Source organism: Glycomyces sp. TRM65418 (assembly GCF_019710475.1).
Taxonomy (GTDB): domain Bacteria; phylum Actinomycetota; class Actinomycetes; order Mycobacteriales; family Micromonosporaceae; genus Glycomyces.
Genome location: NZ_JAJFAX010000004.1, coordinates 287228 through 400787 on the forward strand (window position 1 = coordinate 287228; position 113560 = coordinate 400787).

Genomic DNA, 113560 nt, shown 5'->3' on the forward strand with positions numbered 1-113560 from the left:
CGCATCGCTCCAAGGAGAAGCCCTGATGACCGCCAGCATCGAAGTAGTTCCCGACGAACTCAAAGACCTGCGCAGTGAAATCGACGAACTCGACGCCGAGATCATCCGCCTGTGGCAGCGCCGCGCCCAGGTGTCCAAGCGCGTCGGCGAGATCCGCATGGCCAACGGCGGCACTCGCCTCGTGCTCGACCGCGAGCGCGCCATCCTGGAGAAGTACCGCGCCGCCCTCGGCGACGACGGCGTCCAGATAGCGATGCTCGTCCTCAGGTCCGGTCGAGGTCCGCTGTAGCCCGGGCGGGCCGTCCGCGAGCGGAACCGGGCTGCGGCTCGCCCGTCGCGAGCATCGCTCCGCTCGGAGTCCTCGCTCCTCACGACCGCTGCCGGTGCTCCACTCGGACGGCCCCTTGAGGCCGGACCGCGCCCGCGTCCGTTGCGGTTCCGGCCGCGTCGGGGGATCGGGGCATAATTGTTCCCGATGAACGACCTTCTGACCGGCCTCAACGAACCGCAACGCCAAGCCGTCGAGCACGCCGGGTCCCCGCTGCTCATCGTCGCGGGCGCGGGCTCGGGCAAGACCCGCGTCCTCACCCACCGCATCGCCTACCTCCTGGCCGAGCGCGGCGTCCACCCCGGCGAGATCCTCGCCATCACCTTCACCAACAAGGCCGCCGCCGAGATGCGCGAGCGCGTCGACGGCCTCGTCGGGCCGCGGTCGCGCGCCATGTGGGTCCTCACCTTCCACTCCGCGTGTCTGCGGATCCTGCGCCGCGAGGCGCACCGGCTCGGTTGGAAGCCCAGCTTCACCATCTACGACACCGACGACGCCCGACGGCTCCTGGCCCAGATCGTCAAGGACCTCGGCCTCGACTCCAAGAAGCACTCCCCGCGCTGGCTGGCCGCCGAGATCTCCCGGCTCAAGAACGAGCTCATCGGCCCGGACCAGGCCGCCGCCGCGGCCGACGACGCCCGCGCGCAACTCGTGGCCGACGTCTACGCGCAGTACGATGAGCGCCTCCGCCTGGCCCAGGCGGTCGACTTCGACGACATCATCGGCGCCACCGTGCACCTGTTCCGCAGCTTCCCGGAGGTCGCCAAGTCCTACCGGATGCGGTTCCGGCACGTCATGGTCGACGAGTACCAGGACACCAACCACGCCCAGTACACGCTCGTGCGCGAACTCGTGGGCACCGGCGACGACAAGGCCGAGCTGTGCGTGGTCGGGGACGCCGACCAGTCGATCTACGCCTTCCGCGGCGCGACCATCCGCAACATCATCGAGTTCGAGCGGGACTTCCCGGACGCGAAGACGATCCTCCTGGAGCAGAACTACCGCTCCACGCAGACGATCCTCGACGCCGCCAACGGGGTCATCCGCAACAACACCGAACGCGGCCGCGAGAAGCGGCTGTGGAGCGACGAGGGCCCCGGCGGGCGCATCCTCGGGCACACCGGCGACAACGAGCACGACGAGGCCGCGTGGGTCGCCGCCCGCATCGACGAACTCGTGGACGCGAAGGAGACGAGCTTCGGCGACACCGCGATCTTCTACCGCACCAACGCCCAGTCCCGTGCGTTCGAGGAGGTGTTCGTGCGCCGCGGCATCCCGTACAAAGTGGTCGGCGGCGTGCGCTTCTACGAGCGCAAAGAGGTCCGCGACATGCTCGCCTACCTCAAGCTCACCGCGAACCCGGACGACACGGTCTCGGCGATGCGCGTGGTCAACGTGCCCAAGCGGGGCGTCGGCGACCGGGCCGTCGCGGAGGTCGAGGCGCTCGCGGCGCGGCTGCGGATCTCGTTCCCGGCGGCGCTGCACCGCGTGGACGAGGCCCCGGGCGTCTCGGGCCGCGCCCGCACCGGCATCAAGCGGTTCTGCGAGATCGTCGACGCCGCGACGGCACTGGCGCGCACCGCGCCGCCCGAGGAGGTCCTCGACAAGCTCATCGCCGACACCGGGTACCTCGAGGGGCTCGAGCAGTCCAGCGACCCGCGGGACGAAGGGCGCGTGGAGAACCTGCAGGAGCTGGTCGCGGTCGCGCACGAGTTCACCGAGCAGGTCGTGCGCGGCACCGTCGACGACGACGAAGCGGACCTGACCGCGGACGTGCCGTCGTTCCTGGAGCACGTCGCGCTCGTGTCCGACGCCGACTCGATCCCCGACCCCGAGGCCGAGGAAGGCGGGGTCGTCACGCTCATGACCCTGCACACCGCGAAGGGCCTGGAGTTCGACACGGTGTTCCTCACCGGGCTCGACGACGGGCTGTTCCCGCACGAGCGGTCCATGAACAAGCCCGGCGACCTCGAAGAGGAGCGGCGGCTCGCGTACGTCGGCCTCACGCGCGCGCGCAAGCACCTGCACCTGACGCGGGCGGGGACCCGGAACATCTTCGGGCAGCCCGAGTACTACGCCGCGAGCCGGTTCCTCGCCGAGATCCCCGGGGACCTCATCGAGTGGAGCGAGTCCGCCCCGCCGCAGCGGGTCGTGAAGTCGAAGGCCCCGGCGTTCGGGCAGCCGATCGTCATGCGGAGCGCCGCGGACATCCCGTCGCTGGACGTGGGGGACCGGGTCACGCACGACAAGTGGGGCCTCGGGCGCGTGGTCGAGCTGAAGGGGTCCGGTCCGAGGGCCCAGGCCCGCATCGACTTCGGCGACGGCGAACCCAAATGGGTGATCCTCAGGCTGGCGCCGGTGACGAAGCTCTAGCGCAGGTCGAGTCCCGCTTCGGCGAGATAGCCGAGGGGCTCGACCGGGCGGCCGTCCACGTGGATTTCGAAGTGGACGTGGGAGCCGAAGGAGCGCCCGGTGTTCCCGGCGTTCGCGATCCGGCCGCCCGCGTCCACCCAGTCCCCTTCGCCGACGAGGATCTCGGAGTTGTGGGCGTAGTACGTCTCGACGCCGTCGCCGTGGTCGATGACGACGAGGTTCCCGAAGCCCGTCTCCCACCCGGCGTGCACGATCGTGCCCGGATAGGCGGCGTACACCGGGTCGCCGGTCGCGGCGTCGAAGTCGACCCCGTTGTGGTTGCGGCCCCAGCGCTGCCCGAACAGGGACGTGATGGTGATCTGGTCGAGCATCGGCGTCCACGTGATCTGCGCGTCCTGCACGGTGACCGGCGAGGTCCGCTCGACCCGAGTCGTCTCCTCGCCCGCGGGAGCGGGGGCGGCGGCGTCGGCGGTGGCGCTCGCGGTCGCGTTCGCTGCCGGGGCGGGCGGGGTCTCCTGCTCCTCGGCGGCGCCGGATTCGGCGGCGAGCGCGGCGATGTCGGCCACCGCACGGGACACCTCGGCGTCCCGCTCCTCCGACGGGAGGCCGGTGCCCGCCGCCATGGCGACGACGGACGCGCCGGCGACGGCCGATCCCACCACGGCGGTGTACCGGCGTTGCGTCCCCGCCAGCAGCGGGGCGAGTTCGGCGGCCCACGAGGCGCGGTGCTGGCCCCTCGTGCGGTGCGGCCGGGCGGCGTGCCGCTTGATCGTGCGGGCGGCTACCGGTCCGGTGTCTGACAAAGCATGCTCCCCCTTGACGACGCCCGCGAGTCGACGACTCGCCGGGCCCGTGGCGGCGCTCATCGGCGGCGCCCGGGGACCGGGCCGCGGCGCGGCGGGTTTCGGGGGCCGTTCGTGAGCGTGGCAACCGGGACACGGTAGCGCCGCGGAGGCCGGGCGCGCGAGATTCGTCACCGCCCGGCGTGTCGCGCCAATCAGGACAAATCGGGAAGGTAGTGGTCAGCCGCGCTCGAGGAGCCCCTTCGACTCGGTGAAGAGCCGCACGATCTCCGGGCGGACTTCGGCGCGCTCGGACAGCGGTGCGGCCCAGGCGATGCGGACCGGGACCTCGGCGCCGTCCACGGCGGCGGCGAAGTCGGCGCCCTCGCCGTCGAAGCCGGTCATGCGGGCGGCGTCGGCTTCGGGCCGGCCGCCCGCGCCTCGGCAGATCACGAGCGTGTCGGCCGCGTGGTCGGTGTTCATGTGGTGGCAGACCGCGGCGATCACGGCGGGGGAGAAGGGGTTCGTCCCCAGGACCGCGGACAGCGCCGCGAGCACCGCGCCGTTGTGGTCGTAGGCCACCAGGACCTCCTCGACGATCCGGTCCCGGTCGGCCTCGGAGAGGTCCGCCGCGTCGAGCCGGGCGCGGTACTCCTCCTTGAACGCCTTGGGGCTCTTGATGTCCTGGAAGTCGTAGAAGGACGCCCCCGCGCCGTCGAAGCCGTAGTGCCGCCGCGCCGCCTCGCCGAATGCCTGCCCGCCGGAGAGGTCGCCGAGGTAGCGCGTGTAAGCGTGGGCGATGTAGCCGCCCGGCCACTCGGCGCAGGCGTCGTCGATCCGGTCCACGTAGGCCCGGGTCGCCGGGAGTGGTTCGATGCCCGAGCGCCACTTCGGTCCCATGAGGAATCGCAGGTCCGCTTCGAGGGTGTGCATACGGGACAATTCAGTGAATACGAACGGTCCGGCCACCGGATCGTCGGCGAACCGCTCGCCCGCGGCTTCGAGGGCCTCGTAGACGAAATACTGCTGGCCGTGCCAGCGCGTGTAGTCGTCGAGACGCAGCGACCCGTCGAAGAGCCGGTCGAACACGCCCGGCGTCCGGTCGGCCGACTCCCCGGCCGACGGGTCCAGTCCCTGGTGACGGGCCCAGGAGGCCTCCCGGATCCGCTTCGAGAAGGGTGTCGCGGTGCCGGACGGGCCGTTCGCGGCGGCGGTGTGAGCGGTCATATGCGCCTTCCTCATCGAACAGCGATCGTCGTCGATACTAAGGCGAGCCTAACTTACGAGTCCGCTCCTGTGCGGGCCGTGAACCTCCGACCCGTCATCGACCGTCCGCGGTGCATCGGCGAGAATGGTGGGTGAGTCGTACTCACCCGTACGGCTGAACCGGAAAGGGCCCGAGAATCACGGTCGCAAGCCTTCCCCATGGCGAGCGGACTGTGGCACCATTGGCTCATCTGGTCCCCTTGACAGCACTTACCCACACCTCACGGGAGGCCTCGTGAAACCCGCCAGACTGTTCAAGAAGCTCGGCGCCGCCATCGCCGTGGGCCTCATCGCGCTGGGCCTGATCGCTGGAGCCGCCACCGCGGCCACCGCCAGCTCCGGTGAAGTCGCCAGGGCACTCGGCGGCAGCTCCGGTGAAGTCGCCGCCGCTCCGGCGAGTTCCGGTGAAGTCGCCATGGCGCCCGCCAGTTCGGGTGAAGTCGCCAACGCCCTGGGTGGCAGCTCCGGTGAAGTCGCCAACGCTCCGGTGAGCTCCGGCGAAGTCGCCAAGGCGCCCACCAGCTCGGGCGAAGTCGCCTGACCACCGCCGCCTCGGCGGCACTTCGATAGGGGCGCACCGGTGATGAGGACGCGGTATCCCACTGTGTTCCGCGTACTGCCGTGGATCATCACCGGTCTGGTCCTCTCCTTCGGCGCCGGCGCGCTCGTCTGGTTCGGCCCGCCGAGCGGGTTCCCGGTCATCGAATTCGCGCTGCTCATCGCGGCGTTCGGCGTCTCGCAGACCCTCCTCATCCAGCACCACGCCCGCAATCTGCGGATCTCCTTCAACCTCACCGACATCCCGCTGGTCGTCGCACTGGTGTACCTCGACCCGTTCTGGGTCATCGCCGCCCGATGCCTCGTCTCCATGTTCTTCTACATGGGCCGCTATCTGCGCGAGGACATCGGCGTGCTCAAGCCGCTGTTCAACGTCGGGCTCACCACCAGCGGCACCGCCGTCGCCGTCATCTTCGTGCAGGTCATCGGCCTCGGCGGGCTCGACGAACCCGCGACCTGGCTCGTGCTCGTCGGCGCGATCGTCACCACGGGCGTGGTCACCACCGTCCTCATCTCGGCGCTGCTGTACTCGCTCTCCGGTTGGGACAGCGTCGCCAAAGCGTGGATCGCCTTCTTCGTCACCATGGTCGGCCCCGTCCTGGCCGCCTGCGTCGGCGTGATCTTCGTCCTCCTCCTCGACGCCACACTGTGGTCGGTCCTCCTCATCGGCTTCGTCGTCGTCGCCCTCGTGTACCTGGCGCGCAGCTACATGGCGCTGCGGCGCCAGCGCCACGTCCTGCGCGAGCTCAACGACTTCACGCAGCTCGTCGTGGACTCGGTGCGGTCCAAGCGGCTCATCGACGCGATGCTCGGACGCCTGCGGGACATCCTCTCGGCCGAGTCGGCCACGGTCTGGGTGCCCAAGGCCGGGCGCTACCCCGAGATCCGCCTGACCTCCACACTCGACGACACCGGGCTCACCGACCTCGACCCGGTCCCGGACGTCCTCCAGCGCGGGGTCATGGAATCGGGAGTCGGAGTCCTCTTGAGCCCCAAGAACGGCACGCGCGCGCAGAAGGAGGCCCTCGAGGCCGCCGGGCTGCGCGGCGCGATGCTCGTGCCGCTGCGCTCGGGCGACGAGGTGTACGGGTGCCTGTCGGTCGCCGACCGCATCGGCGGCGAACTCTCGCACTTCGTGCCCGTGGACCTCCAGCTGCTGGAGACCATCGCCGCGAACGTCGGCATCGCCGTCCAGAACGAGCGGCTGCTCGACCAGCTCCGCTACGACGCCTACCACGACCCGCTCACCGGACTCCCGAGCCGCCGCCGCTCCCTCGCGGCGCTCCAGGAGGCCCTGTCGATCACCGTCTCCGGCGAGGTCGTCGCCGTCCTCATGTTCGATGTGGACTCGCTTCACGAGATCAACGACGCCCTCGGCCACGAGGCCGGGGACACCGCGCTGCAGGAGTTCGCGAAGCGGCTCAAGGCGCACGCGCCCCCCGCGTCCTTCATCGGCCGCATCGACTCCGACGAGTTCATCCTCCAGACCCGCCTCGCGTCCACGGACGCGGCCGTCGAGACCGCCCGCCGCCTGCGCGCCTCCCTGCAGGGGCCGTTCGAGGTCGGCGGCATCGCCGTGAGCCTCTCGGCGGCCGTCGGCGTGGTCACGCACCCCGACTTCGCCGCCGACGCCGACGAGCTGCTCAAGCGCGCCGACTCGGCGACCCGGCAGGCGAAGAACGCCGCCGACGGCGTGCAGCTGTACCACTCGGGGCTGGAGTCGGAGAGCCTGCGGCGCATTGGCCTCGCGGCGGACCTGCGCCGGGCCCTCGAGCGCCGGCAGCTCGAAGTGCACTTCCAGCCGAAGGTCCGCCTCGACCGGGCCCTGGGCGAGCCCGGCGCCCTCATCGGCGCGGAGGCCCTCGTGCGCTGGCCCCACCCGACGTTCGGTCTCATCGCGCCCGAGGAGTTCATCCCGATCGCCGGGTCCACCGGCCAGCTCGGCCAGCTCACCGAGCTGGTCTTGGACGAGGCGCTGCGGCGCTCGGCCGAATGGGCCGGGGAGGACGGGCCGCTGCCGATGGCGGTGAACCTGTCGCCGCGCACGCTCGCGGACGCGGACTTCCCGGACAAGGTGGCCGCGCTCCTGGAGCGGCACGGGGTCCCGGCGGAGCGGCTGACGTTCGAGATCACCGAGGACGACGTCGTCTCGGGTGAGCCGCGTCTCACTCCGGCGCTCGACCGGCTCCACGAGATGGGCGTGCGCCTGTCGGTGGACGACTTCGGCACCGGGTACTCCTCGCTGGCGTACCTGCGGCGGCTCCCGGTCCAGGAGATCAAGATCGACCTGCGGTTCGTGCAGGGCATGGCCACCGACGACGACGACCGCGCGATCGTGGAGGCGGTGCTGGGGCTGGCCCGGCACTTCGCGATCGACGTGGTCGCCGAGGGCATCGAGGCGCACCAGACCGTCGAGCAGCTGCGCGAGCTGCACTGCGAGGCCGGTCAGGGCTACTACTTCTCGCGTCCGCTGCCGGCCGACCGCTTCGCGGCCTGGCTCGACAACCGGGGCGGCGGCCGCGGTCAGGCCCGCCTGCGGGCGGTCTGAGCCGACCGCTGTGGCCCGCACCGCAAGACCGGCCCCGCTTAGCCGGCGAGCGGCTCATCATGTACTCTTGTCAAGGCCGCGCGGGACACCGTGCGATCGCCCCAATAGCTCAGTCGGCAGAGCGTCTCCATGGTAAGGAGAAGGTCTACGGTTCGATTCCGTATTGGGGCTCGGTAGCACTCCGCGGAGCATCTCGGAGTGCGGTACTGCTCACAGAGGTTTGCTGCTCACGCAGTGCCATATGGTGGCAGTGAGCGCACGGCGGTGTAGCTCAGTGGTAGAGCAAACGACTCATAATCGTTGTGTCGGCAGTTCGATCCTGCCCATCGCTACTTTTCTACAGCGTCGACCACCGAGATATGCTGGTCGACGCTTTGTTCTGTTCAAGGAACGGTCCGCTTCACGGCGGACCGCGTTAGAGGAAGGCACTCATCGTGGCCAAGGCTACTGACGTCCGCCCCAAGATCACCATGGCGTGCGTGGAGTGCAAGGAGCGCAACTACATCACGAAGAAGAACCGGCGGAACCACCCCGACCGGCTCGAGCTCAAGAAGTACTGCCCGAAGTGCAAGGCCTCGCAGGTCCACAAAGAGACCCGCTAGACCTTCCTTCCCGGCACATGCTCAACGCTTCGTATGTGGGCCGGTCCTTGCCGACCACCGAACCGGTGACGATCACCGCCGCGTCGGTGACCCGTTTCGCCCAGGCCCTCGGCCTGCCCGACGACGGGACCGTTCCGCCTACCTATTTGATCTCGCTCACGCTGCCCGCGGCGGAGCGGCTCATCGACGACCCCGACTTCGGGCTCGACTGGAGCCGCGTCCTGCACCGTGACCAGCGCTTCGCGTACCACCGTGAGCTGCGGGCGGGCGCCGCCGTGTCGTGCGCCGTGACCATCGAGTCGATCAAGACCGTCGCCGGGAACGACCTCCTCGGCCTGCACACGGACGTCCGTGACGGCGACGGCGTCGCCGCCGAGGTGTGGACCACCCTGTTCGTGGCGGCGCCCGGAGCGGCCGCATGAGCCTCCGCGACCTCGCCGTCGGCGAGACCGTCTTCACCGCGTCCTACCCCGTCACACGCGCGGACCTCGTCGCCTACGCCGACGCCTCCGGGGACCACAACCCGATCCACCAGGACGAGGCCGCCGCGAAGGCCGCCGGGCTCCCGGACGTGATCGCCCACGGCATGTACACGATGGGTCTCGTCTCCCGCGCCGTCCTCGAATGGGCCGCCGACTCCGGGATCGACGCGCGGCTCACCGACTTCTCCGCCCGCTTCGCCAAGCCCGTGATCGTGCCGGCGGCGGGGGGCACCACCGTCGAGGTCGAAGCCAAGGTGCGCAACCTCGACGAGCACTCGGTCGAACTGGCGATGACCGTGACCAGCGCGGGCGAGAAGGTCCTCGCCCCGGCGCGGGCGACGCTCGCCGCGAAGTAGGACGCCGCGAACGGCGCGGGCCTCGGCCCGCGCCGTCGTCGTTCGTCCACACCCTGTGGACGACTCGCCGCGGTCGTTCAGGAGTAGTCGAAGAACCCCTTGCCGCTCTTGCGGCCGATCTCGCCCGCCGCGACGAGGCGGCGCAGCAGCGCGGGCGGGAAGAACTTCGGGTCGGCCGTGTCCTCGTAGATGTTCTCGGTCGCGTGCGTGATGACGTCGATGCCGGTGAGGTCGGCCGTGGCGAGCGGGCCCATCGGGTGGCCGAAGCCGAGCCGGCACGCCGTGTCGAGGTCCTCGGCCGAGATCACGCCGTCCTCCACGAGACGGGCCGCCTCGTTGACGAACGCGCAGATCAGGCGTGTGGTCGCGAACCCGGCCACGTCGCGGTTGACGACCACGCAGGTCTTGCCCGCGGCCTCGGCGAACCGGCGGGCCGTGTCGAGGGCCTCGTCGCTGGTGTGGAGGCCGCGGACGAGTTCGCACAGGCGCATCATCGGCACCGGCGAGAAGAAGTGCGTGCCGACCACCCGCTCGGGATGGGTCGCGGCGGCGGCGATCTCCGTGATCGGGATGGCCGAGGTGTTCGTCGCGAGGACGGTCTCGGGGGCGCAGATCTCGCTGAGCCTCCGGAAGACCTCCTGCTTCACCGGGAGGCGCTCGAAGACCGCCTCCACGGCGATCGAGGCCCCGGCCGCCGACGCCAGGTCGGTGGAGACGGTGATGCGCTCCTGCGCGGCCTCGGCCTCCTCGCCGGTGACCTGCTCCTTGGCGACGAAGCGGTCGAGCGAATTCCTGATGGCCGCCTGCGCGCGCTCCAGCGCGCCCGCGTCCGTGTCGATCAACGTGACCTCCGAACCGCCCAGGCTTGTGACCTGCGCGATTCCGGATCCCATGAGTCCCGAACCGATTACCGCGACTGTAGTCATGGAGGGAGGCTATATCTTCGGGGTCGCGGCGGTCAATCGGACACGAATCCGGCCGGCAGTTTCGGGGCCGCGGCGCTCGATCGGGCGCCGGAATGGCTATATGGTCAGAGGCATGACGGTCAATCTCACCAGGATCTACACGAAGACGGGCGACGACGGCACGACCGGGCTCGCCGACTTCTCGCGCGTCCCCAAGACGCATGTCAGGCTCGCGGCCTACGGCGACGTCGACGAGACCAACGCGGTCATCGGCTCGGCGCTCGCGCTGCACGCGGGGGAGATCGGGGACCGGGAGCGGGAGATCCTCCTGTCCGTCCAGAACGATCTGTTCGATGTGGGCGCGGACCTCTCCACGCCCGTCGCGGAGGACCCGAAGTACCCGCCGCTGCGCATCGACGAATCCTATGTGACCCGGCTCGAGGGCTGGATCGACGAGTGCAACGCGGACCTGGAATCGCTGCGGTCGTTCATCCTGCGCGGCGGGACGCCGGGGGCGGCGCTGCTGCACCAGGCGTGCACGGTGGCGCGCCGGGCCGAGCGGTCGGTGTGGGCGCTGCTGGACGCCGAGCCCGACACGACGCACGCGGTCCCGGTGACCTACTTGAACCGGCTCTCGGATCTGCTGTTCGTGCTCGCGCGGCGGGCGAACCCGGGCGGCGACGTCCTGTGGCAGCCGCGCGGCTCCCAGGGGTGAACCGCTTGCCAAGCTGGGCCGTAACCGGCGCGTTGTGAAATCGTTACGGCCTTACGGGGGGGTTTCAGCTTGACGAGACCGGTAACACAGGCGAGGATATGACCGGTAACATGCGTTCACGCAAATATCGAAAACCCTCGCAATCCGTTCTCTGAAAGGCGCCCCTACCGTGTTCAAGCAAGTACTCGCCGGCGTCGGTGCCGGCGCACTCCTCCTCGGTCTCACCGCGTGCGGCGGCGGTGACGACAGCGGCGACGGCGGGTCCGGCGACGGCCTGGTCGTCGGCTTCGCCCAGGTCGGCGCCGAATCCGCTTGGCGCACCGCCAACTCCGAATCCGTGAAGTCGGCCGCCGAGGCCGACGACCGCATCGCCGAGCTCAAGTTCGTCGACGGCCAGCAGGAGCAGGAGAAGCAGATCGAGGCGATCCGCAACTTCATCACCCAGCAGGTCGACGTCATCGTCCTGGCACCGGTGGTCGAGACCGGCTGGACCGACGTGCTGCAGGAGGCCGAAGACGCCGGCATTCCGGTGGTGCTGGCCGACCGCGGCGTCGAGGCCGCCGACGAGGACCTCTACGTCACCCGCCTGGGTTCGGACTTCGCCGAGGAGGGCCGCAAGGCCGGCGCGTGGGCGGTCGAGACGTTCGCCGACGACCCCGACGGCACCCGGATCCTCGAGCTCCAGGGCACCACCGGCTCCGCTCCCGCCAATGACCGCAAGTCCGGGTTCTTCGAGGTGCTCGACGCCGAGGGCCTGAACTACGAGCTGGTCGACTCCCAGTCCGGCAACTTCACCGCCGAAGAGGGCAAGGCGGTCATGGAGACCTTCATCACGACCCACGGTCTCGAGGGCATCGACCTGCTGTACGCCCACAACGACGAGATGGGCCTCGGCGCGATCCAGGCGATCGAAGAGGCCGGCTTCAAGCCCGGTGAGGACATCCAGATCATCATCGTCGACGGCTCCAAGGCCGGCTTCCAGGCCGGTGTCGACGGCAAGCTCAACTACATCGTCGAGTGCAACCCCGTCTTCGGCGAGCAGCTGATGGACGTCGTCGTCGACGTCGCCAACGGCGAGTCGATGGAGAAGTTCACCCCGGTCGAGGAGGGCGTCTTCGACTCGACGCAGTTCGAGGCCGAGCTCCCGAACCGCCAGTTCTAGTCCGCGAACGCATCGCGTCCGGGCGGGCCCCGCGGCCCGCCCGGACCGTGCCGACCCCCGAGCCGCCGCACCGCTTCAGGTGCACCACAACGAAGGTCGAATCCCATGTCTGACGACCCGATCGTCCAGATGACCGGGATCAGGAAGGACTTCACCGGTGTCCGCGCCCTCGACGGCGTGGACTTCACCCTCAGGCCTGGAGAGATCCACGCCGTGATGGGGGAGAACGGCGCCGGGAAGTCCACGCTGATCAAGGTCCTGACGGGCGTCCACACCCCGGACGCCGGCGAGATCCGCCTCGACGGGAGACCGGTCCGGTTCCACAGCCCGGGCGCAGCCCAGGCCGCCGGCATCTCCACCGTCTACCAGGAGGTCAACCTGACCGACAACCTGTCGGTCGCCGAGAACCTCTTCGCCGGGCGCGAACCGCGCCTCGGGCCGTTCATCAACTTCCGGGCCATGCGCCGCAAGGCGAAGGCGCTCCTGGACGACATCGGCATCGAGCTCAACGTCGCGGCGCCGCTCTCGTCCTACTCGATCGCCATGCAGCAGCTCGTCGCGATCAGCCGCGCCGTCGACATCGAGGCGAAGGTGCTCATCCTCGACGAGCCGACCTCCTCGCTCGACCGCGACGAGGTGAACGTCCTCCTCGGCGTCATGCGCCGCCTGGCCGCCAAGGGCACCGCGATGGTGTTCATCTCCCACTTCCTCGACCAGGTCTACGACATCGCCGACCGGATGACCGTGCTGCGCAACGGGCAGCTCGTCGGCGAGTGGACCACCGCGGAACTGCCCGAGAGCGAGCTCATCGGGCACATGCTCGGCCGCGAGGCCGCCACGCTGGAGCAGATCGAGCGGACCGCCGCCGCGCACCACGCCGCGGAGGAGGAACCGCTCATGGAGGTCACGGGCCTGGGCCGCCGAGGCTCCATCGCCCCGTACGACCTGCGCGTGCGCCGCGGCGAGGTCGTCGGCCTGGCCGGGCTCCTCGGCTCGGGCCGCACCGAGACCGTCCGGCTCATCGCCGGCGCCGACCGCGCCGACTCCGGGAAGCTCCGCTTCGACGGCAAGGCCGTGAACGGGCACAACCCGCGCACCGCCTCGGCGCGCGGCATCGCGTTCTGCCCCGAGAACCGCAAGACCGAAGGGCTCGTGGGCGACCTCAGCGTCGCCGAGAACATGATCCTCGCGATGCAGGCCTCGCGCGGCTGGGCCCGGTCCATCCCGGTCGCCCGCCGCGACAAGCTCGTCGCCGAGTTCATCGAGAAGCTCGACATCCGCCCCGGCGACCCCGACATGCCCGTCAAGAACCTCTCCGGCGGCAACCAGCAGAAGGTGCTCCTGGCCCGCTGGATGCTCATCGAACCCAAGCTCCTCATCCTCGACGAGCCCACGCGCGGCATCGACGTCGGTGCGAAGGCCGACATCCAGCGCCTCGTCGCCGAACTCTCCTCCGACGGGATGGCCGTCCTGTTCGTCTCCGCCGAACTCGACGAGGTCACCCGCCTGTCCGACCGGATCGCGGTCCTGCGCGACCGGGAACTCGTCGCCGTGCTCGAATCCGAGGCCGACATGACCACCGAACGCATCGTGGACACCATCGTCTCGGGAGGGCGTGAAGCATGAATCGACACGCAAAGCGCCTGATGCGCGTGGACGCCATCGTGTCGGGAGGGCGGGCCTCGTGAACACCTATGCGAAGCGCCTGATGTGGCCGGTGATCATCCTCGTGGCGCTCATCGTCGTCAACATCGCCGCCACCGGCATCGACTTCATCATCCCCACGGTCAACGACGGCCGCCTCGGCGGCGCGTTCGTCAACATCCTGCGCCGCTCGGCGCCGCTGCTGCTCATCGCGCTCGGCATGACCCTCGTCATCGCCACCAAGGGCATCGACCTGTCCGTCGGCGCGGTCTACGCCATCGGCGCGGCCATCGCCTGCCAGATGATCATCGAGGCGCCCGACCAGACCGCCCTCGGGCTCGTCTTCGGCGCCGTCGCCCTGGCGCTCGTGGTCACCGCCGTCATCGGCGCCTGGAACGGCGTCATGGTCGCCTACTTCGGCGTCCAGCCGATCGTCGCCACGCTCATCCTCATGATCGCCGGGCGCGGCATCGCCCAGCTCATCACCGGGGGCCAGATCCCGAAGGTCCAGGACGCGAGCCCGTTCACCGAGCTCGGGCGCGGGTCCTTCCTCGCCGTCCCGCTGCCGATCTGGATCGCGGCGCTCATGCTCATCGCGATCGCGCTGCTCACCCGCAAGACCGCCCTGGGGATGCTGCTCGAATCGGTCGGCGGGAACCCCGAGGCCAGCCGCCTTGCGGGCATCCGCTCCAAGGGCATCACCGTCCTGGTGTACCTGGTGTGCTCGCTGTGCGCGGGCCTGGCCGGGCTCATCGGCGCGGCCAACCTCGGCAGCGCCGACGCCAACAACGGCGGCCTGTGGATCGAGCTCGACGCGATCCTCGCCGTCGTCATCGGCGGCACGGCACTGCTCGGCGGCCGGTTCTTCCTGCTGGGCACCGCGATCGGCGTCATGATCATCGGGACGCTCGACGACACCATCATCAACGTCGGCCTCTCCAGCCAGTGGCAGTTCACCGCCAAGGCCATCGTGGTCTTCGTCGTCGCGCTGCTCCAGAGCCCCGAGTTCCGCGGCTGGATCCTCAAGCCCTTCAAGCGGCAACCGGACGCCCCGGCGCCCGAGCCCGCGCCCGCCGAGGAGGTCCTGGCGAAATGAGCACCCATCAGCTGACCGAGCGCCCGTCGCGCTCGACGCTGTTCGACGGCCTCACCCGGTACATCCCGATCAGCGCGACCGTCGCGCTCCTCATCGCGCTCTACCTCGGCGGGGTCGCGAACTACCCGAACTTCGACAACCCGCAGGTCGTCGCCAAGCTGTTCATCGACAACGCCCCGCTGCTGGTCATCGCCGTCGGCATGACGTTCGTGATCCTCTCGGGCGGCATCGACCTGTCCGTCGGCTCGGTGATGGCGTTCTCGACGATGGCCTGCGCCTGGCTCACCGTCGAGGCCGGCATCGCCGCGCCCGTGGCGCTGGTCCTCGTGCTCGCCTTCGGGACGGCCTGGGGCCTGCTCATCGGCGCGGTCATCCACTACTTCGACGTGCAGCCGTTCATCGCGACCCTGGTGGGCCTGTTCCTGTTCCGGGGCCTCACCCTCCAGATCTCCGACACCGACGTGTCCATGCGGGAGATCGAGTTCTTCCAGTGGGGCATGACGCACGTCGACTTCGGGAACGTCCGCGACGGCGGCTTCTGGCTGCCGTACCTGTCGTTCGTGGCCTTCGCGGTGGTGATCATCGCGTTCGTGGTCCTGCACTACACCCGGTTCGGGCGCGGCGTCTACGCCGTCGGCGGCTCGGAGCAGTCCGCGCTGCTCATGGGACTCCCGGTGGCGCGCACCAAGATCGGCGTCTACGCCGTCAGCGGGTTCTGCGCCGCCCTCGCGGGGATCCTGGCCGCGTTCGCGACCAAGAGCGCCAACCCGCTCGCGAACGTCGGGGCCGAACTCGACGCGATCGCCGCCGTGGTCATCGGCGGGACGCTGCTGACCGGCGGGGCCGGGTTCGTCCTGGGCACCGTCGCGGGCGTCATGGTCTGGGGGATGCTCAACACGCTCATCGCCTTCCAGGGGAACCTGTCCTCGTGGTGGGCGCGGATCGTCATGGGCATCCTGCTGCTCGCGTTCATCCTCCTCCAGCGCGTGCTCGCCCGCTCGGGCGAGAAACGGCGGACATAAGACTCCACTCTTCGCACTGAGGGGGCCGTCGATCCCATGATCGGCGGCCCCCTTCCTTATACGGGTTGGCAGAGGTCTCCGACGATATGTAGTATGAGTGCTATCAACCAACGGACTTCTATGATGGAGCTGATCATGGGACACCCCCCGACCGCCGCCGGGCCCGCGATCGCCGTATCCGACCTGCGGATGCGCTACGGCGACAAGGACGTCCTCAACGGCGTCGAACTCACCGTCGAGGCCGGCACGGTCACCGCCCTCCTCGGACCCAACGGCGCCGGCAAGACCACCACGGTCGAGATCCTCGAAGGCTTCCGCGCCCGCAGCAGCGGCGACGTCACCGTCCTCGGCGCCGACCCCGCGCACGGCGACGAACGCTGGCGCGCCCGGATGGGCATCGTCCTCCAGGAATGGCGCGACAACCACAAGTGGCGCGTGCACGAGCTGCTCGCCCACTTCGCCGAGTACTACCGCCCGTACGCCGAACCGTGGAACGCGGACGACCTGCTCGAACTCGTCGGCCTCCGCGAACAGGCGGGGCAGCGCATCGGGACCCTCTCCGGAGGCCAGCGGCGCCGCCTCGACGTCGCCGCCGGCATCGTCGGCAAACCCGACCTGCTGTTCCTCGACGAGCCGACCACCGGCTTCGACCCGCACGCCCGCCGCGAGTTCCACGAGCTCATCCACCGGCTCGCCGACATCGAGGGCACCACGATCCTGCTCACGACCCACGACCTCGACGAGGCCGAGAAGCTCGCCGAGCGGATCCTCATCCTCGCCGGGGGCCGCATCATCGCCGACGGGTCACCGGACGCGCTGGCGCGCGCCGCCGCCACCACCGCCGAGGTCAAGTGGATCCAGGACGGCCGGCTCCAGGTCCACGCGACCGACGACGCGACCGCGTTCGCCCGCAAGCTCCTCGCCACCGACGAGGGGGCGGTCAGCGACCTGGAGATCCACCGCGCGAGCCTCGAAGAGGCGTACCTGACCCTCGTCGAGCAGTTCGAGGCCGGCGAGGCCGACGCCGCCGTCGACCAGTTCCAGGAGGTGACCCGGTGAATCCCACGATCCATGCGTACCGTACCGGACTGAAGCGGGCGCTCATCGAACTGAAGGTCTCGCTGACCACGCCGTCCGACATCATGGGCACCCTGTTCCCGCTCGCCATCGCCGTCACCGTCATGCTGTTCCTGCGCGGCGTCGAGGTCGACGGCGCACCGGTCTCGCTCGGCTCGATGAACATGCCGAGCCTGATCGGCATGATGATCGTCTGGAGCGGCGTCCTCGGGCTCCTCGGCATCCTCATCCTGGACCGCACCAACGGCACGCTCCTGCGCGCCAAGTCGATGCCCGGCGGCATGACCGGCTACCTCGTCGGCCACATCGGGTCGCTCGCGCTCTTCACCGCGTTCAGCGTCGCGGTGCTCATGGTCGTCGGCCTGCTCTTCTTCGACGGCCTCGAGTTCGACTCGCCCGACCGGTGGCTCATGTTCGTCACCGTGCTCGTGCTGGGGCTGGCCGCGACCATGCCCATGGGCGCCGTCCTCGGCGCGCTCATCGACAACCCGCGGAACATGGGCCTGGTCATGATGCCGTTCATGGCGCTGATCGCGATCTCGGGGATCTTCTACCCGATCACCGCCCTGCCCGGCTGGCTCCAGGCGATCGGGCAGGCCTTCCCGACCTACTGGCTCGGCCTGGGGATGCGGCACGCGCTCCTGCCGGACGCCGCGGTGGCGGTGGAGATCGGCGAGGACTGGCGGACCCTTACGATGTTCCTCGTACTCGCGGCCTGGGCGGTCGCGTCGATGACGATCGCGCCGAAGTTGTTGAGCCGCATGGCCAGGCGCGAGTCCGGGTCCACCATGGCGGCCCGCCGCAAGCTCGTCGAGCAGAACTGGGGGTAGGGCCCGATGGCCGACGACGTCGTCTACAACCGGATCGCGGTGCTGCGCGCCGAGCGCGGCATCTCGCGGCGGCAGCTGGCCGACGCCCTCGGAGTCCACTACCAGACCGTCGGCTACCTCGAACGCGGCGAGTACTCGCCCAGCCTGCACCTGGCGCTGAAGATCGCCGAGTACTTCGAGGTCCCCGTCGAAGTCGTCTTCTCCACCAAGCCCTTCCCGCGCATCGGCGCCTGACCGCGAAAGGACGCCCGACCATGAAATTCACGCTCGAGGTGGACCTCGACCAGATCGATCCGGAGCGGCGCGAGACCGAACTCGGCCGGATCCTGCGCTACTGGGCGGGGAATCTGCAGCACTACGCCCTGGAACGGGGTGACAGAGCGGAACTCGCCGACTCCGAGTACCGCACGGTCGGCGAATGGAGGATCACCGCCTGACCGGAGCCAGACCTGCAACCCAGGGGGAGCGCCCCGCTCTCCGGCAACACCACGGCGAAAGCCGACCGGAGAGCGGGGCGCGCTGTTCACCCTCGGGTCATCCCCGTGTCGACCGGGACTGGGAAGGTGAGTGCTGTTCATCGATCCTCATGGTTTTGGAGAGAACAGTGCAGATTGGTCGAAGAAGGCTGCTGGCCGCCGGAGCGGGCGGCGCGGTCCTGCTCGGCACCCCCGGGATCTCGTACGCCGCTTCCCGTCCCCAGTTGACCCACGGCGTCCAGTCCGGTGACGTCACCGACCGCGGCGCGATCCTGTGGACGCGCGCCGACCGCGGCGCCGACATGGTCGTGGAGCTCGCGACGCGTCCGGACTTCAAGCACGCCCGCCGCATCAAGGGCCCGGCGCTCACCGAGGCCACCGACTTCACCGGCAAGGTGCGGCTCAAGGGCCTGCGCCCGGGCTCGCAGTACCACTACCGGATCCGCGCCGAGGGCGAGCGCCGCTCCGAGGCGCTCGAAGGCTCGTTCACCACCGCCGCGACCGAGCCGAAGGACCTCCGCTTCCAGTGGTCGGGCGACCTCGCCGGGCAGGGCTGGGGCATCAACCCCGACGTCGGCGGCTACCGGATCTTCCAGGCCATGGCCGACGCCGAGCCGGACTTCTTCCTCTGCTCGGGCGACTTCGTGTACGCCGACGGGCCGCTCGTCGAGACCGTGGCCCTGCCGGACGGCACCACGTGGAGGAACACCCTCGTGGACGAGAAGCTGAAGGTCGCCGAGACCCTCGACGAGTACCGCGGCCAGTTCAAGTACAACCTGCTCGACGAGAACCTGCGGGCGTACCTGGCGCGGGTGCCGATGGTGAACCAGTGGGACGACCACGAGGTCGTCAACAACTGGTACCCCGGCGAGATCCTCGACCTGCCGCAGTACACCGAGAAGCGCGTCGACGTGCTCGCCGCGCGCGCCCGGCAGGCCTTCGCCGAGTACACGCCCGGTGGCTTCGGGCCCGAACCCGACGGCCGGATCTACCGCAAGATCGCCTACGGGCCGCTGATGGACCTGTTCGTGCTCGACATGCGGACCTTCAAGAGCCCCAACCCGGACGCGGACGGCGCCAGGGGCCACGTCCTCGGCGAGCGCCAGCTCGCCTGGCTCAAGCGCGAACTGCGCCGCTCCAAGGCCACGTGGAAGGTGATCGCCGCGGACCTGCCCATCGGCCTGCTCGTCGGCGACGGGGCCGGGGCCTGGGAGGGCATCGCCGAAGGCACCGGCGCCGCGCCGATGGGCCGCGAGACCGAGATCGCGGACCTCCTCGCGCACTGCAAGCGCGAGCAGGTGCGGAACATGGTGTGGCTCACCGCGGACGTGCACTACACCGCCGCCCACCACTACAGCCCCGACCGGGCCGTGTTCCAGGACTTCGACCCGTTCTGGGAGTTCGTGTCCGGGCCGCTCAACGCCGGCGGCTTCGGGCCCAACCGGCTCGACGCGACCTTCGGGCCCGAGGCGGTCTTCGTGCAGGCGCCCCCGGCGGCCAACACGTCGCCGGCCGAGGGCTACCAGTTCTTCGGCGAGGTCGACATCGACGCCGAGACCGAGGTCATGACGGTGTCCCTGAAGGACCTCGACGGCGGCGTGCTGTTCACCCAGGCGGTCGAACCGGTCGCCTAGGGCGGCCCCTGGACACGACGACGCCCGCCTCGGGAGGCCGAGGCGGGCGTCGCATCACGTCCGGCGGCTTCGCGGCCTATTCGGCTTCGCGGTGGCTGTAGAACTCGGCCCCCGGCGGGGCCGCCTCCAGCCAGGAGAGGAATCCGGTGACGGCCGAGGTCGTCATGGCGAGCTCGACTTCACCGGCCGCGTTCTTGCATCGCAGGATCGCGACCTCGGGGGGGAAGATCTGGGCCTCGGGGCCGATCGGCTTGCGGCGCTCCGAGACCTGGAGGTCGTGGCGCGAGAGCGCGTAGCGCGGCCCGAACGCCAGCGAGAACATCCGGTACCAGCGGAGCGTGCCGCTCTCGTACACGGCGAAACCGGGGGCCCAGCCGCGCCCTGCCATGTGCCGCGAGAGCCGGGCGGCCATCGCCACCGAGCCCGAGCGGGACAGGATCGAACGCCGGACGTACGTCAGCACCAGGAACACCGCGACGGCCGCCGCCACAGCGGCGACGACGAGCAGTGCCTTCAGCATGACTATGCCGAGGTGGGGGCGACCGCCTCGGCGGTCTCTGCGAGGATGGTGACGCCGTCGGTGGTCACCGACAGGAAGCCTCCCTCGATCTGCCAGGCCAGCTCGCCGCCGTCGACCGGCTGCACCCGTACGGTGCTGTCGACGCGCAGCTCTCCCAGCAGCGGCTGGTGGCCGGGCAGGACGCCCAGTTCCCCTTCGGTGGTGCGGGCGTAGACGGCCTTGGCCTCGCCGGACCACACCTTCGAGTCGACTGCCACGACTTCAACGTTCAGTTGCCCTGCCACAACGCTCCTTCAGCGGACTCGGGGGATGGTTACCGGAAGTCTAGACGGACGCGGGCCCGAACGTCGAGTCGCCCAAGCCGCGGGACAGGGAGATCACCCGCTGGAGCGCGGGCGTCGGAGCCGATGCGCGGATCGGAGGCTCCGCGAAGCCGCGCCGAGGGACGGCCCACCGCCCCGCGGAACCGCGCCGACCCCACCGCCCCGCCGAGGCCCACCGGCCTCACGGAAGCCCAGGCCCACCGGCCTCACGGAAGCCCAGACCCACCGGCCCCGCGGAAACCGAAAGCCCCCGGCGACGCCGGGGGCTTCGAGGTTCGACCGGGGAGCGTTACACGCGGGCACGGCGCGCGAGGCGCTCGGGGTCCATGATGATGACGCTCTTGCCGTCCAGGCGCAGCCAACCGCGCCCGGCGAAGTCGGCCAGGGCCTTGTTCACGGTCTCGCGCGAGGCGCCGACCAGCTGGGCCAGCTCCTCCTGCGTGAGGTCGTGGGTCACGCGCAGGACGCCGCCGTCACGGGTGCCGAAGCGGCTCGCCATGTGCAGCAGGGCCTTCGCGACGCGGCCGGGCACGTCGGTGAAGATGAGGTCCGCCATCGAGTCGTTGGTGCGACGCAGCCGGCGCGCTATGACGCGCAGGAGCTGCTCGGCGATCTCGGGGCGGTTCGCCAGCCAGGGGCGCAGCGCCGTCTTCGAGAGGCGGGCCATGCGGGTGTCGGTCAGAGCGGTGGCGGTGGCGGTGCGGGGACCGGGATCGAACAGCGCGAGCTCGCCGACCATGTCGGACGGGCCCATCACCGCGATCAGGTTCTGGCGGCCGTCGGCGGAGCGACGTCCGAGCTTCACCTTCCCGGACATGACGATGTACAGACTGTCACCCGGCTCGTTCTCGGTGAAGACGGTCTGGCCCTTGTTGACGTCGACGTACTCCATCTCTTTGATGAGCGACTCGACAGCTTCCGGGTCGACCCCCTTGAACAGGGCGGCCCTGGCCAATACATCTTCCATGTCCGTTCGCACCTTTCTTCAACGCACCGCTAGTGCAAGTACTGAGTCTATGCCTCTTGTCCGCATTGCGGGAGCGAGACCCCCGTAAATCCACATGCGCACCATCGACGCCGAAATCGACATTCGTATCCGAATGAATGCGTTCCGTCCGTTCCGAGCGTCACCTCGAGAGACTCACCACGCCGCCTCAGCAGGAGTTATGTTCCGGTGAACGGAATGCGTCGACGACGACCGGTACAGCCTACCCGCATTGTGACGCCACGCCCAGCATCAGGCAACGGCATAAGTCCACACGAACCCACAGCATCACGTGCACGAACCCGTGTCCACCGGGCCCGAGGCGTCCCGTCCCGCCTCCAGGACGGGCGCGGACTCGTGCATCGTCAGCGCGTAACCGGTGTCCGGATCGTCGACCGCCGCCGCGAAGATGACACCGATCACCTCGCCGTCCGAACTCAGCAGCGGCCCGCCCGAGTTGCCGCCGATGATCCGCGCGTACAGCTGGTAGACCTCGCGCGTGACGGTGTCCTCGTCGTAGATGTCCGGGCCGGTGACGATCCGCGCCTCGCGGACGCGCGCGGGGGTCGCCGTGTACGGGCCGCCGCCCGGGTAGCCGAGGACGATCGCGTCCTCCCCGGATCCGGCGGTCTCGTCCAGCAGCGGCAGCGGCTCGGCGTCCAGGCCCGGCACCGACAGGATCGCGAGGTCCCTCTCCGGCTCGAACACGACCACCTCCGCGTCGAGCAGCTCGCCGTCCGACTCGACCTCGACCTCGTCGGTCCCGGCGACCACGTGCGCGTTGGTGACGACCAGTCCGTCGTCGTAGACGAAGCTCGAACCCTCGATCTGCCGGTCGCAGGAAGGGGCCATGCCGTGGACCTTGAGCACCGAGTCCTCGGCGTTGCGCACCACCTGGGACGCCGCGAGCTCGGCGTCGGGCGGGTCGACCGAGCGGGCCTCGGTCGGGTCGAGCCCGAAGAACACGTCCGGCATCCCCGAGGTGTTCAGCGACTCCCGCATCGACTCGTAGACGCCCTTGACGGCCTGCGGCATGTGCTCGTCGATGCCGCTCACCAGACTCGAGTGGCGCACCGCGCTCGCGACCGCCGGCATCGACGAGTTCGCGAGCGGCGCGGCGGCCACCCAGGTCACCAGGAGCACCGCGGCGATCGAGACGATGGGCCCGGCGAAGTGGTCGATCCGCCGGGAGCCGCTGGTCCGCAGCCGCTTCCGCAGCCGGTAGCCGAGGGAGGTCGCGAGGGCCATGCCGCCCAAGGCGAGCGCGAAGACGACCACGAGCGAGGCGATGAGCCGCGCCAGCGGGTCGGCGTAGAAGTCGGCCGCGAACGGGGCGATCTGGATGCCGAGGAGGGCCCCGCCGAAGAAGCCGATGAACGTGGTGGCGGAGGCGATGAAGCCCTCGCGGTAACCGTTGATGGCGAACAGGAGCGCCAGCAGCACGATCACGACGTCGACCATGAGTCCCGCGCTGCTCGGCTCCATGCGCCCTCCGCTCATGTACGGCTCCGCGAGCGGTGGCCGTGGTGCTCGTCCACGATCCCGTGAGCGGTCGCCGTGGTGCTGTCGCCGGCGTCAGCGCCGGTCGAGTTCCATCGTCCGTCCGGTGTCCCAGGGGCGTGCCCAGCCGCCCAGGTCCAGCAGCCATGACAGTACCCCGGCGGTGAAGCCCCAAATCAGGGGTACGCCCGCGATCTGGAAGCACGGGCCGCTGCGGCCCGAGGGGTAGCGGACCGTGCCGCGGTTGGCCGGGTCGGCCAGGAGCGGCAACGGGACCTGGTGGGCGGCGGCGACTTCGGAGGCCGCCTGCGGCGCGACGGTGTGGGGGCGCAGCCACAGGGCGAGCACCGGCGTGACCGCGAACCCGGACACGGGGATCCACAGTCGCGGCAGGGTCTGCCCGATCGCGACCGAGTCCGGTTCGACGGCGAGCTCCTCGGCGGCTTCGCGCAGGGCCGTCGCCGCGGCGTCGGCGTCGCCGGGTTCGGCCGCGCCGCCGGGGAAGGCGACCTCGCCGGGATGGTGCCGCAGGCTCGCGGCCCGCTGCTGCAGGAGGACCGAGGGGCCGTGGTCGTCGGGGTCGTCCTTGAGGAGCACCAGGACCGAGGCCGACCGGGCCTGTTCCTCCTCATACGGGAGCAGGTGGTCGGCGATGACGCGGCCGATGCGGGGCGGCTCGGCGTCGGCGGCGGCCTTCAGCAGCGGCGGCCACCACTGGGGACGGCGCTCCACGGTCACCGCTCCAGGCCGAACGCGGACTCGGCGGTCGCCGCGAGGCCGTCGGCGGTCACGCCGGGTTCGGCGATGACCTCGACGACCGTGCCGTCGGGGCGCACGAACGCGATCCCCGGCAGGCCCGGGACGCCCAGTCCGATGCGGACGGCCTCGTCCGGGTCCGAGACGGAGGGAAAGGTCATCTCGAAGTCCTCCGCGAACGAGCGGCCCGCCTCGCGCGTGTCGGCGGTGTCGACGCCGAGGACGTCGACCTGGTCGCCGTACGCCTGATAGAAGGCCTCCACCTGCGGGGCCTCGTCCCGGCACGGTTCGCACCAGCTCGCCCACAGGACCACGACGAGCGGCTTGCCCGCCGGGCCGACGTTCGTGGCGGCGCCGTCGCCGAGGCAGTCGAGTTCGAGGTCGCCGACGCCTTCGATCGGGGTCGTGCCGGAGACGCACGCGACCGTCCACCCCGGCGCCATGGCGTCGGTGGGCACCGGAGCGCCCGCCGGCGCCTCCGTGCAGGCGGCGAGCGCCAGCAGTGCCAGCGCCGCGACGGCGCTCCCGACGCGCCTCATGCGTCCACCGCGTGCTCGATGCCCGCGAGGCGGACGAGGTCGTCCACATTGCCGCCCTTGAGGAGCTTCGCGGCCTCGGCCGGATCGGTCGGGCCCTCGCCGTACGAGGGGCAGACCGCGGCGAGCGTGCACGCGCCGCACGCGGGCTTGCGGGCGATGCAGACGCGGCGGCCGTGGAAGATGATCCGGTGCGAATACAGGGTCCACTCGCGCGGCTCGATGAGCTGCTGGAGCTGGCGCTCGAGTTTCACCGGGTCCTTGCCCTCGACGAGGCCGAGCCGGTTGTTGATGCGGATCATGTGGGTGTCGACGGTGAGGCCGGGGACGCCGAACGCGTTGCCGAGGACGACGTTCGCGGTCTTGCGGCCGAAGCCGGGGAGCTTCACGAGGGACTCCAGGTCCTGCGGGAGCCTGCCGTCGTGGTGCTCGACCAGGGCCTTGCCGAGGCCGATGATCGACTTGGTCTTGTTGCGGTAGAAGCCCGTGGGCCGGATGATCGCCTCGATGTCCTCCGGGTTCGCCTCGGCGTAGTCCTCCGCGGTGCGGTACTTCGCGAACAGCGCGGGAGTGGTGAGGTTCACGCGGACGTCGGTGCACTGGGCCGAGAGGATCGTGGCGACGGCCAGTTCGAGCGGGTTGGTGAAGTCGAGCTCGCAATGGGCGTCCGGATGGGCCACGGCGAGGAGCCGGTTGATCTTGCGGGCGCGGCGCTTCTTCGCCAGCTCGCTCTCGGTTCGGCCTTGGCGGGGCTTGCGAGCCGTGGAGCGGCTCTGTCGGGCGTCGGCGGCGGTCACCCCGCCATGGTACGCGGGTGCCCGGCGGTTCGACCCCTTTGCCCGGCAGCGCGGCTCCCGCGCAGCAGCAGCGCCGACACGCCGATGAGGCCGCCGCCGGCGGCGGTCGCCGCGGCGCTCCACCCCGGGGAGATCGACGGTGCGGACTCGGCGGGCGGGATCGAGTCGACGTCCGCGGCGACGGCCGCGGCCGCGTCGACGACCCCGGAGCCGAGGCCCGGCCCGTCCGCGGCGGCGGTGGCGATGAGCGCGCGGCGGACCTGGCCGGCGCTCCAGTCGGGGTGCGCCGAGCGCACCAGCGCCGCCGCGCCGGAGACGACCGCCGACGCGAACGACGTCCCGGTGACGGTCTTGTGCCCCCCGCCGGCCTTGGGGGCGGTGAGGTTCGCACCCGGCGCGGCGACGTCGGTCTCCTCACCGGTGACGGCGGTGGGCCAGCGCTCGCCGCGCTGGTCGGTGCCCGTGACGGCGAGGACCTCGGGCACGCGGGCCGGGAACCAGACGTCCTCGTGGGCCTCGCCCGCGCCGTCCCCGTCCCGGTGCTGGTTGCCGGTGCAGGCGACGATGAGCACGTCGTGCCGTTCGGCGTAGGCGAGCGCCTCCGCGAACGGGGCGGAGTCGTAGTGGCCGCCGAGGGAGAGGTTCACCACGTCGGCGCCGTTGTCGACGGCCCATTCGACGGCGGCGCCGACCATCGCCGAGTCGTGGTACCGGTTCTCGTCGTCGAGGACCCGGATCGGGAGGATCGAGGCCCCCGGGGCGACGCCGGGGTGGCGGGAGTCGGCGCTCGCGGCGATGAGGCCCGCGACGGCGGTGCCGTGGCCGACCGGGTCGGCCTGGCCGAAGGCCCGCTCGTAGACCGGACCGGGGTCGGAGCCGATGGCGAGCAGGCGGGGCTCGGCGCCGGGGTCGCGGTCGACGTAGCTGCGGCCGGGGAGGACGGCCCCGGCGAGGTCGGGGTGGTCGGCGTCCACGCCCGAGTCGATGACCGCGACGGTGACGCCTTCGCCGGTGGTCGTCTCCCAGGTCGCGGGCGCGCCGACGGCCGACAAATGCCACGGCATGGGTGCCGACGCCCCGGCGGGCGCGGCATGGAAGAGTGCAGAGAGCAAGAGCGCCAACAGCGTCGAGCAGACGCAGGCCAGAACGGAGCGAGCAGAGCGGTCCCACATGAGAACCGGATCGTTACACAGCGACAGGTCCACAGCGTGGGAACGACACGCGGGCTCCTTTATGAATTCGTTATTCTCAGCCTACTGACGGAAACTTGACAACGCCCTCGCGTTACGGTGACGATCGCGAGGGGACGCCGCGTTCGCTCGACACCGCCCCATCCAAGACCGGTAGGGGGGAAGGGCTGAGTGGGATCGATGTGGGAACCGAGTAACGAGATCGAGCACCGTCTCAGGGAGGCGCTGCGAGCCGAGGACCAGGACGGATACTTCCGAATCCTGGCCCAGATCGAACTCGTCCTCCCACTGTCCTATGAGGACGCGAACGGTTCCGGTGCGGACACCTGGGCCACCTGGACGACCGACGACCGCACCCACATCCTGGCCTTCACCTCCGAGACGGCGCTCCAGGTGTGCCTGCGGAACAACGCCGGCGCTTCGCGTCGCGTATCATTCGCGTCCCTCGCCGAGTCCTGGCCCGACGAGGAGTGGTGGCTCGCGGTCAACCCGGGCCTCCCGATCGAGGGCTACCTCCCGGCGTGGTTCGTCGCCCAAGTGGCCCAAGGCATGACCACGGTCCCGGTGGACCCGGCCCCCGAGCCGGAACCAGGCCCCGACCCGTACGGGCAGCAGGGCGGCACCTTCTCCTCGGTGTCGCAGCACTCGCCGTTCACCGAAGGCCAGTCCGACCCGTTCGCGAACCCGATGGCGCCCGCGCCCGCACCGCGACAGGGGAGCTTCATGCCCCCGGCCCCGCCGGTGCCCGACGTCCCGCCCGCACCGCGCCGCTCCTCGGACCTGAACGGCGGCTCCGGCAACCATTCCACGGTCGCCGGGACCACCGAGGCCGGGCTGCCGCTGCGCCAGCCGCCGCGCGACCCCGAAGCGCCCGAGGCCGACCCGTTCAACGGCCACTCGTTCTCCTCCCAGCCGCCGCCCGAACCGGAGCCCCCGCTGGCCCGGCCGCAGGGCTTCGGCTCCCAGCCTCAGGGTTTCGGTTCGCAACCGCAGGGATTCACCTCCCAGCCGCCCGCCGCGCCCTCGCCGCAGGAGACCGCCTTCCCGGCCGACCCGCAGTGGCCGAGCGCGCAGGACCAGTGGCCCGACGCCCCTGACTGGCTGCGCGACCAGCAGCCCGACCCGACGACGCTGCCGACCCGCGACCCCGCGCCCCCGACCGCCCGCCCCGAGCCGTTCCCCGCGGCGGACTCGTTCGGGTCACAGCTCGGGGACGACCCGTTCGCCGTGCGCAGCAGCGGCGACGCGTTCGCCACGCCCGGCCGTGACTCGTCCGGCACGTCCAACGGCGAGGCCTTCGGATCCGAGCCGCCGCGTTCGGCCGAGGCCTTCGCGTCGATGTCGAGCGCCTTCGGCCGCAAGGCGGCCGAGCCCGCGCCGCAGCCGAGCGCCCCGGCGGGGCCGGTCGAGCTCACGGGAGAAGCGGCCGAGCCGCTCCTCGCCGAGGCCGCGTCCTCCGGTGACACCGCCGCGTTCCTCCAGACCCTGTTGTGCGCCACCGTGATCCTGCCCGTAGGGGACCCGGCCGCCGCCCACATCCGCGTCGGCGACCCGGCGTTCCGCTGGGCCAGCGACATCGTGGACGGCATCATCGGGATCACCGTCTACACCACCATCGAGCGGATGGCCGCCCGCGCGGGCGAGGACACGCCTTACACGACCGTGCCGTTCGGCTGGCTCATCCAGCACTGGCCGGGCCAGGAGTACTCGCTCTACGTCAACCCGGGCACCGAGGTCGGCGCGAACATGTCCGGCGCCGAGGTCGAGCCGCTCCGCAAGTGGGCCGAGGCGAAGGACCTGCTCGCGTTCGCGACCGAGATGGAACGCCGCCAGGCCGCCGCCGCCCGCGCGGCCTCGCCCTCGCAGCGCGTCCAGCCGGTGCTGTGGCAGAAGACCATCCCGCACCAGCAGGTGCCGTTCTACCTCGAACGCGGCTACGACCGCGTCGGCGGCTTCGTGCACCCCGCCGAGGCGGTGGACCACCTGCGCACGCCCGCGCAGCTGTACCTCGCCCTCGGGCTCATCCGCTCCAGCGAGGACTTCAGCCCCACCGACGACTCGGTGCACGTGCTCCGCTGGATCGGCTACCGCACCGACCTGTACCCGACCGCGATCGGCGGCAACGACTTCGCCACGGCCGAGGCCCGCGGCGGCACCGTCGTCGAGCCGGGCCCGTTCCGCGGCGACGGCTTCGCGCCCTCCGAGGGCGACGAGCGCATCCCCGAGCACAAGGTCGACTCGGTCCGGCTGCCGCACGGCGCGAAGATCCTCCGGATCGACTCGCGGGGCGAGGTCACCGAGGTCGCCGTCTACGACTCCGACACCCGCGAGTGGACCCCGGTCGACGGGGCCTACGGCGGGCCCGCGGCGATCGAGGCCCCGGCGCTGCCGGCGGCGCCGTCCGACGCCCGGCCGCCCACGGGACCGATGGGCGAGGCCTACGGTTACGACAGCGCGCTCGGGGAGGCCTGGGGCGACGCCGACGGCCACTACGACCTCGTGCGTCCCCACCCCGAAGAGCGCGCGGCGTCCGTCCTGGACCACCGCGACCGCGAATGGAAGGACGCCTAAGCGATGAGGGACGGCTACATCGCCCGCTGGAAGGGCGCCGAATACGACTCCAGCCCGGACGGGGCCCATGTGCGGCTGTACTCGCCCACCGGCGGCGACGGCTTCGTGGAGGTCGCCGAGGGCCGCTACCGTCGCGGCGTGCCGATCGGCGAGCTCGAGGACTTCTTCTACGTGCGCACCGGCTGCACCTGGCGCGGCGAGCCGTTCTGGATCCTCGGGGCCTCCGGCGACTGGCTGCGCCTCGAATACCGCGGGGGACGCAGCGACGTGGCCCGCTCGCTCGGGCTCGAGCCGTACGACAACGGCGTGTACCAGATCTGGGCCCCCGCCGAAGAGGTCACCGACATCGCCGAGCAGTACCTCTGAGCAGGGCAGTGCCGCCAGGCCGCTGACAGCGCAGAATCTCTCGCTGAGCTGAGCTGAGCTGAGCTGAGCTGAGCTGAGCTGAGCTGAGCTGAGCTGAGCTGAGCTGAGCCGAGCCGAGCCGAGCCGAGCCGAGCCGAGCCGAGCCGAGCCGAGCCGAGCCGAGCCGCTGGACCCCTGATTGGGCAGTACCCGACTGAGGAGTCCGCTCACCGAGCGGCATCGCCGGCAGAGCACCGCTGGACCCTGGTCCGACGAGCGCTGCCGGCAGCAGAGCACCGCCGGCGCACACGCGTCACGGCCCCGGCCCGCGCGGGCCGGGGCTGAGCCGTGTCCGGACCATGCTGCGGCGCAAGGCCCTTGACATGACGTATTCGCGACCGTAAATCTGTCAAGAGACCGCTTTCCCGCGGAGGCGGTTTGCTGTATAGTTCAGTAAACTGGAAGAAAGCGTTTGCCTGCCCTCGGCGGACGCATGCGGCGCCCGCCGGCCGGCTTCGCCGGCGCACGCGTGCGGCGTCGCGATGGCAAGCTATCGGTCTGGAGCAGATCCCTATGGCAGAACGAATCACCGTCGGCATCGCCCTCAACGGGGTGACCGGGCGCATGGGCTACCGCCAGCATCTCGTGCGATCGCTCCTGGCGATCCGCGAACAGGGCGGCGTCGAACGCGCGGACGGCAGCGTCATCTGGCCCGAGCTCACCCTGGTCGGCCGCAGCGCCGACAAGCTCGCCGAGATCGCCGACCGCCACGGCCTGGACAAGTACACGACGAACCTCGACGAGGCCCTGGCCGACGACGCCATCGACGTCTACTTCGACGCCCTCACCACCCAGCACCGCCTCGCCGCCGTCAACGCCGCGATCAAGGCCGGCAAGCACGTCTACACCGAGAAGCCCATCGCGACCAACCTCGACGACGCCCTCAACCTCGCGCGCGCCGCCCGCGACGCCGGCGTCAAGAACGGCGCGGTCGCCGACAAGCTCTACCTCCCTGGCCTGCGCAAGCTCAAGCGCCTGGTCGACTCCGGCTTCTTCGGCCGGGTGCTGTCCGTGCGCGGCGAGTTCGGCTACTGGGTCTTCGAAGGCGACTGGCAGGAAGCCCAGCGCCCCTCCTGGAACTACCGCGCCGAAGACGGCGGCGGCATGGTCCTCGACATGTTCCCCCACTGGTCCTACCTGCTCGAAGGCACGTTCGACTCGCCGATCAAGTCCGTCACCGCCCACGTCACCACCCACATCCCCGAGCGCTTCGACGAGCAGGGCCGCGCCTACGCCGCCACCGCCGACGACGCCGCGTACGCGATCTTCGAACTCGAGGACGGCACCGTCGTCCAGATGAACTCCTCCTGGGCCACCCGCGTCGACCGCGAAGAGCTCGTCGAGTTCCACGTCGACGGCACCGAGGGCTCCGCGATCGCGGGCCTCCGCAAGGCCCGCGCCCAGCACCGCGCCCACACCCCCAAGCCGGTCTGGAACCCCGACATCGACCAGCCGATCCCCTTCCGCCTGCAGTGGCACGAGGTGCCGGACAATCAGGACTTCGACAACGGCTTCAAGCTGCAGTGGGAGGAGTTCCTGCGCCACGTCGTCGACGACGCGCCGTGGCACCACGACTTCCTGGCCGCCGCCCGCGGCGTGCAGCTCGCCGAAATCGGTTACCGCTCGGCCCGCGAGGGCCGCCGCATCGAACTCGAGGAGCTCGTCCTGTGACCCGCAAGTTCAACTCCCGCGTCATCTACTCCGCGGCCCACGTCGTCGCCGACCCGCTCGCCGACAACGGGCCCGGGCGACCGGCCGCGGTCGACTGGGACGCGACGATCCGCTACCGCCGGTACCTCTGGGACCTCGGGCTCGGCGTCGCCGACGCCATGGACACCGCCCAGCGCGGCATGGGCCTGGACTGGGACGCGACCAAGGAGCTCATCCGCCGCTCCGCCGAGGCCGCGGGACCTGACGACCTGCTCGCCTGCGGCGTGGGCACCGACCAGCTCGGCGCCCGTCCGACCACGATGGACGAGATCCGCGCGACCTACCTCGAACAGCTCGGCGTGGTCGAGGACGCCGGAGCCGGCACGATCCTCATGTGCTCCCGGGCCATGGCCGCCAGCGCCAAAGGCCCCGACGACTACAAGGCGCTGTACTCGGAGCTCCTCTCCGAGGTGAGCGGCAAGGCGATCATGCACTGGCTCGGCCCCATGTTCGACCCGGCCCTGGAGGGCTACTGGGGCTCCTCGGACCTCGACGAGGCCGCGGACACGTTCGTCGAGATCATCACCGAGAACGCCGCGAAGGTCGACGGCATCAAGATGAGCCTGCTCGACGCCGAAGCCGAGATCGCCCTGCGCCGCAGGCTCCCCGAAGGGGTCCGCTGCTACACCGGCGACGACTTCAACTACCCGCGCCTCATCGCCGGGGACGAACTCGGCCACTCGGACGCGCTCCTCGGCATCTTCGACCCGCTCGCCCCCCTGGCGGCCAAGGCGGTCCAGCGCCTCGACGAGAGCGACGTCATCGGCTTCCGCGCGATCCTCGACCCGACCGTGCCCTTGGCGCGCAAGGTCTTCGAGGCCCCGACGTTCAACTACAAGACCGGCGTGGTGTTCCTGGCCTGGCTCTCGGGCCACCAGGACCACTTCAGGATGGTCGGGGGCCTTGAGGCCGCGCGCTCGATCGAGCACCTCGGCGAGATCGTCGACCTGGCGCTCGAAGTGGGCCTCTTCCCCGACGAGCACCTCGCGATCGACCGGTTCAACGCCCTGCTGAAGGTCGCGGGCCAGCCGGCGAGGACCCTCGCATGAGCGCGCTCGAACGCTTCTCGTTCAACCACGCGACGGCGAAGTTCTGGGACCAGCGCGAGGCCGTCGAGGCCTGCGCGCGCACGGGGTCGGGCATCGGGCTCTGGCGGGAGCCGGTGCAGGAGATGGGCGTCGAGGCGAGCGCGAAGCTCGTCAAGGACGCCGGAGTCGAGGTCACCAGCCTCTGCCGGGCGGGGTTCTTCACCGACCCGACGCCTGAAGCGATCGACGACAACAAGCAGGCGATCGACGAAGCGGCGGCGCTGGGAGCCCCGACGCTCGTCCTCGTCTCGGGCGGCATCCCGGAGGGCGGCACGATCGACACCGCCCGTGAGGGTGTCAAGGAAGCGCTGGCCCAGCTCGCCCCGTATGCGGGCGAGCGCGGCGTGACCTTGTCGATCGAGCCGCTGCACCCGATGTTCGCGAGCGACCGCTGCGTCGTCACGACGATCAACGAGGCGCTCGACCTGGCCGCGCCGTTCCCGGCCGAGCAGGTCGGCGTCGTGGTCGACACCTACCACATCTGGTGGGACCCGCAAGTGTGGCAAGGCATCGCACGCGCCGGGGCCGAAGGCCGCATCGCCTCGTTCCAGTTCGCCGACTGGGTCACTCCGCTGCCGGCCGGTGTGCTCACCGGTCGCGGGCAGCTGGGCGACGGCTGCGTGGACTTCAAGCGCTATCTCGCGGAAGTGGACGCGACCGGATTCGACGGCCCGATCGAGGTCGAGCTGTTCAACGACGCGCTCTGGGCCCGCCCGGGCGCGGAGGTCTTCGAAGAGACCAGGGCCGCGTTCGCGCGAGTCCTGACATAGCACGCCGCGGGCACCGGCGACGGCCGGAGCAGCGCCCGCGACGACAGGCCCCCTCGGTACGCCGCGGGCGGCGGACCGGTGGGGTCAAGAACCCGGTCCGCCGCCCGCGGTCGCGTTCGCAGTCCCGCGGCCGATGCCGCGTCGAGCGCCGACCGCGCCTTCGCATCGATCGTGTCTTACCCGATGAGATCCTGCGCGTCCCCCGACCGGCGCTTGCGGAAGCGGCGTCGAGCCACCGCCCGAGTTCCCCATCGCTTCTTCGCGTCCTGCGCTGCCGATGCGGTGATGGCCGCTGTTCAGGGGCGGCGACGGAGGGGGCTGGTTCGTCTCGGCGTGCTCCTCCGGCTGCCAGGCGTGGTGATGGCCGCGGTTCGGGCAGGCGGCGACAACAAGGTCCCATTCCCTGAGGGTGCTCCTGCGGCTGTGTGGTGGGGTTGTGGTTGTGGTTGTGGTTCGATCGGCGGTGACAACAAGGCCGCAGGACGGCGGGGTGGTTCTTCGGCTGTGCGGTGGGGTTGTGGTTGCGGTTCGGCCGGGCGGCGATGAGGGGTGAGTGGTTGGTGGGGGTGGGCTGTCGTTGCCGGGTCGGTCTTGGTTGCCGGGCATGGTGAGGGGCCCGAACCCGCTTCGGGTTCGAGCTGGAAGGCGTTGGCTGTGCCGTTTTGCCCCCGCTCCGGCTTCACCGGAGCGGGCGTCCTAAGAAGGGCGGGTCGCCCGGGGTGTTTGCTCCGGCCCTTGCCGGTTCTTTGGGCTGGCCGACTGTGGCGGGCGTTTCGGTCGGCGCCTTCCTGGACTGCTCTCGGCACCGGGCCTTGGCCGCGTGCATCGCCGCTACCGCTTTGGCTTCCTCGGCCGCCTGGGCGACCTGGTCCAGGTCCGGTTTCATCGTCTGGGTCCATTCGGTGCGGTAGAGCCCGGTGGGGAAGGCATCCCAGTCGCTGTCTTGGTGTTCGGCATCGAGGTCGGCGTCAGTGCGCCAGTCCGCGCATCCGCATCCGCCCCCGCCCGTGGCGCTTCCGGACCCGGTCGCGTCTGCGTTGACTGTGGTGTCGAGGGTGGCGCAGGCGGGGGTCGCGGTGGTGTCGTGGTTTTCGTGGTGGGTGATGATGGCTTGGCCGGGGCCGGTCTTCTCCACGGTCCATCCGGTGGTGTGGAGGCGGCCGTGGTGGAACCGGCACAGCAGGATCAGGTTCTCGGCGGTCGTCTTCCCGCCATCGGCCCAGTGCTGGAGGTGGTGGGCTTCGGTCCAGGCCACGGGCCGGTCGCAGCCGTGCCAGGCGCAACCCTGAGGCTGTTCGAGTTCGAGTTTCCTGCGGAGTGCCGCATTCGGGAGGCGCAGGGCCCTGCCCAGTTCGATGGCTTCGCCGCTCTGGTAGTTGAAGACTGAGGGGATGATCCCGGCCTCACAGGCGAGGAGGCGGGCTTTGGCCACTGAGATCGGTTTGCCTTCCAGGAGGGGCAGGCGGCCGGTGTCTTTGCCTTGCAGGGTTTCGATGTCGACGGTGAGGTCGAGGGTGGCGGTGTGGCCGTGGCGTTTCACTGCTTCGGGGGAGGTGCCGTAGCCGGCCAGGAGTTGGTGGAGGGCTTCGGCGTCGCGGTTCGCTTTGGGAGGCAGGACTCCGTCGGTGTCGGTCTCTTCTTGGCGAGGCGGCGGCACTGCCGTGGCAAGGTACTTGGCGAACAGTTGCCCGGTGTCGGCCGAGAGTGTGGCGTCCAGGGCCCACATGCCGTTGTCGAGCTCCACGAGTTCCAAGCGCTGCAGGGAGTCCTGACCGAGGCCTTCCAGGATCTCTTCCCCGGAATCCAACGCGGCTTCGATCTCGTCCAGGCGGGCGTGGACTTCCTTGACCGTTGAGTGCTTGCACCATTCGCTGATCAGGTGCTCAGGGCTCGGGCACTGGACCTCGTCGTCGAAGGGAGAGGCCACCGGTTCGCGATAGTAGGTCTTGGCATAGAGCCGAAGCGCCTTGGTCGCTTCCAACCGCCGGACGGCAGCCGCCACGAGGTCGATTCGGGCCGAGCCGGAAGTGGCGGTCTCGGCGAGGGTGGTGAACTTCCGTGCGCACCTGGCGATCGCAGCCAGGTCGGCGGCCGTACGCGTGTGGAAGTCGAACTTGGCGCAGAGCCAGTCGCGCAGACCGGAGTAGCCGTCGACGTCGCGGTGGATCTGCCAGGCCTGGGCTTCGATCACTGAGGAGAGCACTCGGGCGTGGAAGTCGTTGATGGCACTGGCGGCTTCGTCGAGGACGGTGTGGATGGCGGTGGACTTCGCGGTGCGGTCCTGAGCGGGGAAGCCGGTGGCCATCTGACACCTCCTCGAATAATCCGGTTGATTTCGCTTGCTTGTGCTATATCAAGCATAGATCGGGCGGGCCGGGGTGTCATCACTCGGACGGGTGAAAGGTGGATGTTTGTGCAGTTCAGAGGCACCGTGCGCCAGGGTCGGGCGTGTCGCGGGGCCTCAGTCGCCCAGACCGCCAGCGCGGAGCGCATCGAACCGAGAGCCGAAGTACGACAAGGGCGACTCAGCCCTTTTTGTCGCCGCCGCTCGAACCTGGAGATGAACGGACCGGAGAGCCGAAAGACCGACCGAGGAACCTCCTGCCTCGTGGTCGCCGCCCGCCTGAACCCCGAAACGAATGGACCGGAGAGCCGAACGGCCGTCCGAGAATCCCTCCTCCCTAGTTGTCGCCGTCCCCTCGAACCCCGAACACGACGAGCGCTGAGGCCGAACCCCGTGCTCGCTGTTCAGTTGCGCGCGACGGCTTGCGGCTCACCCGCGCGGGGGAGCCGGCTCGCCCGCGCGGGTGATCACGCGGGAAACCCGTGCGTCGATGATGGAGTGACCGGCCGAAGGGCCGTCAGCGGCTCTCTCGGAGGAGAGCCGCCGCCCGCTCCGCATCCAGGAGGGCGGGCCGAGGGGCGGAGGCCCGGAGAGTGCAGGAGCGCATGGTTCGCAATGTGGATACCAAGCGGCGCAAAGGACTGCTTCGGGCCTGGTGGTCGGAGTGGCCGCGCTGGTCCGCCTACGCGGCGGCCGCCTGGTCGCTGGCCTACGGCGCGCTCGGGCTCTACTGGGCGCTCGGCGGTGCCGGATTCCCCCTCGGACGGGGCAACGACGAGGAAGCCGAGTACTCCATTCTGGTCAACGCCACCGCGGAGACCACGGCGCCGGTGATCGCCGTTCTCGGGCTGATCGGTGCGGCGGTGGGACTCGTGATGGCCAAGGCGGTCGGCCGCGGCATCGTGCGCGCGGCACTGCTGGCCTTCGCATGGGCGGCCGCGGTGACGCTGACAGTGGTGGTCACCGATCTGCGGCTGCTGATGCTGGTCACCCGGGTCCTGGTCGCTCCGGTGTTCCTGTTCACCGGGGTGCCCGGCGGAGGCAGCGTCGCCGACTTCTTCCCATGGCCGCGGATGCACCTGCTCGTCATGTTGACCGGCGGACTGCTGTGGGCGTTGGCCGCGCTGGCCTACCGGCGACGCACCAAGGAGGCGTGTCCCCACTGCGGCCGCCACGGGAAGGTCGCGGAAGGGTCCGCCCCGCAGCGTGCGCTGCGGTGGGGCCGGCGGGCGGTCGTCGTGGCCGCCGGTGTGCCCCTCGTCTACGCGCTCTCCCGGCTCGCGATGGCCCTGGAGAGCCCGCTGGGGATTCCTCAGGAGTTCTACGACGAGATGGAGGGCACCGGCGTCGCCATCGGGGCGTTGCTGATGGCCGTGATGGCGACCGGCGCCGCGGTGCTCACCGTCGGGCTCGTTCGCCCGTGGGGCGAGGTCTTCCCGAGGTGGATCTGGTTCGCGGCCGGCAGGCGGGTGCCGCTGCCGTTCGCGCTGGTACCCGCGTCGATCGCCACGGTGTTCATCACGGCTGCGGGGTTCGCCGAGCTCCGCTCGCTGTTCGACGGCATCGACACCGAAGCGTGGGGGATCACCGGACCGGGGATGCTGTGGCCGTTGTGGGGTCCGGCTCTCGGGGTCGCCGCCTATGCGTACTACCTGCGGCGCCGCACCGCCTGCGGGCGCTGCGGGCAGGGCGGGCCCGTCGCCGCTTGAGCGGACCCCGCGGGCGCGGGACCGGCAAGGGATCACCCGGTCCCGCGCTCAGGGGTTCAGTGCCCCTGCGAGACGCAGAACCGGTTGCCGTCGGGGTCCGCCGGCACCGTCCAGGTGAAGGCGCCGCCCGGGGCTTCGTGGTCGGCGACGTGCGTCGCGCCCGCTTCGATGAGCCGCGCGACCGCCTTCGGGGCGTCGGCCGTCGTGAAGTCGATGTGGACGCGGCCCGGCTCGGTGTTCTCGACGTACTGGAAGGCCGGGCTGGAGCCGTCTTCGAGGCCGACCATGATGTACTCGCCCCAGTCGGCCGCCCAGCGCGGCGAGCCACCACCGGGCCAGTTCGCCGGGGCGGTCGGTGTCGACGGTGACGTTGGCGATCTTCAAATCCATGGCATGGACGCTAACGGCAGGGTCCGACGGTCAGTCGCGGAAATGCGCGGGCCCGTTGAGCGGCCGCTCGCGGTCCTGTTCCGTGGCGTCGCGGTGGCCGGTGTAGCTCGCGAAGACCACCAGGTTCTCGGTGTAGTCCCCGCTCTCGCGGTCGAACTCGCCGCCGCACGTGATGAGCCGCAGCGCGGGCGCCGGTTCGATCCCGAACACGTCCTCGTAAGGGAGGCGATCTTTCGCGTAGGACTCGATCGCGGTCACCTCGTAGGTCACGATGACGCCGTCTTCGCGGGTCAGTTCGATCGTGTCGCCCTCGTCGAGGTGCTTGAGCGGGAAGAACACGGCCGGGCCGGAGCGCTCGGTGTCCACGTGGCCCATGATCACCGTGGGCCCGAACTCGCCGGGCGTCGGCCCCGGCTCGAACCAGCCGGCCTCGTGGGGCCGCCACATCCGCGGGACCTCGAAGTTCCCTTCGTAGTCGAGGCCGAGCCCGGTGAGCGGGGCGTGGACGTCGACGGCGGCGATGTCGACCCGTGTCGGCGCGGAGCGGTCGAGCCAGGTGCGGCCCGCCGGGTCGGCGACGGCGAACGGGTCGTCGTCGAAGGGGCTCGCGAAGTGCGGCATCCGCAGCGACGGCATGGGGACGACGCTGCCGAGCATGAGGCCGAGGCCTCCGGCGAGGACGATCGAGAGCACGACGGCGGCCACCGGCCGGAACGCGGGTTCCGGCCGGTGGACCGGCTGCCGGGTCTCGTGCACGGGCTAGGCGGCCGCGCCGTCGCGGCGTCGGAGCATCCAGAGCCCCACGGCGGCGGCGACCACGAGCGCCGCCCCCGACCACAGGACCGCGGTGGCCGCCTGCGAGGCGGTCGAGCCGCCGCCGGTGGACGCGCCGGTCCCGGCCGTGACCGTGAACTTCGCCGAGGCCGTGTCCGGACCGCAGGTCACCGCCACCGTGTACGTGGCCGGCTCCATCTTCTCGGTGACGGTGAAGTCGCCCAGGGCGTGGTTGTCGTTCTTCGGCAGCTTGAAGCTCACGTCGGTGCCCTCGACGTCCCCGGTCGCGTCCTGGTCGCAGTTCGCCGCGAGCACGTCCACGCGGGTGCCGATCGTCCCGGCGGTCGGCGTGAGCGTGACGGTGATGACCGCGTTCGCCGGGGCGGCGGTCGCCAGCACCAGGGCGGCGCTGAGACTCAGCGCCGCGAGCATCCCTCTGATGGGCCGCGTGATTCGCATGGGCACGGTTCCTCCCCGAACGGCACCGGGGTCGCTCCCGGTCTTGCACGACGTGTCGATAACTCACGGTAATGGCTCTTGTGGACACGCCAGTGGGTTTCATCGGAAACGGGGCCCGGCCGAGGTCGGGAATCGGACAACTCCGACCGCCGAGGACTGGAAATGCGCGGTGCCGTCTGCCACGATGAGTGCATGAGGCTTCCCGGAAGCGGTCTGGTCAGCGGTCTCGTCGCGACCGCGCGCACCGCCGCGCGCCGCGCCGTCACCAGCCAGTACCCCGAGCACGAGCCCGACCTGCCCGAACGCTCCCGGGGGGTCATCGCCCTGCACGAGCCCAACTGCACCTCGTGCATGCTGTGCGCGCGCGAGTGCCCGGACTGGTGCATCTACATCGACTCCCACAAGGAGACCGTCGAGGTCGAAGGGGCCGCCCGGCCCCGGCAGGTGAACGTCCTCGACCGCTTCGACATCGACTTCTCGCTGTGCATGTACTGCGGGATCTGCGTCGACGTCTGCCCCTTCGACGCCCTCTTCTGGGCCCCCGACTTCGCCTACGCCGAAGGCGACATCCGCGACCTGCTCCACGACAAGGGCCACCTGGGGGAGTGGATGGCGAACGTCCCGGACGGGGCCAAGCCCGAGGGCGTCGAATGACGCTCGCGGACGTGCTCCTGCTGGGGTTCGGGCTCCTCGCACTGGGGGCCGCCCTCGCGGTCGTGACGACGAAGCGGATCGTGCGGGCCGGGCTGTGGCTCGCGGTCGCGTTCGCCGGGATCGCCGGGGCCGCGCTCGTGCTCACCGCCGAGTTCCTCGCGTGGGTGCTCGTCCTCGTCTACGTCGGCGCGATCGTCGTGCTGCTGCTGTTCGCGACCATGCTCACCCGGGCCCCGACCGATCCGTCCGACGACCTCGACCGGCCGCGCCTGCCCGGGGCGCTCATCGCCGGCGGCGTGGGGCTCGGCCTCGCGGCGGTCGTCGCCGGCGCGTTCGGCTGGACCTTCGCGGACACCGGCCGGCGCGCGGGCGGCGGGGCCGCCGCCATGGGCGAAGCGGTCTTCGCCGAATGGGTGCTCCCGTTCGAAGTACTGTCGCTGCTGCTCCTCGCGGCCCTGGTCGGAGCCGTCGTGGTGTCCACGCGCGGTGCGACGAACTCGTAACGAAGGATCACTAGCCGCGCGGTAAGCTGGCGGCCATGACCTCACCGATCTTCGCGCTCGCCGACGAGTACATCACCGCGTACGCGCGGCTCGATCCCATGTTCGCCGGCATGGCGGGCATCAAGGGCGACTTCGGGGTCGCCTCGGACCTCGGCCCCGAGGCGGTCGCCGAGCGCGCCCGGCTGCGCCGCGACACCCTGGCCAGGCTCAACGCCCTCGAGTCCACCGGGCCCGCCGACGACCTCGCCCGCCTCCACATGGCCGAGCGGCTGGAGGCCGACCTCGCCCTGCACGACGCGGGCGAATGGCGCCGGGCCCTGCGCGTGCCCTACGGGTTCATCCAGACCCTCTGCTCCTATGTAGATCTCGCGCCGCGCAGGACCGAAGGCGACTGGCGCAACGTCGCCGCCCGGATGCGCGCCGTCCCCGAGATGTTCGCGACCTGGCGCCAGACCATGAACGCCGGCATCGAAGCCCGCACCACGGTGGCGCTCCGGCAGGTCGTCGAAGGCGCCAGGCAGGCCCGCCGCAACGCCGACGCGCGCGTGTTCGACAAGCACGTCGACGCCTACGGCGACGGCCCCCAGGCCCGCGACCTGAAGGAGGCCGCCGAAGCCGCGTACGCCGCGTTCAGCGCCGCCGCCGAATACCTCGAGCAGACCTACGCGCCGCACGCCGACCCCGACGACGGCGTCGGCGAAGAGCGCTACCTGCTGCACGCCCGGGCCACCCTGGGCGCGAGCCTCGACCCCCGCGAGGCCTACGACTGGGCCTGGGACGAACTGCACCGCATCGAGGACGAGATGGCGGCCGAGGCCGAGCAGATCCTCCCCGGGGCCGGGCTCGGTGAGGTCATCGCCCACCTGGACGCGACCCAGGTCCTCGACGACCACGAGGCGTACCTGGCGTGGCTGCGCGAGAAGCACGAAGGCGCGCTGGCGGCTCTCGACGGCGTCCACTTCGACATCGACCCGCGGCTGATGAACCTCGACGTCGAGCTCGTGCACGGCTCCTCGGCCGGGTCGGCGTACTACACCGGCCCGAGCGAGGACCTCTCGCGACCGGGGCGTACCTGGTGGCCCGTGGCCGAGCGCGAGCGGTTCGCCGTGTGGGGCGAGCTGACCACGGTCTTCCACGAGGGCGTGCCGGGCCACCACCTCCAGATCGGGCAGACGAAGGTCGCCGGGGACGCCCTGTCGCGCTTCGCGAAGGCCTCCGGTTCCGTCTCGGGCCACGCCGAGGGCTGGGCGCTGTACGCCGAGCGGCTCTCGGACGAGCTGGGCTGGTTCACCGACCCGGGCACGCGCCTGGGGATGCTCAAGGGCTCGGCGCTGCGCGCCGCCCGCGTCGTCATCGACATCGGCTGGCACCTTGACCTGCCGCTTCCGGCCCTCGAGGCCGAGCGGCACGGCGACCGCTGGAACTTCGATGTGGCCCTTGAGGTCCTGCGCGAGCGCGGCCGCATCGCCGGGCACCGGGCGCACCCGGAGATCGTCCGCTACGCCGGATGGCCGGCGCAGGCGATCTGCTACAAGCTCGGTGAGCGTGCCTGGATCGCCGCCCGCGACGAGGCCAGGGCCGCCGCCGGGCCGGACTTCGACCTGAAGGCCTGGCACACCCGGGCGCTCAACCTCGGCCCGATCGGACTGGACAACCTGGCGTCGGTGCTGCGGGGCTGAGACGACGGAAGGCCCGGGGCGCACGCCCCGGGCCTTCCGTCGTGCGCCGGTCTACGCATCGTCGACTTCGAGCTTCGCGCCGAGGGGCGTAGAGGACGGCGCCGCACGCTGTGGTGATAACGCTCCTATTGAGGCGACGCATCGCCCGGCCGTGACCGCCGCTCCGCTCGCTGACGGAGCGGCGCGGGTTCAGCGCCAGCGGTCGCGCATCGCCGTCGCCGCCCGGTCGATCGCCTCCTCGAGCCGGCGCAGCTCCTCCTGCTCCAGCTCGGCCAGCTCCGCGGTGAGCCGGTCGGCCCGGTCGGCGCCGGGCAGGCGCAGGAGCCGGTTGCGGGCGATCGCCGTCTGGCGGTGCCGGTCCAGCAGATACTCCAGGGCGGTCGCCGGTTCGAGGACGTCCTCGGCCGCGCGCCCCAGCGCGGGCGCGACCGCCTCCGCCAGATAATGCAGGTCGCGGGCGGCGACGCGGGTCGCGTCCCGGGCCGACGCCGGATCGGCGGCGCGGCGCTGCTTCGCGTAGGTGTCGATCAGGTGCGTCTTCGCCTCGGAGAGGGTCCCCATGAGGGAGGACGCGGGCTTGCCGCCCTCGCGTGTGAAGCGGGCGTGCTCGGCGAACAGCCGGACGTGCGAGAGCAGGGCCGCGACCCAGGTCTGCGAGGCGAGGCCGTGGATCTGCAGGTACGAGGCGTGCCGCTCGTCTTCGAGGGCCCTGAACCATCGCGGCTGCTCACGGGTGGTGAGGCCGAGCTGGGCGAAGCGCTCGGCGAAGTGGAGCCGGAGCTTCTCGAGGTCCTCGGTGTGCTTGAGCCGCTCCAGGAGCCGGTCGAGTCGCTCGCCGCCGTACGGGGTCTCGGCGAACAGGCGCCGGTAGCCGCGGATGACGGTGCGCAGCCGGTGGATGGTGACGCGGACCTGTCCGGCCGAACCGGGGGCGTTCCGTTCGAGGGCGCTGATCGCCCGGTTGAGCGCCTCGACGTTGTCGGCGATGAAGGCCTGGACGACGACGCCGGCCCGTGTGGACGCCGTCATCGGCTCGGGCCCGGCCTCGGCGGCCGGCGCTCCGGATCCTGACATGGCTCCTCCCCCCGGAAGACCTGCTGGAAGACAGTATTCCAGCAGGCTCCGAGGGGAGGAGCCGAAGCGGTGATTTATCGCGGATCACCGGTTCGTCAGCCCGGGATGCAGTCCATCGCGGGCATCGTCGTCAGGGTGCCGGTGACGTTGAAGCCGAAGCTCACCGAGCCGTTGGCGCTGATCGTGCCGTTCCAGCCGGCCGGGCTCGCCATCTGCATGTCGCCCATCGTGGAGATCGTCGAGCTCCAGCTGTCCCTGACGGTGATCCCCGAGTTCGGGGGCCACATCCAGTGGATCATCCAGTCGCTGACCGGGTCGGTCCCGGTGTTCTTGACCGTGATGTTCACCGTCGCGCCGCCGTTCCACGAGGTGACCGTCGCCGTGGCGGAGCAGGCGCCCGTGGGGTTGCCGGTCGGTCCGTCGGTCGGCTCGTCGGTGGTCGGCTCGTCGGTGGGCGGGTTGGTCACGCTGCCGTCGTTGCCGGGGAGCTGGGCTCCGGGGCGGATGCCGGTGACCTCGCCGTTGCCGCCGTCGAAGACGACGTCCGAGCACGCGTAGAAGTTCTCGGTCGAGTCCGAGCGCACCCAGTGGGTGAAGATCATGTGGTATCCCGACTTCTGCGGGAGGGTCATGTTGGCGTAGTAGTAGTGCTCGTTGGTGCCCGCGCCGCCGTTGGAGGCCGGGTTGGAGATGGTCTGGAACTTCTCGATGTCGTCCCAGCCGATCGGCTGCGACGGGTCCCAGCCGTTCTTGGTGATGTACAGGTCGAACTTGCCCGGGTGGTGGGCCCAGTTGTTGTAGCGCCATTCGACGGTGGCGCCGGCGGTCACGTGGGTCCGGGGCCAGTTGCCCGGGTCGTTGAACGGTTCGAAGTTGTACGGGCCCTTGCCGTTGCCGTCGCAGAGCCGTCCGTCGGGGATGTAACCGACGGTCTTGCCCGCGCCGTTCGAGTCGAGGTTCCCGAACCAGTTGTAGAACGGGGTCGGGCCGGCCTCGTCGAACGCGGCCTGGCAGGCCTCGTTGTACGGGTCGAGCGCGCCGTTCTGCGTGAGCGCGTCGAAATAGCAGAAGTACTGGCGGGACCCCGGGAACACCGTGGCGCCGTGGGCCTCTGCCTCGTCGCTGCTGAACAGCGCAGTGATGGTCATGGCGGTTACCGCCGCCAGGACCAGCGACATGACGGCGGCGATACGACGGCGTCTGCCGCCGAGCGCCGACGTGGCGATGGTGGACATGGATGAGCTCCTCTGCCGGACTTGGAGCGCTCCCAACCTGGCCTTCTACAAGGCCAGCGCGCGTTCTTGCGGACTGCTGCCAACGATATCGTGATATTCGAGTGTATCTATATTATCGCCGGAGATGCAACGGCCGCACGGTGGTAAACGCCCGTCCGCCGCGATCGGGCCCGCGAACCGGGGCCGCGGATAGACTCGCGCGATGGACACCGGAGACACCGCACCCGCCTTCACCCTCCACGACGAGACCGGCCGGCCCAGGAGCCTCGACGGGCTCCTCGAATCCGGGCCGGTCGTGCTGTTCTTCTATCCGCTCGCGATGTCGGCCGGCTGCACCGCCGAGGCCTGCCACTTCCGCGACCTCGCCGCCGAGTTCCAAGTCCTCGGGGCGACCCCGGTCGGGATCTCCCGCGACACGGTGGACCGCCAGGCCGCCTTCGCCGCCGAGCACTCCCTGGGGTACCCGCTCCTGTCCGATCCGGACGGCGCGGTCGCCGAGGCCTTCGGGGCGCGGCGCAGGCTGGGGATCGTGTCGACCAAGCGCAAGACCTTCGTCATCGGCGAGGGCCGGGAGGTCCTCGGCGCGATCAAGAGCGAACTGAACATGAACGCGCACGCGGACAAGGCCCTGGACCTGCTGCGGGCCCGCGCGGGCGCATGACCAGAGGCGGCCCTCCCGGACCGCCTCTGCGTCAGATCTTGCCCGCCAGCTCCCGGAACGCCTTGCCCCGGTGCGAGATCGCGTTCTTCTCATCGGGGCTCAGTTCAGCGCTGGTGCGGTCGAACCCGTCCGGGGTGAACAGCGGGTCGTAGCCGAAGCCCTGGTCGCCCTTGGGTTCGCGGCCGATGCGGCCGTGCATCTCGCCGTGGACGACGAGTTCGCGGCCGTCGGGCCAGACGATCGCGGCGGCGCACACGAACTTGGCGCCGCGTCGGTCGTCGGGAACGTCGGCGAGCTGGTCGAGCAGCAGGGCGTTGTTCGCCGCGTCGTCCTTCGCACGCCCGGCCCAGCGGGCGGAGAGCACACCGGGCATCCCGTTCAAGGCGTCGACGGCGAGCCCGGAGTCGTCGGCGATGGTCGCCAGCCCCGTGCGCTCGACGCCGTCGTGGGCTTTCAGCAGGGCGTTCCCGGCGAACGTCGATGCGGTCTCCGGGGTCTCCGGATACTCGGCGACGGCGTCCAAGCCGACCAGTTCGACATGCGGCGCCGCGGAGGCGAGGATCTGCCGCAGTTCCCGGACCTTCCCCTGATTGCGGGTCGCGAGGAGCATTCTCATGAGGCGATGAGGGTCTTGGCCTGGAGGAAGGAGAGTTCCTTGCAGCCCTTGAGCGCCAGGTCGAGGAGCGAGTCGAGCTCGGTGCGGCTGAAGACGGCCTCTTCACCGGTGCCCTGCACCTCGACGAAGTCGCCTTCGCCGGTGCAGACCACGTTCATGTCCACGGAGGCGGCGACGTCCTCTTCATAGGGGAGGTCGAGCACGGGGACGCCGTTGACGATGCCGACGCTGATCGCGGACACCGAGGTGGTCAGGATCTTGTCGGGCTTGCGGGCGAGCTTCTGGTCCTTCAGCCAGTGCACGGCGTCGTGGAGCGCGATGTAGGCGCCGGTGATGGCCGCGGTGCGCGTCCCGCCGTCGGCCTGGAGCACGTCGCAGTCGAGCGTGACGGTGTTCTCGCCGAGGGCCTTGAAGTCGACGCAGGCCCGCAGGGAACGGCCGATCAGCCGTGAGATCTCGTGGGTCCGGCCGCCGATCTTCCCGCGGATGGACTCGCGGTCGCTGCGCGAATGCGTGGAGCGGGGCAGCATCGAGTACTCGGCGGTGACCCAGCCTTCGCCGGAGCCGCGGCGCCAGCGCGGCACGCCGGGCGTGACGGAGGCGGTGCAGAGCACACGGGTACGGCCGAATTCGACGAGGACCGAGCCTTCGGGGTGGTCGGTCCAGGATCGGGTGAACTTCACGGGGCGCAGCTCGTCGGCGGCGCGCTTGTCAGGGCGACTCATCCGCACCAGCCTACGGGAACCCGTGGGCGTGTGACACACTAGTTGCTGCCCATCGGCCGGACGAACCGGCACGACGGACGGCGAGCGGCAGGCGGCTTCGGCCCCCCGATTCGCACGAGTGGCGACGCGATCGCAGCACCCCGCCACTCCCGCTTCGCGCGAGTGGCGGAACTGGCAGACGCGCAGGATTTAGGTTCCTGTGTCTTCGGACGTGGGGGTTCGAGTCCCCCCTCGCGCACTGACGGAAGGCCCTGGTGACAGGGCCCTTTTTGCGCCCCGTGCCGCACTCGGCGGCGATGGAGGGCATGCCGCCGGAGACCCCGACGGAGCCGTTCGACAACCCGAGGGCTCGTCGAGGCGGTCGCCGCCTCGCCGCATGACCGGCCGCGGCGGGAGACCGTGTCGGACGTGGCGGTGCCGGCGCGGCCGGCGTGCGTTCCGACGTCGCGCGAACGCGCCGCTCGAGACGGGAGCGGATGCCGAGCGCCGGGAGCCACAGTCGGGGACCGCACGAGGCTGCGGGCTAATCTGGACGCTATGCGAGTGACGATGCGGGAGGTCGCCGAGCGCGCCGGCGTCTCGGTGAAGACGGTCTCTCGTGTGGTCAACGAACAACCGCACATCCGTCCGGAGACCAGCGCCCTGGTGTGGGCCGCGATCGCCGATCTCGAATGGAGGCCGAACGCCTCGGCGCGCGCCCTGCGCACCGGCCGCACCGGCGTCATCGGCATCGCGGTGGCGGAGCTGCGTCGCCCCCTGCTCGCCGCCGTGGTGGAGCGCCTGGTGACGGAACTCGACCGGCACGGGCTCCACGCCGCCGTGGAGCCGACGCACGACGACGCCGCGCAACTCGCCTCGGTGATGGCGCAGCGCGGGCACGCCTTCGACGCGCTGCTGATGGTGGACGCGCCCGAATCGCCCGCCGCGGTGGCCGCCGATGGTGGGCCCGTGGTCCGCGTGAACGTCACGCGGCGACTCCCCGCCGCCCCGGCCGCCGGTACGGACGCGGTGTACGCCGATCTCGACCAGGCCGCAGACCTGGCACTGCGGCATCTGCGCGTGATGGGGCGCGACCGCGCCGTGAGGATCGGGCCCGGGCCGCTGGCCGAACTCGAGCGGGCCGGGGCGGTCTCCCGTGTCGACCCCGAATCGGGCGAGGTGGGTCGCGCCGCCGGATACAAAGCGGCGCAACGCGCCTTGGTCGAACAACCGGGGGTCGACGCCATGATCTGCGGCACCGATGAGATCGCCCTCGGGGCGCTGGCGGGCCTGCACGCCGCCGGGGTGGAGGTGCCGGGCCGTGTGGCGTTGATCGGTTACGGCGATCTGGACGACGGCCGGTTCAGCACGCCGTCGTTGACCACCATCGCCCCGGATCTGCGCTCGTTGGCGCGCGACGCCGTAGACCTCGTGGCGTCGCGGCTCGGCGGAGACGACCGGGACCCCCGGGCGATCGCGGCCCCGGTCGCATTGGTGCGGCGCGAGTCGACATCGGCGGCGGGCGGGCGATGAAGCGCCCGACGTTGGAGGACGTCGCCGCCGTGGCCCGAGTCTCGCCGAAGACGGTCTCGAACGTACTCCGCGACCGCCCGTATGCGAGCGAGGCGACCCGGGAACGGGTCCTGCAGGCGGTCGCCGCCGTCGGATACCGGGTGAACCGGGCCGGCCGGGCGCTGGCCGGCGGCGGCAGCGGGCGGATCGCGGTGGTCGTCCCCAACCTCCACCAGCCCTACTACGCCGAGACCGCCGAGCGGTTGATCCTGGCGCTGGCGGCGGAGGGGCTCACCACTACCCTGCGGATCGCCTCGGACCGCGACGCCGAGCGGGAGGCCGCGCTGGGGGACACCACCGCGGACGCGGACGGGGTGATCATCTGCCCGCACCACCTCGATGCCGAACTGCTCGAGGGCAAGACGCCGGACCGTCCCGTGGTGCAGTTCGGCGGCCTGCCGACCGGTCTGCTCGACACCGTGGTCATGGGTCAGCGCGAAGGATTCAAGGCCGTCACCCGCCACTTGTTGGACACCGGTCGACGACGGCTCGCCTTGGTGTGGAACGCGACCCCGAGCGGTCGTCCGGACGGTGACCGCTTCGACGGCTTCCTCGAAGCGCTCGACGAGTTCGGGCTCGAACCGGATCCGACGTTGATGGTGGCCGGCTCGGACTGGGACCGGCGCGCCTCCGGCTACGAGGCGATGACCGGCCTGCTGGCCGCGGGCGCCGAGTTCGATGCGGTGATGGGCGTCAACGACGCCGTGGCGGTCGGCGCGCTGCGCGCCCTGCGCGCCCACGGGGTGCGCATTCCCGAGGACGCGGCCTTGACCGGCTTCGACGACACCGACGAGGCCGAATTCACGGTGCCTCCGCTGACGACGGTCAGCCCCGAGCACGAGGCGATGGTCGACGCGGCCGTGCGGATGCTGATCGATCGCCTGGGCGGCGGCGCCGACACGCCTCAGGAGTACCGGGCCCGCGCCCATCTGATTCCCCGGGCGTCCTCGGGCGTGGCTCGCTGACCGCCGTTCCCGCCGTCATGGATGGAACCGCCTCGATGGGCACGGGCCCTCGAGGCGCACGATCACATCCCGCTTTGTCTTCCTATTGACAACGCTGAAGTACGTGCTTAAGGTCGTGTGACGCTCAGAACCCGCCTCAAGGAGACGACGCGCCCCCACCCCTCGCGCCGGCTCCGCCGAACGATCTGAGCCGCCCCGAACCCCGACTCAAGGAGGAGTCTTGAACCCCATTTCGAAACGCCGAGGGGTCGCGGCCCTCGCCGGACTCGCCTCGGCGGCGCTGCTGCTCAGCGCCTGCGGCGGGAACGGCGGCAGGGACAGCGACGCGCTCCAGATCCTCGTCGTCAAACACCCGCTCACCGGGCCGATGGCGGACATGGGCTGGGTCGCCGAGATCGAGAAGGCCGCCGGCATCGAAGTCGAGTGGGAGGAGGTCTCGGCCGACTGGGACCAGAAGAAGTCCACGATGCTCGCCGCCGGCGACATCCCCGACCTGGTGATAGGAGCGAACGCCGTCACCGACTCCGACATGGTCACCTTCAACGGCCTGTTCGAGGACCTGAGCGACGACTTGGAGGCGCTGCCGAATGTGGCGGCGATGTTCGAGGCGGTGCCCGAGACCGAGCTGATGGCCACCCGCCCCGAGGGCCAGATCTACTCCCTTCCCTCGTACCGCCGGTACTGGCCGCAGACCGCCACCCGCCAATACCTCAACCAGCAGTGGCTCGACAACCTCGGCCTGGAGCAGCCCACGACCTGGCAGGAGCTGCACGAGGTGCTGCTCGCCTTCAAGAACGAAGACGCCAACGGCAACGGCGATCCCGACGATGAGATCCCGATCGACTGGGCGCCTGCCGGAGAGGCGGGCTTCGGGTACTTCGCGCCGACGATGCTCCTCGGCGGCCTCGGACTGCCGATCACCAACGGCGGCGGCTCCGGATACTTCGTGGAGGACGGGCAGGTGGGGAACTTCCTCGTCGACCCCCGCTATCGCGAACTCGTGTCGTTCCTGCACGAGCTGTACGCCGACGGCCTGGTCAGCCAGGAGGTCATGACCCAGGACTACTCGACGTACCAGTCCGTGGGCCGCGGCGAGGGCGACGTGGCGAAGGTCGGCTTCTCCTGGGGTTGGACGGCCTCGGACCGGTTCGGTCCGCAGCTGGCCGGCCAATACGTCTCCACGTCCCCGCTGCTAGGGGACGACGGCGTGGACCCCGGCGACCTGGCCTGGTCGTACGACTCCTACTCGCTCAACTTCGGCCTGAACACGATCACCATGTCCGCCCAGAGCGACAAGAAGGAGGCCGCGCTGGCGGTGATCGACGCCTTCTACGACCAGGACCTCTCCCTGCAGGCCCTCTGGGGCGAGTTCGGGCAGAACATCGAAGAGCTCGGCGGCGACTCGTACGCGGTGCTGCCTCCGTCGGACGACACGCTGGACCCCTCCAGTTGGAAATGGACGACCACCCTCGCCGACAACAGTCCCGGATGGATCCGCGAGGACATCGAGGTCACCCTGCCCAGCGACATCCAGGAAGCGGTGGAGGACGCCGAGCCGCTCGCCGACGCCCTCGCGAACATCGATCCCGCCACCGACATCTGGCCGGGAGAGCTGATCAAGATGAACGCGGAGGACTCGAGCCGACTCTCGCTGCTCCACACCGACATGCTCGGGCCCGCGATGCAGCGGTGGGCCGTCTGGATCACCGAGGGCGGCGTGGAATCCGAATGGGATGCCTACGTGGCCGAGCTGGAGGGCCTCGGACTGACCGAGGCCGTCGAGATCCACCAGCGCTACTACGACGACTACCTGGCGAGCCGCGGATGACGGCCGCCACCGCCGTGCGCCCCGCCGGCGAGCGCGCCATGCGCGCCCGCCGGCGGGGCGGGGCCGGGCCGGCCCGGCACTTCCGCAGGTACTGGCAGCTGTGGGTCATGGTCGCCCCGGCGATCGCGTTCGTCGCGGTGTTCGCCTACGTGCCGATGTACGGCCTGCAATTGGCGTTCCGGGAGTTCGACTTCACGGCCGGCATCACCGGCGGTGACTGGGTCGGCCTGAAGTACTTCCACCAGTTCTTCGAGAGCCCGCAGTTCTGGACCCTGATTCGCAATACCGTCGTGATCAGCGTGAGCACGCTCGTCGTCGGCTTCGCCGCCCCGATCGGGCTCGCGCTCATGATCAACCAGGTGGTCGGGCGGCGGCGGAGGAAGTTCCTCCAGACCGCGACCTACCTGCCGCACTTCATCTCGATCGTGGTGATCGTCGGCATGCTGCAGGTGTTCCTCTCCCCGACCTCGGGCCTGATCACCCGGTTCGCGGCCCTGTTCGGGGTGGAGGGGGCCAACTTCCTCGGCAGCGAGGCCGCCTTCGTGCCCGTCTACGTGATCTCCGACGTGTGGCAGCACGCCGGGTGGAACAGCATCATCTACCTGGCGGCGCTGTCGCGAGTGGATCCGCAGCTGTACGAGGCCGCGCGGATCGACGGCGCCGGCCGCTTCAGCATCGTCCGGCACGTGGACGTCCCCGCCCTCGTGCCGACGATGATCGTGCTGCTCATCCTCAACATGGGCAATGTGCTCAACACCGGGTTCGAGAAGATCTTCCTCATGCAGAACCCCCTCAACCTCGGAGTCTCCGAAGTGATCGCGACCTATGTCTACAAGATCGGCATCCTCGCCAACCAGTTCAGCTACGCCACCGCGATCGGACTGTTCAACACCCTCATCAACTTCGCGTTCCTGCTGATCGCCAACCAGATCGCCAAGCGCGTCTCCAACACGAGTCTGTGGTGAGCACGATGACCGGACCGATCACCGCCCTCCGGGGGAACACGCCCGGCGACCTCGTGTTCAAACTCGTCCTAGCGCTCAGCTGCGGCCTGGTCCTGCTCGTGGCCGTGTACCCGATCTACTTCGTGGTGATCGCCTCGGTCAGCGATCCGACGATGGTGTCCACCGGCCAGGTCTGGCTGGCGCCCCGCGACATCTCGTGGTTCGGGTACGAGCAGATCTTCGCCGATTCGCGGATCTGGAACGGGTACCGGAACACGCTGCTCTACGCGGTCGTCGGGACCGCGTTGAACCTGCTGGTGACCATGCCCGCCGCCTTCGCCCTCTCTCGCAGGGAGTTCCGGCCGCGCCGGGTCCTGATGTTCTTCTTCGCGTTCACCATGTTCTTCAGCGGTGGGCTCATCCCGATGTACCTGCTGCTGCGAGACCTGAACCTGCTGGACAACTGGCTCGTGTTCATCCTGCCGTCAGCGGTGAACGTGTTCAACCTGATCATCGCCCGGGCGTTCTTCGAGTACTCGCTGCCCGACGACCTGCACGAGGCCGCCTCCATCGACGGAGCGAACTACTTCCAGTTCTTCCTGAAGATCGCCCTGCCGCTGTCCATGCCGATCCTCTCGGTCATCGGACTGTACTACCTGGTGCAGCACTGGAACGACTTCTTCACCGGCCTGGTGTTCGTCCGCGACTACAGCATTCAGCCGCTGCAGATCGTGCTGCGGGACATCCTCATCTCGAACCAGGCGTTCTCGGGCGGCGCGGGCGGCGCCGGTGGCGCCGGGGCCGGAAGCTACGCCCAGCAGTACGCCGACCAGATCAAGTACGGGGTGATCGTCGTGTCGACGCTGCCGGTGATCATGCTGTATCCCTTCCTGCAGCGCTACTTCGAAAAGGGCGTCATGATCGGGGCGTTGAAGGGATGAGGGAGGCCTTCCTGGACTGGTATCAGCGGCTGGGGAGGCTCGGTCTGCGGCTGCTGTGCCTGCACCTGCTGTGGCTGGCGTGGACCCTGCGCGGCGGCGTGCTGCTCGGGGTCTTCCCGGCGACGGCCGCCCTGCACGGCGTGCTGCGCGAGGACGCCCGGTTCGCGATCGCGCACCCGGACGAGCAGCCCGCGCTGGCCGGCCTCCGGGCCGGGTTCCGTGAGCTGTGGCGTCGGGAGTTCGCCGCCGCCAACCGGCTCGGCGTGCTGCTCGTGCTCGGCTGGGCGACGCTCGTGCTGGACCGGAGGGTCACGGCGGCCATCGACCTCGGCGGCCTCGGGCCGCTGATCGCCGGCGGCCTCACCGTCGCGGGAGTCTGGCTGGGGGTGGTCACCGTCCTGGTCTGGCCGCTGCAGTCGCATTTCGACGAAGGCGCCTGGGCGCTGCTGCGCCGAGCTTTGATCCTGACGGCGGCGCGCCCCGCGACGGCGGCCATGGCCGGCACGGGCGTGGGCGTCCTATGGTGCGCTTACTACCTCGTTCCGGGCCTGATCCCGGTGTTCGGCCTGGCGGCGCCGGCGGCCGTCGCGACGGCGGTGCTATGGCGATCGGGCGTACTGGCCGCCTCGCTCGCGCCCGCCGCCCCTTGAACCGCTGCGGACAAGGCGGATCCAACCGCGGCGATCGCGATCCCCGGCGCCGGCGCCGGCACGCGGAAGACCAGCGCGCCGAGCGCGTTGCCGGTCTCGGCGACCGCCGCGTCATGTCATCCGGGACCTAGCCCCCGTGAGGAGGCCCGTCGGGCGGGTCGAGGGCTATGTGGATCCGCATCGTGGTGCCGTACGGGCCGGTGTAGGTGCGGAGCAGGTCGACGACATGGTTGACCAGGAGGAGGCCGTGGCCTCCTGCGGGGTCGTCGATGGGGAGGCGTCCGGCGAGGGGGTCGGCGAGGTGGCCGGCGTCGGTGATGTCGCAGACCAGGTGGTCCGCCTCCGTCCAGATGTGGAGCATCGCGCTGCCCCCGCCGTGTCGGATGCTGTTGGTGACCAGTTCGGTCACGGCGATCTCGAGGTCGATGAGCCGGTTCGCGGCGAGGCCCGTCTTGCGTCCGAACGCGGTCACGAACCAGCGCGCGTTCTCGATGGTGGCGCGGTCGACGGCGCGCGCGATGGCGGTCTTGGGCGGCGGCGTGAGCGGCTGGTTGTACTCGGCGAACAGGCGCTCGGGGGCGAAGTGGTCGCTGCGGCGGCATCCCCATCGGTCGATGACGACGGGATGCGCGGCCAGCGAATCGGCGATCGCCCGCCCGCTGAGCGCGGCGACGTCGTACGGGCACATGATCGCGACGTCCCTGCCCGCGAACGCGGGGTTGATCAGCGCTTCGTGCTGGGCGCACGCGGGGTACTCGGCGGCGGTGCGCGACGGCCAGACCGGCTCGCCGATGATCCGGACGCGGCGGTCGGGGTACTGGTCGGCGAACTCGCGCAGCACGCCGGGGATGATGCGCCCCGGGTTGGCACCGGCCTCGCACATGTCGACCAGGTGCACGCGTTCGGCCGCAGCCCCCAGGACGTCCTGCAGCAGATGAAGATTCGGTGTGGGCACGGCGACCGCGACGGGCTCGTCGGCACGGAGCCCTTCCTCGATGAACGGCATCGTCCCGTCCACGTACTCGTGCGGGCCGCGATAGTGCAGCGTGAGGTGGAGGAACGGCTCGTCGGCCCGGAAATCGGGCCCTGCGGTCATCACGCGCCTCCTTCGACCGGGACGGAAGCCCGTGGTCCGAGGCCGCGGGGGATCGTCACGGTTCCGTGCCGGTCGTCATTCCTGCCTGCTGCTGTCACCTGTACTGAGGTGTACGCGATTGCCGACGGTGCGTTCGCCTGAGTTACGAATCATTGTACGGGAAGCGACGAACGCAATTACAGGTGCCGTTCCGCGGAATACGCCAATGCTCATTCGCCGGTGAGACCACCGTGATCGTCATGCCTGGACCGCATGTTACGGAAGTTGTAAGAGTGTACTAGAGGTGCTGAATTGCATCGTGTCAACGGTTGATTTGCCGACCGCTGCCCGGAATTTCACGTCATCGAAAACCTGTGATCCGCGTCTCAATCAGGTTTAAGAATTGCGTCTGGGATCTGCCCGTGACATCCGGATGGCATTCTCGTATGCTGAGGAAAACGTTGAAGCCTACGCGACTCCATAGCGACGATGTCTCTCGCGGACATCGCACTCGTGACCAGAATGGACGGACGTGACCGCGGCGTCATGACAGCGTTCCCCGGCTCCGTGCACAGCCGGGATCGCTGAAGACTCCAGGGCACCCCCCAAAACCGAGACTGGAGGACGAGAACCTCATGACCAACACACGACAGCAGCGCCGGAACAAGTCCGACGAGTACGGCCACCTAGAGCCCCTGTTCGAGGAGCTCGAGCGGCTCGACCAGGATGATCCCAGGTGGTCGGAGGTCAGGGACCGCCTCGTCACCGGATACCTGCCGTTGGCCGAGCACATCGCGCAGCGGTTCTCAGGCAAGGGCATCGCCAAGGACGACCTCGTGCAGGTCGCCTCGGTCGGCCTCATCCACGCGGTCGACCGGTTCGACCCCCGCAAGGGCGCGGACTTCCTGTCCTTCGCCGTGCCGACCGTCATGGGGGAGGTGCGCCGCCACTTCCGCGACACCACCTGGCCGATGCGGGTCCCGCGTCGGCTCCAGGAGCTGCGCCTCTCCCTCAACCAGGCCAACGCCGAACTCTCCCAGAGCCTCGGCCGTCCGCCGACGGAGGAGGAGCTGGCCGAGCACCTCGGGATCTCCGTGCGCGAGGTCCAGGAGGGCTTCGAGGCCCGCCAGGCCTACCGGGCGGTCTCGCTCGACGAGCCGCCGTTCGAGGACGAGAACCGCCTCTCGCTGGCCGAGACCATGGGCGACGAGGACACCGCGCTCGAATTCGTCGAGAACCACGAGACCCTCGCCCCGCTCATCCAGGAGCTGCCGGAGCGCGAGCGCAAGATCCTCGCTCTGCGCTACTTCGGGGACATGACGCAGACGCAGATCGCCGAGGAGATCGGCATCTCGCAGATGCACGTCTCCCGGCTGCTCACCCGAACGCTCAACGAGCTCCGCCAAGAACTCGCCTGACCTTTTATGCGTCGGGCAGCCGCAGGTAGACCCGGATGGTGGTCCCGCGGGGACTGGTGTGGGCCAGGAGCAGATCGACGATCTGGTTGACCAGCACCAGTCCCCGTCCGTGGGCCTGAGTCTCGTCGGTCGGCATGCGCCCGGCGAGCGGATCGGTGATGTGCCCCGAATCACTGACCTCGCAGACCAGCCGCGTCTCCTCGGTCCACACTCGGAAGGTGCCGACGCCCCCGCCGTGCTGGATGCTGTTCGTCAACAGCTCGGTGATGACGATCTCGAGGTCGATGAGCTGGGCCCCTGAGAGGCCCACCGAGCGGCCGTACGAGGTGACGAACCAGCGCGCGTTGTCGAGCGTCCGCCGGTCCGCGATCCGCTCGATCGCCCGCTTCGGAGCGGGGGCCAGCGGCTGGTTGTAGTCGGCCAGGATGCGGCCGGGATCGTACTGCTCGCTCAGGTGCTGGCCGGTCTGGTCGATGAGCAGCGGATGGGTCGCCCGCGCGTCTTCGATGGCCTGGGCGCTCAGTCCCTCGGTGTCGTACGGGCACAGCTTGGTGACCGGACGGCCGTTGAACGCGAGATTGAGCAGCGCCTCGTGCTGGACGCACGCCGGGTATTCCAGTTCGCTGCGACCGGGCCAGATCGGCTCCCCGATGATGCGGACGCGGTGTCCCTGGTGGGCGTCGACGAAGGAGCGCACGACGCCGGGGATGATCCGCGCCGGGTTCGCGCCGACGTCGGTCATGTCGATCAGCATGACCCGCTTGGCCGCGGAACCGAGGGCCCTGCGCAAGGCCTCCAGGTTGTGCTTGGGCACGGCCGCGGCCGCGGGCTCGTCGGCGCGCAGCGCCGCTTCGATGAAGGGGACGGTGCCGGCGAGGTACTCCTCGGAGGAGGAGTAGAAGAACGCCGGATGCTCGAATCCGTCTCCCTGTGGATTTCGGGCTTCAGGGGTGGTTCCGACGGTCATTGATCTCCCTCGATCGCTATCCCGGCCGCGCAGTCGGGCCACAGCACCCGCATGACCCGGTCGAATCCAGGGGGCGTCCCGTGGGCGACGATACGCTGCCCCTCGTCCAGGCCGTCTGCGATGTTCACGAGCAATGTGACTCCTCGAACGTCGATGAATCGGAGCTCGGTGAGGTGGACATGGACCTCGGGTCCCTGGCTGATGACCCGACGCAGCGCCTTCTCCCAGTCGTCGTGGCTGTTCAAATCTATCTCACCGGAGACGAGGAGGCCGACCTCGTGGCAGGCGCATCCGGTGATCTGCAGCGGTCTGGCCGGATCGTCCTGATCGGCGAGTGGTGCTCCCGCATGCGAAACCGGTGACGGGTGCGACTCACTGGACTTGCCGTCCGCGGGTTCCGTGGTCACGACACCTCCCAATGGTCACTTCAATCTCGGTGAGTCTCACGGGAGCCGACGCTCCTCGGTTGCCATACGGTCCACCCCTCGCAACATGCGGATGAGGTCGATCAGATCAGGTTCCATCCGAGGTCGGACCCGTTCGGGGTGGAGGTCCGATCCGTCGTGGTGAGGAATGCTATCACCGGCGCCTTCGGGCGGCACGGCATCGAGGCGTCGTCCACCAGCCGAGACACAGAGGACTCCCGGAGATGAGCGAATGCGGGGATGCGGATGGGTCGGAACAGCGGTGGGGCCGGGGTCGGCCGCGGCGGGCGCTATCTGCGCCCGTCCCCGGCGTCCTGGCGCCGCTTCGCCGATCGGTGCTCCGAGTACTGGTCCATCGCGTAATCGACGAGGGCCTTGGCCACTGCCAGACCGACGGTCAACGCCAGGCTCTTGACGAGTGCTCTCATCATGGCTCCTCTACTCACAGGCGGCTCGGTGTCCCCCGATGCCGCCGTTGGCCCTAAGCATTCCCGAGCGGCCGAGTTGCCAAACCGGTTCCCGGTGTCCGGGGGCGCCGGCGGGTACGGACCGCGAGGGCCGCGCAGGCCACGACCGCCGCCGCTCCGGCGGCGGTCTGCCAGGTGAGGGGTTCGCCGAGGAGGATCGCCGCCCACGTGATCGACAGGATCGGCTGCACGAGCTGGATCTGGCTCACTTGGGCCATCGGGCCCAGGGCGAGGCCCCGGTACCAGGCGAAGAAGCCGAGGAACATGCTGACGGCGGCCAGGTAGGCGAAGGCGGCCCATTCGGCGGCGGCCGCCTCGGGAGGGGCCTCGATCCAGGCCGCCGCGGTCAGGGCGGTCATCACCGGCGCGGCCAGCACCAGGGCCCAGGAGATCGTCTGCCAGGACCCGAGCTCGCGCGAGAGCAGGCCGCCTTCGGCATAGCCGACCGCGGCCGCGACGACCGCGCCGAACAGCAGCAGGTCGGGCCGGCCGAGGTCGCCGACGGCGCCGGTGTGCACGGCCGCGAACGCCGCGGCGGCGACGGCGCCGAGGAGGGCGGCGGTCCAGAACGCGGTCGGCGGGCGCTCGCGGGTGCGCAGGACCGCCGCTACCGCGGTCGCGGCCGGGAGGATCGCGATCACGACCGCGCCGTGGCTCGCCGCGGTGACGGTGAGCGCGTAGGTGGTCAGCAGCGGGAAGCCGAGGACCACGCCGCCCGCCACGACCGCCAAGCGCAGCCACTGCGAGCGGTCGGGAAACCGCTGCCGGGTCAGGGCGAGCGCGGCGCCCGCGAGGGCGGCGGCGATCACGGCGCGGCCCGCGCCGATGAACAGCGGCGACAGACCGCCGACGGCGATGCGCGTGAACGGAACGGTGAAGGAGAACGCGAGGACGCCCAGTGCGCCCCACCACAGGCCCGCACTCGCACGGGATATCGGTCGGGTCACCAGGGCAGTAGCGCTATCGTTGGCTTTCATGTTCAACGATAGCAGCGCGCGGATCGTCGACGGCCTGCGCGAATGGATCGGCACGGCCGCGCCCGGCGCGCAGCTGCCTTCCACGCGCGCGCTCGTCGCCGCGTACGCGGCGAGCCCGGTGACGGTCCAGAAGGCGCTGCGGACCCTGGCCGCCGAAGGGCTGGTGGAGGCCCGGCCCGGGGTCGGGACGTTCGTGCGCGCGGTGCGGGCGGCGAGGCCGAGCGACTACGGCTGGCAGACGGCCGCGCTCGGCTCGCCCCGCGCCCGCATCCCGGGGCGGCCCTCGGCGCTGTGGCCCGCCGCGAACGACGTGATCGCGCTGCACTCGGGATACCCGGACCGCGAACTGCTGCCCGAGCGGCTCGTGCGCGCCGCGTTCACGCGGGCCGCGCGCGGCGACGCGGCGCTCAGCCGCCCGCCCACGAGCGGTCTGCCGGAACTCCAGTCGTGGTTCGCCGCCGAACTGGGCACGGCCACGCCCGCCGGCACCACTCCGCCCGCGCCGAGCGACGTGGTCGTCGTGCCCGGCAGCCAGACCGGGCTCTGCTCGGTCTTCCGGGTCCTCGTCGGCCCCGGCCGACCGCTCCTCATGGAATCGCCCACCTTCTGGGGCGCGATCGTCGCCGCCGCAAGGGAACACGTCGAGGTCGTGCCGATCCCCAGCGGCCCCGGCGGCCCCGACCCGGACGTGCTCGCCCGCGCCTTCGAGCAGACCGGCGCCCGCGCGTTCTACGCCCAGCCGAACTTCGCCAACCCGACCGGCGCGCAGTGGACCGGGGCGACCGCGGACCGGGTGCTCGAGATCGTGCGCGCCCACGGCGCGTTCCTCGTCGAGGACGACTGGGCCCACGAGTTCGGCATCGACGCCGACGCCGCCCCGGTCGCCGCCCGCGACGACGGCGGGCACGTCGTCTACCTGCGTTCCCTCACGAAGAGCGTGTCCCCGGCGGTGCGCGTCGCCGCCGTCATCGCCCGCGGCCCCGCCCGCGAGCGGATCCTCGCCGACGTGCAGGCCGAGTCGATGTACGTCAGCGGGACCCTCCAGGCCGCCGCGCTCGACGTCGTGACCCAGCCGGGGTGGCGGACCCATCTGCGGGGCCTGCGCCACCAGCTCGCCTCGCGCCGCGACCTGCTCGTGCGGAGCCTCGCCGAGCACCTCCCGCAGGCGCATCTCGAAGCCGTTCCCCAAGGGGGCCTGAACCTCTGGGTTCGGCTCCCCGACGCGACCGATCTGCCGGGCCTGGTCCGGGCCTGCGAGGACGCCGGCGTGCTCGTCAACTCGGGGGACGAGTGGTTCCCGGCCGAACCCACCGGTTCGTACCTGCGCCTCAATTACTCCGGTCCGGGCCCCGGCGCGTTCCCCGCCGCGGCCCGCGCCATCGGCCGTGCCCTGGCCCGTGACTGAGCCGTTTCGGGCACCGATCGTTGCGGCCGCGTGGACTCCGGTTCACCTGCGGTTCGCCTGGCGTACGCCTCGATAAAGGACGTTTTGGACGTGAATTCTGCTGACGACGTCGAGCGGGTCGCCGCTCTCGCCCTCGCGGTGCAGCGGTCGGGGCTGCTGCCGCAGGAAGAGCAGGCCGCCCTGCTCGACCGCTACCGGCGCCTGCGCGAGCACGTGCTGCGCACCGGCACCGCCGAGACCGCCCGGCGCCTGCTGGAGATCGACGGCGTCTCGGCTCCGAAGCGGACGCTCACCAGGGCTTGACGCGCAGCCGTCGGGAAGGGGCCGACGGCGAACACCATTTGGCGGCCGGACCGCGAACGCCGCTGAAGCGCCGGCACCGCAGCCGCCGCGAACACCACGGCCGCGAAAAGGCCGCTCCCGCAACGACGCCGCTCCGCGCCTGGACCGTAACGCCGCTACGCGTCGAGGCCCAGCTGCTTCTTCAGGCGGCCGACGTGGCCCGTCGCCTTCACGTTGTACTGCGCCAGCTCCACGGTGCCGCGCTCGTCGATGACGAACGTCGAGCGGATGACCCCTTGGATCGTGCGGCCGTAGTTCTTCTTCTCGCCCCACGCGCCGTACTCCTCGAGCACCTTGTGCTCGGGGTCGGACAGGAGCGGGAAGGTCAGGCCGTCGCGCTCGACGAACTTGGCCAGCGCCTCGGGCTCGTCGGGGGAGATCCCGAGGACCGCGTAACCCGCGGCCTGCAGGCCCGTGAGGCTGTCGCGGAAATCGCAGGCCTCTTTCGTGCAGCCGGGGGTCATGGCCCTCGGATAGGCGAAGAGGATCACTTTGCGGCCCTGCAGACTCGACAAGGTCACCGGGTCGCCCGTGTCGGTGGCGAGCGTGAAGTCGGGCGCCGCATCACCTGGCTGAAGTCGTACGTTCACAGGTCGCAACCCTACCGGGCGTCCCTGACAATCGCCTGGGAGCACGCCCACGGTTCGCTGTCCGCGCTCGCGGCCCTCCGCCGGAACCGCGGCCGGGCTTGACGGCGAGGACGATGCTATTGCAAAATAATTGCAATAGCCCAAAGGCGGGTTGTTGATTCCACGCGTGGGCGCCTTGCATCCGGCAGGGCGACCGCCAAAGCCCCCGTGCCGAAGAGCCCCCACCAGTCGAAAGGCGGCACCCGCCCGTGTCAGACCTGGCGCTGCACATCCCCACCGACGTCATCGACGGACCGACGTCCCTCGCCTTCGCCGCCATAGCGGTCCTCGCCGTCGGCGCCTGCGTCGTCATGGCCCGCCGGAACCTCGACGAGCGGCTCGTGCCCCTCGCCGGGCTCGCGACCGCGTTCGTCTTCGCGGCGCAGATGCTCAACTTCCCGGTCGCCGCCGGCGTCTCCGGGCACCTCCTCGGCGGCGCGCTCGCCGCCGCCCTGCTCGGTCCCTGGCTCGGCGCGCTCTGCGTCACCGTCGTCATCGTCATCCAGGCGCTCCTGTTCGCCGACGGCGCCGTCACCGCCCTGGGCCTGAACGTCGCGAACATGGCGATCATCGCCGCCTTCACCGCCTACGGCGTGCTCGCCTTGGCGCTCAAGGTCCTGCCGCGCACCCGCTGGGGCCTCGGCGTCGCGGTCTTCGCCGCCGCGATCGTCAGCGTCGTCGCCGCCTCGGCCGGGTTCGTCCTCCAGTTCTGGCTCGGCGGCGAAGCGGTCGGCCAGTCCTTCGGGGCCATGGCCGCCGCGATCCTCGGCACCCACGTCCTCATCGGGATCGGCGAGGCCGCCATCACCGCCGGCGCCGTCACCGCGGTCGCGGTCGCCCGCCCCGACCTCGTCCACGCCCTCCGCGGCGCCCCGCTCGCCCAGGCCCGCGCCCGTGTCCTGAAGGAGACCGCATGAAGACCAAGCCGTTCATCGTCGCCGGGGTCGTCGTCACGCTGATCCTGGCCGGGTTCGTGTCCCTGTTCGCGTCCACCTCGCCCGACGGGCTCGAATCGGTGCTCCTCACCGGCTGCGACACCGCCGACGGCGAGATCACCGGCGGCGACTGCGTCCTCGAAGCCGCCGGGGAGCACGAGATCGGCGGCGTCTTCGCCGACTACGGGATGTCCTTCCTCGACAACGAGATCCTCGGGGCCTCGCTCGCCGGGATCCTCGGCGTGCTGCTCACGCTCGCGGTCGCCACCGGCTTCTTCCGGCTCCTCGCCCGCGGCAAGCGGCCCGAGCCGTCCGGGAACGAGACCGCGTGAACCTCGCCGACGGGCTCCACCGGCCGGGGGACTCGCCGGTCCACCGGCTGCGCCCGCAGGCGAAGATCGTCGCGCTCTTCGCCTTCACCTGCGCCATCGCCGCCACCCCGCGGGAGGCGGTGTGGGCCTTCGGGGTCTACGCGCTGATCCTCGCCGGACTGTTCGCGCTCGCCCGCGTGCCCGCGACCTGGGTGCTCTCCCGCAGCCTCGTCGAATCGCCGTTCCTGCTGCTCGCACTCGCCTTCCCGTTCATGGTCGACGGCCCGGCCGTCCGCATCGGGATCCTCCAGGTCTCCGAACCGGGCCTGTGGGCCGGATGGAACCTCTTCGCCAAGGCCACCCTCGGCGTCTGGGCCGCGCTGCTGCTCTCGGCGACCACGCCCGTCGCCGGGGTCCTCGCCGGCCTCTCGCGGCTGCGCTGCCCCGAGATCCTGCTCCAGATCACCGCGTTCGCGATCCGCTACGCGCACCTCACCGTCGCCGAGGTGACCCAGATGCGCCTTGCGCGCCTCGCCCGCTGCGACGACCCGCGGTTCCTGTGGCAGGCCGGGGCCCTCGCCCGCAGCCTCGGCGTCGTCTTCATCCGCTCCTTCGAACGCGGCGAACGCGTCTGGCAGGCCATGGCCGCCCGCGGCTACACCGGGCGGCTCCCGCTCGAAGTCGGCCCGGCCCCCGCCAGCCCGCTCCAGTGGTCCGCCGCGCTCGCCGCCCCCGCGCTCGCGGCCGGGATCGCCGCATGGACGGCGGTGCCCGCATGACCGCGCTCGACACCGCCCGCCAGGACCTCGCCCTCGACATCCGAGGCCTCGAACACGTCTACCCCGACGGGCACCGCGCCCTCGACGGCGTCGACCTGCAAGTGCGCGAAGGCGAACGCGTCGCGATCCTCGGCCCCAACGGCGCCGGGAAGACCACCCTCATGCTCCACCTCGCCGGGCTCCTCACCGCCACCGAAGGCACCGTGTCGGTCGGCGGCGTCACGGTCGCGAAGCGGACCCTCGCCGAGATCCGCCGCCGCGTCGGCATCGTCTTCCAGAGCCCCGACGACCAGCTGTTCATGCCCACCGTCGCCGACGACGTCGGCTTCGGCCCCGCCAACCTCGGCCTGCGCGGCCCCGAACTCGCCGCCCGCGTCACGGCCGCGCTCGCCGACGTCGGCCTCGCCGACCTCGCCGACCGGCCCCCGCACCACCTCTCGGTCGGCCAGCAGCGCCGGGCCGCCCTCGCCGGCGTGCTCGCCATGCGGCCCGACATCGTCGTCTGCGACGAACCGAGCGCGAACCTCGACCCGGCCAGCCGCCGCGACCTCGCCGGGATCCTCCGCGCGACCGCGCCGACCCTCATGCTCGTCACCCACGACCTGCCGTACGCGCTGCAGCTGTGCGAACGATCGGTCATCCTCGACGCCGGACGCGTCGCCGCCGACGGCCCGACGCACGAGATCCTCGCCGACACCGCGCTCCTGGAACGGCACCGACTCGAACTGCCCTTCGGCTTCTCCCTGGAGACGGCGCTGGCGGCGATGCGGGCCTGAGGCCCGGTACACCCGGTCGCCGCCGACGAAGCGCCGAAGGGGCGCAGCCGCGAATGCGGCTGCGCCCCTTGCACGCGGCTTCGGTCAGCTCGCGTCGATCGCGGCCCGGACCTCCTCGGCGAAGGCCGAGTTCTCGACCACTTCGCCGTTCACCTTCGCGGTCGGGGTCCCCGAGACGCCCTGCTGGGACGTGGCGTGCTCGTTGCCCTCCTGGACCCAGCCGCGGTACTTCCCCGACTCCACACAGGACTCCCAGTCGGCGCCGAGACCGACCTCGTCCGTGCCGATCGCGATGAGCTCGTCGTCGGACAGGCCCGAGGTCTGCTCGGCGGGCTGGTGCTCGTACAGCGCCAGCGTGTAGTCCAGGAACTGCTGCTCGCCGGTGTCGGCGGCGCACACGGCCGCCGCGGCCGAACGGCTCGAGTACTCGGTGCCCCGGCTCATCCGGTCGAGGATCGCCAGCGGGTGGTAGACCACCGTCACCGAGCCGGTGTCGAGCCACGACTGGAGGTCCTCGGCGTACGCGGACTCGAACTGGTTGCAGGCCGGGCACATGTAGTCGATGTACAGATCGATCCGCACCGGGCCGTCGCCCAATTCGATCCCGTACGTGTCGGTGACGGCGGCGGCCGGCTCGTTCACCTCGTACTCCGGTTCGCGGTTCATCCAGATGCCGACCGCGAGGAGCCCCCCGATCAGCACCACCGCGGCGCCGATCGCCACCCCGAACACGATCTTGCGGCGCCTGGCCTCCGCGGCCTGCTGCTTGCGCAGGGCCTCCACGGCCTGCCTGCGATCGGCCTTCCGGTCCGACTTCCCCATGTCCCTCGCTCAGCCTTTCTCCGGTCCGACACTCGATTCGCGACGTCGATTCGAGTACGCTCAGCGGCGATGCGATCCAGTTCGAACCGCCGCCACGCCGCACTCGCGACCCGCCTCGCCTGGTTCTCGCTCGCGGCGGCCCTCCTCGGCGTGCTCGGGGCCTCAGGGGCCTGGGCGCACGCCACGGCCGTCAAGACCGACCCCGCCTCCGGGGCGCTCCTGGACGCGCCTCCGGGCGAGGTCGTCGTCGAGTTCAACGAACCAGTCACCCCCGTAGACGCGGCCACCGGCGTCGTGGCTCCCGATGGTGACCGAGCTGACACCGGCATCACGCAGAACGACGACGAGACCTCGCTCGTCATCGCCCTCGACGCCGACGAGGAGGGGACCTACCTCGTCAGCTACCGGGTCGTCTCCCACGACGGGCACCCCGTCTCCGGCACGTTCACCTATTCGGTGGGCGTCGAGACCGAGACGCCGAGCGCCACGGCGCTCGAGTCGCAGACCGACCCGCTCGTGCAGGCGCTGCTGTACGGCAACCGCTGGTTCGGCTACGCCGCGTTGGCACTCGCGCTCGGCGCGGGCGTCCTGCTCGTCGCCGGGGCGCGCCCCCGCCAGGCCGCGGCGAAACTCGTGGCCACCGGCCTGGGCGTCGTCGCGATGACCGCCGTCCTCGGGCTGCCCCTCCAGGCCGCGTACGAGACCGGCACCACCGTCTCAGGGCTCGACGCCCTAGGGCTGCAGGCGGTCATGGAATCGAACGTGGGCCTCGCGGCGCTCCTGCGGCTGCTGCTCGTGCTGCTCGCGTTGCCGCTCATGCGCATCGTCGTCACCAGCGAGGAGGAGCCGCAGCCGCTCCTCGCCGCCGGCCTCGCCGGCGTCGGCGTCGCACTCGCGGCGACGTGGCCGCTCGCCGGGCACCCCATGGCGACCGAGCCCCGGGTCGTCGCGTTCGTCGCCGACCTCGTGCACCTCGCCGCCGCGCTCACCTGGGCGGGCGGGGTGATCGTCCTGCTGATCCTCGCGCTGCGCAAGGACACCGAGCTTCCCGACCGCACGGTCGGGATGTGGATCGCCTTGGTGCCGTGGCTGATCGCGAACGTGCTCGTGGCCGGGACCGCCTCCGGGCTGCTCCACATCGACTCGATCGAGGCGCTCACCGAGACGCGCTACGGGCGCCTGGTGATGCTCAAGGCCGCGCTGTTCCTCGTCATCCTCGCCGCCGGACTGCTGACCCGACGCGCGCTCCTGCGCCGCGACGAGGGACGGCGGCGGCTGCGGGTCGCCGCCGGTGTCGAGGTCGTGTTCCTCGCGGCCGTCATGGCCGCGGTCTCGGTCCTCGTGCAGGCGGTGCCGGCGAAGACCGCGCTGCTGGAGGCCGAGACGAGCGAGTCCGCGTCCACCGAGACCGCCGCGCTCGTCACCACCGACGTCTACAGTGCGCAGGTCGTGCTGGAGCCGGGCCGCCCCGGCCCCAACAGCGTGCGCATCCTCGCGGACGACCTGGAGGGCGCGCCCTTCACGGCCGTCGAATGGACGGCCGAATACGGACTCGAGGGTGAGGCGACCGAGGAGCTGCGGCTCATCGAACTGCGGTCCGGCGTCCTCGCCGGAGAGGTGAGCCTGCCCGACGCGGGCCGGTGGATCTTCACGTTCACGCTCACCGACGAGGCCGGGAACACCGCGACCGCCGAAGCGGCCGTGGACGTCTCGTAACCGGGCGGTCACCACGGGCCGAACGCCGCCTCGGTGTTCCGCCACAGGCGGGCGCACCACGCTTCGAGGTCCCGTTCGAGGTACTCGGCGAGGAACCGGGCCGTGTAGTTCGTCAGCGCCGGGTGGTTCCGGTGGCCGCGCACCGGGATCGGGGCCATGAACGGCGCGTCGGTCTCCACGAGCACCAGCTCGGCCGGGGCCACGGTGACGGCGTCGCGCAGGTGCTGCGCGTTCTTGAACGTCACGTTCCCCGCGAAGCTCATGAAGAACCCGCGCCGCGCGCATTCCTTCGCGAACGCGAAGTCCCCCGAGAAGCAGTGCAGCACCACGCGATCGGGCGCGCCCTCCTCGTCCAGGATCGACAGGACGTCCTCGTGCGCGTCCCGGTCGTGGATCACCAGGGCCTTGCCGTGGCGCTTCGCGATCTCGATGTGCGCCCGGAACGACCGCTGTTGGGCCGCGCGCCCGGACTCGTCGGTGCGGAAGTAGTCCAGGCCCGTCTCCCCGAGCGCCGCCACGCGCGGCAGCGCGGCGATCGCGTCGACCGCGGCCAGCGCCGCGTCGAGGTCGGCCAGGCGCGGGGCCTCGTTGGGGTGCAGCGCGGCCGCGGCGAGCACGCGGGCGTCGCCGGCCGCGAGCGCGGCGGCCCAGCGGGAGGACTCGACGTCGGTGCCGACCTGCACGACCCGCGCGACCCCGGCGGCCTCGGCCTCGTCGAGCCGGGCGCGCACCGCGGGCGCGTCGGGAGCGGGGACCGGCAGGTCCTCCTCGGACCCGAAGGTGTCGACCAGGTCGAGATGGGTGTGGCTGTCGGCGATGGGCAGCGGCAGCGGTTCAGGCGGCGGTGCGGGTTCGGATCGGTACACGCGACAACTCTGCCACGATCCGGTCGCCGGGACGGACCGCGTGTGCGTTCGCCGAGGCCGCCCATGCGCGATGCTCGCTCCGTAACATATTCTTCATTTTCCGGACATCCGCGCCTGACAGGCGCGGCCTACGTTGGCGGGCAGTCGGACCACCGGCTGTGGACACCCCACTCGTCCGGCGACGGCGCAGCCCCACGACCGCGCAGTCGCCTCCGCGCATGACGAATCGAGAGACGCACATGACTCGCGACCTCGCGTCCCGCCGCAACCGCGCCGCAGCGCTCCAGCAACGCCGCCCCGCCGTCCCGGCCGAACCGACGCAGCCACTGCAGATCGTCACCGTCGAGTGGCGCGGCGAGAAGTACCCGGGCGCGCCCTACGCGGACGGGGCGGCCTGGGAGCTGTTCTCCCCGCTCCCGCGCCCCGACTTCCTCCCGAATCCGCGCCCCGGCGGCGACTACCCGTACCGGCAGTTCGTGCACGCCGCGGAGGTCCTGCGCGAGGGCGTCCCCGTGGCCGTGCTCGACGACCGGTCCCTCACCGTGCCGCTCGGGCCCGGCCTCGACCTGGAATACGTCCGCCGGCTCACCCAGACCCCGCATCTCGACGACGCCTCCAGGGCCCTGCTCGACCGCGTCCGCCGCTCCTCGCCGCTCGCCCCGGGCGAGATGATGGAGCGTCCCGTCACGGCCGCGCAGATCGCCCGCCTCATGGAGACCGCCGCCGTCCCCGGCGGGTTCTGCTACCGCCGCAGGGACACCGCGCACCTGCGCACGCCCGCGACCCGCTCGGCGCTCGGCGGCGAGACCGAGGCGGGCGAGGCGTGCGTGTTCGGGCTGCGCTGGCCGGTGGCCGACGCGGCGGACTACCACGTGCCGGTGGCGCCCGACTACGAGGGCCTCATGGCGATGCCGTCCTCGGACCGGCGCGGGATGCCGGTGCTGGGCACCGGTTTCGCGATCTCCAACGCGCACCTGCTGCCCGAGTACGTCAGCGCCGACCTGACGGACCTGCCGCTGCCGGAGGGGTCGGTGCTCTGCGCGTACACCGACCAGGGGAGCGAGATCGAGCTGTTCGCCTACGGCCACCAGCAGTGGTCGCCGCTGGCCCGTGAACGGGGCGTGACGGTCCCGGGCGTCGAGCTCGGCCGCGTGCACCAGGTGCGGCGCGTCCTGCGGGAGGCGACCCGGGCGGTCTGGAAGGGCGTGGCGGGGTCGCTCGTGGACGCCGACGACGACTGGGCGCGGTTCCGGCTCTCCCGGCCGAACCCGGAGGTGCTCTCGCGTACGGGCGCGGAGGCGGTCCGCCGCGGCGTGTACGAGAAATGGGTCGAGCGCGCCGAGGTCGCCCCGGTGTGAACGCGAAGGGCCCGCCGCGAGCCGGGCCCCTTCGCGTGCCTCAGACCTCCCGGACGTCCAGGAGCGAGCGCAGCGGTTCGAAGTCCTCGGGATTGCGGGTGTACAGCGGCAGTCCATTGGCGATCGCGATCGAGGCGATCATCAGATCCGCGAGGAATGTACGAGGTTTCCGTCCGGCCGCGAGGTGCAGCAGGCTGACCGATCCGTAGATCTCTGCGGCGTGGTGATCGAAAGGCAGCGGATCGGGGAACGCCGCCTGCGCCCACGTCAGGCGCCGGCGGCGGCGCACCTCTTCTTCAGCGTCGCCGCGCGCCGCGTGCGGGCCCGCCTGGAGTTCGGCCATGGTGATGGTGCAGACCGTGCTGATCGTGGGAAGGCCGCCTCGGTCGATTTCGGAGAAGCCGATGACCGTGCACGTGTCCAGCAGCCCCACAGAGGGCATCGCGTTGTCGTCAGTCATTGCGACGCTCGTAGGGGTCGCGAGGCTCGTAGTCGACGGGGTCCTGGAGGTCGGCGCGGAATCGTTCCGGGTCCACTCGGGGCAGGCCTGCGGCGCTCTTCAGCAGCTCATCGGTGGAGACGAACCGCCGGTCGGGTTCCCCGAGCGGCCCGAGTCTCGCGATCGGCGTGCCGTTGCGCGTGACCGTGAACTCCTCGCCCTGCTCGGTGGCCTTGAGGATGCGTGCGCTGTCGTTTCACAGCTCGCGCTGCGTGATGGTCCTGCCCATGCCGATCATTGTATCCGTCGTGAGGCTCATCGTAGGCGTCAAAGGAACGGAAACACCCGAAGTGCTACGCCTGTCGCCGGAAAACGGAGGCGAGGGTCGGGGCCCCGCCTCCGATCGTCACTGCTCAGGCGTTCAGGCGCTCGATCTCCTCGTCCACGATCGCGGGTTCGAGCTTCGTGAACACCGGGACCGGCTTCTCCAGCGGCGTGCCCGGCGTGAGCGGCACCGACGCCCACTTCGGGACGTCCGAGTAGTCGCCGGTGAGGATCGGGTACGGGCCGCCCGTCTGGCCGCCCTCGTCGAGGTCGTCGACCTCCTCGATGCGCGGCATCGGCGCGAACACGCCCTCGCCGCCGAGGAGCTCGTGCACCCGCTGCGAGGAGTGCGGCAGGAACGGGCTCATGATCGTCTTCAGGTCCGAGACGGCCTGGAGGACCGTGTACAGCACGGTGCCCTGGCGCTTCGGGTCCTCCTTCATCTTCCACGGCGCGGTGTCGGCGAGGTACTTGTTCGCCGCGGCGACGGCCTTCATGGCCTCGCCGATGCCCGCGCGGACCTTGTTCTGGCCGATGAGGTCGCCCACGGTGTCGAACGCGGCCTTCGTCGCCGCCAGCAGCTCGCGGTCGACGTCCTCGAACTCGCCGGGCTCGGGCACCGCTCCGAAGTTCTTCGCCGCCATCGCGATCGAGCGGTTCACCAGGTTCCCCCAGCCCGCCACGAGCTCGTCGTTGTTGCGGCGCAGGAACTCCGCCCACGTGAAGTCCGAGTCCTGGTTCTCCGGGCCCGCCGCGCAGATGTAGTAGCGCAGCGCGTCGGGGGAGTACCGTTCCAGGAAGTCGCGCACGTAGATCACCACGCGCCGCGACGACGAGAACTGCTTGCCCTCCATCGTCAGGAACTCCGAGGAGACGACCTCGGTCGGCAGGTTCAGCCTGCCGAGCGCGCCCGGCTCGCCGCCGGCCGCGCCCTCGCCGTTGGCCCCCAGCAGCATCGCGGGCCAGATCTCGGAGTGGAAGACGATGTTGTCCTTGCCCATGAAGTAGTAGGACACCGCCTCCGGGTCCCGCCACCAGCGCTGCCACGCGTCCGGGTCGCCCGAGCGGCGCGCCCACTCGATCGTGGCCGACAGGTAGCCGATCACGGCGTCGAACCACACGTACAGGCGCTTGTCCGGGCGCTCCCGCCAGCCTTCGAGCGGGATCGGCACGCCCCAGTCGAGGTCGCGCGAGATCGGGCGCGGCTGCATGTCGTCGAGGAGGTTCCTCGTGAACCGCAGGACGTTGGTGCGCCAGCCGGTCCGCGTGTCGAGCCACGCGTTCAGGGCGTCGGCGAACGCCGGGAGGTCGAGGAAGAAGTGGTCCTCCTCCACGAACTTCGGGGTCTCGCCGTTGATCCGCGACTTCGGGTCGATGAGGTCGACCGGGTCGAGCTGGCGGCCGCAGTTGTCGCACTGGTCGCCCCGCGCCGAGTCGAACCCGCAGTGCGGGCACGTGCCCTCGATGTAGCGGTCCGGCAGCGTCCGGCCCGTGGACGGGCTGATCGCGCCGAGCGTCGTCTTCTGCAGGATGTACCCGTTGCCGTGGAGCGTCGTGAACAGCTCCTGCACGGTCTTGTAGTGGTTGCCCGTGGTGGTGCGCGTGAACAGGTCGTACGACAGCCCCAACGCCTCGAGGTCCTCCACGATGACGCGGTTGTACTTCGCGGCGGCCTCGGCCGCGGTCAGACCCTCGCCGTCGGCCTGCACCAGGATCGGCGTGCCGTGCTCGTCGGTGCCCGAGACCATGAGGACGTCGTGACCGCGCATGCGCATGTAGCGGGCGAAGACGTCGGCGGGGACCCCGAATCCTGCTACATGGCCGATGTGGCGCGGACCGTTGGCGTAAGGCCAGGCCAGCGCGGTCAATACATGAGTCATGCGCCCCATGGTATCGGTCCAGATATCAAGACCGGCACTGTCCGGTCCACTGGACGCGGCCGGCTCCGGCGTCACCCGACACGGCGGACCGGGCCCGATTGCGCCCCGCTTCGCTGATTCGGTGATGCAATAACCCGTATGTCTGGAACCAACCGCGCGGCCGGGCCCCAGCCCCAGCGCCGGCCCGCCTCACCCGAGGAGCACGTCCCCGTCCCCGAACTCCCGGCCGCGTACGGGACCGCCACGCCCGTCGAGTGGGACCCCGTCGAGGACGCCCCGCCGCCGGCCGTCCTCGGCGCGCAGCGCGGCTCCCTCGGCACCCAGGCCGACGGCATGGCCGCGATCCGGGCCGTGTGGGAACGCGCCGCCGAGAGCGACCGCCACCGGCCCGCGCGCCCCGGCCGGCTCCAGCCCCGCCGCGAGCCCAGGCGCTTCGCCCCGGCGCTCCTCGGCATCCTCGTGTGCGCGTGCCTGCTCATGTTCTTCGCCTGGACCGCGGCCCCGGCCCTGTGGATGACCATGGGCCACAGCCAGGCCGGCACCGTCCAGGTGACCACCTGCGAGAACGGGTTCGCGCCCTCGTGCACCGGCCGCTTCCGGGCCGCCGACTGGTCGAAGGAGGTCCACCTCACCGGCGAGGTCGACGTGGCCGACCTCGGGCGGGAACTCCCCGCCCGCACCACCGGACCCGACGCCCACAGCGCCTACGTCGGCGGCAACGCCGGGCTCGTCCTGCGCTGGGCGCCGTCGATGGTGCTGTTCATGGCCTCGGCGTTCGCCCTCGTCGCCGCCTCCGGCGCGACCAGGCTCTATGATGGACGATCGAAGGCGGTCGGCCTGTGTTGGTTCGCGGCCGGAGCGGTGCTCGCGGTCACGCTCGCCTTCGCGTGGTGACCCGCGCCGCGCGGTCCGCGGCCTCGGCGGAACGCACCGCCGGTCCGTCCCCTCCCGTCCCGGCCGGGGCACGCTCGACACCGGCGGCGCGTCCGCTCCGGCACCGGCTGTAACCGCCCCCACCAGGGTCGGACGGCCGCCGAACCCCCGAAGCGCGGCGTCGTAGAGTGAACCCGCCCCCCGGAACTCCGCCTGACTCGGCGACATGACGCGCCCATATGAGAATTGACCGTACCTACCCCGATTCGGGGCTCCTCGGGAGTACAGCGTGAGTGCATCTTCGAAACCGGTGGCGCAGACCTGGTTCGGTCCCATCACCGCCGTGCAGCGACGCGCCATGTTCGCGCTCGTCCCCGTGGCGGTCGCCTTCGGTCTCGTCGTCGGCCTGGCGTTCCTGCCGCTCGCCAGCGGCTTCGGCGGCCTCGCCAAGGTCGGCTCCGAGACCGTCCTCGAACTCCCCGACGAGCTCGTGCTGCCCCCGGCGCCCGAATCGTCCACCCTGTACGCCTCGGACGGGACCACCGTCATCGCCACGTTCGGCGACCAGTACCGCGTCCAGCTCGAATACGACCAGATCCCCGAATCGGTCATCAACGCGCTCATCGCCACGGAGGACTCGAACTTCTTCGAGCACAACGGCGTCGACCCCGAAGGCGTCATGCGCGCGCTCGTCACCAACGTCGCCAACGGCGGCACCTCCGAAGGCGCCTCGACCATCACCATGCAGTACGTGCGGCAGGTCCTCTCCTACACCGCGACCACCCCCGACGAGGTCGCCGCCGCCAGCGAGATCACCATCGACCGCAAGGTCAAGGAGATGGGCTACGCGCTGGCGCTCGAGGAGGAGATGAGCAAGCAGGAGATCCTCACCAACTACCTGAACACCGTCTACTTCGGCAACGGCGCCTACGGCATCGGCGCGGCCGCGCAGGTCTACTACGGGAAGGTCCCCGCCGACCTCACCGTCGCCGAGTCGGCGATGCTCGTCGGGCTCGTGCAGTCCCCCTCGAGCTACGACCCGATCAACGGCTCCTCGGAGGCCGCGCAGGTCCGCCGCGACCACGTCATCAACCGGATGACCGCCGTCGGTTTCCTCACCGGCGCCGAAGGCGACGAGGCCAAGGCCGAGGGCCTGAACCTCAACCCGCAGGAGGCCAACAACACCTCCGGCGGCGCGATCGACTCCGAGTACGGCTTCTTCGTCGACTACTTCGAGCAGTGGTGGGAGCAGCAGGCCGACTTCGGCGAGACCGAGGAGATCCGCAAGGCCCGCCTCTACCGGGGCGGCTACGAGATCACCTCCACGTTGGACGTGGGCCTGCAGGACGCTTCGCAGGAGGCCGTCGAGCGGCAGGTGCCCATCGGCTCCGAGTACGCGCTCGGATCGGTCGTCGTGGAGCCGGGCACCGGCGCGATCCAGGTCATGGCGGTGAACCGCGAGTACTCCAACGACATCTCCGGCAATGGGCCCAACACCGCGGCCCCCGAGTACAAGGGCACCTACCCGAACACCACGAACCCGCTGCTGAGCGGCAACGCGTCGGTGCCGGGGTACCAGGCGGGCTCGTCGTTCAAGATGTTCACCATGCTCGCCGCGCTCGAGGCGGGCATGCCGCTCGACACGACGATCTACTCGCCGTACCAGTACACGTCGCAGTACGTCGTCGGCGACGGCGCGGCCTCGTGCGGGAACTACTGGTGCCCCAAGAACGCCTCCGAGTCGGAGGTCGGCGACTACAACATGTGGACCGGCTTCGGCGAATCGGTGAACACCTACTTCGTGCAGCTCGCCGAACGCGTCGGCGTGGAGAACGCCATCGACGTCGCCAAGCGCCTCGGCATCGAGTTCCGCGCCCCCAGCGACCTCAACTTCGTGGAGCGGAGCCCGGAGACCTTCGGCCCGTTCGTCCTCGGCGTCACCCAGACCACGCCGCTCGACATGGCCGCCGCCTACGCGGCGCTCCCGGCCGACGGCGTCTACTGCAAGCCGATCCCGGTGACCAGCGCGACCACCAGCACCGGCAAGGAGATCCCGTTCACGAGCCAGTGCGACCAGGCCGTGTCGGTCGAGGTCGCCCGCGCCGCCGTGGACGCGGCCCGCTGCCCGACCGAGTACGGCGCCGCCACCGGCAACTGCACGTGGGGCACGGCCCCGCAGGTCGGGAACCAGGTCGACGGGCCCGTCGCGGGCAAGACCGGCACCACCGACTCGAACTCCACCAACTGGTTCGTCGGCTTCACGCCGAACGCCGCGGCCGCCGCGTTCGTCGCCGACCCCGACAGCCCGGAGAACTTCGTGGGGGAGGCGAACCTCGGCAAGCCCGCCAACGCGGTCGCCGAGATCCTCGCCGAGCAGTGGAGGACCAGCGGCGAAGGCGACTTCACGCCGCCGACCGAACTGGTGCACTGATCCAGGAGCCGGGCCCCCTCCCCGGCGGGCCGCGGCCGGGAGGCCGACTCGGATGCCACCTGGCCGAAGCCGCCGTCCAGGCCTTAAACTCACCCCGGTGAGCGCCACCGCAGTCCGGCCCGAGCAGCCGCCCGCCTCCTGGCGGCCGACCCCGCTCCCCGGCCCCCTCCCCGCCGTCCGGTCACGCCTCACCGGCACCCTCCCGGACGACCGCCGCCGCGCCCTCTGGGTCACCCTCGTCGTCACCGCGATCGCGGCCGCGCTGCGGTTCATCGGCTTGAGCCACCCCAAGGGCCTCATCTTCGACGAGGTCTACTACGCGCAGGACGCCCACGCGATGCTCAGGCACGGCGTCGAATGGGACCCGGGCGCGGACGGCTCCGCGTACGTCGCCCACCCGCCGTTCGGCAAGTGGCTCATCGGCGCCGGCGAATGGGCGTTCGGCTACGACGAGGTCGGCTGGCGCATCGCCGCCGCCTTCGCCGGGGTCATCGGCGTCGCGATCCTCATCCGGCTCATGCGCCGCCTCACCGGCTCGACCCTCCTCGGCGGCACCGCCGGGCTCCTCCTCGCCGTCGAGGGCAGCCACCTGGTGCTCTCGCGGACGTCGCTGCTGGACATCTTCATCGCGACGCTCCTGCTCGGCGCGATGTACTGCCTCGTGCGCGACCGCGACTGGCGCCGCGCCGGATGGCTCGCCGCGATCGAGCACGGCCTCGACGCCGCCCGCCGCCGGCCCCGGCTCGGCCTGCCGTGGTGGCGGATCGCGTGCGCCGTGCTCCTCGGGCTCGCCATGGCCACCAAGTGGAGCGCACTGTGGTACATCATCGCGATCATCCTGCTCTTCATCGTGTGGGACTGGCGGCTGCGCGTCGACGTCGGCGCGCGCAAGCCCTTCCGCGACACGCTCATCTACGAGTTCGGGCAGAACCTGTGGTTCGGGATCCTCGCGATCGGCGTGTACGTCGTGTCGTGGACCGGCTGGTTCCTCAACGACACCGGCTCTTACCGGCACTGGCTCGCCGACCAGGGACGCAGCGAACCGCCCGTCGTGGGCGCGCTCGTGAACTGGTGGGAGTACCACATGAGCGTCCTCGACTTCCACGAAGGCCTGTCGTCGGAGCACGCCTACCAGTCGTGGCCGTGGCAGTGGCTGTTCGACCTGCGGCCCGTGGTCTTCTACTGGACCTCGGACGTCGAATGCGGCGCGGCCGACTGCGCCGGGGAGATCCTCCTGCTGGGGACGCCGCTGCTGTGGTGGACGTTCGTGCCCGCCGCGCTCGCGCTGCTGGCCTGGGCGCTGTACAAACGCGACTGGCGGGCCTGGTTCCTCCTGGCGGGCCTCGGCGCGGGCATCCTGCCGTGGTTCGCCTACCCGGAGCGGACGATGTTCTTCTTCTACGCCGCACCGGCCGTCCCGTTCTTCATCGGCGCGGTCACGTGGGGCCTGGGCATGATCGTGGGCCGCCACCGCCGCGGGGAGCTCTCGCCCGGCTCCCCGGAGCGCCGCCTCACGGGGGCGCTCATCGCCGGGGCGTTCCTCGCCGTCGTCGTCCTGTGCTTCGCGTACTTCTGGCCGATCTACACCGGTGAGCCGATCCCGCGCGAGGAATGGCAGGCCCGGATGTGGCTCGACTCCTGGATCTGACCAGCCGGACGAGACCGGGCCCACAACGCTCCCTCGCGGACCCCTGCCGCGCCTGTGCTAATGTTGTCGTCGCTCGGGGCTTTGGCGCAGTTGGTAGCGCGTCTCGTTCGCAATGAGAAGGTCAGGGGTTCGAATCCCCTAAGCTCCACCGATTCAGGGCCGGTCTCCCCTCACGGGAGACCGGCCCTGAACCCGTTCACGGCAGCGATGCGCCGCAGCGCCGGCCACCAATCCCGAGGCTTCCCCGCTTGCGAAGCGCCTCCCGTGTCGCCTGTCGGAGGCCTGCGCGCCGATCGCCGTCGTGACCGTGGAGGCGGTGCCGGGTCGTCCGGCGGAGAGGGGCCGCCGGCCGGGGGTTCGGCGTGGCGGCGATGGCCGACCAGCAGCGGAAAACCGTTGGACGCGTGGGGGTCGGCCGTGTTTGATCATGGCATGTCGATGTTGTTGAGCACACCGGATGCCGGCGATCTGGACGAGGTCGTGCGCGCGCTGGCGCAGTGGCGGCACGAAGGGGCCCCGATGCAACTGCATCCGGGGGACGTCGGCTACTACTGGCAGTTCGGCCCGGAGAAGACCGCCGCGGCGTTGCGAACATGGCGCCGTGAGGGCCGGATCCTCGCCGTCGGCCTGATCGACGGCCCCGAACTGGTGCGGCTGGCCGTCGCGCCGGAAGCGCAGGAGGACGAAGCGCTCGCCCGGCAGATGGCCGACGACGTGACGCGGCCCGAGCGCGGCGTACTGGCGGGGGACAAGGCCCATGTCGAAGCGCTCTGGCAGGGCCGGTTCCGGCAGGTGCTGCTCGACGACGGGTGGGAACCGGATGAACCGTGGATCCCGATGGCGCGCGACTTGAGCGGACCTGTGGCGGACAGCGGCCTGCGGATCGAGGCGGTCGGCCCCGAACGGGTCGAGGACCGGGTCGCGGTGCATCGCGGGGCGTTCGCCGGGTCGAAGTTCGACGCGGAGCGATGGCGGGCCATGGCCGCCGGGACGCCGTACGCCCACGCCCGATGCCTGGTCGGGTACAACGACCAGGGCGACGCGGTCGCGGCCACGACCGTCTGGTCGGCGGGCCCCGGCAGGCCCGGCCTGGTGGAACCCCTCGGCGTCCACGGCGACCATCAGGGCCACGGTTACGGCAGGGCGATCGCACTCGCCGCCGCGGCGGCCCTGCGCGACATGGGGGCGTCCAGCGCGACCGTGTGCGCCGAAGGTTCCAACGCAGCGGCCGTCGCCGCCTACCGCTCTGCCGGATTCCAACCGCAACCCGCGGTGCCGGACCTGCGCCGCGTCGGCTAGGGCGTCGCCGTGAAGCGATAGGCGTCCGGGCGAACCGGTGATGCAGCCGCGGATTCGGCCCCAGGCGGGCATCCGGCGAGATCGACGGCCGGGCGCCGCTGAGCGGACCGGCCTCCGCGGGGGCGGCTTAGCCGGGACGGCGGCGGAGGCCCGCGACTGCGGGCCTCCGCCGCCGTGTTCCCGTGGGTCGGTGAAGGCCGGCGCCTACCAGGGGAGCGGGCCGTCGGCGCTGTGGAAGCCGCCGGTCGGGCCGTCGCCCTCGAGCATGGCCAGGCGCACGATGGGCTCGGCCGCTTCGGCCGGGGTGAGGATGCCGGTGTTGCCGTTGATCTCGGTGTCGACGTAGCCGGGGGCGACGGCGTTGACCAGGATGCCCTCGGCGCGCAGTTCGTTGGCGTACTGGAGGGTGATCGCGTTCAATGCGGTCTTGGACGGCGAGTACGCCGCCGAGGGCAGGCCCGCGAGCGGGCCTGCGGGGTCGGCGTAGAGGGTCAGCGAGGCGGCGTGGCTGGTGAGGTTCACGATCCGGGCCGCCGCCGACCGGCGCAGGAGCGGCAGCATCGCGTTGGTGACGGCGATGACGCCGAAGACGTTCACCTCGAACACCTCCCGGACCACCCGCAGGTCGACCGCGCTGGGGACGCGGTCGACCGCGTCCTGCGGCGCGGCGTTCCCCGATCCGGAGATGCCGGCGTTGTTGACCAGCACGTCCAGGCGGCCGTAGCGGTCCGCGATCTGCTCGGCGGCCCGTCCGATCGTGTCCTGGTCGGTGACGTCGAGGGTGATCGCGTGCGCGTCACCGCCCGACGCGCGGATCCCGGCCGCGGCCGCTTCGCCGCGTCGGACCTCTCTCGATCCGATCAGGACGGTCATGCCCCGCGCCGCCAACTGTGCGGCGGTCGCGCGGCCGATGCCCTTGTTCGCGCCGGTGACCAGGGCGACGCCGTGCGGTGCGGTGGGCTCGTTCATGGTGGGACTCCTGTCTGTTGCGTGTCCGTGCCGTGATGACGGACGGGCGGGCGGGAATGTGACGAGGGGCCTCAGGCCGCGGGTCGCGGCGTGGTCTGGGCGAGGGTCACCCGCCATTCGCCGTCCTCTTTGACCAGCAGCATCGTGTAGGCCCCGGTGGTCGGCAGGCCGCCCTGCTCGTCCCGTTCGTCGTAGACGCGCTTGACCGCGCTCACGAGCGCGATGTCGGGCCGCGGGTAGCGGACGTCCTCGATCTCGAGGGCGGTGCGGACCTTCGCCAGCGGTGAGGCGAGCGCTGCCGCCATGGCCTCGGCCAGCTGCGCTCTGCCGAGTACGCGGCGGCCGGCGATGTTGACCACGACGGTCGTTTCGGCGTGGAGGGCGAGGAATCGCTCCGGGTCGCTCTGGTGCCGTTGGTACTCGGCGACGAGGTGTTCGACGGCGGCGCGTTCGGCGGTCTCGGTGCCCATCTCGGTTCCCTTCTCAATGAACGGAGTAAATCGATCCGTTTCGAATTTATATCGGAGTGATTCGCTCCGCAAGTTGGCGTACTATGAGCCGCATGACAGTCGAACGCCGGAAGGCCCCGCGTCAGGCCGAGGCCGAGCGCAACGATCGCGCCCTCCTGGAGGCGGCCCGCGCCGTCCTGGCCACCGACGGCGCCCACGCCTCAGTGGCCGCGATCGCCAAACGCGCCGGAGTCGGCATCGGCAGCCTCTACCGCCGCTACCCGACCAAAGAGGCCCTGTTCCAGCGGCTGCTCGACCTCGCGCTCGACCAGTACCTCGCCGCCGCCGAAGCCGCCCTGGCCGACCCCGACCCCTGGAACGGCCTGGCCGGCTACGTCACCACGGTGATCGAGTTCGCCGGCTCGCTCAGTCCCCTCGCGGGCATGCTCCCCCTCACCGAGGAGATCCGGGCGAAGGACCGGCGCGCCGGCGAAGCCGTCGCCGCCGTCGTGGCCCGCGCCCACGACGCCGGGGTGCTGCGCCCCGACGCCACCCGCCTCGACGTCGAGCTCCTCATCGAGCAGCTCGGCAGGTCCCCGCTGGTCGAACAGCTCGCCAAGCGCGGGCGCGGCGACCTCGACGCGGCCGCGGGCAGCGCCCGCGCGCGGATCATCGCCATCGCCCTGGACGGCCTGCGGGCCGCCGGGCACCCGCCGCTTCCGGGCGATCCGCCCGGCTACGAACTGTTCGCCGAACGCTGGGAACCGGCCAGTTGACCGGCCGGTGCAGAGCGGGACGGCGGGGAGCGCACCGACGACGCCGCAGGGCGCGGCTCCGATGAGGACGCTCACTGGCGCGGCGAGGCGGGAGACCTCGGCCCGCGCCTCGACGCCACCTGACCGCGCCGTGCCTCGACCGGCGGCGTCCCGGCGGTTTCGCCGGGGCGTTGTTCGTGGTGCCGGGCTCACTGTTGTGCGGCTATGGCGGCGTCCAGATCGGCCAGGTGCGATGCCACTGGGCCGGCGGTGAGCATGCCGCTGCCCGCGCCGGCCAGTTCGTTCACGGCGGGGGCCAGGGCCTCGCGGGCCTCATGGAGGCGGGCCAGGTCGCCCAGGTCGATCGCCGCACGGGCCGTCAGCGTCCACAGTGCTTCGAGTAGGAGGTCGTTCGGCGGTCGCGGGGTCCGCCGGAGGGCCTCCCCCGCGGCGTCGCGGTGGCCGTGGGCGGCGAGGAGGAGCGGGCGCGCCCACGGTTCGTACGGACCCCAGTCGGTGCCGTCAGGGAAGGCGGCCGGTTCGCCGTGTCGGACCCGCAGACACAGCAGCGCCAGGGCTTCCAGGCCGGTCTCGACGCCGGGCATGCCCGAGCCCTGGAGTCGCGCCGCGGCCTCGCGGTAGGCGGTTTCGGCGGCGGCGAACGAGTCGGTCGCGGCCGTTCGCATCGCCCGGTACCAGGCGGTGAAGACGCTCACCAGCGGGCGTTCGTGCCGGTCGGCGAGGGAGGCGGCCGCCGCGGCGTCCTCGTCGGCGGCGGTGAAGTCGGCGAGCGCGCTGCGCGCCTGCATCCGGATCAGGTGACCGAGGATCCCGAACGAGGCCAGGTCGTGGCGTGCGGCGAGGTCGACGAGCTCGGCGCCGATCGCACTCCGTTCGGGCGCCAGGCCGGCGCGATGGCACGACTGCATGAACACGCCGTTGAGCGCGAACGCCAGCAGCGCCGGATCGCGCAGCTCGCGGGCGATCCGCTCGGCCTCACGCGCGGCGGCGGCCTCGCGCGGGCCGCCCGTGCCCCGCGACTCCATCGCGATCGCCGCCAGCAGCCGCGCCTTGACGACCGGTGTGGCGTCGGGCCCCAGGGCCTTGAGCGTCCGGTCGGCCGCCGCGCGGAGCCACGCCGCCCGGGCCGGGTCGTCCGACCGCGTCCACACCGCCGGAACGTCGTAGGCGCCGATCACGCGAGCGGTCAACCGTGGATCGCCCAGCCGTTCAGCGGCCTCCACGGTGGCCACCCGCTGCCCGCCCGCCGTCTCCAGTCCGCCCGCGCCGGTCACCGCGAGACCGCGCAGCAGCCCCACGGTCGACTCGATCCGGGCACCCGCGCCGACCGACCTGACCTGCGTGAACGCCGTGGACGCCCGTTCCCAGAGGGCGTCGGCGCCCCCGGCGTCCGCGGTGTGGCGGAGCAGGTCGGTCTCCAGGCCCCGCAGCCGCCGACTCGGATCCAGGCCCAGTCGGTCGCGCAGCAGGCCGCTCGCCTTGCGCACGACCGCGAGCGCCTCCGCCTGCCGCCCGGACCGGTACAGCGCCAGCGCCAGCAGCCGCCACGTCTCCTCGCGCCACGGATGGGCGGACGCGTGCGCATCGAGGTCCGGCACCGCCTCGGCGGCGCGCCCGAGCGCGAGCAGCGCCTCGCCGCGCCGTTCGACCGCCGCCGACCGCAGCTCCTCCAGGCGACGCCGCTCGGCCGACACCCACGGCCGATCGCCCAGCTCGGCGTACGCCGGCCCGCGCCACCGCGCCAACGCCCCGTCGAGCATCGCGAACGCGTGATGCGAAGCGGCCGAAGCGCTCTCGGCCACCGCGCGCTCGAACCGCCGAGCGTCGACCGCCTCCGTCCGCAGCGCATAACCGGGACCGTCCGTGACCAGCAGCCGCGCCGGGCTCCGCGGCGGCCGGTCCGGTTCCAGCGCCCGCCGCAGGGCGGCGACGAACGTCCGCACCGCCCCGACCGCCCCCGCCGGCGGCTCCTCCCACAGGTCGTCCACGAGGCGGTCGACCGACACGACCCGGCCCTGCGCGGCGATCAGCCGGGCCAGCACCGCCCGATGCCGCGGCCCCTTCAGGTCCAGCGCCCGGCCCTCGCCGTCCCACGCCGCCACCGGCCCGAGCACCCCGAACTCGACCATGCACCGCCCCCTCGTCCGCTGCTCAACCTATCGCGCTCATCGGATGCTCATCGGCCGCAGCGACGCTGGACCGGTCCGTCCAGCATCCTGAGGAGCACCCATGACACCGGCCATTCCCGGCTTCGCCTACCAGCGCGTCCCCGTCGACGACGCGACGGCGCTCAACGTCGCGACCGGCGGCGCCGGCAGCCCCGTCGTGCTGCTGCACGGCTTCCCCCAGACCCACCTCATGTGGCGCCACGTCGCCGCCGACCTCGCCGCCGACCACACCGTGATCGTCCCGGACCTGCGCGGCTACGGCGCCAGCGACCGGCCCGCCGAGCAGGGCCCCGACACGTACGCCAAGCGCACCATGGCCCGCGACGTCGTCGCCCTCGCCGCACGGCTGGGCCACGAGCGGTTCGCGCTGGCCGGTCACGACCGCGGTGCGCTCGTCGCCTTCCGCGCCGCACTCGACCATCCCGGCGTCGTCACGCACCTGGCGGTCCTCGACGTCCTGCCGACGCTGGACATGTGGGAGGTCCTCCGCGGCGCCGACGCGGCGGTCGCCTTCCACCTGTATCTGATGGCGCAGCCGCCGGGCCTGCCGGAGCGGATGATCGCCGCCGAGGCGGACGCGTTCTTCGGGCATTTCCTCGACGCCTGGACCAAGGACCCCGACGCCGTTCCGCCGCGGATCCGAGCCGCCTACCTGCGGGCGTCGGCGGCGGCCGTGCCGTCGATCGTCGCCGACTACCGCGCTTCGGCGGGCGTCGACGTCGAGCACGACCGGGCCGACCGGGACGCGGGCCGGCGACTGGCCATGCCGGTCACGGTGATCCAGCAGGACTGGGGCGCGGCGCTCGGCTACGACGCCGCCGCGTTGTGGCGCGGGTGGGCCGACGACCTCGACCACCGCACGACGGCGGCGGGCCATTTCATGGCCGAGGAGACGCCCGCCGACATCGCGGCCGCGCTCAGGGCCCTGCTGGCGAGGTGAGGCCGAGCGGGTCCTAGGCCGCCGCTCGGCCCGCGTCCGGTGCGAGTGCCGCGTCGAGGAGCGTGGCGGCGGCCGCGCGGGCCTGGGCCGCCGCCTCCGGGCCGCCCAGGATCGCGGCCGTCGTCTGCGCCCCCTCGGCGAGGATCGCGATCTGCGGAGCGAGCGCCGCAGGGGCCCCGGCGTCCCGGACCAGCGCGGCCACATAGTCGGCGAACGCCTGCTTCTGTTCGCGGACGGTCCGCCGCACGTCGTCGGAGCCGCCGCTCAGCTCGCCGAACACGTTGATGAAGGCGCATCCGTGGAAGTCGGGCTCGCGGAACCAGGCGTCGAGGAAGTCGAAGATCGCCAGGAGCTTCGCGCGGGCGGTGTGCGCCTGCGCGGCGCCGGCGGCGAGGCCGGCGTTCCACTGCGCCCTGCGGTGGCGCAGGACCGCGACGGTGAGGTCGTCCTTGGAGGGGAACAGGGAGTAGATGCGTTTGAGCGAGACGCCGGCCTCGGCCCGGACCGCGTCCATCCCGACCGCTTGGACGCCGCGGGCGTAGAAGAGCCGGTCGGCGGCCTCGACTATTCGCTTCCGCGCCTCGGTGTCGTCGATCATAGTCACCCTCCTTACCATGAGAACGTTCGTTCTCTATAGTAGTCTCCATACGAGGAGAACGATCGTTCTCCACTGGGAAGGGATTACGACCATGGCCACCATCACCGTCGGCACCGAGAACAGCGCCCCGATCGAGCTCTACTACGAAGACCACGGCACCGGGCAGCCGATCGTCCTCATCCACGGCTACCCGCTCGACGGCCACAGCTGGGAACGCCAGTCCCGCGAACTCATCGCCGCCGGCCACCGCGTCATCACCTACGACCGGCGCGGCTTCGGCCAGTCCAGCAAGGTCGGCGAGGGCTACGACTACGACACCTTCGCCGCCGACCTCGACACGCTGCTCGAGACGCTCGACCTGCGCGACGTCATCCTCGTCGGCTTCTCCATGGGCACCGGCGAACTCGCCCGCTACGTCAACCGCCATGGCCACGAGCGCGTCGCGAAGCTCGCCTTCCTCGCCTCGCTCGAACCGTTCCTCGTCCAGCGCGACGACAACCCCGAAGGCGTCCCGCAGGAGGTCTTCGACGGCATCGCCAAGGCCGCCCGCGACGACCGCTACGCCTGGTTCACCCAGTTCTACAAGGACTTCTACAACCTCGACGAGCACCTCGGCGGCAGGATCAGCCAAGAGGTCGTCACCGCCAACTGGCACACCGCCACGACGTCCGCGCCCGTCGCCGCCTACGCGGTCGTCGACGCGTGGATCGAGGACTTCCGCGAGGACGTCGAGGCGGTCCGCGCCGCAGCGAAGCCCACGCTGATCCTCCACGGCACCGAGGACAACATCCTGCCGATCGACGTGACCGGACGCCGCTTCCACCAGGCCGTCCCCGACGCCGAATACGTCGAGATCGAAGGCGCGCCGCACGGCCTGCTGTGGACGCACGCCTCGGAGGTCAACGAGGCGCTGCTCGGCTTCGTCAAGGCCTAACCGCGGCGACGCTCCGGCGGGGCGCGGCGCGAGAGCCGCGCCCCGCCGGAGCGTCCGGTCTCACCGGCAGGTCAGCCCGCCCCCAGCGCGGTCTCGAGGAAGTCCCGGTACACGTCGGCCGACGCTCGCAGCGCGACCGTGGCGTTCGGCGGCTCCGGACACCACGGCCGGGTGTCCACGACGAGCTCGCCGACGGTGCGGTCGCCCATCGTCTCGACGCTCACGAACGCGCGGACCCGCTCGGTGACCACGTCCGGCCGCGCCAGGTAGGCGACGCACAGCGGGTCGTGGACCGGCGCGGCCCGTTCGGCGGTCGCCTGGTCGTGGTCGAGGCGGTGCCGGATGAGCGTCGCGGCGCCCCGAGCGGCGGGGGTGCCGATCCGCTCGAACGCGTCGCAGTCCGCATCGGTGAGCGGCGCGCTGTGCGTCGCGTCCAACGGGACGATGACGACCTCGCGGACGCCGGCGCTCAAGACCGCCTGCGCCGCCTCCGGATCCGCCCAGAAGTTGAACTCGGCCGCAGCGGTCACGTTGCCGTTCCCGTGCGCCCCGCCCATGACGACCAGCCGCGGGATCCGCTCGGCCAGACGCGGCTCCGACGCGAGCGCGACCGCGACATTCGTCAGCGGCCCGGTCGCCACGAGCGTCACGTCGGCGTAGGCGTCGTCCAAGTACGCGCCGACGAGGAAGTCGGCCGCCGTCCCGGTCTCGACGGCCGAAGCCGCCTCGGGGAAACCGAGGCCGGCCATCTGGAAGTCGCTGTCCCGGTTCAGGACCTCGCGCGGGATCGGGAGGTCCGGCCGAATGAACGGCCGGTCCGCGCCCGCGTAGACGGGCACCCGGGCGCCGACGTGGTCGAGCGCCCCCAACGTGTTCGCGACGACGTGGTCGAGCGCGACGTTGCCGTTGACCGTCGTGACGGCGACCAGCTCCAGATCGGGATGCCCGACCGCCGCGAAGATCGCGACCGCATCGTCCGAGCCGGTGTCGCAGTCGAGAATGAACCTGGTGGACAACACGACTCCCCGCTGCTCGAAGGCCCCGACCGGCACGCCCGACGCGACCGCGACGACTGTAACAAGGCGGCGGCGACGACCGCACGGCGATTTGTCGCGGCCGCGGCTCCGGGAAGTCCGTTCCGTTCAAGACGACCGGGCCGCCCCGGCCATAGCGTGGGGGACATGCCACGAATCACCGACACCATGCTCGAACGGGCGGCCGAGTTCATCTGGCTCCAAGGCGGCGCCCTCGACCAGCACCGGATGGCCCTGTTCCTCGGCGACGGCGACCGGGACGCCCTGCGGACGGCGCTCGCCGCCCACCGGACCGCGGACGGCGGATTCGCCTACGCGATCGAACCGGACGTGAAAGGCCCTGAGCCGCAACCGCTCTCAGTCATGAGCGCCCTCGCGGTCCTCGACGAGGCCGACGCGCTCGACCAGGCCGCCGCCGAGCCGATCTGCGACTGGCTCACACGGCACACCACCCCGGACGGCGGCGTCCCCGACCTGCTCCCGAGCATCGCCGCCTATCCGCGACCGCCCTGGGTCGAGCCGTCGCCGCAGGACCGCGGCGGCCTGCTCACCACCGCCCGGACCACCGGGCTGCTCCTCCGGCACGGCATCGAGCACCCGTGGATCGACGGGGCGACCGCCTTCTGCCGCAAAGCGATCAGCGCACTGGAGACCACGCACCCGTACGAGGTCTTCAGCATCGTCGCGTTCCTCGACAGCGTCTCCCAGGACCGCGGCCACAATCGTCACCACGACCGGGACTGGGCGGCGGCCGAGGCCGAGCGGATCGGGGCGCTCGTCCGGGACACCGGGCTCGTCCTGCTCGACCCGGCGAACCCGGACCGGCTCACGCCGCCGCCCGGGTACGCGATCGCGGAGTTCAGCTTCCCCTGCGATTTCGCGCCGTCGCCGCAGAGCCTCGCGGCCGAGTGGTTCACCGAGGAGGAAATGCGCGCCGCGCTCGACCACCTCGTGTCCGAACAGCGCGAGGACGGCGGCTGGCCGATCCACTACCGGATCTGGAGCCCCGCGATCGAGCAGCAGGCCCGGCCCGGGTTCACGCTCGCGGCGCTGCGGACCCTCCGGGCGTGGGATCAGTCGGCCTGAGCCGCGAGCTCGCGCGGGGGCGCGCCCGACCAGCGCCGCATCTGACGGCTCAGATGCGCCTGGTCGGCGTAACCCTGCTCGGCCGCGATACGACTCCAGTCGGCCCCAGGCCCGGCGGCGGCGAGGGAGCGGCGGAACCGCAGGATCTGCTCCAGCGTCTTCGGGCCGTACCCGGCCGCGGCGACGACGCGGCGGCGGAGCTGACGCTCGGAATAGCCCAGTTCGCGGGCGAGAACGCCGATGCCCGGCGGGCGGGGGCGGTCCAGGGCTTCCGCGACGGCGACCGCGACGGGATCGGGGCGGTGCGCTCCCAACCGGGCGGTCAACGCCGCGGCCAAGGCGCCGGCCGCGCGCCACGGGTCGGACGCCGCGGCGAGCCGGTCCTCCAGACGCCGGACCTCCCCGCCCCAGAGCAGGTCCAGGCCCGGTTGGGCATCGCGCACGGCCGTCGCCGGGACCTCGCCCAGCAGCGGACGTGCCGCGCCCGGCCGCAGCCGCACCCCGCAGATCAGCTCACCGGGTGCGAGCGGGACCCGGCGATGGCCCGTGTCCGGTCCGGCGATCTCGAGCCTCCCGTTGCGCCACAGCAGGTCGAGGCACCCGTCGGGGACCACGCGGGCGTCGGTCGCGCCGGAGCCCGGAGCGCGGCGGACCCACAGGCACGCCGACCACGGGCCCAAGGCCCCTCCCACGGGACGCTCCTCGTACCTCGCCGCACCGGCCACCCCTCCAACGTAACGCCGGGGACCGACACCGGTCTCAGACGGCGAGAGGGATCCGACGCAGGTCCTCAACGACCGTGGCATAGGGGAGGCCGTCGAGGGGCTCGTCGGCGAAGAAGCGGGCCATGAGGTCGACGAGTTCGTTCGGCCGCTCCAAGTGAATGAGATGGTCGGCGCGGGCCAGCTCCACGTACCAGCTCTCGGGGCACGAGAACGCGAGCTCGCGGCACAGCGCGGGCGGCGTGAGCGTGTCGTGCTCGCCCGTGGTGAAGAGCGTCGGCACCGCCGGCGGAACCGACGTGTCGATGAGGTCCCGGGCGAGCAGCCGATGCGTGTTGGCGACGAACTTCGCGAGGTCCTCCTCGTCGGCGGCGCCGAAACGCATCGACAGGACGCGGTGCACGACGGCCTTCGCGGCGATGTCCGGGTGCGGGCTCATGAGCGCGTCCACCGCCGCGGGCCCGAACTGCTCGCGCGGCCCCGACTCGGCCAGCGCGACGGCGGCGCGCATCATCGGACGCGACGCCTCCGGGATGACGCCCATCGTCCCCGCGAGCACCATCCGGGCGATCCGCTCGGGATGGGTCTGCGCCAGCCGGTAGCCGACCGAGGAGCCGTACGAGCCCGCGAACAGGTTGACCCGTTCGACCCCCAGGTCGTCGAGCAGACGCACCAGCGCCTGAGCGGGGATGTCCGGACCGAGATAGGGCGGCAGCAGGTCGGCCCGGCCCCAACCGGGCAGGTCCGGGCAGATCACGTCGGCGAACGCGAGCAGCCCCTGCTCGACCCGGCCCCAGTCCTCTTTGCGGTGCAGGGCCCCGCCGACGAGCACCACCGGATCCAGGCGCGGCGTCTCCGAGCGGGTCCGGCGCGACCAGAACGTGTACCCGGCCAGGCGGTGCTTATCGGTGGTCGCGGGGATGGCATTGCGCGGCATGGAGGCTCCCGTTCGAGGTTCGCGGCACGCCTGACGGTGCCGGAGATACGGGAGATCACCCTAGTAGCCCAAATGCGAATTTCTGGTATTTTGCCCGAGAGGCGAGCGTATGTCCGTCATCTGAGTGACCGGCGGGTTCACGGGCCGGGACCATGGGCTCACCGCCGATACCCGTCGGCCCGGCCCCACAGATCCGCTCCGGCCCGGAAACCGGGCCGGAGGGGCGCGTCCTCGACTGCCACGCGGGCCGAGAGGCCCGCCGCAGGCGCGGCCCCGCAGGCGGCTGCTCGGCAACTCCACGAGCCGAAGGACCGGCCCGCCGCCGACGCAGCCCCGCAGGCGACTGCTCGGCAACGCGACTCCGCCGACCGAGGGACCGACCCGCCGAAGACACGGCCCGCGTCCACTCACCAGAGCCGACCGGCCTTCGCCGATGCGACCGACCCCCTTCGCGGACCCGACCGGCCCCCAGCCCTGCTACACCGCGACGCCCTTCCACGCCCCCCACAGGCTCGCATACGCGCCGCCCGACTCGAGCAGCTCCGCGTGGCTGCCCTCCTCCACGATGCGGCCGTCCTGCACCACCGCGATCCGGTCGGCCGACTCGGCCGCCTGGAGCTGATGCGCGATCGCGATGACCGTGCGGCCGTCCAACGCCGCCGCGAGCGACGCCTCCACATTCCCCGCGCTGCCCGGATCGATCCCCGCGGTCGCCTCGTCCAGGATCACCACGTCCGGATCCGCGAGAATCACCCGCGCCAACGCCAACTGCTGCGCCTCCGCCAGATTCAACCGGTGGTGCTCCTCGCCGAGCATCGTGTCCAAACCCTCGGGCAGATCCGCCGCCCACCGCGCGTCGACGGCGGCGAGCGCCCCCAGCAACGCCTCGTCCCCGGCCTCGGGCGCCGCCAAGTTGAGATTCTCCCGCAGCGACGCAGTGAAGATGTAATGCTCCTGCGTCACCAGGACCACCTTGCGGCGCAGCACTTCCAAGGGAACATCCGCCACGGGCGCACCGCCGAGCGTCACCGAACCGGCCCGAGGCCGGTCGATCCCCGCGATGAGCCGCGCGATCGTCGACTTCCCCGCACCTGACGGGCCCACCACCACCAGGCGCTCCCCGCGCCGCGGGTGCAGACTCAAACCGTGCAGCACGTCCGGGCCGTCGCCGTACCCGAACGTCACGTCGTCCAAGCGCACCTCCGCACCCGACGGGACCGCGTCCCGGACCTCGTCCGGCATGAGATGCACGCCCTCCACACGGGCCATCGCCGCCCCGCCCATCTGGAACTCGCTGAGCGACAGCATCGACCGGAACACCGGGCCGTCCAGACGCAACGTCAGCATCGCCACCGCCACGACCTCGCCCACCGTCACCGCACCGTCCAAATACCACAGGCCGCCCACGACCGTCACGACCACCGCCGGCGTCAGGAACGTCAGGTCCGTCGCCGGGAAGAACCAGGTCTGCAACCGGATGATGCCCCTGAGCCGGTCCATGTGCGTCGCCGCCCGCGCATACCCGGCCTCGCCGCGCTCGGCCTGCATCCGGTAGGCCGCCACCGTCTGCGAACCCGCCGCCGACGCCGTCGTCGTCTCGGCGATCTCGCTCATCGCCGCCCGCTCGCTCAAGAACACCGGACTCGCCAGACGCAGATAGCGGCGCGCCGCGAACACCAGCATCGGCATGCCCACCAGGAACAGCAGCCCGAGCTTCCAATTGACCACGAACGCCGCCACGATGATCACCGTGCCCTCGATCATCGCCACCGCCACCTCCGGCGCGGTCTTGCGCAGCAGCTCCGCGACCGCCCCCACATCACCCGCCGTGCGCGTCGCCAGGTCGCCGGTCCCGGCGCGCTCCACCGTGCCCAGCGGCAGACGCAGCACCCGGTCGATGAACGACTCGCGCAGACGCGCCGCAGCGCGCTCCCCGAGCCGGTAGCCCAGGCGACGGCCGGTGCGCAGGAGCACCAGCTGCAGCACCACGCACGCCACGATCGCCCCGCACACCAAGTCCACACGAGACGCCGTCCAACCGGTGCCGATCCCGTCGATCACCTCGCCCAGCATCACCGGCAGCGCCGCGCCCGCCCCCGCGGCCAACACGTACAGGACCACGACGACCGCGAACGCACGGCGGTCGGCGAGGACCAGACGCTTGATCGCCTCGAACATCGCGGCCCGGCCGGCGACCGGCAGGCGAGCGGCAGTGGGGTCGGTGCTCATCAGGACTCCTGCCTGGACGTGAGGGATCGGTACTCGTCTTGCAGCGACAGCTCGGCGTGGGACCCCACGGCGCGGACCTTGCCGTCCACCATCCAGGCGACCTGGTCGGCACGCGCCAGCCACAGCGGGGAGGCCGTCACCACCGCGGTCGCGCGGCCCGCCCGAGCGGCGGACATGCGCTCGGCGATGAGCGACTCGGTGTGGGCGTCGACCGCCGAGGTCGGCTCGACCGCGAGGAGGACCTCCGCGTCGGCCGCGAGCGCCCGGGCGAGCCGCAGGCGCTGGCGCTGGCCGCCGGAGAGGTTCCTGCCGCCGTTGGTGACCTCGCCGTCGAGCGTGGACCCGAGGCTGGAGTACACGTCCGCGGCGCAGGCGGCTTCGATCGCGGCGAGCGCGCGGGGCTCGTCGACGCGGAGCGTCTCACCGAGGGTCTGGGCGAACAGGTAGTCCTCGCGAAGCAGCAGGATCCGCTCGCGGACCTCCTCCAACGCCAGGTCGGCGAGCTTCGTGCCGCCCCACTCGGCCCCGGACTCGCGGTAGCGGGACAGGCGCTCCATCGCGGCCTCGGCCGGCTTGGCCTCGGCGCTGACGACGACGGTGAGCCGACCCGGTTCGATCGCCAGGCCCGACTCGGGGTCGCGCAGCGCACCGGCCGCCCCGCGGGCGGCGCCCTCGTCGGCGATGTCGCTTCTGGTGGCGAAGAACGCGGTGAGCCGCCGCGAGGCGACCTGCGCGGCGATCACGGCCTGGGCCATGCCGATCATGGCCCCGGAGTGCTGCGCCACGAGCGCGGTGACGCCGAACGCGGCCGACAGTTCGCCCACGGTGATCGATTCGCGCAACGCCAGCCGGGCCCCGACCCACGTCACGGCCGCGATCAGCGCCAGCGGCAGGCTCGCGCGCAGCCCCTGGACCCACGAATCGGCCGTCGCGACGCCGTACCCGGCCTCCCGCAGGTTCGTCGAGGCTTCCTTGTAACGGCGGGAGAACTGGGCCTCCCCGCCGACCCCGCGCAGCACGCGGAGCCCGCCGACGACGTCGGTGGCCTGGCCGGTGAGCGTGGCGACCGAGGAGCGGTAGGCGATCTGGTGGTGCTGCAGCCGGCTGAGCACGGGCCCGACGACGCACCCGATGAACAGCACCCCGCCGGCCGCGACCGCCCCGAGGGCCGGGCTGGCGTTCCACAGCAGCGCCGAACCCACGCCCAACATGACCAGGCCCATCCAGCCGAAACCGAGCTGGAAGATGAACGAACCGGTCTTGTGAGCGTCCTCAGTGGAGAGATTCACCATCTCCCCGGGGGAGACCGCCCCGCGCACGCCGGTCCCGGCCCGGTTGAGATGGTCGGTCAGGTTCCGCACCGTGCGCACCCGCGCGTGCGACTCGGCCATGAACAGGGCCCGATACCCGCCCACGAACACCCACGACGACGCGACCGCCACGACGACGAGCACGATCGACCAGGGCAGCAGCGGCTCGACAGTCCTCGCGACGAGCACCTCGTCGATGATCTTGGAGATCGTCCACGGCAGCAGGATCCAGGCCGTGCCCGAAAGGCTCAGCAAGATGAACCCGAGGGTGACCAGGCCCGTCTGTGCTCGGGCGACATACCACAAGTACCGCCAGGGATCGGCGGGGATGTCCGAGGGGGACAGCGCGGGAGGGCGCAGCGGGTTCGGGTTCACAACTCTCAAACGTAAGCGCGCTGCTAGCCGAGCGGCAAGGTGTTATTCGACTCTGGCTGGTGTGATGAGGCCCGCAGCGCGGGCGGTGCATGGTGCTTCGACCCGCAATGCGGTGCGGTGGCTCCATCGGCGATGCGAGTTTCGCGTGGCGGCCGAGTCCGGACTCGGCCGCCACGCGTGCCCCCATGGAGGCGGAGGCTCCTGCAGGGACCGCACGCGGGCGGCTTCCCGCGCGCGGCCTCGGTATGGCGACGTTCGCGAATCCCCTATGTCGCCGCCATCCCGCAAGAGCCAGATGGCTTTTTTGCTATCTACTACAACATGATCCGTAGTCAAGCGACAACAGCGAGTTTCCCTCCTGTGGATAACTCGGTGTGGCCTGTGGATAACTCCGTGCGCTGGGCTCGGACCAGGGCTTCCGCTGCGGCATGGAGGCCGGCGGTGAAGCGCGGGTTCGCGGCCATCACCGGCTCGGCGCGGGCCACCGCGCGCCAGGCGTCGTCCTTGTAGGTCTCATCGCCCGTGACCTGGTAGGCCTCCAGCATCGCGGCCGCCGCCAGCGCCCAGCCCGAGGCCGTCGGCCCGTCGTACACGTCCGCCGGGCGCGTCACCAGTGCCTCCGCGTCCGCCGCCGTGTCGTAGAAACCGCCCTGGAAATCGGTGAAGTGCTCGCGGATCTGCTCGATGAGGGCCTGCGCGCGCGCCGTCCACTCGCCGCCGAGGCGCAGGAACCCGAGCGCCACCGCCGCGTAGTCCTCCAGGATCCCTGGGGCCTCCGAGGCGATTCCGCCGAGCGAGGCCCGTGCCAGGCGGCCGTCCGCGCCGATGTGGACGCGGGCCAAGAAGCTGGCGGCGTTCTCCGCCGCCAGCAGCGAATCCCGGTGATTCGTGCGCGAGGCGTACTCCGCGAGCGCGGCGATCGTCAGGCCGTTCCAGGCCGCGACCACCTTGTCGTCGCGGGCGGGCTGCGGGCGCCCGCGCCGGGCCGCGAGCAGCCGGTGGCGCACCGCCGCCCAACGGGCGCTGTCGCGAGGGTCGCGCGGCAGTTCCAGGACGTTCGCGCCGTGCTCGAAGTTCGGGTTCCTCGGGTCGATGCCGAAGGCTTCCGCGGCCCACGCGGCGTCCTCACCCAGGACCGCCTCCAACTCCTGCATGGTCCACACGTAGGTGAGGCCCTCCACGCCGTCGGTGTCGGCGTCGAACGCCGCCGCGAACGCGCCCTCCTCGGTCGTGAAGCGCTCCAGCAGGAACGCCGCGGTCTCGTCGGCCACGCGGGCGAACAGCACGTCCTCGCCGTACAGGCGCGCATAGAGCCACAGGAGCTCGGCGTTGTCGTAGAGCATCTTCTCGAAGTGCGGCACCGTCCACTCCGCGTCCACGCTGTAGCGCGCGAAGCCGCCTTCGAGCTGGTCGTAGATGCCGCCGCGGGCCATCCGTTCGGCGCTGAGCCGCACATGGTCGAGCAGGGCGGCATCGCCGGTGCGCACGTACGCGTCGCACAGGAACCGCAGCGCCGGGACGCTCGGGAACTTGGGGGCGGAGCCGAATCCGCCGTTCACACCGTCCGCCGAAGCGAGCAGGGCCGCGGCGGCCGCGTCGAGCATCTCGGTGCGGACCGGCGGCGCGGGCGGGCACGGGCCGTCCAGGGGGCACGCGACCGTGACGTCGGCGAACGCCGGTCCGCCCTTGGCGCTGGCCTCGACGATCGCCGAACCCTGGTGGCGCAGCTCCTCGCGCTGGGTCGTCCACGCGGTGTGCACGGCGTCGAGCAGCCGCAGGAAATGGGTCTTGGGGAAGTAGGTGCCCGCGAAGAACGGGGTCCCGTCGGGGAACGCGAACACCGTCATCGGCCACCCGCCCTGCCCGGTGACCGCCATCGTCGCCTGCATGTAGACGGCGTCGAGGTCCGGTCGCTCCTCGCGGTCGACCTTGACGGGCACGAACCGGTCGTTGATCGCGTGCGCGACCGTGGTGTCCTCGAACGACTCGTGCGCCATCACATGGCACCAGTGGCACGTCGAGTACCCGATGGAGATGAGCAGTGGGACGTCGCGGCGGTCGGCCTCGGCCAGCGCCGCCGGGCCCCACTGTTTCCACGCCACCGGGTTGTCGGCGTGCTGACGCAGGTACGGGGAGAGTGCTCCAGCCAACTCGTTCACCCCTCAAGCCTCGCACACTCGGCGGGGCGGCGAGCGGGAGCGCGAAGGTAGGGCAGGCGGTACCACCGTCCGGGTGCTGTCTGGTGGAGGAATTCGGGTGCGCGCGTCACTGATTCCGGGGCCGGATTTCGCGAGGCTTTATGCATGATCATTCATGCGCCCCTTGGCGATAACGACACCCCCCTCAAGGGACTGACGACGGCCGGGTTCGCCGCGCTCGGCGCGGGCGTCGCCGCGATGGTCGTGCTGCACGCGACCTCGGGGCTCAATCCCGTCGAGGTCGTCATCAGCTTGCACCTCTACACCCCGCTCGGCTGGCTCCTGCCGGTCGCGCTCGTCCTCTTCGGGCTCGGCGCGTGCGCGTTCGCCGCGGTCGCGCGGCGGGTGGCGGCCCCCCGCTGGCTCAGCCCGATGCTTCTCGTCTGGGCGGGGTTCCTGGGTCTGGTCGCCTTGTTCCCGACCGACCCGCCGGGGCTGCCGGACGTCTCGCTGGTCTCGGCGATCCACCGGTATGCGGCGTTCTGCGCGTTCGCGACGATGGGCCTCATGGGCCTGGCGTTCGCGAAGTGGGCGCGGGGGAGCGAGTGCCCCGAGCGGGTGCGCCGGGCGGTCCTGGCGTGCAGCTGGGTCGCGATGGCGGCGCTCACGGCGTGCTCGGCCCCGTATGTGGCCGAGTGGTTCGGCGTGCCGCGTGAACCGGGCGCGTTCGCGGCGGGCCTGCTGCAGCGGACCACGGTGGGTTTCGAGCTGGTGGCGCTGGGGTTCGTCGGGGCCTGGCTCAAGGGCTCAGGAGAAGCCCTCGGCCTCGGAGTGCGCCCAGGCGTCGCAGGGGGTGTCGTACCGGTCCTCGATGTAGCCGAGGCCCCAGGTGATCGGGGTGACCGGGTTGGTGCGCCAGTCGTCGCCGACGCCGGACATCTGGTTCCCGGGGCAGGCCTGCGGGATGCCGTAGGCGCCGATCGAGTTCTCGGCGAGTGCGTTCCAACCGGATTCTTCGTCCCACAGCAGGTCCAGGCACGCGAACTGGTCGGGGCCGAATCCGGCGGCGAGCATCAGGGCGCAGCGGGTAGTCCGGTTCCCGGAGTGCTCGCCGCAGCGGGACGGGACGTCCACTGAGGTGGGTCGATCGGCGGCCGCCTCGGCTGCTTCGGCCGCCTGTCGGGCGGCCGATTCGGCTTCGTTCAGGCCGGTGGCCTGCTCGATCGGGGAGTCGGCGGGGGCCTCGGCCTTGACGGTGACGTCGGCGGTCTCGGGGAGGTAGTCGACGTGCCGGTGGCGGAATTCCTCGATCGCGGCTTCGGCCTGCTGTTCGGCGGCGGCGCGGCCGGGGTGCTGGGCGTCGAGTCCGGCGGGGTCGCCGGTGATCGCGGCGACGGCGGTGACCGCGCCGATGGCCGGCACCACGAGGGCGGCGATGCGGGCGCCGTAGCGGGTCGGATTCGGGACCTTGGGGACGGCTCCACTATGGCGCTGCCCGGCGCGGAGGCCGGGCAGCGTGGGAGTTCGTCAGTACCAGCCGACTTCTTCGGAGTGGTTCCAGGCTTCACAGGGGGTGCCGTAGCGGCCGGCGATGTAGCCCAGGCCCCATTTGATCTGGGTGACCGGGTTGGTCTCCCAGTCGTCGCCTTCGCTGGACATCTTGGAGCCGGGGAGGGCCTGGGGGATGCCGTAGGCGCCGATGCCGTTGGCGGCGTACTCGTTCCAGCCGGATTCGCGGTCCCAGAGGGCGACGAGGCAGCCGACCTGTTCGAGGTCGAAGCCGCGTTCCTGCGCGAGCGCGCAGCCGGTGGCCTTGTTGCCGGAGTACTCGCTGCAGCTGCCGGGGATGTCGACCGAGGTCGGGTTGGAGCTCCCGGCCGATTCCTCCTCTTCTTGCTGCTGGGCGGCTTCCTCGGCGGCCTGGTCGGCTTCCTCCTGGGCGCTGTCGAGGCCTTCGGCCTTGGTGAGCGCGTAGTCGGCGACGGCCTCGGCTTTGACGGTGACGTCGGCGCCGGCGGTCTCGGCGATGTAGTTGACGTGCCGGTAGCGGACTTCCTCGTACGCCTTCTCGGCCTCGGCCTGCTGTTCGGCGGCGGCGCGGCTGGGGTGCTGGGCGTCGAGTTCGGCGGGGTCGTCGGTCACGGCGTTGACGGCTATGACGGCCCCCAATGCGAGGACGAGCACGGCGGCGAGCTTCGCGCCGTAACGGGTCAGCAGTGGGATCATTCGCTCTACTCCTGTGTCCCGGGCGTCTGTCCACAGACGCCCGGGACACAGCATGCCAGAGCTTCCCGGTCAGCCTTCCAGCAGGTTGGTGACCATTTCCGCGATCTCCGAACGCTCACTGCGCGTAAGGGTCACGTGAGCGAACAGTGGGTGCCCCTTCAGCACGTCGATGACGCTCGCGACGCCGTCGTGGCGGCCCACTCGCAGGTTGTCGCGTTGGGCGACGTCGTGGGTGAGGACCACCTTGGAGCCCTGCCCGATGCGCGAGAGCACCGTCAGGAGCACCCCGCGTTCGAGCGACTGCGCCTCGTCGACGATGACGAACGCGTCGTGGAGGCTGCGGCCGCGGATGTGCGTGAGCGGCAGGACCTCCAGGAGCCCCCGTTCGAGCACTTCGGAGATGACGACGTCGTTGGTGACCGCTCCTAGCGTGTCGAACACGGCCTGGCCCCACGGGCTCATCTTCTCGCCCTCGCTGCCGGGCAGGTAGCCGAGCTGCTGGCCGCCGACGGCGTAGAGCGGGCGGAACACGATGACCTTTTTGAACAGTTCGCGTTCCAGGACCTGCTCGAGGCCGGCGCACAGCGCCATCGCGGACTTGCCGGTGCCGGCCTTGCCGCCGAGCGAGACGATCCCGATCTCCGGGTCGAGCAGGAGATCGAGCGCGACGCGCTGCTCGGCCGAGCGGCCGTGGACGCCGAAGGCGTCGCGGCCGCGGATGAGGCGGATCTGCTTGTCGACGGTGACCCGGCCCAGCGCTTTCGAGCTGTTGCCGGTGAGGACGAGCCCGGTGTGGCAGGGCAGGTCCAGGTCGTGGGGGAGGTCCGCCTCGCCGCCTTCGAAGAGCTGATCGATCACTTCGTCGGCGACGGCGAGCTCGGCCATGCCCGACCAGGTCGGATCCGCGGCCTGCCCGTGGCGGTACTCCTCGGTGGCGATGCCGACCGCGGAGGCCTTGACCCGCAGCGGCATGTCCTTGGTGACGAGGACCGCGTCAGCGCCTTCGAGCCAGAGGGCCCTGGTGACGGCGATGATGCGCGAGTCGTTCGTGTCGACGGCGAACCCGGCCGGCAGGCCGGAGGTGTCGACGTGGTTGAGCTCGACCCGGATGGAACCGCCGTGGTCGCCTATGGCGATCGGCTGGTCGAGGCGTCCGTGCCGGATGCGCAGTTCGTCGAGGCGCCTGAGGCACTCCCGGGCGAACCATCCCAGCTCGGGGTGGTGGCGTTTGGCTTCCAACTCGCTGATGACGACGAGTGGGATGACCACATGATGTTCGTCGAACCGTGAGAACGCTCCAGGGTCTGATAGCAGAACCGAGGTGTCGAGGACGTAAGTGCGTTGCACTGGCACGGTCGCCTCCCGGGTGTCGATGTGTGGGGGACAGCCTCGGCGAAGCCTGCGAGCCGTGGATCCGGCCCTTCCCCGTTGGTACTCACACTGTAGTTGGGAGGTACGTCACTTCGCTACCGTTAAATGCATCCAAGGCAACACTGGTGGTCACACGTCTATCGGAAATCCGACAAAGCAGACACGCCGCGTTGTCTGTCGATCACTGAAAGCGGGCGGATTCTCGGTGAGAATGAGGACCGTGTCAACCGTGAGCGTCGCCGAACTCAAGTCGGCCATCGCCGCCGCGCTCCAGCAGGTCCGCGACGGCCAGGCCGCCATCACCGCCGCCAGCCAGAACATCGAAGCCGCCCAGGGGAGCCTCACCGCCGTCACCGCAGGATCGGGCCACGACGCCGTCGCCACCGCCCAGGCCGCGCTCGCCCAGGCCGCCGCCGAACTCGAGCAGTCCCTGGCCGCGACGTTCGCGGCCGCCGAGCAGGCCGAGGCCTACGCCGCGACCCTCTAGAACGGAGACCCCTGTGGACGTCGCCGCGCTCGCCGGGCGCCTCAAAGCCCTGGCCGCCGACCTCCCCGCGCCCGCGCTCGACACCGCCGACCAGTGCTTCGAAGCCGCCCAGGCCGAACTCAAGGAGGCCTCGCGCGAGTCGAACGCCGAGATCGGGCTCCACCGGCTCGGCGCCGCCCGGGAACGCCTCGCCGCGGCGCGGACCCGGCTGAGCGAGGCCGCCACCGCGATCGACGACTACCTCGACGGCATCGGCGCCGGAGCCGCCGCCGCGCCCGTCACCGCCGCCGCGCCGAAGGGGAAGACCGGGCAGGCGCCGCCGGTCGACCCGCGGCAGTGGTGGACCGACCGGGTCAACGAGCTGTGCGACCGCACCGGCGCGGCCGACCCGCAGCGCGTCCCGCCGACCCGCCTGTTCAACGACCTGCTCAAGGCCGCCGGCGACGGCAACGCCGACGCCTACTGCAAGCGCCTGCGCGACGCCGGGCCCCAGACCGGCGTCAAACTGCCCGGCCTCGCCTGGCCGCTGGTGCGCAGCCTCGCGGCCGAGCACCTGGGGCGCACGCCCACGGCCCGCGACGTGCCCGCGCTGCGCGACAAATGCGCCGACAAGGTCCGCTCCCTCGTCCCGAATGCCGAACCCGACCACATCGGAGCGGCCCTCGCCTCGGCCTGCACGCTCGGGCGCGGCGGAGGCGAGGAGTCCGACGCGGCGCGCACCGCGGCGGTCGGCCCGGCGCTCGTCGCCGCACTGCACCGATTGAGCAAGACCGAGCGGAAGGCCTGACCATGAGCAGCTGGCGCCGACGACTGGTGGCGGCCATGGGCGACGAACTCGGACGCGCCCGCGGCGAGGCCCGGCACCTCGCCGAGCGCACCGCGGCCGACGCCGAGACCGAGCGCGCCGAGTCCGAGCGGACCATCGGCGACGCCGCTCGCAAGCAGCGGCAGCTGCGCGGCATCTACGAGAAGATGATCGCCACCCTCGAAGCCCGCAAGACCGCCGCCGTGCGCGACGCCCACGAAACGGCGACCGAGGCCGCGCAGACGGCCGCCCCGGCGGCAGCCGGTGCGCCGTGGCACGGCTGGCGCCCCGAATCCGCTCTTGGCCGGGGCCCCGCCCCGCTCCTGCGCGTCGGCCGGATCGCGGACAGCGATGCCGGCATCACGAGCGCCGACCGGGTGGCGGGCGGCGATGCCGGAAGTGCGGGCGCCGATCGGGCCGTGGGCAGCGGCGTCCGGGGAGCGAGCGACTGTCGGACGATCGGCGGCGAGGCCCGGACTCGGGGCGCGGAACGCGTTTCCGGCAATGGCTCCGGCCCAGGCCCCGGCTCCGGGAGCGGCCCGGGCCTCGGCTCCGGTCGCCACAGTGGGCTCGGCGGTGGTACCCCCGCCGAGGGCGGCTTCGGTTCGGAAGCGGGACGCGCCGCCGCTGCCGAGGATGCGGGCTCCTTCGTGGAGTCGGACTCGGCCGCCGCCGACTCCTCTGAGATCGCCTGCACCGCAACCGAGGCCGCCAGTACTGTGGCCGCCGGCACTGTTGCCGCTGATCGTGGTCGGATCGGCATCGACGCCGTCGACTCCTCCTCTCCCGCTCGGATCGATGCCGGTGATGCGAGTGTGACAGAGGGGTACGACAATCCGGAGCGCTCCGTGACCGCTATCTCACTCCCTGCGTTGGTGCCGTTCCTCGACCGCGCCCATCTGCGCATCGATACCGAAGCGGCCCATGCGCTTCCCGGGCTGCTGCTGCGTGCCGTCGGATCGGTCCCCGCGGGGCTCGTTCGGCTCCACGTCTACGACCCCGAACACCTCGGAGGGTCCCTGTCGGCGTTCGCCGCGCTCGGAAAGGCCGGCCTGCTGTCGTTCGTCGGGCCCTCCGGGCTCCGTGAAGTGCTCGACTCCCTGGTCGAGACCGTCCGGCGCGTCAACGCCGACGTGCTCGCCGGCGAGCACGCCTCCCTCGCCGACCTCGCCGCCGCCACCGGCCGCCGCCCCGAACCCTGGCGGGTCCTCGTGCTCCTCAACGCCGACCTCGCCTCCTGGCCCGCCCGCGACCAGGCCCAGCTCGCCCGCCTGCGCCGCACCGGCGTCGCCGCCGGCGTCCACCTCGTCATCGTCGGCGACGACACCGCCGGGCCCGCCGACCTGCCCCGCCTCACCGCCACCGCCTACACCGGACTCCGCGGCCCCCGGAACGACGCCGCCGCCCTCGAACTCGACGGACCCCCGCCCTCGTCGACGATCACCAACGCCGCCAAGGCCGTCGCCGAGAAGCACCGCGCCGGACGGGAGCCCGCCCGGCTCGTCGACCTCCTCCCGCAACGCCTCTGGTCCGCCTCCTCCGCCTCGGGCCTGCAAGCCGGCGTCGGCGAGACCTCCGCCGGCGACCTCGCCGAACTCAGCCTCGGCGACAACCCGCCCCACGCCCTCGTCGGCGGCCCCTCCGGCTCCGGCAAGACCAACCTCCTCTACGCCTGGATCGCCGGGCTCGCCTCCAACTACAGCCCCGACGAACTCGCGCTCTACCTCCTCGATTTCAAAGAGGGCGTCTCCTTCGCGCGCTTCGCCGCCGGCCGCCGCGACCCCAGCTGGCTCCCGCACGTGCGCCTCGTCGGCGTCAACATCAACGACGACCGCGAATTCGGCCTCGCGCTCCTGCGCCACCTCAAGGCCGAACTGCGCCGCCGAGCCGAGGCCGCCAAAGCCCACGAGGCCACCAAGCTCGAAGAGCTCCGCGCCGCCGACCCCGGAGGCCACTGGCCCCGCATCGTCGCCGTCGTGGACGAATTCCAGGTCCTCCTGGAGGCGCGCGACGCCGTCACCGACGAGGCCGTGCAGCTCCTCGAAGACCTCGCCCGCCGCGGCCGCAGCCAAGGCATCCACCTCGTCCTCGCCTCGCAGGACGTCGCCGGCATCGAAGCCCTCTGGGGCCGCCCGAGCCTCGTCGCCCAGTTCACGCTCCGCATCGCCCTGCCCAAGGCCCGCCGGGTCCTCGCCGAGAACAACCACGCCGCCGACACCGTCGCCCGCTTCCACGCCGTCGTCAACGACGAATCCGGCCACACCGGCGCCAACCGGACCGTGGCGCTCCCCAACGCCGGGCACGCCGACGCATGGGAACCGCTCCAGAAGCGCCTCTGGGAGGCCCGCCCCGCCGGCAACGAGCCGCCCGCGCTCTTCGACGGCGACCACGTGCCCGACCTCCACGACACCGCCCCGCCTCCCGAGACCGCCTTCCTCGGCCAGACCATCGACGTCGCCGCCCGCGGCGCCGCCTTCGCGCTCCACCGCGCCCCCGGACGCAACCTCGCCGTCCTCGGCACCCGAGCCGGCGAGGCCGCCGACATCCTCGCCGCCGCCGCCCTCACCGCGGCCCGCGGCCAGCGCATCGGCGTCGACCTCTGCTGCCTCGAACCCGACGCCGCCTCGTCCGCGCTCGCCCTCGCCGCCGCGCTCGAAGCCGAAGGCGCCGACGTCGACTGGCACGACGACCTCGCCTCCGTCGGCAAGGCCTGGGAGCAGCGCTGCGACGGCACGCTCCGGCTCAACCTGGTCTACGCCGTCGACGCCGGCACCGCGCGCCTCGACGCGGCCGGCGCCGCCCGGCTCCGGTCCATGCTCATCGACGGGCCCGAACACCACCTCCACACCCTCGGCTGGTGGCGATCGGTGCCGCGCCTGCGCGAGGACCTCGGCGGGTTCTCGGCGCGCTTCGACGCCGTCGACGCCTGGCTCGCCCTCGACGTCCAAGGGCCCGAACTGGCCCCGCTCTCGCCCGCGAGCGGCGGCCCCGCCTGGTACCCGCGGGTCCGGCGCGGCCTCTATTTCGACCGCGCCCGCCACCGCGCCCCGCAGGTCGTCATCCCCTATCGGACGACCGCGCTGCTGCCGAAGCCCGAGGCCGTCCTCGACCTGCCGTGAAGGGGTGCCATGCCGACCGATGCCGACTACACGACCGCCGTCGCCGCCTACCTGAAGGAACGCGCCGACGCCGAGGCCGAGATCCGCGCCGCCGTCGCCGCGTACCGGTCCGAGTCCGCGCGGCTCGCCGCCTCCGTGGAGGCCGCCCGCACCGCCCGCGACGCGGCCGAGCGTGCCGCCGCGGACGCCGCGGCCCTCGTCGCCGAGACCGACACGAGGGTGGCCGTGCTCTGGCGGGCCCTCGGCGACGTCGTGGGCCACCGCCGCACCGGCCCGACGCCGTCCGCGGGGGAGCCAGACCCGGGCCCCGACGCCGAGCGCGTGCGCGCCCGGCTCGAACGCTCGGGGCGGCTCCTCGAACTCGCCCGGCAGGGTGAACTGCCGATCGACGCGCCCCGCCACACCGAGCTGACGGCCGCCGCCATCGGGCTGTGCGGCGGCGCGCTCGCGGTGTACCTCGCCCTGCGCCTGCTCTGGAGCGGCGCGTTCCCGTTCGCCGAGGCCCTGGCCGCGCTCACCATGTTCCTGGGGATCGCGGCCGGCCCGATCGCGCTGGGGATGTGGCTGTCCTGGCAGTACCGGGTGCGCCCGCGGCCCGGGCAGACGATCGCGTGCGTGGGCGCGGCGGTGTTCGCGGTGTGCGCGTTGGCGGGCCTGTTCATGCAGGGCCTGTGAACGCCGGCCGCCGGCAGTCGGCGGGTCCGGCCGAGCGGGCGGGCCCTCGAGTGATGCGGTTGACGCGATGGGGTACACCTGATGCGTCAACGAAACGTGAGGAGTCCCGTCAATGGCCGCCAACGACGACACCGGCTCGTGGCACTACGGCCCCCTGCCGTCCACTGACGACGCCCCCGCCTGGATCTACGGGATCGTCCCGGACGGCTGGATCTCCGGGCTCCCGGAGGTCACGGTCGACCGCGACGAGATGATCATCATCTGTCCGCTGCCGACCCCCGACCACCCGGCCGACGCCACCGAGTCCGACCGCGCCGCGACCGAGGAGGGCCGCATCTCCCGCTTCCGGGAGGCCACCCGCGACATGCGGGTGCAGATCGCGCAGCAGCTCCAGTACCGGTACCACCGGCAGGCGTCGTGGGGGGCGCGCTGCGGGTCGACCACGATGGTCTTCACGCACCAGTCCGTGCCGGTGACCACGCGGCTGCGCCAGCCCGAGCGGCTCGTGCTCGACACGCTCGTCGGCTCGGGCGTGGCCGCTTCCCGATCGGACGCGCTCGCGTGGTGCGTGCGCCTGGTCGAGCAGCACGCGGAGGACTGGCTCAAGGAACTGCGCGAGGCGATGGTCAGCGTCGACGAGCTGCGCCGCCGCGGACCGGCCGTATAGACGCGACGGCGAGAGGCGGGGCGCGATGCGCTCCGCCTTCGTCGTCTCCTCCCGGCGCCGCGGCCGCGATTCGAGGACCGCGGCCCTCTCGCCGCGCGCTCACCTGAGCAGCAGGTACAGGACGACGCCCAGCGCGATCGCGAGTGCGACCGCGACGCCGACGGTCGCGCCCTTCGCGCGGCTCTGATGCGGTTCCGGTTCACGGTGCGCCATCGACGTCTCCAACGCTTCGACACTCGGGAGCGGCTGCTGCAGACCTGCATCTTCGCCCAAGACGCCCCGCGCCGCGGCGATTCGCGTCAAACTGAGCAGACGCACGACTGAAACCGACTCGGATCGCGAGCTAACGCGCTCGTTTCATGATCGAAACCGATCACATTAGTTGCGAGTGTGGGTCGAATTGACTCGACCGCGCACAGTGGTGCTCGGTCGCGCGGAAAGTGCAAGTAGTTGTGCTCGTTTCGAGCTTGAACGAGCACATTAGGGGAATCCCTACACGGAGTACCAGTTCAACACCGGTTCAACCGCGCACGAGACCCCGCGGGTTCGCGCCGCGTCACGTAGCGTCCGAAGGACCGGTCCCGGCCGGAGCGTCCGAGCCCGGCCGCCACGGCGCTCGCGAGCCGCCACAAGCGGCCGCCGCACGCCGTGCAGAGAACAGCACCGAAGGAGCCACCGTGAGCATCGAAGTCTCCACCGCCGAACCCGCCGTCGGACTCACCGACCCGCCCACCCGCCACCACAGGCTCCTCGCCTGGGTCGGCGAGGTGGCCGAGCTGACGAACCCCGACCAGATCGTGTGGTGCGACGGCAGCCCCGCCGAATGGGAGCGCCTGACCGCCGAGCTCGTCGCGTTCGGCACCCTCGTCCCGGTCCCCGCCAAGCCGGACTCGTTCCTCGCCCGCACCGACCCGAGCGACGTCGCCCGCGTCGAGGAGCGCACCTTCATCTGCTCGGTCGACCCCGAGGACGCCGGCCCCACCAACAACTGGACCGCGCCCGACTACATGCGCGAGACCATGACCGGCCTCTACCGCGGCTCCATGCGCGGGCGCACCATGTACGTCGTCCCCTTCTGCATGGGCTCGCTCGAGGCCGAGCCCCCCATGTTCGGCGTCGAACTCACCGACTCCGCCTATGTGGCGGCCTCCATGCACATCATGACCCGCATGGGCACCGGCGTGCTCGAGGCGATGGGCAAGGACGCCGACTTCGTCAAGTGCCTCCACTCCGTCGGCGCGCCCCTCGCGCCCGGCCAGGCCGACGTGCCGTGGCCGTGCAACGAGACCAAGTACATCTCGCACTTCCCCGCCGACCGCGAGATCTGGTCCTACGGGTCCGGCTACGGCGGCAACTCGCTGCTGGGCAAGAAGTGCTACGCCCTGCGCATCGCCTCCGCGATCGGCCGCGACGAGGGCTGGCTCGCCGAGCACATGCTCATCCTGCGCCTGACCAGCCCCGAAGGGAAGGTCTACCACGTGACCGGGGCGTTCCCCTCGGCGTGCGGCAAGACCAACCTCGCCATGCTCGAACCGACGATCCCGGGCTGGAAGGTCGAGACCCTCGGCGACGACATCGCCTGGCTCCGCTTCGGCGAGGACGGGCGCCTGTGGGCCTCCAACCCCGAGTACGGCTTCTTCGGCGTCGCTCCCGGCACCGACTACAGGACCAACCCGAACGCCATGCGCACCATCGCGAAGGGCCACACCCTCTTCACGAACGTCGCGCTCACCGACGACGGCGACGTCTGGTGGGAGGGCATGGGGGAGGCCCCCGACCACGCGATCGACTGGAAGGGCCGCGACTGGACCCCCGACTCGGAGGAGCCCTCCAGCCACCCGAACAGCCGGTTCTGCACGCCCATCAAGCAGTGCCCGGTGCTCGCCGAGCAGTACGACGACCCGCGCGGCGTCCCGATCGACGCGATCCTCTTCGGCGGCCGCCGCGCCACCACGATCCCGCTGATCACGCAGGCCCGCGACTGGGTCCACGGCGTCTACATGGGCGCCACCCTCTCCTCGGAGACCACCGCCGCGGCCGCCGGCAAGGTGGGCGTGGTCCGGCGCGACCCGATGGCGATGCTGCCGTTCATCGGCTACAACGCCGCCGACTACTTCGGCCACTGGATCGAGATGGGCAAGTCCGCCGCCGACGAGGCGCTCATGCCCCAGGTCTTCTACGTCAACTGGTTCCGCCGCTCCGACGACGGCCGCTTCCTGTGGCCCGGGTTCGGTGAGAACGCCCGCGTCCTCAAATGGGTGGTCGAGCGCCTCGAAGGCCGCGGCGAGGCCGTCGAGACCCCGATCGGGTACTGCCCGACGCCCGAGGCCATCGACATCGAGGGCCTCACGCTGAGCAAGGCCGACATGGAGGACGCCCTGCGCGTCGACCGCGACGAGTGGGCCGAGGAGATCCCCCTCGTCGAGAGCTGGTTCGCCCGCTTCGGCGACCGGCTCCCCACGGTCCTCTGGAGCGAGCTCGACGCGCTCAAGCAGCGCCTCGACCTGCCCTAGCGGGCGGCGAGCGGCCCGGACGCCGCGAAGCGTGCGGGCCGCATTCTCGTGAGCCTACAATTGCGGGTTGTGGCGATCTCGAACCTGCTTTACCGGATCTACGAGCGTCGGCTCGCGCGCGAGCTGACCGGTCAGCCGCTGCCCCGGCACATCGGCGTCATGGTCGACGGCAACCGTCGCTGGGCGCGCGACATGGGCCTCACCGACCCCAACGACGGCCACCGCGCCGGCGCGAAGCACATCGAGCGCTTCCTCGGCTGGTGCGAGGAACTGGGCGTCGAGCACGTCACCATCTGGCTCCTCTCGACCGAGAACCTCTCGCGCCCCAAAGCGCAGCTCGACCCGCTCCTCGACATCATCGACGAACTCGCGAACGAACTGGCCGAGGACGACCAGCCCTGGCAGCTGCGCATGGTCGGCGCACTCGACCTCCTCCCCGAGGAGCACCAGGCCGCGCTCAAAGGCGCGCAGCAGCGCACCGCCGACAAGCGCGGCATGCGGGTCAACCTGGCCGTCTGCTACGGAGGGCAGCGCGAGATCGCCGACGCCGTGCGCTCCTTCATGCTCGAGCAGGCCGCCACGGGCGCGAGCCTCGAAGAGGTCGCCGAGGCCATCGACGCCGACGCGATCGCCCGCCACCTCTACATGACCGGGCAGCCCGACCCCGACCTCGTCATCCGCACCAGCGGGGAGCAGCGCCTCTCCGGCTTCCTGCTGTGGCAGTCGGCGTACTCCGAGTTCTACTTCTGCGACTCCAACTGGCCCGACTTCCGCCGCGTCGACTTCCTGCGCGCCGTCCGCTCCTTCGCCTTCCGCGACCGCCGCTACGGCAAGTGACCCCCTGAAGAGAACCCGAACGGGTCGGGACGGCCCGGCGCCCCGTTCGCGAGTGCCGGTCCGAGCTGGTCGAGCCGGACGACCATGGCGACGTGGCGGGGAGCGCGCCGAAGGCGGAACCTGGCCGGACGGCCGGCCTGGTGCACGTGCCGTTCCGCCGACTGGCTCGGGTCAGCGCCCCTGCGAACTCCGGCTCGCGGGGGCTTCGCCGTCTCCTCTGGCACGGCATGGGCGACTGCGGCAGGGTCTCGTGCGGGGCCGGCGCACCCGCCGGCCCCTGCTCGCCGCGGCTTCCGATCGGCTGTGAACCAGAACTCAACGGGTGGGTGCGTTGGTTCGGGCGTCACCCTCGTGTACCTATCGAGTCCCGACACGGACGAGTCCCGCACCCGACCCGAGGAGCCCCCATGCCGTCGACCCGCGACGCCAGCCCACCCGCGGTGGAGTCCCGGCCCGCGAAACCCCGCCGCCACCCCGAGTTCGACGAGTTCTACGCCGCGCACGTCCGCTCCATCACCGCCCAGATCTACGCCTACACCGGGAACCTGACCGAAGCCGAGGACCTGGTCGCCGAGGCCTTCTGCCGGGCGCTCGCCCGCTGGAAGCAGCTGAGCGCCTACGAGAACCCCGGCGGGTGGGTGCGCCGCGTCGCCTGGAACCTCGCCACCAGCCAGTTCCGCAGGCGCGGCGTCGTCCAGCGGTTCCTCCGGCGGCACCGTGAAGAACCGGTCGAGGGCCCCGGACCCGACCGCATCGACCTCGCCCAGGCCCTCGCCCGCCTGAGCGACACCCACCGCCGAGCCGTGATCCTGCGCTACATGGCGCAGATGACCTCCGGCGAGATCGCCGAACTCGAGGGCGTACCCGAATCCACCGTCAGGTCCTGGCTCAGCCGCGGGAAAGCCGCCCTGGCCGGCCACCTCCGCATCGAAGACGAGGAGCAGTAATCATGGGCATCCCCAACGACGAGCAGTTCGAAGCCGCCTTCGGCGAGCTCGCCGAAGCCGCCGCCGTCATGGCGAACCCGGCTGAAGCCTCGGTCCTGCGAGCGCGGGTCCGCCGCCGCCGCACCGCCCGGGCCGGCGTCGCCGGCGTCGCCGCCGTCGCGGTCCTCTCCGCCTCGGGCTGGCTCATGCAGCACGCCCTCGGCCAGGACACCGACCCGCCGCCCGCCGACGACGAGACCACCGCTGCCGTCGAACCGACCCCGACCGCCGAGGACCCGACGAGCCCCGCCGAAACGACCACCACCGCCGAGGAGGAGCACGTCGAGGCCCCCGTGCTGCCCGAGTTCGACGACCTGGCCGGGACCGCGATGGACCTCTTCTCCTTCATGCCGGGCGCGTCGATCGACGGGATCTGCCGCACCGACGGGGCCGAACTCGTCGACGGCCGCACCGGCGACCCCATGCGGTCGACCGGTCAAGTGGTGCTCCTCGAGGTCGTCCACGCCCCGATGACCGACGGCGGTCAGGAGCAGGCGGTGGCCTTCCTCGGCTGCCGGTTCGCCGAGGCCGCCGCCTTCCAGGCCGTGCTCCTCGCCGAAGACGGCAACGGCGGCTGGGAGGCCGCCGCGCAGCTCATCCACTCCAAGGCCAATGCCGACCGTCCCTACGACATCGCCGCCCACCCCGACTACGGCGTCCTCATCGGCGTCGCCGAACGGTACATGTGCTGCGCCGGCGACCCTGACGCGATCGACTACTGGGTCGAGCGGGCCGTGCTCGACGACGTAGGGAACCCGGTGCTCGACCGGCTCGCCGAGAGCGAGGTGCCCAGCGGCTTCTTCGCCGACCTCGCCGTCACCGTCGACGCGATCGAGACCGCCGACGCAGGCGTCTGGACCCTCACCGTCACGGTCCGCAACAACGGCAGCGATGCCTCCGGCCGCTACCGCCTGAGCGGCTGCCTCGACGCGGGCATCGAAGCCGACGCCGACTTCGTCGAATGCTTCGAGGGCGGGACCGCGCTCGGCGACATCGACGGCCTGGATGTCGGTGAAACGTACACCGCCACGTGGACGGTCACCGTGGCGGCCACCGGCGACTCGGCGTACGCCCGGTTCACCGTCGAGGCCGACACGCGCTCCGAGCCGGGGATCGTCCGAGACGTCGTCCTGGCCGACAACGAGGCGTTCTTCGACTTCAACGCGTAGGACCGCACGAACAGGCCCCCGCGAGTGTTGCTCGCGGGGGCCTCGTCGCATAGTCAGACGACCGCGACGCCGGCGTCTTCGAGATCCTTGAGGGCTTTGGCCTTCGTCTCTTCGGCGACCGCGGCGGTGTAGTCGAGGAGCACGGTGGTCTCGAAGCCTTCGGCGGCCGCGTCCAGCGCGGTGGCCCGCACGCAGTGGTCGGTGGCGATGCCGACGACGTCGACCGCGTCCACGCCCCGCTCGCGCAGCCACTCGGAGAGGCTCGTCTCGCCGGCGGAGCCCTCGAAACCCGAGTACGCCGCCTCGTAGGCGCCCTTGTCGAACACGGCCTCGGCGCGGGTGTGGTCGAAGTCCGGGTGGAAGGCCGCGCCCGCGGTGCCGACCACGCAGTGCGGGGGCCACGAGTCGCGGAAGTCCGGTTCGGCCGAGAAATGCGGGCCCGGGTCGATGTGCCAGTCGCGGGTGGCCACGATGTGGTCCCAGCGGCCCGGGGCGGCGGCGATGAGTTCGGTGACGGCCGCCGCGACGGCCGCGCCGCCTTCGACGGCCAGCGACCCGCCCTCACAGAAATCGTTCTGGACGTCTACCACGATCAGTGCCCGGCTCATGCTTCGATCCTAGTGACGCGGCCCGGCGGTTGGAAGGGCCCGTGCGCGACCGCGCCGATTTTCTGCCCGCGCTTGGGAGACGAAACCGCCCGGGAGCGGCGGCTCCCGGGCGGTTTCGTGCGTTATGCGGGCTAGTGGCCCTTGACTTCCTTGACCAGGTGGCCCCACTTCTCGTCGAAGACGGGGCGCTCCGAGCGGATGCGCGGGAGCCGGTCGAAGTTCCGCAGCGGCGGCGGGCAGCTGGTCGCCCACTCGAGCGAGCCCCCGTGGCCCCACGGGTCGTTGGTCTCGACCACGCGCCCGGCCTTCCAGGACTTGAACAGGTTCCACACGAACGGCAGGGTCGAGAGGCCCAGGATGAACGCGCCGACCGTGGAGACCATGTTCAGCGTCGTGAAGCCGTCCGACTGCAGGTAGTCCGCGTAACGGCGGGGCATGCCCTCCGCGCCGAGCCAGTGCTGCACCAGGAACGTGGTGTGGAAGCCGATGAAGGTCAGCCAGAAGTGGACCTTCGCGAGGCGCTCGTCGTACATGCGCCCGGCGACCTTCGGGAACCAGTAGTAGACCCCGGCGTACACGGCGAACACGATGGTGCCGAACAGGACGTAGTGGAAGTGCGCCACGACGAAGTAGGAGTCCGAGACGTGGAAGTCGACCGGCGGGCTGGCGAGCAGGACGCCCGAGAGGCCGCCGAGGAGGAACGTGACGAGGAAGCCGAGGCTGAACAGCATCGGGGCCTCGAACGTCAACTGGCCCTTCCACATGGTGCCGATCCAGTTGAAGAACTTGATGCCCGTCGGGACCGCGATGAGGAAGCTCATCAGCGAGAAGAACGGCAGCATGACCGCGCCGGTGGCGTACATGTGGTGGGCCCACACCGCCATCGACAGGCCCGCGATCGCGAGGGTCGCGGCGACCAGGGTCTTGTAACCGAAGATCGGCTTGCGGCTGAAGACCGGGATGATCTCCGAGATGATGCCGAAGAACGGCAGCGCGATGATGTACACCTCGGGGTGCCCGAAGAACCAGAACAGGTGCTGCCACAGGATCGCCCCGCCGGTGTCGGAGTCGAAGACGTGCGCGCCGAGCTGGCGGTCGGCCACGACCGCCAGGAGCGCGGCGGCGAGGATCGGGAACACCAGGATCACGAGCAGGCTGGTGATGAGGATGTTCCAGGTGAAGATCGACATCCGGAACATGAGCATGCCCGGGGCGCGCATCGTCACGATCGTCGTGATCATGTTGACCGCGCCGAGGATGGTGCCCAGACCCGAGATGGTCAGGCCCACGAACCACATGTCCGCGCCGATGCCCGGCGAGTTCACCGCGTTCGACAGCGGCTGGTAGGCGAACCAGCCGAAGGACGCCGCGCCGCCGGGGGTGATGAACCCGGAGACGGCCAGGAGCGAGCCGAACAGGTACAGCCAGTACGCGAACGCGTTCAACCGCGGGAACGCCACGTCGGGCGCGCCGATCTGCAGGGGCACCAGGTAGTTGCCGAACGCGAACACGATCGGGGTCGCGAACATCAGCAGCATGATGGTGCCGTGCATCGTGAACAGCTGGTTGAACTGCTCGGAGGACACCACCTGGAGGCCGGGCCGGAACAGCTCCGCGCGGATCAGCAGGGCGAGGATGCCGCCGATGCCGAAGAACGCGAAGGACGTGACGAAGTAGAGCAGCCCGATCTGCTTCGCGTCCGTCGTGCGGAGTGTGCGGGCGAGCCAAGAGCCGCTCGGCTCGCGACGTACCGGCCAGGGACGCGCGACGATAGGCGTTGGCTCAAGCTTCGGCTCAACCGTGGTCACCTGTGGGCCTCCAGATCATTTCCAGGTAGCGAACGCAGCATAGCCCCGCGAAGGGCCGCCGATGCGGAGGGGGATTGCGGAAGCGGCGTGGCGGAGCGTGATCGGATCATGCGCTCATCGTGGTTGTCGCAGGTCTCGTGCGCGATGGGTCGAGCGCGAGCGGTGGAGCCCGCGGGACGCCGCCGGAGGCGGACGCCCGCGGGTGAGCAATCTCCTACGCAGTGGCGCTCGGACGGGACTAGACGCCGCCGCGGGCGTCGGGCTCCAGTGCGGCGTAGACCCGCTTGACCAGCAATGCGGTCTCGTAGCCGACCTGCCCGAGGTCGCACCCGGCGTTGGCGAGCACCGCCAGCTGGGCCCGGTCGCCGACGGCCATGAGCAGCAGCACGCCCTCGTCCATGTCGATGACGGACTGGCGGATCCGGCCGGCGTCGAGCACCTTCGCCGCCCCCGTCGTCAGGCTCGCGAGCCCCGAGGTGATGGCGGCGAGCTGGTCGGCACGGTCGGTCGACAGCCCCCGGGAGGCGGCGATCGCGAGGCCGTCGACGGAGACCGTGAGCGCCTCGGAGACGTCCGGGACCTTCTCCACGAAAGAGGTCAGGAGCCAGTCGAGTTCACCGACGTTCTTGTCCTTGTTGTCCATCTCGCTGCTTTCTATTGGCGTTGTTCGTGTGCGGCGGCCGCCGCGATGCCGGATGCGAAACCGGTGAGCCGGTCGCGGATCTCGGCCGGGTCGAGGTCGACTCCGCCGCCGCCCGGACGCGGGCTGGGGACGGAACCTGGGAGCAGCCGGGAGCCCGGCGCGCGGCGGGGCAGTTCGGCGCCGTTGACCCTGCCCGAGGACTCGAGTGCTCTATTCACCTTCCTGAAGGTAACATCCAGCGACTCGGCGCCGGGTCCCGCAGGGGCGTGCGAACCGTTGACGCCGCCGTGTGTTCCCCCAGCTACAGGCCGTGGTTCGGGCGGCGCCCCGGCCTTGCGCGGTCGGGGCACGATCGGTTCGACGGCGCTCGGCGCGGCCGCCTCGGCGCCGGTTCCGGTGACCGGCAGGTTCGCGGCGCGCGCCGAGAGGGCGATCCGCGCGGCCGAGCCGCCGGCACCGTCGGGGGACCCGCCCACCGGGTCCTCGGCGTGCGCGCTCGCGGGGATGCGCACGAGCGCGAGCGTGCCCTTGCCCATCGTGGAGTGCAACTGGACGCTGATCGCGTGCTCGGCGGCGAGCCGCCCGACGACCAGGAGGCCCATGGTGGCGGTCAGCTCGGAGTTGAGCTGCGTCGGCTCGGCCAGGCGGCGGTTGATCGCGGCCATCGGCTCGGGGGCGAGGCCGATGCCGTCGTCGGCGATGGAGATGACGATCTCCGAACCGGAGCGCCGGGTGGTGACGCGCACCGACTGGGTCGGCGGCGAGTAGGAGGCCGCGTTGTCGAGCAGCTCGGCGAGGATGCGCACCAGGTCGCCCGCGGGCTTGGTCTCCAAGCGGGCCCCGACCTGGTTCTCGACCACGACGCGCCCGGCGTCCTCGATCTCGGCCACGGCGTCGCGGAGGATCATGTCGATCCCCGCGGGGTGGCTGTAGCGCCGCTGCGGGTCGCCGCCGGCGAGCAGGAGCAGGTTCTCCTCGTTGCGGCGCATGCGCGCGAGCAGGTGGTAGACGCTGCGCCACTCGTCGGGGATCGGGGCGCCGTTGCCCTTGTCCTCGACCAGGGACTCCATGACCTGCTGCTGGCGGCGGATGAGGCTCTGCCCGCGGCGGGCGAGGGTCTTCATCATCGCCTCGACGTCGATGCGCAGCAGCGCCTGGTTCGCGGTCTGGCGCAGCGCCTGGTGGTGCGCGGCGCTGAAGGCCTCGGCGAGGCTGTCGAGCTCGTCGGAGTAGCGCGAGTCGGTGGACATGGCCGTCTGACGCTTGGCCGCCTGCAGCAGCCGGTCGACCTCGCCCGCGTTGGCGGCCTGCGAGACCGCGGCCACGGTCTTCGGCAGCGTGTCGTACGCGGCGGTCAGGGTCGCCTCGCGGACGCCGTCGACCCGCAGGCTGATCCGGCGGGCGAGCATCGCGGCGGAGACGATCGAGGTCAGCGCCAGCACGAGCACCAGGGCCAGCGTCGTCAGGAGCGTGCGCGAGGAGGCGTCGCGCATCGCGGTCACGTCCTCCTGCATGAACTCCAGGACGGCGGACTGCGTCGTGTCGAGGGAGGCGACGATCGCGCCCTGCGCCGCCGAGAACTCCTGCGGCGCGATGGTCGGGATGTTGCCGTGCAGGTAGACCGTCAGCGCCTCGCGGGCCCTGACCGCCTCGTCCGAGTCCGACGCCCTCGCGTACGCCTCGCTGGCCTCGGCGGACGCGTTGGCCTGGAACTCCGTGATCTGCCGGTCGAAGGAACCGGAGAGGTAGGCGACCGCGCCGAGGTACTCGCGCCCGACCACGACCTCGCCCTCCTGCTCCAGCCGCGCCAGGTCCGCGGCGACGGTGAACTGGATCTCGACGGCGATCCGGTTGGCCTGCATGACCGCCGCCAGCGAGTCCAGGTGCGCCGAGATCTGCGAGTCGTTGACCAGCCGCGGCAGGATCGAGGAGATGCCGACGACCTTGTCGGCCACGCCCCGGTAGGTCACGTACGCCTGCTCCGCCTCACCGTCGTCGATCTTGACCTCGCCGGCCAGCAGGAGGTCGAATCCGGCGCGGGCGGTCTCCAGGTTCCCGGCCTCCTCGACCAGGGCCTCCAGGTCGTCCTCCAGTTCGGGGAACCGCTGGG

104 protein-coding genes, 4 tRNA genes and 2 pseudogenes (1 of these 110 only partly in view) are annotated in these 113560 nt (G+C 71.2%); 64 read left to right on the forward strand and 46 right to left on the reverse strand.

What is annotated here, in order from left to right; genetic code table 11:
* The first annotated feature begins 25 nt into the window (after positions 1-25).
* Together K3N28_RS11625 and pcrA are read left to right on the forward strand one after the other, a co-directional pair.
* Positions 26-289 carry a chorismate mutase gene (locus K3N28_RS11625; protein ID WP_228092694.1) on the forward strand — a complete coding sequence of 88 codons (264 nt, stop codon included), beginning with the start codon at positions 26-28 and terminating at the stop codon, positions 287-289.
* A 186-nt stretch (positions 290-475) separates the two neighbouring features.
* Positions 476-2701 carry a DNA helicase PcrA gene (gene pcrA / locus K3N28_RS11630; RefSeq protein WP_228092695.1) on the forward strand — a complete coding sequence of 742 codons (2226 nt, stop codon included), beginning with the start codon at positions 476-478 and terminating at the stop codon, positions 2699-2701.
* Here the strand turns inward: pcrA and K3N28_RS11635 are convergent.
* Positions 2698-3504, reverse strand: a complete 807-nt coding sequence (locus K3N28_RS11635) for a M23 family metallopeptidase (protein ID WP_228092696.1) — start codon at positions 3502-3504, stop codon at positions 2698-2700. The two genes, pcrA and K3N28_RS11635, sit on opposite strands and share 4 nt — an antisense overlap.
* 219 nt (positions 3505-3723) lie before the next feature.
* Positions 3724-4710, reverse strand: coding sequence for a biliverdin-producing heme oxygenase (locus K3N28_RS11640; RefSeq protein ID WP_228092697.1), 987 nt, complete (start codon positions 4708-4710; stop codon positions 3724-3726).
* Between the two features lie 274 nt (positions 4711-4984).
* On the opposite strand from K3N28_RS11640, the gene K3N28_RS11645 reads away from it, so the two are divergent.
* The 7 genes from K3N28_RS11645 to K3N28_RS11675 all read left to right on the forward strand — a co-directional run bounded on the left by K3N28_RS11645 (position 4985) and on the right by K3N28_RS11675 (position 9295).
* Entirely contained in the window at positions 4985-5290 is a 306-nt protein-coding gene (locus K3N28_RS11645) for a hypothetical protein (RefSeq protein ID WP_228092698.1), read from the forward strand.
* 63 nt (positions 5291-5353) lie between these two features.
* Entirely contained in the window at positions 5354-7855 is a 2502-nt protein-coding gene (locus tag K3N28_RS11650) for a bifunctional diguanylate cyclase/phosphodiesterase (protein ID WP_228092699.1), read from the forward strand.
* A gap of 98 nt (positions 7856-7953) precedes the next feature.
* Positions 7954-8026: transfer RNA gene (locus K3N28_RS11655), tRNA-Thr, on the forward strand.
* 89 nt (positions 8027-8115) lie between these two features.
* Positions 8116-8187: transfer RNA gene (locus tag K3N28_RS11660), tRNA-Met, on the forward strand.
* Between the two features lie 99 nt (positions 8188-8286).
* On the forward strand, positions 8287-8457 hold the full coding sequence (gene rpmG / locus K3N28_RS11665) for a 50S ribosomal protein L33 (RefSeq protein ID WP_228092825.1): 171 nt from the start codon (positions 8287-8289) through the stop codon (positions 8455-8457).
* 17 nt (positions 8458-8474) lie between these two features.
* Entirely contained in the window at positions 8475-8879 is a 405-nt protein-coding gene (locus tag K3N28_RS11670) for a MaoC family dehydratase N-terminal domain-containing protein (protein WP_228092700.1), read from the forward strand.
* A complete protein-coding gene (locus K3N28_RS11675) occupies positions 8876-9295 on the forward strand; it encodes a MaoC/PaaZ C-terminal domain-containing protein (RefSeq protein ID WP_228092701.1) in 420 nt (139 codons plus the stop codon). The genes K3N28_RS11670 and K3N28_RS11675 overlap by 4 nt, the downstream gene beginning before the upstream one ends.
* A gap of 77 nt (positions 9296-9372) precedes the next feature.
* Here the strand turns inward: K3N28_RS11675 and K3N28_RS11680 are convergent, their stop codons facing one another.
* Positions 9373-10221: a 3-hydroxyacyl-CoA dehydrogenase family protein gene (locus K3N28_RS11680; RefSeq protein WP_228092702.1), complete on the reverse strand. Its 849-nt coding sequence runs from the start codon at positions 10219-10221 to the stop codon at positions 9373-9375.
* 112 nt (positions 10222-10333) lie between these two features.
* Between K3N28_RS11680 and K3N28_RS11685 the strand changes: the two genes are divergently transcribed.
* The 10 genes from K3N28_RS11685 (at position 10334) to K3N28_RS11730 (ending at position 19856) form a co-directional block, all read left to right on the forward strand.
* A complete protein-coding gene (locus tag K3N28_RS11685) occupies positions 10334-10915 on the forward strand; it encodes a cob(I)yrinic acid a,c-diamide adenosyltransferase (protein WP_228092703.1) in 582 nt (193 codons plus the stop codon).
* 169 nt (positions 10916-11084) lie between these two features.
* Positions 11085-12077 carry an ABC transporter substrate-binding protein gene (locus K3N28_RS11690; RefSeq protein ID WP_228092704.1) on the forward strand — a complete coding sequence of 331 codons (993 nt, stop codon included), beginning with the start codon at positions 11085-11087 and terminating at the stop codon, positions 12075-12077.
* 105 nt (positions 12078-12182) lie between these two features.
* Positions 12183-13703, forward strand: a complete 1521-nt coding sequence (locus K3N28_RS11695) for a sugar ABC transporter ATP-binding protein (protein WP_228092705.1) — start codon at positions 12183-12185, stop codon at positions 13701-13703.
* Between the two features lie 58 nt (positions 13704-13761).
* Positions 13762-14817, forward strand: a complete 1056-nt coding sequence (locus K3N28_RS11700) for an ABC transporter permease (RefSeq protein ID WP_228092706.1) — start codon at positions 13762-13764, stop codon at positions 14815-14817.
* Complete coding sequence (locus K3N28_RS11705; protein WP_228092707.1) at positions 14814-15839, forward strand: hypothetical protein; 1026 nt, start codon at positions 14814-14816, stop codon at positions 15837-15839. The genes K3N28_RS11700 and K3N28_RS11705 overlap by 4 nt, the downstream gene beginning before the upstream one ends.
* A gap of 135 nt (positions 15840-15974) precedes the next feature.
* Positions 15975-16898, forward strand: a complete 924-nt coding sequence (locus tag K3N28_RS11710) for an ABC transporter ATP-binding protein (protein WP_228092708.1) — start codon at positions 15975-15977, stop codon at positions 16896-16898.
* Positions 16895-17746, forward strand: a complete 852-nt coding sequence (locus tag K3N28_RS11715; protein ID WP_228092709.1) for an ABC transporter permease — start codon at positions 16895-16897, stop codon at positions 17744-17746. The genes K3N28_RS11710 and K3N28_RS11715 overlap by 4 nt, the downstream gene beginning before the upstream one ends.
* A 6-nt stretch (positions 17747-17752) precedes the next feature.
* The gene (locus K3N28_RS11720) at positions 17753-17980 is read left to right on the forward strand and encodes a helix-turn-helix transcriptional regulator (RefSeq protein ID WP_228092710.1); all 228 of its coding nucleotides are present in this window, start codon (positions 17753-17755) and stop codon (positions 17978-17980) included.
* Positions 17981-18000: 20 nt separating this feature from the next.
* Entirely contained in the window at positions 18001-18183 is a 183-nt protein-coding gene (locus tag K3N28_RS11725) for a hypothetical protein (protein WP_228092711.1), read from the forward strand.
* A 149-nt stretch (positions 18184-18332) separates the two neighbouring features.
* Positions 18333-19856: an alkaline phosphatase gene (locus K3N28_RS11730; protein ID WP_374209745.1), complete on the forward strand. Its 1524-nt coding sequence runs from the start codon at positions 18333-18335 to the stop codon at positions 19854-19856.
* 76 nt (positions 19857-19932) lie between these two features.
* Here the strand turns inward: K3N28_RS11730 and K3N28_RS11735 are convergent, their stop codons facing one another.
* From K3N28_RS11735 to K3N28_RS11770, 8 genes are all read right to left on the reverse strand, one after another.
* Positions 19933-20376 (reverse strand): DUF2550 domain-containing protein, encoded by a 444-nt coding sequence (locus K3N28_RS11735; RefSeq protein WP_228092713.1) that lies wholly within the window; start codon positions 20374-20376, stop codon positions 19933-19935.
* A 2-nt stretch (positions 20377-20378) separates the two neighbouring features.
* Entirely contained in the window at positions 20379-20660 is a 282-nt protein-coding gene (locus K3N28_RS11740) for a F0F1 ATP synthase subunit epsilon (RefSeq protein WP_228092714.1), read from the reverse strand.
* 328 nt (positions 20661-20988) lie between these two features.
* Complete coding sequence (locus tag K3N28_RS11745) at positions 20989-21666, reverse strand: Crp/Fnr family transcriptional regulator (RefSeq protein ID WP_026924818.1); 678 nt, start codon at positions 21664-21666, stop codon at positions 20989-20991.
* Positions 21667-21972: 306 nt separating this feature from the next.
* Positions 21973-23169 (reverse strand): MarP family serine protease, encoded by a 1197-nt coding sequence (locus K3N28_RS11750; RefSeq protein WP_228092715.1) that lies wholly within the window; start codon positions 23167-23169, stop codon positions 21973-21975.
* 90 nt (positions 23170-23259) lie between these two features.
* Entirely contained in the window at positions 23260-23916 is a 657-nt protein-coding gene (locus K3N28_RS11755) for a CoA pyrophosphatase (RefSeq protein ID WP_228092716.1), read from the reverse strand.
* A 2-nt stretch (positions 23917-23918) separates the two neighbouring features.
* Positions 23919-24479 carry a TlpA disulfide reductase family protein gene (locus tag K3N28_RS11760; RefSeq protein WP_228092717.1) on the reverse strand — a complete coding sequence of 187 codons (561 nt, stop codon included), beginning with the start codon at positions 24477-24479 and terminating at the stop codon, positions 23919-23921.
* Entirely contained in the window at positions 24476-25273 is a 798-nt protein-coding gene (gene nth, locus K3N28_RS11765; RefSeq protein ID WP_228092718.1) for an endonuclease III, read from the reverse strand. The genes K3N28_RS11760 and nth overlap by 4 nt, the downstream gene beginning before the upstream one ends.
* Complete coding sequence (locus K3N28_RS11770) at positions 25270-26337, reverse strand: S8 family serine peptidase (RefSeq protein WP_228092719.1); 1068 nt, start codon at positions 26335-26337, stop codon at positions 25270-25272. Before K3N28_RS11770 ends, nth begins: the two co-directional genes overlap by 4 nt.
* 306 nt (positions 26338-26643) lie before the next feature.
* On the opposite strand from K3N28_RS11770, the gene K3N28_RS11775 reads away from it, so the two are divergent.
* The 5 genes from K3N28_RS11775 to K3N28_RS11795 all read left to right on the forward strand — a co-directional run bounded on the left by K3N28_RS11775 (position 26644) and on the right by K3N28_RS11795 (position 33007).
* Positions 26644-29034 (forward strand): SseB family protein, encoded by a 2391-nt coding sequence (locus K3N28_RS11775; protein ID WP_228092720.1) that lies wholly within the window; start codon positions 26644-26646, stop codon positions 29032-29034.
* Between the two features lie 3 nt (positions 29035-29037).
* Positions 29038-29400: a hypothetical protein gene (locus K3N28_RS11780; protein WP_228092721.1), complete on the forward strand. Its 363-nt coding sequence runs from the start codon at positions 29038-29040 to the stop codon at positions 29398-29400.
* A 552-nt stretch (positions 29401-29952) separates the two neighbouring features.
* On the forward strand, positions 29953-31110 hold the full coding sequence (locus tag K3N28_RS11785) for a Gfo/Idh/MocA family protein (RefSeq protein WP_228092722.1): 1158 nt from the start codon (positions 29953-29955) through the stop codon (positions 31108-31110).
* A complete protein-coding gene (locus K3N28_RS11790; protein WP_228092723.1) occupies positions 31107-32198 on the forward strand; it encodes a dihydrodipicolinate synthase family protein in 1092 nt (363 codons plus the stop codon). Before K3N28_RS11785 ends, K3N28_RS11790 begins: the two co-directional genes overlap by 4 nt.
* Positions 32195-33007 (forward strand): sugar phosphate isomerase/epimerase, encoded by an 813-nt coding sequence (locus tag K3N28_RS11795; protein WP_228092724.1) that lies wholly within the window; start codon positions 32195-32197, stop codon positions 33005-33007. Before K3N28_RS11790 ends, K3N28_RS11795 begins: the two co-directional genes overlap by 4 nt.
* Before the next feature lie 679 nt (positions 33008-33686).
* On the opposite strand, the gene K3N28_RS11800 is transcribed toward K3N28_RS11795, so the two are convergent.
* Complete coding sequence (locus tag K3N28_RS11800) at positions 33687-35312, reverse strand: HNH endonuclease signature motif containing protein (RefSeq protein WP_228092725.1); 1626 nt, start codon at positions 35310-35312, stop codon at positions 33687-33689.
* Positions 35313-35968: 656 nt separating this feature from the next.
* Between K3N28_RS11800 and K3N28_RS11805 the strand changes: the two genes are divergently transcribed.
* The gene (locus K3N28_RS11805) at positions 35969-37060 is read left to right on the forward strand and encodes a hypothetical protein (RefSeq protein ID WP_228092726.1); all 1092 of its coding nucleotides are present in this window, start codon (positions 35969-35971) and stop codon (positions 37058-37060) included.
* Positions 37061-37116: 56 nt separating this feature from the next.
* On the opposite strand, the gene K3N28_RS11810 is transcribed toward K3N28_RS11805, so the two are convergent.
* The 3 genes from K3N28_RS11810 to K3N28_RS11820 all read right to left on the reverse strand — a co-directional run bounded on the left by K3N28_RS11810 (position 37117) and on the right by K3N28_RS11820 (position 38683).
* A complete protein-coding gene (locus tag K3N28_RS11810) occupies positions 37117-37347 on the reverse strand; it encodes a VOC family protein (RefSeq protein WP_228092727.1) in 231 nt (76 codons plus the stop codon).
* Between the two features lie 133 nt (positions 37348-37480).
* Positions 37481-38206, reverse strand: a complete 726-nt coding sequence (locus K3N28_RS11815; RefSeq protein WP_228092728.1) for a class F sortase — start codon at positions 38204-38206, stop codon at positions 37481-37483.
* 3 nt (positions 38207-38209) lie between these two features.
* Positions 38210-38683 (reverse strand): hypothetical protein, encoded by a 474-nt coding sequence (locus K3N28_RS11820; protein WP_228092729.1) that lies wholly within the window; start codon positions 38681-38683, stop codon positions 38210-38212.
* 192 nt (positions 38684-38875) lie between these two features.
* Here K3N28_RS11820 and K3N28_RS11825 point away from each other — a divergent pair.
* From K3N28_RS11825 to K3N28_RS11835, 3 genes and pseudogenes are all read left to right on the forward strand, one after another.
* Positions 38876-39307: pseudogene (locus K3N28_RS11825) on the forward strand (4Fe-4S binding protein); the annotation flags it as partial.
* A gap of 26 nt (positions 39308-39333) precedes the next feature.
* Positions 39334-39840, forward strand: coding sequence for an NADH-quinone oxidoreductase subunit J (locus tag K3N28_RS11830; RefSeq protein WP_228092731.1), 507 nt, complete (start codon positions 39334-39336; stop codon positions 39838-39840).
* A gap of 35 nt (positions 39841-39875) precedes the next feature.
* On the forward strand, positions 39876-41519 hold the full coding sequence (locus K3N28_RS11835; RefSeq protein WP_228092732.1) for a DUF885 domain-containing protein: 1644 nt from the start codon (positions 39876-39878) through the stop codon (positions 41517-41519).
* A gap of 189 nt (positions 41520-41708) precedes the next feature.
* Here K3N28_RS11835 and K3N28_RS11840 read toward each other — a convergent pair whose 3' ends face one another.
* Positions 41709-42593 (reverse strand): CHAD domain-containing protein, encoded by an 885-nt coding sequence (locus K3N28_RS11840; protein WP_228092733.1) that lies wholly within the window; start codon positions 42591-42593, stop codon positions 41709-41711.
* Between the two features lie 95 nt (positions 42594-42688).
* Entirely contained in the window at positions 42689-43828 is a 1140-nt protein-coding gene (locus K3N28_RS11845; protein ID WP_228092734.1) for a lytic polysaccharide monooxygenase, read from the reverse strand.
* A 202-nt stretch (positions 43829-44030) separates the two neighbouring features.
* Between K3N28_RS11845 and K3N28_RS11850 the strand changes: the two genes are divergently transcribed.
* Positions 44031-44489: a peroxiredoxin gene (locus tag K3N28_RS11850; protein WP_228092735.1), complete on the forward strand. Its 459-nt coding sequence runs from the start codon at positions 44031-44033 to the stop codon at positions 44487-44489.
* Between the two features lie 31 nt (positions 44490-44520).
* Here the strand turns inward: K3N28_RS11850 and rdgB are convergent, their stop codons facing one another.
* Together rdgB and rph are read right to left on the reverse strand one after the other, a co-directional pair.
* Positions 44521-45105, reverse strand: coding sequence for an RdgB/HAM1 family non-canonical purine NTP pyrophosphatase (rdgB, locus tag K3N28_RS11855; protein ID WP_228092736.1), 585 nt, complete (start codon positions 45103-45105; stop codon positions 44521-44523).
* Complete coding sequence (gene rph, locus K3N28_RS11860; RefSeq protein WP_228092737.1) at positions 45102-45830, reverse strand: ribonuclease PH; 729 nt, start codon at positions 45828-45830, stop codon at positions 45102-45104. The genes rdgB and rph overlap by 4 nt, the downstream gene beginning before the upstream one ends.
* A gap of 156 nt (positions 45831-45986) precedes the next feature.
* On the opposite strand from rph, the gene K3N28_RS11865 reads away from it, so the two are divergent.
* From K3N28_RS11865 to K3N28_RS11895, 7 genes are all read left to right on the forward strand, one after another.
* Positions 45987-46068 (forward strand) — tRNA-Leu (locus tag K3N28_RS11865).
* Positions 46069-46367: 299 nt separating this feature from the next.
* The gene (locus K3N28_RS11870; protein ID WP_228092738.1) at positions 46368-47342 is read left to right on the forward strand and encodes a LacI family DNA-binding transcriptional regulator; all 975 of its coding nucleotides are present in this window, start codon (positions 46368-46370) and stop codon (positions 47340-47342) included.
* Complete coding sequence (locus tag K3N28_RS11875) at positions 47339-48346, forward strand: LacI family DNA-binding transcriptional regulator (protein ID WP_228092739.1); 1008 nt, start codon at positions 47339-47341, stop codon at positions 48344-48346. The genes K3N28_RS11870 and K3N28_RS11875 overlap by 4 nt, the downstream gene beginning before the upstream one ends.
* A 220-nt stretch (positions 48347-48566) precedes the next feature.
* The gene (locus tag K3N28_RS11880; protein WP_228092740.1) at positions 48567-50174 is read left to right on the forward strand and encodes an extracellular solute-binding protein; all 1608 of its coding nucleotides are present in this window, start codon (positions 48567-48569) and stop codon (positions 50172-50174) included.
* A gap of 38 nt (positions 50175-50212) precedes the next feature.
* Positions 50213-51139, forward strand: a complete 927-nt coding sequence (locus K3N28_RS11885) for an ABC transporter permease (protein WP_374209756.1) — start codon at positions 50213-50215, stop codon at positions 51137-51139.
* Positions 51140-51144: 5 nt separating this feature from the next.
* The gene (locus K3N28_RS11890) at positions 51145-52059 is read left to right on the forward strand and encodes a carbohydrate ABC transporter permease (RefSeq protein WP_228092742.1); all 915 of its coding nucleotides are present in this window, start codon (positions 51145-51147) and stop codon (positions 52057-52059) included.
* Positions 52056-52709, forward strand: coding sequence for a YesL family protein (locus tag K3N28_RS11895; protein ID WP_228092743.1), 654 nt, complete (start codon positions 52056-52058; stop codon positions 52707-52709). The genes K3N28_RS11890 and K3N28_RS11895 overlap by 4 nt, the downstream gene beginning before the upstream one ends.
* A 127-nt stretch (positions 52710-52836) precedes the next feature.
* Here the strand turns inward: K3N28_RS11895 and K3N28_RS11900 are convergent, their stop codons facing one another.
* Positions 52837-53805 carry a sensor histidine kinase gene (locus tag K3N28_RS11900; RefSeq protein WP_228092744.1) on the reverse strand — a complete coding sequence of 323 codons (969 nt, stop codon included), beginning with the start codon at positions 53803-53805 and terminating at the stop codon, positions 52837-52839.
* 614 nt (positions 53806-54419) lie between these two features.
* On the opposite strand from K3N28_RS11900, the gene K3N28_RS11905 reads away from it, so the two are divergent.
* Positions 54420-55202 carry a SigB/SigF/SigG family RNA polymerase sigma factor gene (locus K3N28_RS11905; protein ID WP_228092745.1) on the forward strand — a complete coding sequence of 261 codons (783 nt, stop codon included), beginning with the start codon at positions 54420-54422 and terminating at the stop codon, positions 55200-55202.
* A gap of 4 nt (positions 55203-55206) precedes the next feature.
* Here the strand turns inward: K3N28_RS11905 and K3N28_RS11910 are convergent, their stop codons facing one another.
* The 4 genes from K3N28_RS11910 to K3N28_RS11925 all read right to left on the reverse strand — a co-directional run bounded on the left by K3N28_RS11910 (position 55207) and on the right by K3N28_RS11925 (position 58038).
* Entirely contained in the window at positions 55207-56169 is a 963-nt protein-coding gene (locus K3N28_RS11910; protein WP_228092746.1) for a sensor histidine kinase, read from the reverse strand.
* Positions 56166-56576, reverse strand: a complete 411-nt coding sequence (locus K3N28_RS11915; RefSeq protein WP_228092747.1) for an STAS domain-containing protein — start codon at positions 56574-56576, stop codon at positions 56166-56168. Before K3N28_RS11915 ends, K3N28_RS11910 begins: the two co-directional genes overlap by 4 nt.
* Positions 56577-56884: 308 nt before the next feature.
* Positions 56885-57025 carry a hypothetical protein gene (locus tag K3N28_RS11920; RefSeq protein WP_228092748.1) on the reverse strand — a complete coding sequence of 47 codons (141 nt, stop codon included), beginning with the start codon at positions 57023-57025 and terminating at the stop codon, positions 56885-56887.
* Between the two features lie 50 nt (positions 57026-57075).
* Positions 57076-58038 (reverse strand): DMT family transporter, encoded by a 963-nt coding sequence (locus K3N28_RS11925; RefSeq protein ID WP_374209746.1) that lies wholly within the window; start codon positions 58036-58038, stop codon positions 57076-57078.
* On the opposite strand from K3N28_RS11925, the gene K3N28_RS11930 reads away from it, so the two are divergent.
* The gene (locus K3N28_RS11930) at positions 58037-59443 is read left to right on the forward strand and encodes a PLP-dependent aminotransferase family protein (protein WP_228092750.1); all 1407 of its coding nucleotides are present in this window, start codon (positions 58037-58039) and stop codon (positions 59441-59443) included. The genes K3N28_RS11925 and K3N28_RS11930 overlap by 2 nt on opposite strands.
* 90 nt (positions 59444-59533) lie before the next feature.
* Positions 59534-59746, forward strand: a complete 213-nt coding sequence (locus K3N28_RS11935) for a hypothetical protein (protein WP_228092751.1) — start codon at positions 59534-59536, stop codon at positions 59744-59746.
* 155 nt (positions 59747-59901) lie between these two features.
* Here K3N28_RS11935 and bcp read toward each other — a convergent pair whose 3' ends face one another.
* Positions 59902-60375, reverse strand: a complete 474-nt coding sequence (bcp, locus tag K3N28_RS11940; protein ID WP_228092752.1) for a thioredoxin-dependent thiol peroxidase — start codon at positions 60373-60375, stop codon at positions 59902-59904.
* Between the two features lie 248 nt (positions 60376-60623).
* Between bcp and K3N28_RS11945 the strand changes: the two genes are divergently transcribed.
* The 4 genes from K3N28_RS11945 to K3N28_RS11960 are packed head-to-tail and all read left to right on the forward strand — an operon-like array spanning position 60624 to position 63215.
* Positions 60624-61331, forward strand: coding sequence for an energy-coupling factor ABC transporter permease (locus tag K3N28_RS11945; RefSeq protein WP_228092753.1), 708 nt, complete (start codon positions 60624-60626; stop codon positions 61329-61331).
* Positions 61328-61681, forward strand: coding sequence for a PDGLE domain-containing protein (locus tag K3N28_RS11950; protein ID WP_228092754.1), 354 nt, complete (start codon positions 61328-61330; stop codon positions 61679-61681). Before K3N28_RS11945 ends, K3N28_RS11950 begins: the two co-directional genes overlap by 4 nt.
* Positions 61678-62439, forward strand: coding sequence for a cobalt ECF transporter T component CbiQ (gene cbiQ, locus K3N28_RS11955; RefSeq protein ID WP_228092755.1), 762 nt, complete (start codon positions 61678-61680; stop codon positions 62437-62439). Before K3N28_RS11950 ends, cbiQ begins: the two co-directional genes overlap by 4 nt.
* Positions 62436-63215: an energy-coupling factor ABC transporter ATP-binding protein gene (locus K3N28_RS11960; protein ID WP_374209757.1), complete on the forward strand. Its 780-nt coding sequence runs from the start codon at positions 62436-62438 to the stop codon at positions 63213-63215. Before cbiQ ends, K3N28_RS11960 begins: the two co-directional genes overlap by 4 nt.
* A gap of 84 nt (positions 63216-63299) precedes the next feature.
* Here K3N28_RS11960 and K3N28_RS11965 read toward each other — a convergent pair whose 3' ends face one another.
* Entirely contained in the window at positions 63300-64037 is a 738-nt protein-coding gene (locus K3N28_RS11965) for a thioredoxin domain-containing protein (protein ID WP_228092757.1), read from the reverse strand.
* A 69-nt stretch (positions 64038-64106) separates the two neighbouring features.
* Between K3N28_RS11965 and K3N28_RS11970 the strand changes: the two genes are divergently transcribed.
* The gene (locus K3N28_RS11970; protein ID WP_228092758.1) at positions 64107-65753 is read left to right on the forward strand and encodes a copper resistance CopC/CopD family protein; all 1647 of its coding nucleotides are present in this window, start codon (positions 64107-64109) and stop codon (positions 65751-65753) included.
* Positions 65754-65761: 8 nt separating this feature from the next.
* Here the strand turns inward: K3N28_RS11970 and K3N28_RS11975 are convergent, their stop codons facing one another.
* A complete protein-coding gene (locus K3N28_RS11975; protein ID WP_228092759.1) occupies positions 65762-66619 on the reverse strand; it encodes a TatD family hydrolase in 858 nt (285 codons plus the stop codon).
* A 218-nt stretch (positions 66620-66837) separates the two neighbouring features.
* On the opposite strand from K3N28_RS11975, the gene K3N28_RS11980 reads away from it, so the two are divergent.
* Entirely contained in the window at positions 66838-67977 is a 1140-nt protein-coding gene (locus K3N28_RS11980; protein WP_228092760.1) for a hypothetical protein, read from the forward strand.
* Positions 67978-68017: 40 nt separating this feature from the next.
* Here K3N28_RS11980 and K3N28_RS11985 read toward each other — a convergent pair whose 3' ends face one another.
* On the reverse strand, positions 68018-68437 hold the full coding sequence (locus K3N28_RS11985; protein ID WP_228092761.1) for a type II toxin-antitoxin system VapC family toxin: 420 nt from the start codon (positions 68435-68437) through the stop codon (positions 68018-68020).
* A gap of 392 nt (positions 68438-68829) precedes the next feature.
* Positions 68830-70620, reverse strand: a complete 1791-nt coding sequence (gene metG / locus K3N28_RS11990; RefSeq protein WP_228092762.1) for a methionine--tRNA ligase — start codon at positions 70618-70620, stop codon at positions 68830-68832.
* 138 nt (positions 70621-70758) lie between these two features.
* On the opposite strand from metG, the gene K3N28_RS11995 reads away from it, so the two are divergent.
* The 5 genes from K3N28_RS11995 (at position 70759) to K3N28_RS12015 (ending at position 76871) form a co-directional block, all read left to right on the forward strand.
* Positions 70759-71514, forward strand: a complete 756-nt coding sequence (locus K3N28_RS11995) for a hypothetical protein (protein ID WP_228092763.1) — start codon at positions 70759-70761, stop codon at positions 71512-71514.
* Between the two features lie 268 nt (positions 71515-71782).
* Positions 71783-73924 carry a transglycosylase domain-containing protein gene (locus K3N28_RS12000; RefSeq protein ID WP_228092764.1) on the forward strand — a complete coding sequence of 714 codons (2142 nt, stop codon included), beginning with the start codon at positions 71783-71785 and terminating at the stop codon, positions 73922-73924.
* Positions 73925-73976: 52 nt separating this feature from the next.
* On the forward strand, positions 73977-75572 hold the full coding sequence (locus K3N28_RS12005; RefSeq protein ID WP_374209747.1) for a dolichyl-phosphate-mannose--protein mannosyltransferase: 1596 nt from the start codon (positions 73977-73979) through the stop codon (positions 75570-75572).
* A 75-nt stretch (positions 75573-75647) separates the two neighbouring features.
* Positions 75648-75720: transfer RNA gene (locus K3N28_RS12010), tRNA-Ala, on the forward strand.
* A gap of 284 nt (positions 75721-76004) precedes the next feature.
* Positions 76005-76871, forward strand: a complete 867-nt coding sequence (locus K3N28_RS12015; protein WP_228092766.1) for a GNAT family N-acetyltransferase — start codon at positions 76005-76007, stop codon at positions 76869-76871.
* 204 nt (positions 76872-77075) lie between these two features.
* Here the strand turns inward: K3N28_RS12015 and K3N28_RS12020 are convergent, their stop codons facing one another.
* Complete coding sequence (locus tag K3N28_RS12020) at positions 77076-77840, reverse strand: SDR family oxidoreductase (RefSeq protein WP_228092767.1); 765 nt, start codon at positions 77838-77840, stop codon at positions 77076-77078.
* Positions 77841-77911: 71 nt separating this feature from the next.
* Entirely contained in the window at positions 77912-78310 is a 399-nt protein-coding gene (locus K3N28_RS12025) for an SgcJ/EcaC family oxidoreductase (protein WP_228092768.1), read from the reverse strand.
* A gap of 92 nt (positions 78311-78402) precedes the next feature.
* On the opposite strand from K3N28_RS12025, the gene K3N28_RS12030 reads away from it, so the two are divergent.
* Positions 78403-79065 (forward strand): TetR/AcrR family transcriptional regulator, encoded by a 663-nt coding sequence (locus K3N28_RS12030; protein WP_228092769.1) that lies wholly within the window; start codon positions 78403-78405, stop codon positions 79063-79065.
* Between the two features lie 188 nt (positions 79066-79253).
* Here the strand turns inward: K3N28_RS12030 and K3N28_RS12035 are convergent, their stop codons facing one another.
* Positions 79254-81194, reverse strand: a complete 1941-nt coding sequence (locus K3N28_RS12035; protein WP_228092770.1) for a BTAD domain-containing putative transcriptional regulator — start codon at positions 81192-81194, stop codon at positions 79254-79256.
* A 100-nt stretch (positions 81195-81294) separates the two neighbouring features.
* Here K3N28_RS12035 and K3N28_RS12040 point away from each other — a divergent pair, with 100 nt between their 5' ends.
* Entirely contained in the window at positions 81295-82173 is an 879-nt protein-coding gene (locus K3N28_RS12040; protein ID WP_228092771.1) for an alpha/beta fold hydrolase, read from the forward strand.
* Positions 82174-82186: 13 nt separating this feature from the next.
* On the opposite strand, the gene K3N28_RS12045 is transcribed toward K3N28_RS12040, so the two are convergent.
* Complete coding sequence (locus K3N28_RS12045; protein WP_228092772.1) at positions 82187-82771, reverse strand: TetR/AcrR family transcriptional regulator; 585 nt, start codon at positions 82769-82771, stop codon at positions 82187-82189.
* Between the two features lie 91 nt (positions 82772-82862).
* Here K3N28_RS12045 and K3N28_RS12050 point away from each other — a divergent pair, with 91 nt between their 5' ends.
* Positions 82863-83705, forward strand: coding sequence for an alpha/beta fold hydrolase (locus K3N28_RS12050; protein ID WP_228092773.1), 843 nt, complete (start codon positions 82863-82865; stop codon positions 83703-83705).
* A 71-nt stretch (positions 83706-83776) separates the two neighbouring features.
* Here K3N28_RS12050 and K3N28_RS12055 read toward each other — a convergent pair whose 3' ends face one another.
* Positions 83777-84721, reverse strand: coding sequence for a nucleoside hydrolase (locus K3N28_RS12055; protein ID WP_228092774.1), 945 nt, complete (start codon positions 84719-84721; stop codon positions 83777-83779).
* Between the two features lie 165 nt (positions 84722-84886).
* On the opposite strand from K3N28_RS12055, the gene K3N28_RS12060 reads away from it, so the two are divergent.
* Complete coding sequence (locus K3N28_RS12060) at positions 84887-85825, forward strand: hypothetical protein (protein ID WP_228092775.1); 939 nt, start codon at positions 84887-84889, stop codon at positions 85823-85825.
* Here K3N28_RS12060 and K3N28_RS12065 read toward each other — a convergent pair.
* From K3N28_RS12065 to K3N28_RS12085, 5 genes are all read right to left on the reverse strand, one after another.
* Positions 85813-86517 (reverse strand): helix-turn-helix domain-containing protein, encoded by a 705-nt coding sequence (locus K3N28_RS12065; RefSeq protein ID WP_228092776.1) that lies wholly within the window; start codon positions 86515-86517, stop codon positions 85813-85815. The genes K3N28_RS12060 and K3N28_RS12065 overlap by 13 nt on opposite strands.
* Before the next feature lie 67 nt (positions 86518-86584).
* Positions 86585-87484, reverse strand: a complete 900-nt coding sequence (locus tag K3N28_RS12070) for an alpha/beta fold hydrolase (protein ID WP_228092777.1) — start codon at positions 87482-87484, stop codon at positions 86585-86587.
* Between the two features lie 477 nt (positions 87485-87961).
* Positions 87962-89662 (reverse strand): ABC transporter ATP-binding protein, encoded by a 1701-nt coding sequence (locus tag K3N28_RS12075; protein WP_228092778.1) that lies wholly within the window; start codon positions 89660-89662, stop codon positions 87962-87964.
* Between the two features lie 50 nt (positions 89663-89712).
* Positions 89713-91398, reverse strand: coding sequence for an ABC transporter ATP-binding protein (locus K3N28_RS12080; protein ID WP_228092779.1), 1686 nt, complete (start codon positions 91396-91398; stop codon positions 89713-89715).
* A 332-nt stretch (positions 91399-91730) separates the two neighbouring features.
* On the reverse strand, positions 91731-93557 hold the full coding sequence (locus K3N28_RS12085) for a thioredoxin domain-containing protein (RefSeq protein ID WP_228092780.1): 1827 nt from the start codon (positions 93555-93557) through the stop codon (positions 91731-91733).
* Positions 93558-93794: 237 nt separating this feature from the next.
* On the opposite strand from K3N28_RS12085, the pseudogene K3N28_RS23540 reads away from it, so the two are divergent.
* Positions 93795-94265: pseudogene (locus tag K3N28_RS23540) on the forward strand (DUF998 domain-containing protein); the annotation flags it as partial.
* 78 nt (positions 94266-94343) lie between these two features.
* Here the strand turns inward: K3N28_RS23540 and K3N28_RS12095 are convergent.
* The 3 genes from K3N28_RS12095 to K3N28_RS12105 all read right to left on the reverse strand — a co-directional run bounded on the left by K3N28_RS12095 (position 94344) and on the right by K3N28_RS12105 (position 97136).
* Positions 94344-94961, reverse strand: coding sequence for a lytic transglycosylase domain-containing protein (locus K3N28_RS12095; RefSeq protein WP_228092782.1), 618 nt, complete (start codon positions 94959-94961; stop codon positions 94344-94346).
* A gap of 102 nt (positions 94962-95063) precedes the next feature.
* A complete protein-coding gene (locus K3N28_RS12100; RefSeq protein ID WP_228092783.1) occupies positions 95064-95762 on the reverse strand; it encodes a lytic transglycosylase domain-containing protein in 699 nt (232 codons plus the stop codon).
* 69 nt (positions 95763-95831) lie between these two features.
* Complete coding sequence (locus K3N28_RS12105; RefSeq protein WP_374209758.1) at positions 95832-97136, reverse strand: PhoH family protein; 1305 nt, start codon at positions 97134-97136, stop codon at positions 95832-95834.
* Positions 97137-97353: 217 nt separating this feature from the next.
* Between K3N28_RS12105 and K3N28_RS12110 the strand changes: the two genes are divergently transcribed.
* From K3N28_RS12110 to K3N28_RS12150, 9 genes are all read left to right on the forward strand, one after another.
* Positions 97354-97620 carry a hypothetical protein gene (locus K3N28_RS12110; protein WP_228092785.1) on the forward strand — a complete coding sequence of 89 codons (267 nt, stop codon included), beginning with the start codon at positions 97354-97356 and terminating at the stop codon, positions 97618-97620.
* Positions 97621-97633: 13 nt separating this feature from the next.
* The gene (locus K3N28_RS12115; protein WP_228092786.1) at positions 97634-98407 is read left to right on the forward strand and encodes a hypothetical protein; all 774 of its coding nucleotides are present in this window, start codon (positions 97634-97636) and stop codon (positions 98405-98407) included.
* A gap of 2 nt (positions 98408-98409) precedes the next feature.
* Positions 98410-101544 carry an FtsK/SpoIIIE domain-containing protein gene (locus K3N28_RS12120; RefSeq protein ID WP_304608718.1) on the forward strand — a complete coding sequence of 1045 codons (3135 nt, stop codon included), beginning with the start codon at positions 98410-98412 and terminating at the stop codon, positions 101542-101544.
* A gap of 9 nt (positions 101545-101553) precedes the next feature.
* Complete coding sequence (locus K3N28_RS12125) at positions 101554-102219, forward strand: hypothetical protein (RefSeq protein ID WP_228092787.1); 666 nt, start codon at positions 101554-101556, stop codon at positions 102217-102219.
* Positions 102220-102331: 112 nt separating this feature from the next.
* A complete protein-coding gene (locus K3N28_RS12130; protein WP_228092788.1) occupies positions 102332-102886 on the forward strand; it encodes a hypothetical protein in 555 nt (184 codons plus the stop codon).
* A 683-nt stretch (positions 102887-103569) separates the two neighbouring features.
* The gene (locus K3N28_RS12135; protein WP_374209759.1) at positions 103570-105399 is read left to right on the forward strand and encodes a phosphoenolpyruvate carboxykinase (GTP); all 1830 of its coding nucleotides are present in this window, start codon (positions 103570-103572) and stop codon (positions 105397-105399) included.
* Between the two features lie 69 nt (positions 105400-105468).
* Positions 105469-106236: an isoprenyl transferase gene (locus K3N28_RS12140; protein WP_228092790.1), complete on the forward strand. Its 768-nt coding sequence runs from the start codon at positions 105469-105471 to the stop codon at positions 106234-106236.
* Between the two features lie 407 nt (positions 106237-106643).
* Positions 106644-107183 (forward strand): RNA polymerase sigma factor, encoded by a 540-nt coding sequence (locus K3N28_RS12145; RefSeq protein ID WP_228092791.1) that lies wholly within the window; start codon positions 106644-106646, stop codon positions 107181-107183.
* 2 nt (positions 107184-107185) lie between these two features.
* Positions 107186-108391: a CARDB domain-containing protein gene (locus K3N28_RS12150; RefSeq protein ID WP_228092792.1), complete on the forward strand. Its 1206-nt coding sequence runs from the start codon at positions 107186-107188 to the stop codon at positions 108389-108391.
* 53 nt (positions 108392-108444) lie between these two features.
* Here the strand turns inward: K3N28_RS12150 and K3N28_RS12155 are convergent, their stop codons facing one another.
* From K3N28_RS12155 to K3N28_RS12170, 4 genes are all read right to left on the reverse strand, one after another.
* The gene (locus K3N28_RS12155; RefSeq protein ID WP_228092793.1) at positions 108445-108999 is read right to left on the reverse strand and encodes an isochorismatase family protein; all 555 of its coding nucleotides are present in this window, start codon (positions 108997-108999) and stop codon (positions 108445-108447) included.
* Positions 109000-109130: 131 nt separating this feature from the next.
* Positions 109131-110807 carry a cytochrome c oxidase subunit I gene (gene ctaD, locus K3N28_RS12160; RefSeq protein ID WP_228092794.1) on the reverse strand — a complete coding sequence of 559 codons (1677 nt, stop codon included), beginning with the start codon at positions 110805-110807 and terminating at the stop codon, positions 109131-109133.
* Between the two features lie 238 nt (positions 110808-111045).
* Entirely contained in the window at positions 111046-111450 is a 405-nt protein-coding gene (locus tag K3N28_RS12165; RefSeq protein ID WP_228092795.1) for a roadblock/LC7 domain-containing protein, read from the reverse strand.
* A gap of 11 nt (positions 111451-111461) precedes the next feature.
* Positions 111462-113560, reverse strand: partial view of a sensor histidine kinase KdpD gene (locus K3N28_RS12170; protein ID WP_228092796.1) — the 3' portion only. The gene runs 328 nt beyond the window's last position; the window shows 2099 of its 2427 coding nt (coding positions 329-2427); its start codon lies off the right edge, out of view; the stop codon is at positions 111462-111464.

What these genes read in the sequence shown, in the direction of transcription:
- K3N28_RS11735 (WP_228092713.1), bottom strand. Translation starts at nt 20,376, where the DNA reads ATGCTGAAGGCACTGCTCGTCGTCGCCGCTGTGGCGGCGGCCGTCGCG.
- K3N28_RS12045 (WP_228092772.1), bottom strand. Translation starts at nt 82,771, where the DNA reads ATGATCGACGACACCGAGGCGCGGAAGCGAATAGTCGAGGCCGCCGAC.
- K3N28_RS12020 (WP_228092767.1), bottom strand. Translation starts at nt 77,840, where the DNA reads ATGAACGAGCCCACCGCACCGCACGGCGTCGCCCTGGTCACCGGCGCG.
- K3N28_RS11785 (WP_228092722.1), top strand. Translation starts at nt 29,953, where the DNA reads ATGGCAGAACGAATCACCGTCGGCATCGCCCTCAACGGGGTGACCGGG.
- K3N28_RS11920 (WP_228092748.1), bottom strand. Translation starts at nt 57,025, where the DNA reads ATGATGAGAGCACTCGTCAAGAGCCTGGCGTTGACCGTCGGTCTGGCA.
- K3N28_RS11750 (WP_228092715.1), bottom strand. Translation starts at nt 23,169, where the DNA reads ATGGAGCCGAGCAGCGCGGGACTCATGGTCGACGTCGTGATCGTGCTG.
- K3N28_RS12025 (WP_228092768.1), bottom strand. Translation starts at nt 78,310, where the DNA reads ATGGGCACCGAGACCGCCGAACGCGCCGCCGTCGAACACCTCGTCGCC.
- K3N28_RS12075 (WP_228092778.1), bottom strand. Translation starts at nt 89,662, where the DNA reads ATGTTCGAGGCGATCAAGCGTCTGGTCCTCGCCGACCGCCGTGCGTTC.
- K3N28_RS11900 (WP_228092744.1), bottom strand. Translation starts at nt 53,805, where the DNA reads ATGACCGCAGGGCCCGATTTCCGGGCCGACGAGCCGTTCCTCCACCTC.
- K3N28_RS11680 (WP_228092702.1), bottom strand. Translation starts at nt 10,221, where the DNA reads ATGACTACAGTCGCGGTAATCGGTTCGGGACTCATGGGATCCGGAATC.
- K3N28_RS11625 (WP_228092694.1), top strand. Translation starts at nt 26, where the DNA reads ATGACCGCCAGCATCGAAGTAGTTCCCGACGAACTCAAAGACCTGCGC.
- K3N28_RS11850 (WP_228092735.1), top strand. Translation starts at nt 44,031, where the DNA reads ATGGACACCGGAGACACCGCACCCGCCTTCACCCTCCACGACGAGACC.
- K3N28_RS11970 (WP_228092758.1), top strand. Translation starts at nt 64,107, where the DNA reads ATGCGATCCAGTTCGAACCGCCGCCACGCCGCACTCGCGACCCGCCTC.
- K3N28_RS11985 (WP_228092761.1), bottom strand. Translation starts at nt 68,437, where the DNA reads ATGACTGACGACAACGCGATGCCCTCTGTGGGGCTGCTGGACACGTGC.
- K3N28_RS11775 (WP_228092720.1), top strand. Translation starts at nt 26,644, where the DNA reads ATGTGGGAACCGAGTAACGAGATCGAGCACCGTCTCAGGGAGGCGCTG.
- K3N28_RS11895 (WP_228092743.1), top strand. Translation starts at nt 52,056, where the DNA reads ATGAGGGAGGCCTTCCTGGACTGGTATCAGCGGCTGGGGAGGCTCGGT.
- K3N28_RS11820 (WP_228092729.1), bottom strand. Translation starts at nt 38,683, where the DNA reads ATGCGAATCACGCGGCCCATCAGAGGGATGCTCGCGGCGCTGAGTCTC.
- K3N28_RS11810 (WP_228092727.1), bottom strand. Translation starts at nt 37,347, where the DNA reads ATGGTCGGCCTCGAAGACGGCTCCAGCCCGGCCTTCCAGTACGTCGAG.
- K3N28_RS12040 (WP_228092771.1), top strand. Translation starts at nt 81,295, where the DNA reads ATGACACCGGCCATTCCCGGCTTCGCCTACCAGCGCGTCCCCGTCGAC.
- K3N28_RS11730 (WP_374209745.1), top strand. Translation starts at nt 18,333, where the DNA reads ATGGTTTTGGAGAGAACAGTGCAGATTGGTCGAAGAAGGCTGCTGGCC.
- K3N28_RS11910 (WP_228092746.1), bottom strand. Translation starts at nt 56,169, where the DNA reads ATGACCGTCGGAACCACCCCTGAAGCCCGAAATCCACAGGGAGACGGA.
- K3N28_RS11675 (WP_228092701.1), top strand. Translation starts at nt 8,876, where the DNA reads ATGAGCCTCCGCGACCTCGCCGTCGGCGAGACCGTCTTCACCGCGTCC.
- K3N28_RS11845 (WP_228092734.1), bottom strand. Translation starts at nt 43,828, where the DNA reads ATGTCCACCATCGCCACGTCGGCGCTCGGCGGCAGACGCCGTCGTATC.
- K3N28_RS11670 (WP_228092700.1), top strand. Translation starts at nt 8,475, where the DNA reads ATGCTCAACGCTTCGTATGTGGGCCGGTCCTTGCCGACCACCGAACCG.
- K3N28_RS12005 (WP_374209747.1), top strand. Translation starts at nt 73,977, where the DNA reads ATGCCACCTGGCCGAAGCCGCCGTCCAGGCCTTAAACTCACCCCGGTG.
- K3N28_RS11905 (WP_228092745.1), top strand. Translation starts at nt 54,420, where the DNA reads ATGACCAACACACGACAGCAGCGCCGGAACAAGTCCGACGAGTACGGC.
- K3N28_RS12150 (WP_228092792.1), top strand. Translation starts at nt 107,186, where the DNA reads ATGGGCATCCCCAACGACGAGCAGTTCGAAGCCGCCTTCGGCGAGCTC.
- K3N28_RS11780 (WP_228092721.1), top strand. Translation starts at nt 29,038, where the DNA reads ATGAGGGACGGCTACATCGCCCGCTGGAAGGGCGCCGAATACGACTCC.
- K3N28_RS11930 (WP_228092750.1), top strand. Translation starts at nt 58,037, where the DNA reads ATGTTCAACGATAGCAGCGCGCGGATCGTCGACGGCCTGCGCGAATGG.
- K3N28_RS11795 (WP_228092724.1), top strand. Translation starts at nt 32,195, where the DNA reads ATGAGCGCGCTCGAACGCTTCTCGTTCAACCACGCGACGGCGAAGTTC.
- K3N28_RS11950 (WP_228092754.1), top strand. Translation starts at nt 61,328, where the DNA reads ATGAAGACCAAGCCGTTCATCGTCGCCGGGGTCGTCGTCACGCTGATC.
- K3N28_RS11890 (WP_228092742.1), top strand. Translation starts at nt 51,145, where the DNA reads ATGACCGGACCGATCACCGCCCTCCGGGGGAACACGCCCGGCGACCTC.
- K3N28_RS11745 (WP_026924818.1), bottom strand. Translation starts at nt 21,666, where the DNA reads ATGGAAGATGTATTGGCCAGGGCCGCCCTGTTCAAGGGGGTCGACCCG.
- K3N28_RS12070 (WP_228092777.1), bottom strand. Translation starts at nt 87,484, where the DNA reads ATGCCGCGCAATGCCATCCCCGCGACCACCGATAAGCACCGCCTGGCC.
- K3N28_RS12130 (WP_228092788.1), top strand. Translation starts at nt 102,332, where the DNA reads ATGGCCGCCAACGACGACACCGGCTCGTGGCACTACGGCCCCCTGCCG.
- K3N28_RS12155 (WP_228092793.1), bottom strand. Translation starts at nt 108,999, where the DNA reads ATGAGCCGGGCACTGATCGTGGTAGACGTCCAGAACGATTTCTGTGAG.
- K3N28_RS11640 (WP_228092697.1), bottom strand. Translation starts at nt 4,710, where the DNA reads ATGACCGCTCACACCGCCGCCGCGAACGGCCCGTCCGGCACCGCGACA.
- pcrA (WP_228092695.1), top strand. Translation starts at nt 476, where the DNA reads ATGAACGACCTTCTGACCGGCCTCAACGAACCGCAACGCCAAGCCGTC.
- K3N28_RS11840 (WP_228092733.1), bottom strand. Translation starts at nt 42,593, where the DNA reads ATGTCAGGATCCGGAGCGCCGGCCGCCGAGGCCGGGCCCGAGCCGATG.
- K3N28_RS11830 (WP_228092731.1), top strand. Translation starts at nt 39,334, where the DNA reads ATGACGCTCGCGGACGTGCTCCTGCTGGGGTTCGGGCTCCTCGCACTG.
- K3N28_RS12015 (WP_228092766.1), top strand. Translation starts at nt 76,005, where the DNA reads ATGTCGATGTTGTTGAGCACACCGGATGCCGGCGATCTGGACGAGGTC.
- K3N28_RS12100 (WP_228092783.1), bottom strand. Translation starts at nt 95,762, where the DNA reads ATGATCCCACTGCTGACCCGTTACGGCGCGAAGCTCGCCGCCGTGCTC.
- K3N28_RS11870 (WP_228092738.1), top strand. Translation starts at nt 46,368, where the DNA reads ATGCGAGTGACGATGCGGGAGGTCGCCGAGCGCGCCGGCGTCTCGGTG.
- K3N28_RS12120 (WP_304608718.1), top strand. Translation starts at nt 98,410, where the DNA reads ATGAGCAGCTGGCGCCGACGACTGGTGGCGGCCATGGGCGACGAACTC.
- K3N28_RS11710 (WP_228092708.1), top strand. Translation starts at nt 15,975, where the DNA reads ATGGGACACCCCCCGACCGCCGCCGGGCCCGCGATCGCCGTATCCGAC.
- K3N28_RS12030 (WP_228092769.1), top strand. Translation starts at nt 78,403, where the DNA reads ATGACAGTCGAACGCCGGAAGGCCCCGCGTCAGGCCGAGGCCGAGCGC.
- K3N28_RS12050 (WP_228092773.1), top strand. Translation starts at nt 82,863, where the DNA reads ATGGCCACCATCACCGTCGGCACCGAGAACAGCGCCCCGATCGAGCTC.
- K3N28_RS11760 (WP_228092717.1), bottom strand. Translation starts at nt 24,479, where the DNA reads ATGAGGCGCGTCGGGAGCGCCGTCGCGGCGCTGGCACTGCTGGCGCTC.
- rph (WP_228092737.1), bottom strand. Translation starts at nt 45,830, where the DNA reads ATGAGTCGCCCTGACAAGCGCGCCGCCGACGAGCTGCGCCCCGTGAAG.
- K3N28_RS12165 (WP_228092795.1), bottom strand. Translation starts at nt 111,450, where the DNA reads ATGGACAACAAGGACAAGAACGTCGGTGAACTCGACTGGCTCCTGACC.
- K3N28_RS12035 (WP_228092770.1), bottom strand. Translation starts at nt 81,194, where the DNA reads ATGGTCGAGTTCGGGGTGCTCGGGCCGGTGGCGGCGTGGGACGGCGAG.
- K3N28_RS11685 (WP_228092703.1), top strand. Translation starts at nt 10,334, where the DNA reads ATGACGGTCAATCTCACCAGGATCTACACGAAGACGGGCGACGACGGC.
- K3N28_RS11835 (WP_228092732.1), top strand. Translation starts at nt 39,876, where the DNA reads ATGACCTCACCGATCTTCGCGCTCGCCGACGAGTACATCACCGCGTAC.
- K3N28_RS12145 (WP_228092791.1), top strand. Translation starts at nt 106,644, where the DNA reads ATGCCGTCGACCCGCGACGCCAGCCCACCCGCGGTGGAGTCCCGGCCC.
- K3N28_RS11885 (WP_374209756.1), top strand. Translation starts at nt 50,213, where the DNA reads ATGCGCGCCCGCCGGCGGGGCGGGGCCGGGCCGGCCCGGCACTTCCGC.
- K3N28_RS11725 (WP_228092711.1), top strand. Translation starts at nt 18,001, where the DNA reads ATGAAATTCACGCTCGAGGTGGACCTCGACCAGATCGATCCGGAGCGG.
- K3N28_RS11705 (WP_228092707.1), top strand. Translation starts at nt 14,814, where the DNA reads ATGAGCACCCATCAGCTGACCGAGCGCCCGTCGCGCTCGACGCTGTTC.
- K3N28_RS12060 (WP_228092775.1), top strand. Translation starts at nt 84,887, where the DNA reads ATGCCACGAATCACCGACACCATGCTCGAACGGGCGGCCGAGTTCATC.
- rdgB (WP_228092736.1), bottom strand. Translation starts at nt 45,105, where the DNA reads ATGAGAATGCTCCTCGCGACCCGCAATCAGGGGAAGGTCCGGGAACTG.
- K3N28_RS11770 (WP_228092719.1), bottom strand. Translation starts at nt 26,337, where the DNA reads ATGCCGTGGCATTTGTCGGCCGTCGGCGCGCCCGCGACCTGGGAGACG.
- metG (WP_228092762.1), bottom strand. Translation starts at nt 70,620, where the DNA reads ATGACTCATGTATTGACCGCGCTGGCCTGGCCTTACGCCAACGGTCCG.
- K3N28_RS11960 (WP_374209757.1), top strand. Translation starts at nt 62,436, where the DNA reads ATGACCGCGCTCGACACCGCCCGCCAGGACCTCGCCCTCGACATCCGA.
- K3N28_RS12125 (WP_228092787.1), top strand. Translation starts at nt 101,554, where the DNA reads ATGCCGACCGATGCCGACTACACGACCGCCGTCGCCGCCTACCTGAAG.
- K3N28_RS11720 (WP_228092710.1), top strand. Translation starts at nt 17,753, where the DNA reads ATGGCCGACGACGTCGTCTACAACCGGATCGCGGTGCTGCGCGCCGAG.
- K3N28_RS11965 (WP_228092757.1), bottom strand. Translation starts at nt 64,037, where the DNA reads ATGGGGAAGTCGGACCGGAAGGCCGATCGCAGGCAGGCCGTGGAGGCC.
- K3N28_RS11925 (WP_374209746.1), bottom strand. Translation starts at nt 58,038, where the DNA reads ATGAAAGCCAACGATAGCGCTACTGCCCTGGTGACCCGACCGATATCC.
- K3N28_RS11695 (WP_228092705.1), top strand. Translation starts at nt 12,183, where the DNA reads ATGTCTGACGACCCGATCGTCCAGATGACCGGGATCAGGAAGGACTTC.
- K3N28_RS11875 (WP_228092739.1), top strand. Translation starts at nt 47,339, where the DNA reads ATGAAGCGCCCGACGTTGGAGGACGTCGCCGCCGTGGCCCGAGTCTCG.
- K3N28_RS11995 (WP_228092763.1), top strand. Translation starts at nt 70,759, where the DNA reads ATGTCTGGAACCAACCGCGCGGCCGGGCCCCAGCCCCAGCGCCGGCCC.
- K3N28_RS11980 (WP_228092760.1), top strand. Translation starts at nt 66,838, where the DNA reads ATGACGAATCGAGAGACGCACATGACTCGCGACCTCGCGTCCCGCCGC.
- K3N28_RS11800 (WP_228092725.1), bottom strand. Translation starts at nt 35,312, where the DNA reads ATGGCCACCGGCTTCCCCGCTCAGGACCGCACCGCGAAGTCCACCGCC.